This window comes from Leptothrix discophora, from assembly GCF_030705305.1.
In the GTDB taxonomy this organism is placed as follows: Bacteria; Pseudomonadota; Gammaproteobacteria; order Burkholderiales; family Burkholderiaceae_C; genus Sphaerotilus; species Sphaerotilus discophorus.
Genome location: NZ_JAUZEE010000003.1, coordinates 333,498 through 447,914, shown reverse-complemented (window position 1 = coordinate 447,914; position 114,417 = coordinate 333,498). Strand labels below are relative to the sequence as shown.

Sequence of the window (114,417 nt, the reverse complement as noted above, 5' to 3'; positions counted from 1 at the left end):
GCCTTCTTCACCGGCACGGCTGCCGAGGTGACGCCGATCCGCGAACTCGATCGCATCGAGATCGGCATCGGCTCGCGCGGTCCGATCACCGAGAAGATCCAGTCGGCCTTCTTCGACATCGTCAACGGCCGCAACCCGAAGTACGCCGAGTGGCTGACCCTGGTCTGATCGCCTGAGCCCGTCCCTTCCCATTCTTCCGCCCCGAGCCCACGCACCCATGAGCACCCCGAATGCCGTCGTCGAAGTGGTCGCCGCCGACCTGCAAGGTCCCGGCGTCGTCGCCTGCCCGAACCCGAAGCAGGAACTCTGGAGCAACCACCCGAAGGTCTACATCGACGTGGCCAAGAACGGCGATGGCAAGTGCCCGTACTGCGGCACCGTCTACCGGCTGAAGGCCGGCGAGAAGGTTCATGGCCACCACTGAGGCGCGCCTGGCCTGACGGACACACCTTGCGGGACGGCTGAGCCGTCCCGCAGTCCTTTCGGGCCCTGTATCCATCCGCAACCTGGACGACGACACCTCCGTGACGATCTGGCAGACCACCCGGCATGACATCGACCTGAGCCGCCCGCGCGTGATGGGCATCGTCAATGTCACGCCCGATTCCTTTTCCGATGGCGGCCGTGGCGCAGCCGAGGCGCTGGCGCATGCCGAACGGCTGCTGCGCGAGGGCGCCGAGATCCTCGACATCGGCGGCGAATCGAGCCGGCCCGGCGCGCCGGCGGTCAGCGTCGAGGACGAACTCGCGCGCGTGCTGCCGGTGCTGCGCGGTGCGCTGGCGCTGGGCGTGCCGCTGTCGGTCGACACCTGCAAGCCCGAGGTGATGCGCGCGGCGCTGGACCTGGGCGCCGACATCGTCAACGACATCCGCGCGCTGCAGGAACCGGGCGCCCTGGCGCTGGTGGCCGCGCATCCGCGCTGCGGCGTCTGCCTGATGCACATGCAGGGCGAGCCACGCTCGATGCAGGCTGCGCCGCACTACCAGGACGTGGTCACCGAGGTGGCCGACTTCCTGCGCGAGCGGGCCGATGCCTGCCGCGCGGCCGGCATCGCGGCGGCGCGCCTGACGCTGGATCCGGGCATCGGCTTCGGCAAGACGGTCGAGCAGAACTTCGCGCTGCTGCCGGGCCAGCACGCGCTCCTGGCGCTGGGCTATCCGGTGCTGGCAGGCTGGTCGCGCAAGTCCTCGATCGGCGCCGTGACCGGCCGTCCGGTCGGCGAGCGGGTCCACGGCAGCGTTGCCGCCGCCTTGGCTGCGGTGCAACATGGTGCGCGGGTGATTCGTGTGCACGATGTGGCGGCAACCGTCGATGCACTGGCCGTCTGGCGGGCGGCCGGCTTGTCGCCCACCGAGGCTTGACCTAGGCTGATGAACTGACGGACAGACAGTCCGATCCCCGGGTGGCCCGCCACCCCACTTGGCGGTCCCGCCGATGGCGGCGGATGCACCGCAACGACCCAGCGAGCAGACATGAGCAGAAAGTATTTCGGCACCGACGGCATCCGCGGCGAGGTGGGTGTCTCGCCCATCACCCCCGACTTCGTCCTGCGCCTGGGCCATGCGGTCGGCCGCGTGCTGTCGGGCACGCACGAGCGCCCGGTGGTGCTCATCGGCAAGGACACGCGCATCTCCGGCTACATGCTGGAGTCGGCGCTCGAAGCCGGCCTGAACTCTGCCGGCGTCGACGTGATGCTGACCGGTCCGCTGCCGACGCCGGCCGTGGCCTACCTGACCCGTGCGCTGCGCCTGAGCCTGGGCGTGGTCATCAGCGCCTCGCACAACCCCTACATGGACAACGGCATCAAGTTCTTCTCGGCCCGTGGCGAGAAGCTGTCCGACGCCTGGGAGCTGGAGGTCGAGGCCGCCATCGACATGCCGCCGTCCTGGGCCGACTCGGCCCGCATCGGCAAGGCCCGCCGGCTGTCGGACGCGCCGGGCCGCTACATCGAGTTCTGCAAGTCGACCTTCTCGAACGAGCTCTCGCTCAAGGGCCTGAAGATCGTCGTCGACGCGGCCCACGGCGCGGCCTACCACGTCGCGCCGGACGTCTTCCACGAGCTGGGCGCCGACGTCATCCGGATCGGCTGTGAGCCCGATGGCATCAACATCAACGACGGCGTCGGCGCAACCTCGCCGCAGGCGCTGGTCGAGGCGGTGGCGCAGCACGGCGCGGACTACGGCATCGCGCTGGACGGCGACGCCGACCGGCTGCAGCTGGTCGATCGCTCCGGGCGCCTCTACAACGGCGACGAACTGCTCTACGTGATGGTGGCCGACCGCTTGGCCCAGGGCGAGCCGGTGCGCGGCGCGGTCGGCACGCTGATGACCAACATGGCCGTCGAATTGGCGCTGGGCCGTCGTGGCGTCGACTTCGTGCGCGCCAAGGTCGGCGACCGCTACGTCCTGGAAGAACTGGTGCGTCACGGCTGGCAGCTGGGCGGCGAGGGCTCCGGCCACCTCCTGGCGCTCGACAAGCACACCACCGGCGACGGCATCGTCAGCGCGTTGCAGGTGCTGCAGGCCCAGCAGCGCAACGGCCGCTCCATCGCCGAGCTGCTCGAGGGTGTCGAGCTGTTCCCGCAGACCCTCATCAACGTCCGGCTGGCCGCCGGCAGCGACTGGAAGACCAACCCGTTGCTGGCAGAGGAGCAGGCCGCGATCGGCCGCGAGCTGGGCCAGACCGGCCGGGTGCTGATCCGCGCCTCTGGCACCGAGCCGGTGCTGCGCGTCATGGTCGAGGCCCAGGACGCCGGCGTGGCCAAGGCTTGCGCCGACCGCCTGGCCGCCGCCGCCGTGGCGGCCTGAACAGCAGGCATGGCCTGAACAGCCCAGGGCAGGGCGGTCGAATGTCGATTCCGTGACATCTCGCCCTGTCCATGTGACAGCCGCGCCCCCGCACAGCCCCTGAAGCGCGACGTTTTTCCGGGCGTGAGGCGGTCTTTGTGACACCACTTGTCACATGACCGTCACGGAGCCTTTCTACATTCCCGACAGCGGTGCAGCCTGCGCCGGGATTTGAAAGGTCGATCTCCCATGAAGAACTCCGTTTGGCTCTCCAGTCTGGCTTCGGGCCTGACCGCCCTGGCCCTGTTCGGCGCTGCTGGCTCTGCCGCCGCCCAGGACGTGACCGGCGCCGGCGCGTCCTTCCCCGCCCCCGTCTACGCCAAGTGGGCCGACGCCTACAACAAGGCGACCGGTGCGCGCATCAACTACCAGTCGGTCGGTTCGGGCGCTGGCATCCGCCAGATCAAGGGCAAGACGGTCGACTTCGGCGCCTCCGATGCGCCGCTGACCGACGAGGAACTCGCCAAGGACGGCCTCGTCCAGTTCCCGACCGTGATCGGCGGCGTCGTGCCGGTGGTCAACATCAAGGGCATCCAGCCTGGCCAGATCAAGCTGACCGGCGCCGTGCTCGGCGACATCTACCTGGGCAAGATCACCCACTGGAACGACAAGGCCATCACCGACCTGAACGCCGGTGTCCCCCTGCCGGACAGCGCGATCTCGGTGGTCCGCCGCGCGGACGGCTCGGGCACCAGCTTCATCTTCACGAACTACCTGTCGAAGGTGAATGCCGAGTGGAAGGCCAAGGTCGGTGAAGGCACCGCCGTGAACTGGCCGACCGGCGCGGGCGGCAAGGGCAACGAGGGCGTGTCGGCCTTCGTGCAGCGTCTGCCGAACTCGATCGGCTACGTCGAGTACGCCTACGCCAAGCAGAACAAGATGTCCTTCGTGCTGCTGAAGAACTCGGCCGGCAACTTCGTGGCGCCTGACGACCTGAACTTCAAGGCCGCCGCCGCTGGCGCCGACTGGGCCAAGTCGTTCTACCAGGTCCTGACCGAACAGCCGGGCAAGGACAGCTGGCCGATCACGGGTGCGACCTTCATCCTGATGCACGCCAAGCAGGACAAGCCGGCCCAGGCCAGCGCCTCGCTGAAGTTCTTCGAGTGGGCCTACACCCAGGGTGACAAGATGGCCAGCGACCTCGAGTACGTTGCGCTGCCCGACGCTGTCAAGGCGCTGGTGCGCAAGCAATGGGGCGTGATCAAGGGCGCGGACGGCAGCGTCGTCGCCTACAAGTGATCCTCGGCGCGCTGCGCCGAGAACAACCCTCTACATGGCCCGGTGGGCGCAAGGCAAGATGCCGCGCCGCCGGGCCTTTCAACGTGATGTGATCCTGGAGGTCCCGTGGCAGCCACCTTGCCCGCCGAGCCCTTGCCGAACATGACCACTGACAAGACCACGACCGGTGCGCCCGCACCGCGCCCCGTCAACCGCATGCGCTGGGCCGACGGCGTGTTTGCCCTCCTGGCGCAGGGGTCCGCCTGGCTGACGCTCGCGTTGCTGGCCGGCATCCTGGGTTCGCTGGTCTTTGGCGCCATGCCGGCGATCCGTGAGTACGGCCTGTCCTTCCTGTGGACCGCTGAATGGGATCCCGTCCAGAACCGCTACGGCGGCCTGGTGATGATCTACGGCACGCTGATGACGTCGATCATCGCGCTGCTGATCGCCGTGCCGGTGAGCTTCGGCATCGCGCTGTTCCTGACCGAACTCTCGCCCGGCTGGCTCAAGCGCCCGCTGGGCATCGCCGTCGAGTTGCTTGCGGCCGTGCCGTCGATCGTCTACGGCATGTGGGGCCTGCTGATCTTCGGCCCGGTGCTGGCGACCTACGTCCAGCAGCCGCTGCAGGCGCTGACCCAGGGCGTGCCCTACCTCGGCGCGCTGTTCAGCGGTCCGCCGGTCGGCATCGGCATCTTCTCGGCCGGCGTGATCCTGGCCATCATGATCATTCCCTTCATCGCCTCGGTGATGCGCGACGTCTTCGAGGTCACGCCGCCGATGCTCAAGGAATCGGCCTACGGACTGGGCTCGACCACCTGGGAGGTCGTTTCCCGCGTCGTGCTGCCCTACACCAAGACCGGCGTGGTCGGCGGGATCATGCTGGGTCTGGGCCGCGCGCTCGGCGAGACCATGGCCGTCACCTTCGTGATCGGCAACATGAACCAGCTGAACTCGCTGTCGGTCTTCGAGGCCGCCAACAGCATCACCTCGGCGCTCGCCAACGAGTTCGCCGAGGCCGCCGAAGGCCTGCACCAGGCCTCGCTGATCTACCTGGGACTGGTCCTGTTCTTCATCACCTTCGTGGTGCTGAGCCTGTCCAAGATCCTGCTCGCGCAACTCAAGAAGGGTGAGGGCCGCTGATCATGGACGCAGCACTGCAAGCCTCCCGGCTGGCCAAGCACCGCAGCCGCAAGCTGGTCAACCAGATCGCCCTGACGCTGTCGATGTCGGCCATGGCCTTCGGCATCTTCTGGCTGATGTGGATCCTGTTCGAGACCATCGCGCTGGGCATCGGCGGTCTGAGCCTGTCGCTGTTCACCGAGATGACGCCGCCGCCGCAGGCCGAGATCGGCGGTCTCGCCAACGCGATCTTCGGCAGCCTGCTGATGGTCACGCTGGCCACGCTGATCGGCACGCCGGTGGGCATCCTCGCGGGCATCTACCTGGCCGAATACGGCGTGGACACCTGGCTGGGCCGCACGACGCGCTTCATCAACGACATCCTGCTGTCGGCGCCGTCGATCGTGATCGGCCTGTTCATCTACGCCGTCTGGGTCGCGCGCTTCAAGAGCTTCTCGGGCTTTGCCGGCGTGCTGGCGCTGGCCCTGATCGTGGTGCCGGTCGTCATCCGCACGACCGAGAACATGCTCAGCCTGATCCCCAACGCGCTGCGCGAGGCGGCCTACGCCCTGGGCACGCCGAAGTGGAAGGTGATCCTGTCGATCACGCTGAAGTCGGCCCGCGCCGGCGTCATCACCGGCGTGCTGCTGGCGATTGCCCGCATCTCCGGCGAGACCGCACCGCTGCTGTTCACCGCGCTGTCCAACCAGTTCTGGACCAGCAGCCTCGGCGAGCCGATGGCCAGCCTGCCGGTGACCATCTTCAAGTTCGCGATGAGCCCCTACGAGAACTGGCAGAAGCTCGCCTGGGCAGGCGTCTTCCTCATCACCGTGGGCGTGCTCGCGCTCAACATCGTTGCGCGCGTCTTCCTGCGCAACAAGCACTGACCGTATCCAGGACGGAGATCCATCACATGGACGCCAAGGTTGAAAACAGCGTGACCGGCCAGACCAAGTTGTCGGTGCGCAACCTGAACTTCTACTACGGGCACTTCCATGCCCTGAAGAACATCAACATGGAGATTCCCGAGAAGAAGGTCACCGCCTTCATCGGGCCCTCCGGCTGCGGCAAGTCGACGCTGCTGCGGACCTTCAACCGCATGTTCGAGCTCTACCCTGAACAGCGCGCCGAAGGCGAGATCCTGCTCGACGGCGAGAACATCCTGACCTCCAAGGACGATGTCTCGCTGATCCGCGCCCGCGTCGGCATGGTGTTCCAGAAGCCCACGCCCTTCCCGATGTCGATCTACGACAACATCGCCTTCGGCGTGAAACTCTTCGAGAACCTGCCGCGCGTCGAGATGGACGAGCGGGTCGAGTGGGCGCTCAAGAAGGCCGCGCTCTGGAACGAGGTCAAGGACAAGCTCGACAAGAGCGGCTCGGGCCTGTCGGGCGGCCAGCAGCAACGCCTGTGCATCGCACGCGGCATCGCCATCAAGCCCGAAGTCCTGCTGCTCGACGAGCCCTGCTCGGCGCTCGACCCGATCAGCACCGGCAAGATCGAGGAGCTGATCGACGAGCTCAAGAGCGACTACACGGTGGTGATCGTCACGCACAACATGCAGCAGGCCGCGCGCAGCTCGGACTACACCGCCTACATGTACCTGGGTGACCTGGTCGAGTTCGGCGCCACCAAGGAAATCTTCATGCAGCCCAAGCGTCGCGAGACCGAGGACTACATCACCGGCCGCTTCGGCTGATCAGGGCCAGGAGTCCGATCCATGGAAAAACATCTCTCCAGCCAGTTCGACGCCGAACTCAGCTCGATCTCGACCCGTGTGCTCGAAATGGGCGGCCTGGTCGAATCGCAGGTGGTGCAGGCCGTCTGGGCGCTGTCGAACTTCAGCACCGATGTGGCCGAGCAGGTCGTCGCGACCGAGGAGCGTGTCAACCAGCTCGAGGTCGAGATCGACCGCGACCTGTCGACCATCATCGCGCGGCGCCAGCCGACCGCCCGTGACCTGCGCCTGCTGATCGCCGTTTCCAAGACCATCGGCAACCTCGAGCGCGTCGGCGACGAGGCCGCGCGGATCGCCCGCACGGTCCAGCGCCTGGTCAGCACCGGCGTCTCCAGCCGGCTGCGCCTGCCGGTCAGCGACGTGTCGTTCGAGTCCAAGTTGGCCACCGCCTCGCTGCGCAAGGCGCTCGACGCGTTCGCCCGCCTGGACACCCAGAAGGCGCTCGAGGTCATCAAGGAAGACAACGAGATCGATGCCGAGTTCGACGGCCTGATGCGCAAGCTCATCACCTACATGATGGAAGACCCGCGCACCATCTCCGCCTCGATCGATCTCGTGTTCGTCGCCAAGGCGATCGAGCGCGTGGGCGACCACGCCAAGAACCTGGCCGAGCAGATCATCTACATCGTCAAGGGCACGGATGTGCGGCACAACCCGCTCGACGTGGTCGAGTCGGTGGTGCGTTGAGCGGCCCCCGGAGTCGAGCGACATGAGCCGAGTTCTGGTTGTCGAAGACGAGGCCGCGATCGCCGAGCTGGTGGCGATCAACCTCCGTCACGCGGGCTACGAGGTGACGCTGGCGTCCAGCGCCGAGCAGGCGCAGGCGGCGGTCGATGCCGTGCTGCCCGACCTCGCCCTGCTGGACTGGATGCTGCCCGGGCAGTCGGGCGTCTCGCTGGCCAAGAGCTGGCGTGCCAGCGCCCGCACCCGCGAGCTGCCCATCATCCTGCTGACCGCGCGGGCCGAGGAATCCGACAAGGTCCTCGGGCTGGATGCGGGCGCGGACGACTACCTCACCAAGCCCTTCTCGACCGGCGAGCTGCTGGCGCGCATCCGTGCGGTGTTGCGCCGTCGCCTGCCCGAGGCGCTGGACAGCGCGGTCGAGGTCGGCGCGTTGCGTCTCGATCCGTCGACCCGCCGTGTCACCGGCATGGCCGGCCAGGAGATCAAGGTCGGTCCGACCGAGTTCCGCCTGCTGCACTTCCTCATGACGCATCCCGAGCGCGTGCACAGCCGCGCCCAGTTGCTGGACCGCGTCTGGGGCGACCATGTCTTCATCGAGGAACGGACCGTCGACGTGCACGTCAAGCGCTTGCGCGAGGCGCTGGCGCCCGCGCAGTGCGCCCAGATGGTCGAGACCGTCCGTGGCGCGGGCTACCGGTTGACGCGAGCGGTCGCGACGACGAGCTGATGGCGGCGCTGTTGCGCCCGAAGGGCCCGTCCACCGCTGCGGGCAGGAGTTCCCCATGAGCGCGCTGTTCGGTCGCTGGCTCTGGCTGGTCACCTGGATGAGTGCCGGGGCGGCCATCGGTGGCTGGCTGGGCGGCACCTTCGTCCACCATCCGGAACTGGGCGCCTGGATCGGCGCGGCGCTGGGCATCGCGCTGGGCAGCGCGCGCGACGTGCTGCGCGCCTACCGCGTGCTGCGCTGGCTGCGCGACCCGAGCACCGGCTCGGCGCCCCGGGGCGGCGAGTTGTGGGGCGAGCTGGCCTACTACATCGAGCGTGCGCTGCATGCGCGCGAACGCACGCTGGCGCAAGAGAAGCGTCAGCTGACGCAGTTCCTGTCGGCCATCGAGGCTTCGCCCAACGGCGTGCTGCTGCTCGATGCGGACGAACAGATCACCTGGATGAACTCGGCCTCGGCCGATCACTTCGGCCTGGATCCGCAACGCGACCTGGGCCAGCGCATCACCAACCTCGTGCGCTCGCCGAGCTTCGTCGGCTACCTGCAAGCCGGTCACTACGAGGATGCCGTCACCGTCATCAACCACGGCCGCGACCTGACGCTGTCGGTGCTGCTGCGTTTCTATGGCGAAGGCCTCAAGCTGGTCATCTCCAGCGACGTGACCGAGCGCCTGCGCGCCGAAGGCATGCGACGCGACTTCGTCGCCAACGTCTCGCACGAGATCCGCACGCCGCTGACGGTGCTGTCGGGCTTCGTCGAGACCCTGGCCAACCTGCCGCTGGCCGAGCCGGAGCGCCGCCACGTCCTGGGCCTGATGACGCAGCAGACCCAGCGCATGCAACTGCTGGTCGGCGATCTGCTGACGCTGGCCCAGCTCGAGGGCAGCCCGCGGCCGGCGGTCGACCGCTGGATCGGCCTGGCCGAACTGCTCGAACGGGTGGAGGTCGAGACGCGCGGCCTGTCGGTCGGACGCCATTCGCTGGTCGTGCGCTTCGATGTCGCCCAGGTCCGTGACCTGGAGCTGGCCGGCAACCACAGCGAACTGATGTCGGCCTTCACCAACCTGTGCAGCAATGCGGTCCGCTACACCCCGGAGGGCGGCCGCATCGAGCTGAGCTGGAAGCGGCGCGAAGGCGGTGATGGCGTGTTCGAGGTGCGGGATTCGGGCATTGGCATCTCACGCGAGCACATCCCGCGTCTGACGGAGCGCTTCTACCGCGTCGACGGGAGTCGTTCGCGCGAGAGCGGTGGCACCGGCCTGGGACTGTCCATCGTCAAGCACGTGATGCAGCGCCACGGTGGCCAGATCGAGGTCGAGAGCGAGCCTGGCGCCGGTTCCTGCTTCCGCCTCGTGCTGCCGGCGGCACGCATCCGCGACCCACACGCGCAGGCGACATCCGGCCAGACCGCCTGATACCGCACGGGCGGGGCGGACGCTTGGTTCAGCGCCCGCGGCGCCGATAGACCAGGATGGCCTCGTTGCGGTCGGTCGGTCGACGCACCTTGTCGATGAAGCGCCAGCCGGGCAGCTTCGGCTGCGCGATGCCGTTGCGGGTTCGCCGGTCATCCCAGGAAACCAGCAGCCAGTTGCACTCGGTCGTGTCGCGGCTGGTGTCGATCGCGGTGTCGTCGTCCGGCGTGTCGGTCAGGTCCGGGGCCCGATCGATCTCGGGCGCGGCCTGATCCAGCCGGTTGTCGGCCGGCAGGACCTCGACGCGGTGCTGGGTATGGACCAGGATCGCGGCGATCTGCGGCGTGGTCAGGCCACGGTGCAGCAGGCAGGCGTTCGACGGCATGACCGTGGCCAGGCGCTGCATCATCGGCCGGTAGCTGCGCGCGTAGTCCAGCAGCGGAAGCCACAGCGTCATCAGCAGCAGCCAGCACAGCGCCACGCCTCCTGCTGGCAGCACGAGGCTTTTCCACAAGGCATGGCGGTGTCGCCCGGTGCGCCAGCGGACCAGCCAGAGCCAGGCCAGCGTGCCGAGCATCGCCAGCGCCATCTGCACCGGATGGCTGTCAGGCTCGAAGCCCGGCGCCAGCCGTACCACGTTGGCGGCAATCTTGGGCGGCACGCCCGTCTGCATGGCTGCGTAGATGACCCAGATGGCGATGGCGCATGCGCTGAAGAAGAAGACCGAGAACCAGTCGATCGCCGCACTGACGCCGCGCTTCAGCGTCGGCAGCGCAAAGGCGGCCAGCACGGCCAGTCCGGGCAGCGCCAGCATCAGCGCCCGATCGGACCCGCCCATCGCCAGGCTGATGCCGAGCGCCACGCCGCCGACCGACAGCGGCACCGCGACATGCCGCCGCAGCATCTGCCGCCGCCATTGCCAGAGCGTCCACAGCGCCATGGGCCAGACCGGCCAGGTGAACCAGGCCAGCACGCGCAGGATGCCGAAGACGTCGAAGCTCGGTGCGATGCGCCACAGCCAGGCGTCGAGCGCCCAGGCGGTCAGGCCGGCCAGGGCACCGGCGGCGAGGATCCAGCCCCGCAGACGCCGCATCGCCACGTCGCTCGACCCCGTGCAGACCCAGAACCCCGCGCCCGCCAGCAGCACCGCCGTCGTGGCGGCGCCACTGGCCGCCAGGGCCGGCAGCGCCAGCAGCAGCGCCAGGCGGCTGCGCCCGGGCTTGTAGGGGCCGCTGGCCATGCCGTAGAGGTAGAGCGCGGTGGCCAGCAGCTGGGTCAGCTCGGGCGTGGTCTCGTGACCCAGCTGCAACAGGCCCAGCACCGAGATCAGCGCCAGCACCGACGCATCGGCGATCGCGCGGGCGTAGTCGATCGGATCGGCCTCGCCACCGAAGGCAAAGGCCAGCGGCTGAGCGGCCTCGGTGCGCGCAAGGTTCAGCGTCGCGTACCAGACCAGCGCCAGCGTCCCGGCGAGCATCAGCGCGAAGGGCAGGCGGGCGGCGATGCCGACGTCCAGCCAGCCGCCGAACAGCTGCATCGCGGCCGCCCCGATCCAGTAGGGCAACACGCTGCCGCCGCTGCCCACGCCGGCGAGCATCGGATGCAGCCAGCTGCTGTCGCCCTGGTGCAGCGAGAGCATGTAGCCGACCGCCATCACGTCGGCGTTCTTCCACGGGTCACGGCCGAAGATGCCGGGCAGCACGTAGGCCGCGCAGAGCAGCCACAGCGCCAGCCGGGGCAGCGCCTGGACGGCGCGTTGGGTCACGAGAGCGGGATTGGGCGTGTTCACGGTGCGGGTGTTCAGCCTCTGGGCGGCGGGGGATTCTTGCAGCAAGCGCGCCACGCGGCGATCGGCAATGTGCCGGGGCATGACGCCGGTGAGCGGACCGGCTGCGCGCGGGCAAGAAAAAAGGCAGCCGAGGCTGCCTTCGATCGTTCCGGAGAGGTCTCCGTGTCAGCGCTTGATGCCGACCTTGAACTTGTTGCGGAACTTCTCGACGCGACCACCAAGGTTGTCCACGCTCTTCTGCTGGCCCGTGTAGAACGGGTGCGTCTCGCTGGTGGTTTCCAGCTTGAACAGCGGCAGCTCGCGGCCGTCTTCCATCTTGGTCATCTCGCGCGTCGGGGCGCACGAGCGGGTCACGAACTTGAAGCCGTTGGACAGGTCGACGAAGCAGACGTCGCGGTAGTTCGGGTGGATGCCGTCTTTCATGGGAGGAACCTCGCTGTGTGCCGGCAGCCACGTCGCACCATGCGAGCGCACTTTCCGACAGCGGAAAAACAAAAATTATAGCGTGAGGGAGGGGGCTGGACGCCGACCGCTCCCCACGGAAGGGCCTGCAGGCCTTTCCGCTTCACCCGGCTGGAGGTGCGGACTGCTGCCGCACCCACGATCCGGCTTGCAAGCCGGATCGCTGCGCCAGGCATCGGACAGGACGCAGGTCCTGTCCGATGTCCGGGCTTAGCCACCTCGTCGCATGAGGTCGAAGAAATCGACGTTGCTCTTGGTGGCCTTCATCTTCTCGAGGATGAACTCCATCGCCTCGATCTCGTCCATCGGATAGAGCAGCTTGCGCAGGATCCAGGTCTTCTGGAGGATCTCCGGCTTGAGCAGCAGTTCCTCGCGCCGCGTGCCGCTCTTGTTGAGCAGGATCGACGGGTAGACGCGTTTCTCGGCCATGCGGCGATCGAGGTGGATCTCGCAGTTGCCGGTGCCCTTGAACTCTTCGTAGATGACCTCGTCCATCCGGCTGCCGGTGTCGACCAGCGCGGTGCCGATGATGGTCAGCGAGCCGCCTTCCTCGACGTTGCGGGCCGCGCCGAAGAAGCGCTTCGGCCGCTGCAGCGCGTTGGCGTCGACACCGCCGGTCAGCACCTTGCCCGACGACGGAAGCACGTTGTTGTAGGCCCGCGCCAGACGTGTGATCGAGTCCAGCAGAATGACCACGTCCTTGCGCAGCTCGACCAGGCGCTTGGCCCGCTCGATCACCATCTCGGCGACCTGCACGTGGCGGGCGGCGGGCTCGTCGAAGGTCGAACTGATGACCTCGCCCCGCACGGTGCGCTGCATCTCGGTCACTTCCTCCGGGCGCTCATCGACCAGCAGGACGATCAGGTGCACGTCCGGATGGTTGGCCACCAGCGAGTGCGCCAGGTGCTGCATCATGACCGTCTTGCCGCTCTTGGGCGGGGCGACGAGCAGGGCGCGCTGGCCTTTGCCGAGGGGGGCGATCAGGTCGATGATCCGGCTGGTGATGTTTTCCTCACCGCGGACGTCACGCTCCAGCCTGAACTGTTCCTTGGGGAACAGCGGCGTGAGGTTCTCGAACATGATCTTGTTCTTGTTCTCCTCGGGCGTCAGGTCGTTGACCCGATCGACCTTGACCAGCGCGAAGTAGCGTTCGCCGTCCTTGGGGACGCGGACCTCGCCTTCGATCATGTCGCCGGTGTGGAGATTGAAGCGCCGGATCTGGCTCGGCGACAGGTAGATGTCGTCGGTGCTGGCCAGGAAACTCGTGTCCGGCGAGCGCAGGAAGCCGAAGCCGTCGGGCAGAACCTCCAGCACGCCGTCCCCGAAGATCTGCTCGCCCTGGCGGGCGCGCTTTTTCATGATCGCGAACATCAGTTCCTGCTTGCGCAGGCGACTGGCGTTCTCGATCTCCAATGTCTCGGCCATCTGGACCAGCGCCGAGATGTGCAGAGCCTTGAGTTCGGAAAGATGCATGGGCTTGAACCCGGAAGTCAGCGTGTGGAGAGAGCCCGCGCCTGAGCGGTGCGGACCATGTCACCGATCCGGCCGGAAGGCGGAACGGGATCGGGAGATCCGCAGAGGGATCTGGATGGAAGCAAAGGGAAAAGTTTCGATCGACCACCGGATGACCCGGCTCCGGGTCGCCCCGCGTCATGTGCGGGCGGGTGGACGATCGGGCGTCGGATGACTCCGACGCCCGATAGCGGAGATTATAGGTGTGCGTCGATGAAGGCCGTCAACTGCGCCTTGGACACCGCGCCGACCTTCGTGGCGGCGAGCTGGCCGTCCTTGAAGATCATCAGCGTCGGGATGCCGCGGATGCCGAAACGGGCCGGAACTTCGCGGTTTTCGTCGACGTTCATCTTGGCAACCTGCAGGCGACCGTCATAGTCCTTGGCGACCTCGTCTAGGACCGGCGCGATCATCTTGCAGGGGCCGCACCATTCAGCCCAGTAATCCACCAGGACGGGCTTGTCATTCTTGACGACATCGCCGTCGAAGGTCGCATCGGAAACGTGTTTGATGAGATCGCTGCTCATGGGGAATCCGCAGAAGATGTCCGCGCGGGATTGCAGACGGAAGTCTGGATTTTTGCACGATCGCGGAAACACCGCCGCCCGCCGCCGGCCCTGAAGGTGTCATCGGGGTGACAGGGCGACCTGGAGCGCGGGCCATGCGACAGCGTGGAACCGGCGGCTGGCGAGATTTGTCGCGTTGTTCGGTCCCTGTTCGGTGCTTGGCGCGGGGCCGGTCGACGGTTCAATCTGCACATCTGCACCGACTGGCTCCACGCGCATGCCGCCCTCGAACGCCTCAACCCGCGCACCCTCCGTCGCCTCGCCTCGCGCGGCGGCGGCGGTGGCGCGCACCTTCGGGCGCTTCGAGCTGCGCGAGCTGATGGGCCGCAGCTCGCAGAGTATGGCCTGGCTGGCCCACGACCCCCAGGTTCGCCAGGACGTCTGGCTGCTGATCGCGCGACAGCCGATGGACGATCGCCACGAGCTTGCCGCCGCCGTCGACAACCTCAGGCGTGCCGCCCGCCTGGAGCATCCGCGCCTGCTGCAGGCGGTCGAGAGCGGTGCCCACGGCGGGCGTGTCTACGTGGTCTGCGACCGTCCGCAAGGTGCCGTGACGCTGGCCCAGCACCTCAGCCAGCGCAAGCCGGGTGCGCCGGTCGAGGTGGTTGGCTGGGCGATCGACGCGCTCGAGGGCCTGGCCTACCTGCACGACGCCGGCTATGCCCACGGCGATGTCGGCCTGCACACCCTGTTCGTGGCCCGCAACGGTCGCATCCAGGCCTGGGGCAGCGGGATGCCGGGATCGCGCACGGCGCCGTCGCCCGACACGACCACCGACGATCCGGAGGACCCGATCGCCGCGCGCCGCCACCTGGCATCCGACCGTGACGTGCTCGCCATCGGCCTGTTGCTGTACGCCTGGATCGCGCATGCACCGGCGCTCGACGAGCCCGACGTGCCGAGCGCCGTCGACCGGCTCGGCCAGGACATCGTGCGCCTGCCCTGGTCACTGCCGGCGCCGGTCTCCGACGCGCTGCGCGCCATCCTCAACCGGGCGACCGACCGCCACGAGCGCCGTCGCTACCTCGGCGCGCGCAGCCTCGAACGGGCGCTGTCGGGCTGGCGCCAGGTTGAATCCGCGGACCGCGGCGGACCACTGGCCCTGTTGCTCGATCGCCTGCGTGTCAACGGCCACCTGCCGGCGCTGCCGGGGCTGGCGCAACGTGTGGTCCAGCTGTCGCGCATGGAAACCCGCCGGCTCGACGAGCTGACCGACGTCGTTCTGGAAGATCCGGCGCTGTCCTTCGAGCTGTTGCGCAGCGTCAACTCGGCCAGCATCGGGCTGATGGCCGATGACGGCGTGACCACCGTGCGTCGCGCCATCCAGCTGATCGGCCTGACCGGCGTGCGCCGCGCCGCATCGACGCTGCGGGCCTGGCCCGGACCCTTGCGCGACGGCGCCGCCGAGCGGCTCGACAAGGCCATGCGCCGTGCCTGCCTGGCCGGCCACCTCGCTGAGGTCCTCGTGCCCGCTGGCCTGGATGCCGAAGGCGCGCTGATCGCCGCCCAGCTCCAGCACCTCGGCCGCCTGGTGACGTACTACCACTTTCCCGACGAGGCGGTGCAGATCCGCCAGCTGATGCAGCCCGGGCCGCCGCTGCGCGAAGGCGATCCGGTCACGCCGGGCCTGTCCGAGGACGCCGCCGCGATGGCCGTGCTGGGCGTCGACCTGCAATCCATGGCCAACGCGCTGGCGCGCCACTGGGGCCTGGACGATTCGGTTCAGGAAACCATGCTGCCGCTGCCGCTCAACCAGACGGTGGTCGCGCCGCACACCGTCGACGGCTGGCTGCGGCTGGTGTCGAGCTGCGCCAACGAGACCCTCCAGGCCTTCGACGCGCCGACCGGCGCGCAGCCGCGCGCGCTGGCCCAGGTCGCCAACCGCTATGCCCGCGCGCTCGGCACCAGTGTCGACATCCTCAAGCAGGCCTACCTCGACGCCCGCGAGAAGCTCTCGCGTCACCTGCAGATCAAGGCGGCCTGAGGCTGCTCGCCGCAGGCCCTCAAGACGGTTGCTCAGGCCGCCTCGAACGCGAGCGACGTCGACAGCGCACGATGGGCGTCGGCCTGCGCGAGCAGGGCCTTGGCCTTCGCTTCCAGGACGCCGACCGCGTCGACCCCGGCGGCCAGACGAAGCGGCGGCTCGTCCAGGCCGGCCACCTGCACGATGGCCGCCGCCAGCTTGGCCGGGTCTCCGCCCTGCTTGCCGCTCATGCCGCGCCAGGCGTCGGTGGTGGCCTGGCTGCGGTCGGCATAGTCCGCGATGCTGGCCGACGCGAAAGTGGTCGATTCGGCGGTGAGCAATTCGGTGCGGAAGAATCCCGGCTCCACCAGCAGGGTCCGGATGCCGAACGGCGCCAACTCGACGGCCAGCGACTCGGTCCAGCCCTCCAGCCCGAACTTGGCGGCGGCGTAGGCCGTGCAGTACAGGCCGCCGGCGATGCCCGCGGTCGACGAGATGTTGACCAGCAGGCCGGCACGCTGGCGGCGCAGCGTTGGCAGCACGGCGCGTGTCACGTTCATCGGGCCGAACAGCAGGGTCTCGATCTGGCTGCGGACCTGATCGAGGCTGAGTTCCTCGAAGAAGCCAGCGTAGAAGTTGCCCGCGTTGTTCACCAGCACGTCGACGTGGCCGAATCGGGCCACGGCCGCATCCATCGCGGCCCGGGCCTGGTCGAGGTTCGTGACATCCAGGGCCAGGCAAAGCAGGTCCTGATGTGCGCCGACGGCGGCGGCGACCTTCGAGGGGTCGCGGCCGGTTGCGACGACGGCATGACCGGCCGCCAAGGCCGCCTTCGCGAGGTCAACGCCCAGGCCTCGTCCAGCGCCGGTGATGAACCAGATCTTCTGCTTGCTCATGTCTAGTCCATGGGTTCGTTTCGATGCCCGATTGTCGAGAGGGCACGCCGCCGTCGACTGCCCGATCCGTTCTTGTTCTTGCCTGATTCGACCGAAGCTGGGATTGCCTCGATGTCTGGAATCCGGCCAGTGATAGAGTCTTGTCAGACTGCTGATTGAACGGAAGGCCGATGAGGAAAACAAGAACCGACGGTGATCGCACCGGAGGTTGGGCTGATGGACTTGCGGCTGCGATAGGCCGGATTGCTCAATCCGACGGCGATTTCCCGACGGCCATTCCCGCGCTGTCGCTGCACCGGCGACATCGGCCCACCCAGCCGCTGCACTGCATCTTCAACCTCGGCCTGGGCGTGGTGGCCCAGGGCCACAAGCAGGCGCTGCTCGACGGCGAGGTCCTCACGTATGGCCCCGGTGAGTCGATGTTGACGACCATCGACCTGCCGGTGGTCTCTCGGGTGACGCAGGCGTCGCTGCAGCGACCGCTGCTCGGGCTGATGCTTCAACTCGACCCGAGGCGGGTCCAGGAGATTGCGGCCGACATGACGTTGCCTGCACCGGACCGCGCGCATGCCTGTCGAACGCTGGCGGTCGAGCCGCTGGATGCGTCGTTGATGGACGCCTTGACCCGCCTGGTTTCCTTGCTTGGCGAGTCGCCCGTGCTGATCGAGAAGCTCGCGCCGCTGACACGGGATGAGGTCATCGTTCGGCTGCTCGTGGGGCCGCACAGGCCCCAGTTGCTGCACCTCGTGGCCGACGGCGCGCCCAGCCAGCAGATCGCGACGGCGGTCCGTTGGCTGAAACAGAACTTCGCCAGGCCGCTGCAGGTCGATGAACTGGCCGGCCGCGTCCACATGAGTCCGACCACGTTCCGGCATCACTTCCGCAAGATGACCGGCACCAGCCCGCTCCAGTACCAGAAGTCGCTGCGTCTCCAGGAGGCCAGGCAGCTGATGCTGACGCAGCATCTCGATGCGGGTCGCGCAGGTGAACGCGTTGGCTACGAAAGCCCGTCCCAGTTCAGCCGCGAGTACAGCCGCCTGTTCGGCGCGCCGCCGCAAGCCGACGTGCGTCGACTGCGCGTTGCGTGTGGGCTGGAGGGGGGAAGCTTGCCGTCTGCGTGAGCACCTGCCTGCAGCGATCCGGCGAGGTGGCGCCGGGTGTGCACAGCGGGTGTACACAGCAGGATGACCATCAACGTCGCCAGCCGGACCGCGAAGGTCCGAGGCGTTGATGACGCCGTGTCCATTTGAATGAGGGTGACGAGCCTGAACCCCGGCACTGAACAGAATCGGTTAGGGCTGCTTCGTTCCCGACCTGACCCGTTTGGCCGCCTGCCCATGCGGGGAGGCCCGTCACCGCGCATTGTAGGCGAGCCGTCGCAGGCCCTTCGGTTCCAGGGGGCGGGCGATGTGGCGTGTGCCATGATTCAAGCCCGCTACGGCGTGTGTGGGGCCTGGTGCCAGGCCCGTCCCTGTGGACTTCAGCAGATGCAAGACGACGACGCAGATCTCGAGAAGCAGGCGGCCATCCGCAAGATCCGCCGGCTCATGGAATTCTGGAAGATCGAGCCCGACGAGCTCGACGGCGACATCGTTCCGATCGCACCGGTCGTGCGCCGCCGCAGCGCACCCGAGGTGCGCTACCGCCACCCGATCAGCGGCGAGTCCTGGGACGGCGTCGGCAGCCAGCCCGACTGGCTGCGCCGCGCCCTCATCCGCGAGGGCTACACGGTCGACGAACTGCGCTGCGCGCCGGCTCCGGGCCAGCCCGCCGACACGCTCAGCGACAGCGGTCCGGCATCCAGCTGAAGGGCGTCAAGACCGTCGGTCCGACGCCCGCCGCGCCATCTCCCGGCGCACCGCCAGCAACATGTCCACCTGCATGAGGATGGGCGCCGGCACCGCAGCGTCACCGGTCAGCATGCGGCCGATCAGCGTGGCGGTGCTGGCCGCGTCGATCGCGGCTGGCAACTCGGGCAGTTCGACCAGCACGCCGTCCTGCGGCGCCAGGTCCAGCTCGGGCCGGCGTGTGCCGCCCAGGTGGACCTGCAGGCGAGGCTGGCGACGCGCATCGACCACCGGCTCGCCTTCGGTGCCGCGCATCAGCACGGCATCCGCGCCGCTGCCGTCCAGGAACTGCGTCAGGCTGATCGCGTACTCGGGATGGGTGTGGTTGACCACCCGCAGGCCGCCCGGCACGGCCGGCAGCAGCTTGGCCAGCGTGTGGCCACTGTTGCGCAGGCCCAGCACGCGCCGGATCGCCAGCAGGCCGGCCAGCGGGCGGTTCAGGGCCTCCAGCGCCATGAAGGCCGGCTCGCCGGCCGCCCAGCGGTGCGCGACGGCGTCGGCATCGGCCACGCTCGGCTGACCCATCGCGCTGAAGATGGCCGCGCTGGTCACGCGGCCCGGATCGTCCAGCACGCCGTGCACCAGCACCGGCACGCCCTGGCGCGCCAGCAACAGGGCCAGCAGTGGCGTGAAGTTGGGCAGCTTGCGCGCGCCGTTGTAGCTCGGCAGCAGGACGGCCGGACCCGCCTCGCGCTCAGGCTCCGGCAGGCTCAGGGTGTGAGCCATCGTCGCGTCGATGAAGCCGGCCAGCTCGTCGGCGCTCTCGCCCTTGATGCGCATGGCCAGCGCAAAGCCGCCCAGCTCCAGGTCGCTGACGTGGCCGTCCAGGATCAGCGCCATCAGCGTGCGGGCCTGTTCGCGGCTCAGCGGCCGGGCGCCGTCCTTGCCTCGGCCGATGGTGCGCAGGTAGGGGGCGATGCTCATGGCGAGGGGTCCGGTCACGGGGTTCGGGAAGCGCCGGATTCTCGCCGTCGCCGGCTGGCGGCACGCCCGGCGAGGGTGTTCCCGTAGGCGGCCCTGGCCATTGCCTTTGACCAGAGGCAGGCATAGAGAAATCCTAATCTGCCCTGCTTTTTGCCTGGGCTATCGTCATGGACACGACCACGACAGCGGTCGTGAAGGCGCCGGTCCGGCGTGTGCCAGCCCGGTGTCACCTTCCCCCCACGCAGGTCCCAACGGAGAGACAGATGAGCACACTCAAGGGTTCCAAGACCGAGCAGAACCTGAAGGACGCCTTCGCGGGCGAATCGCAGGCCAACCGCCGCTACCTGTACTTTGCGAACAAGGCCGACATCGAGGGCCAGAACGACGTCGCCGCCCTGTTCCGCTCGACCGCCGAAGGCGAGACCGGCCATGCGCACGGCCACCTCGAATTCCTCGAGGCCGTGGGCGATCCGGCCACCGGCCTGCCGATCGGGTCGAGCCGCCAGAACCTCATGGCCGCCGTGGCCGGCGAGACCCACGAGTACACCGACATGTACCCGGGCATGGCCAAGACCGCCCGCGACGAGGGCTTCGACGAGATCGCCGACTGGTTCGAGACCCTGGCCAAGGCCGAGCGCTCGCACGCGAACCGCTACCAGAAGGCCCTGGACGCCCTGGTCGACTGACGCGGCCTGCCACCCCAGGCCCTGACCCCTCGCGATGGCCGGCGGACCCGCGTCCCCGGCCATCCGCACGATCCGGCAACCGACCGCGTGCAGGAGCGCCCCCGATGAGCACCCGCGAAGGCAATCTCGAAGCCCCGACCCGGCATCCGCTGGACTGGCTCAGTGCCGACTTCCACGACGAGGACAAGTGCAACGCCGAGCTGGAGCGGGTGTTCGACATCTGTCACGGCTGCCGTCGCTGCGTCAGCCTGTGCCAGAGCTTCCCGACGCTGTTCGACCTGGTCGACGAGACCGACGACGGCGAGGTCCACGGCATCCCCAAGGCCGACTACGGCAAGGTCGTCGAGCAGTGCTACCTGTGCGACCTCTGCTACATGACCAAGTGCCCCTACGTGCCGCCGCATGCGTGGAACCTGGATTTCCCGCACCTGATGCTGCGCGCCAAGGCGATCCGCTTCCGCAAGGGCGAGGTCTCGAAGGCCGACCAGTTCCTGGCCTCGACCGACAAGCACGGCCAGTTCGCCGGCATCCCGGTGGTCGTGCAGGTGGCCAACGCGATCAACGCGACGCCGCTGGCGCGCCGGGCGATGGATCGCTACCTCGGCGTGCATCCCGATGCGTGGATGCCCAGCCTCGCCACCCAGCGCTTCCGCTGGGGTGCTGCCGACAGCCCCGCCCGCACCGTGACGAACGGTGAGCGCACGCCCGGCAAGGTCGCGATCTTCTCGACCTGCTACGTCAACTACAACGAACCGGGCATCGGCCACGACCTGCTGGCCGTGCTCGCGCACAACGGCATTCCCTACGTGCTGGTCGAGAAGGAACGCTGCTGCGGCATGCCCAAGCTCGAACTGGGCGACCTCGATTCGGTCGCCCGCAGCAAGGACGCCAACATCCCCGTGCTGGACCGCTACGCCCGCGACGGCTACGCCATCCTGTCGGCGGTGCCGTCCTGCACGCTCATGTTCAAGCAGGAGCTGCCGCTGATGTTCCCCGGCGACGCGGCGGTGCAGCGGGTCCGCGATGCCATGTGGGACCCGTTCGAATACCTCGCCGCGCGCCACCGCGACGGCCTGCTCAAGACCGACTTCAAGCGCGACCTCGGCAACGTCAGCTACCAGATTCCCTGCCACGGCCGGGTCCAGAACATCGGCCGCAAGACCGAGGAGGTGCTCAAGCTGATCGGCCAGACGGTGCGCGTCAAGCTCAACACCGTGGAGCGCTGCTCCGGCCATGCCGGCACCTACGGCATCAAGAAGCCGTACCACGCGCTGGCGATGAAGATCGGCAAGCCGGTCTTCAAGGCCATGGGCAAGCTCGATGCCGACGGCAAGGGCCCCGACTGGATCAGCTCGGATTGCCCGCTGGGCGGCCACCACATCGCCCAGGGCCTGGCCGACAACCAGCTGCCGACGGCGCCACTGGCTCATCCGCTGAGCCTGGTGGCGACGGCCTACGGCCTCAAGTGAACCCACCCCATCGAGGACCCACGCCATGACTCGCACGCCCCAGGCCCGCGCCAGCGCCATCACCCGAGAGAGCCTGCTCACGCTCGAGGCCTATGCCCGTGTCCGCAAGGAACTGCGCGCCGAGGTGATCGCCCACCGCAAGCTGCGTTCGGTCCACCTCGGCGAGCACCTGACGCTGCAGTTCGAGGACGAGAAGACCATCCGCTACCAGATCCAGGAGATGCTGCGCATCGAGAAGATCTTCGAGGAAGAGGGCATCCAGGGCGAGCTGGAAGCCTACGCGCCCCTGGTGCCCGACGGTGGCAACTGGAAGGCGACGATGCTGCTGGAGTACCCCGACGTCAACGAGCGCCGCCGCGAGCTGGCGCGGCTGATCGGCGTCGAGGACCGGGTCTACGTGGAGGTCGAGGGCCACGCCCGCGTCTACGCCATCGCCGACGAGGACCTGGACCGCGAGAACGCCGAGAAGACCTCGGCGGTCCACTTCGTGCGCTTCGAGTTCAACGACGCGACCCGTGCCGCGATCCGGGCCGGTGCGGGCGTGAAGGTGGGCTGCGACCACGTCAATTACCCGAGCCACCTCAGCCTGACGCCCGAGACGCTGGCCTGCCTGGCCGGCGACCTGCGCTGAAGGCCCGGCGAGCAACCGTCTGCTCAGTGACCCAATTCACGCCGGCCGACGCGTGGCGTTGAGCCCGGCCCGGTGAGACCGGGCGCAAACGATGCCGCTGCCTATCATCGACGGCTCGCCCCGCTGACAGGCCCGTCCCATGACCGAACTGCCGCCAGAACTCGATGTCTCGATGCTGTCCGATCGCCTGCTGGCGATGCTGGACGTGGCCGGCGTGATGGTCTCGCTGAAGGTGGTCGACGGCGACACGTTGCGCTACCGCTGGGCCAACGCGGCCTGGCTGGGCTACCTGGGCGTCGACGCCGGTCAGCTCATCGGCCGCGACGACCATGCGGTGCTTCCGCCGGCCGATGCGGCGGCGGTCCAGGCGGCCGACCGGCGCGCGCTCGGTGTCCACGCGGTGGCGGTCGAACAGCACCGTTTCGAAAGACCGGGGCAGCGCCACGACATCCAGACCTGGCGCAGCGAGTGGGTCGGTGTGGTCGGTGAACGCCTGCTGCTGACGGTCTGGCGGCTGGACGCGAAGGCCGCGCTCGAGCTGCAGCTCGACCAGGCGCTGCAGCAGATCGAGCGCCAGCAGGGCCAGATGGACCGTCTGCGGGAGGATGGTGCCGGCGATCGGCCTGATGCCGTGTTCCGGCGCGATCACTTCGAGGCCACGCTCCAGCGCGAGGCGGCGCTGTCGCAGCGCGAGGGCCGTGAGTTCGCGCTGGTGCTGCTCGCCGTCGACCGGCTGGAGGACATCCTCCAGGATCACGGTGACGCGGCAGCGCAGCGGGTCGGGTCGACCCTGCTCGGCCTGATGCGCGCGAACACGCGGGCGATGGACGTGCTGTCGCAGCTCGGCCCGGAGCGCTACGCCATCCTGTTCTCGGGCATCGGCCTGTCGACCGCCCATGCGCGGGTTGAACAACTGCGGCGGGCCTGCGCCGCCGAGCTGCTGGTGCAGGACGGTCGCAGCTACCGCTTCGAGATCTCGGCCGGCGTGGCCAGCTTCCCGCACAGCGCGACCAGCCTCGACGGGTTGAGCCAGGCGTCGATCCGGGCCCTCAACGAGGCCCGCCAGCGCGGCGGCAACCGGGTCGTGCCGGCCAGCATCTCGCTGGCGGCCAGCCGCGCCGCACCGGCGTCGCCAAGCCGGGCCTGAAGCCGTTCAGAGCATGGCCCTGCTGGCCATGTAGGCGGCCAGCAGGTAGAGCACCGCCGCGAAGGCCTTCTTCAGCTGCGCCACGTCCATCGCGTGCGCGGCCCTGGCGCCCAGCGGCGCGGTCAGCACGCTGGCGCAGGCGATCACCGCCAGGCCCGGCAGCCACAGGTAGCCCATCGCGCCGGGCAGGGCGGTCGGCAGGTTCCAGCCGCCGACGACATAGCCGATGGTGTTGGCCAGCGCGATCGGGAAGCCCAGCGCCGCCGACGTCGCCACCGCGTTGTGCATGGCCACGTTGCACCAGGCCATGAAGGGCACCGAGATGAAGCCGCCGCCCGCGCCGACCAGGCCGGAGAGGAAGCCGATCACGCCGCCGGACCCGAGGCTGCCGGCGATGCCCGGAATCTGGCGCGACGGCGCGGGCTTCTTGTTGCGCAGCATCTGCGTGGCCGAGAACGCGACGAAGACCGCGAAGAACAATGCCAGCGCCTGGCCCTTCAGCGCCGCAAAGGCGCCGGCCCCGGCGATCAGGCCACCGCCGACGATGCCCGGCGCGAGCTTGCGCACGATGTCCCAGCGCACCGCGCCGCGGCGGTGGTGGGCCCGCACGCTGGACACCGAGGTGAACAGGATGGTGGCCATCGACGTCGCGATCGCCATCTTGACCGCCAGGCCAGCGTCAACGCCGCGGTGCGACAGGATCAGCGTCATGAAGGGCACCATCAGCATGCCACCGCCGATGCCCAGCAGGCCGGCGAGGAAGCCGGTGCCGACGCCCAGGGTCAGCAGTTCGGCAATGAGCAGGGGATCGAGGTCCATGGCGCAGGTCGGGCAGGTCACCCAGGGCGACATGCCCTGGCAGGGCCGCGATTCTGGCGGACGCGGCCCGTGCCGGAATGGCCTTCAGCCGGCGTCCAGCACCGCCAGCACCGCCTGCCACTGCGCCGGCGTCACCGGCGTGATCGACAGCCGGTTGCCCCGCTGCAGCACCTGCAGGTCGGACAGGCTGTGCGTGGCGCGCATCTCGGCCAGGCCGAGCAGGCGGGTCTTGCGCACGAAGCGCACGTCGACATGCAGCCAGCGCGGCGCGGCCGGGTCGGACCTGGGATCGAAGTAGGGGCTGGCGGGGTCGAACTGCGTCGTGTCCGGGTAGGCCGTGCTGGCCACCTCGGCCAGGCCGGCGATGCCGGGCTGCGGGCAGGACGAGTGATAGAACAGTACGCCATCCCCGATGCGCATCGCGTCGCGCATGAAGTTGCGGGCCTGGTAGTTGCGCACCCCGGTCCAGGGCAGGCGCTGGCTCACGGACTGAGCCAGCGTGTCGATCGAGGCCTCGTCGGGCTCGCTCTTCATCAGCCAGTAGGCGCGTTCCATCGGGGCAGGAAAGAGGGGGTGTCCACCGCGAACCAAAGGTCGCATTCCTGAACCCAGGGGGATTCAGGTGGGCAAGGTCAACCAGGCTTCGGGTTCATCTGACGCGAGACGATCACACCAGCCTGGCGATTTTCCAAGCCCTGGCTCGCGAGAGCATCGGTTCAAGGAAATATAAAACCTTCGCGAACGCAGTGGACCGGTCCATTCTAGAACCCAGCCGGCCCGCTGCGCAGGCCAAGTCCCTCAAAGCAGCTGGCCGTCGTGACCCAATGCAGCATCGACGCGGCGAACCAGCGCATCGACGTCGACCGAGCCGGTGTCCATGCCCGCCGCATGGCCGTTGGAGGCTGCCGGCGCGCTGGCGGCGGGGGCTGGCGCACGGCCCTGTTCGGCCAGCGCATAGGCCAGGTTCAGGGCGGCCAGCACGGCGATGCGCTCACGGGCCTTGACCCGTCCGGCATCGCGGATGCCGCACATCTCGCGGTCGACGCTGCCGACGGCTTCCAGCAGCTCGGTCTCGTGTCCTTCGGGGCAGGCCAGGATGTAGGTCTGGCCCATGATGCTCACCTCGATCTGCTTCATGCGTCGCTCCCGGAGGCCTGTGCCGCGTCGGTCTCGTTGGCTGGCAGGCGTTCGATCAGGGCGTCGATGCGGTGGCGGGCCGCCGCCAGGCGCGAACGCAGGTTGTCGCGTTCGGCCAGCACCGTGGCGAGCTGCTGCTCGAGCAGGGTGTTGGTGCGCTTGAGCTCGTCGTGTCTCAGCAGCAGGCGGTCGACTCGGTCGGCCAGGTCTTCGATGGTGGACATGCGCGATGGGGTTGCAGCGCTCACGCAACAGCTGCGTGGACTGAGCCCATCGATTGTAGGGGTGGCATCCCGGCGAGGCACCCCGCGCACGGCTGTCAGCGGCGCGTCGGACACCGGCGGATACACTCGCGCCCGTTGGTGCTCGGGCCCATGTCCCATGGGCCCGGTTAAACGGGAAGCAGGAAGGCGACGCCCCTCGGGAAGAGCCCAACCTGCGCTGCCCCCGCAACGGTAAGCGGACGGTCCATGCCACCCGGCAAGACCCGCTTCTGCGTTCAGCCACTGGTGATCCCTCAGGTCGCCGGGAAGGTCGCAGAGGTCGTTCCGCCAGCCCGGATACCGGCCAACGGGGGGCGGATGCGCGTGCGCGTCCGCCATGTGGTGCAGGCCTGCGGGGACGCTGGCGTGCACGTCCGTTCCGTGGTCTTCCCGATGTCCTCTCCTTCCCGTTTCTGCCGCCTCACGGCGGTTTCCCCGCGCCTTGTCCAGCTCGCGCCGATCGCGCTCGCGTCCTTCTGCGCCCTGGGCGTTCCACGCGCCGTGATGGCCCAGGCGGACGTCGCCAACCGGCTGGCGCTGGCCAGCACGCTGCCGCAGGTCGTGATCAGCGGCACCCGCTTCGCCGACGCGGCCGACTCGCAGCCGATCGGCATCAGCGTCATCACCGCCGAGCAGATCAGCCGCGGCGGCTACACCACCCTCAACGAGGCCGTGATGCGCCAGCTCGGCGTGCCCGGCCGGCTCGACCTCAACGGCGGTGGCGAATACGCGCTCGACCTGCGCGGCTTCGGCGGCACGTCCGACAGCAACATGGTCATCGTCGTCGATGGCATCCGGGTGAGCGAAGGCGACACCGGCGGCACGCGGCTGGCCGGCATCCCGATCGAGACCGTCGAGCGCATCGAGGTCCTGCGTGGCACGAACGCCGTGCTGTACGGCGAAGGCGCAACCGCCGGCGTCATCGTCATCACGACCAAGGCCGGCAAGGGCGTGTCGCGCCGGGACGCGGGCCAGGTCTACCTGGCTGGCGGCACGCAAGGCCGCCGCGAACTGCGCGGGACGGCCACGCTCAATGCGGGCGACTTCAGCTTCGACCTCGCGGCCCAGCGCCGCCTGAGCGACGGCCACCGCGACAACTTCGCCTCGGGCGTCGGCGCGGCCGCGTTCGCGGCCCAGTGGCAGGACGGCGAGGGACTGCGCCTGGTGGCGCGTCATGCCGAGGACACGCTCTCCACCGGCCTGCCGAATGCCTTGTCGGCGGCCCAGTTCGCCGCCGACCCGAGCCAGGCCACCAGCCTGACCGACCACGGACGCATCGATGGGCGTCGAAGCACCTTGACCGGCGAGCTGCGCGTCGGCGCATGGGAGTTCGCGGCCGACGTCGGCCACCGGACCAAGGCGCTGCGCAGCATCAACTTCGACGCCCCGTTCGACTACGACATCCGCGCCGACACCGCCAACGTGCGGGCACGCCACATCGGCCGCATCGCCGGCCTGAGCAACCAGGTCCGCTTCGGCGTTGACCACGCGCGCTGGGAACGCACCGTGCCGCAGGCGGCACCGGACGTCCAGCGCAGCCGGGCCTTCTACATCAAGGATGACCTGACGCTGGCTGGCGGCACCGCGTGGTCGGCTGGCTTGCGACGCGAGAAGCTGGACAAGGAGGCGCACGGCTTCGGGCCCGGCCTCGGCAAGGATCGTGTCACGGCCTGGGACCTGGGCGTGGTGCAGCCGATCGGCCGGCACGCGCAGGTCTACGGTCGTCTGGGCAAGAGCTTCCGGTTGGCCAGCGTCGACGAACTCAGCAACACCAACCTGCGCACGCAGACCTCGCGCGACCTGGAGGTCGGCACGCGCTGGCGCGACGAAACGACACGTCTCGAGGCCCGTGTCTACCGCAGTCGGCTCCACAACGAGATCGGCTTCGATCCGGCCGCGGGCCTGTTCGGCAGCAACGTCAACTACGACCCGACCCGCCGCAGCGGCATCGAGGCCGAGGGCCGTCACGAGCTGTCGTCCGCGGTCGAGTTGCGCGCTGCGGCGGCCCTGCTTCGCTCGCGCTTCGACAGCGGCGCGAACGCTGGCAAGGATGTCCCGCTCGCGCCCCGCGTCAATGGCCTGGTCGGCGTGAACTGGCAGTTCCTGCCGCAGCATCACCTGGGTGCCGACGTGGTGTACATCGGCAGGCAGTACCCGACGCTGGACAACAGTTGCCGCATGGCCTCGGCCGCGACGCTGGACACGCGTTACGCCTGGCGCCAGCCGAGCTGGGAACTGAGTCTGGCGGTCACCAACGTCGCCGACCGGACGTACACGACGCAGGCTTTCCGCTGTGATGCGGGGCAGGTGACAGGCCTCTACCCGGAACCGGGTCGCGCCATCGTCGCCGCCGCCCGCTTCAACTTCTGACCTGAAGCGGGTCGCCCCCATGCACACCCTCATCCTCGGCGGCCAGAAAAGCGGCAAGTCCCGCGCGGCCGAAGCGCGTGCGGCCGCCTGGCTGGGCGCGGATCGGAGCCCAGCAGGGCAACGGGCCACCCTGCTGGCCACGGCCTGGCCGGGCGATGACGAGATGCGCCTGCGCATCGCGCGCCACCAGGCCGACCGGGCCGAACGGGTGCCGGGGCTGGCCACGCAGGAACTGGCGGGTGATCTGGCGCAGGCGTTGCAGGCACTCAGCACGCCCGATCACCTGCTGGTGGTCGACTGCCTGACGCTCTGGCTGACCCAGCTGACGATGCCGCCGCCCGGCCTGCCGGTGCAGGACGCCGAGGCGGCCATCGACCGCCTGTGCGCGGCCTTGCCCGCCTTGCCCGGTCCGGTCGTGCTGGTCTCCAACGAGATCGGCCTGGGCGTGATGCCGCTGGGGGCCGAGACGCGGCGCTTCCTCGATGCGCTGGGCCTGCTGGACCAGCGCGTCGCGGCGCTGTGCAGCCAGGTCACGCTGAGGGTGGCCGGCCTGCCGCTGCACCTCAAGGGCGGACCGGCATGAAGCGGCTGCTGATCGGCTGGTTGCTGCTGGCCGCCTTCATCGCGGGACCGGCCGGTGCGGCCGAACCGCGCCGCATCGTCTCCCTGCTGCCCTCCATCACCGAGGCCGTCTGCGCGCTCGATGCCTGCGACCGGCTGGTCGGTGTCGATCGCTATTCCAACTGGCCGGCCTCGATCGCCGGCCTGCCGAGGCTGGGCGGGATGGACGATGCGCAGCTGGAGCGCATCGTCGCGCTGCGGCCGGACCTGGTGCTGGCCGCGCCGTCGACGCGGGTGGTCGAGCGGCTGTCCGCGCTGGGCCTTCGCGTGGTCACGCTGCAGGCCGAAAGCCAGGAAGACGTGCGGGTGGCGCTGCGCCGGATCGCCACGCTGCTGGGCCGGCCGGAACGGGCCGAGACGCTGTGGGCGGCCATCGAGGCCGACCTCGAGACCGCCGCCCGGCGCGTGCCGGCGCACTGGCGCGGTCGCAGCGTGTACTTCGAGATTGCGAGCACACCGCATGCGGCCGGGGCCGCGTCCTTCATCGGCGCGACGCTGGCGCGGCTGGGGCTGCGCAACATCGTCGATCCCGGCATGGGCCCCTTCCCGCAGCTCAACCCCGAATTCATCCTGCGTGCCGGGCCGGACCTGGTCATGGCCGCCGCGCAGCCGCTGGCCGAGATGCCGCGCCGGCCTGGCTGGAACCGGCTCGCGGCGCTGGCGTCGCGCCAGACCTGCGCCTTCGCGCCGGTGCCCTACGACATGCTGGTGCGTCCCGGCCCACGGCTGGGCGAGGGCGCCCGGCTGATCGCCGACTGCCTGGCCGCCTTGCCGGCGCCCGCGCGCTGAAACCCGCACCGCGCCGCGCCGCCATCGCCGCCATGCCCGCCGCCGAACGCCTGCGTCGCCTGCGCCTTGCGCTGGCCCTGCTGCTGCTGATCGCGGTCGGGCTGGCCGCCGGCCTGCTGGCGGGCAGCGAGGGCTGGCACCTGTCGGCCATGGCGGACCCGGCGGGTGGCGAGCTGATCCTGTGGGAGATCCGCGCTCCGCGCAGCCTGGGCGCGCTGCTGGTCGGCGCGCTGTTCGGGCTGTCGGGCGCGCTGGCGCAGGGGCTGTTCCGCAACCCGCTGGCCGATCCCTACCTGCTGGGCTCGGCGGCCGGCGCGTCGCTGGGCGTGGTGATCGTGCTGGCGGCCGGCGGCCTGCTGGGCGCGTCGCTGCCGCTGGCGGGTGCGGACCTGATCCAGCGCCTGGGTCTCGTCGGCGCGGCCTTCGTCGGCGCGCTGGGCGGCGTCACCGCCACCCTGCTGCTGGCGCGCGGGGCCGAGCACACGACCCGGCTGCTGCTGGCCGGCGTGGTCGTCGGCGTGCTGCTGGGCGCACTGAACGACCTGGTGACGCTGTTCTCGCCGGACGCGCTGCGGGGCCGGCAGGCCTTCCTGATGGGCCAGACTGGCCTGCTCGGCTGGCCCAGCGTGACCCTGCTGGGCGCGGCGCTGGCCGCGACGCTGCCGCTGGCCTGGCGGCTTTCGCGCGTGCTGGACGCGCTGGCGCTCGGCGAGGACAGTGCCCGCAGCCTCGGCCTGGCCTTGCCGCGGCTGCGCGCGGCGCTGGTCGTCCTGATGGCGCTGGCCACCGGCACGGCGGTGGCCCAGGCCGGGCTGGTCGCCTTCGTCGGGCTGGTCGCGCCGCACCTGGTCGCCCGATTCGTTCGCGCCCCGGCCGGCTACCGCCTGGTCGCCAGCGCGGCGATGGGCGGTGCGCTGCTGCTGTGGGCCGACATCGTCGCGCGCAGCGTGATCTCGCCCCAGGAACTGCCGGTCGGTGTCTTCACCGCCGTGCTGGGCGGTTGCTACTTGCTGGTGCTGCTGTCGCGCAGGGGCTTGCGGTGACGAAGGTGCTGCGCTGCATCGACCTGGCGCTGGCACCCGAGGGTGTCGCCGAGCCGGTGCTGGAGCACGTCGGTCTGGAGATCGGCACCGGCTGGACCGCCATCGTCGGCCCGAATGGTGCCGGCAAGTCGACGCTGCTGCGCGGCCTGGCCGGGTTGCTGTCGCCGCGCGCCGGCCGCATCGAGCTGGACGGGCGTGACATCCACCGGCTGGCCGCGCGCGAGCGGTCCCGCCACATCGCCTGGCTGGCGCAACAGGCCGAGGCCGGTGGCGAGCTGACGGTGCGCGACATCGTCATGCTGGGCCGCCTGCCGCATCAGGGCCTGTTCGGCGCGACCCGCGTGCAGGACCAGGCGGTGGTCGCGCAGGCCATGCAGGACACCGAATGTGCCGACTGGGCCGACCGCCGCCTGTCGGACCTGTCCGGTGGCGAGCGCCAGCGCGCGCTGCTGGCCCGCGCGCTGGCGGTGCAGGCGCCGGTGCTGCTGCTGGATGAGCCAACCACCCACCTCGACGCGCCGCACCAGGTCGCGCTGGTGCGGCTGATGCGCCGGCTCGGGCGCTCGCAGACGGTGGTCAGCGTGCTTCATGACCTCGGCCTGGCGCTGGCGGCCGACCGGCTGGTCGTGCTGGAGAAGGCCACGGCAGGTCCGGGCGGCGGCCACATCCGCGCCGTCGGCGCGCCTGACGATCCGGCGGTGCATGCGGCCCTGCGCGACGTCTTCGGCGGCGCGATCCGCATCGAGCGCCTGGGCGACGAATGGCTGGCCTTGCCCGACCTGGGGCTCACGCGATGAGCCCGTCGCGTCGGGCGGCCCGCGCCGTCATGGTGCTGGGCACCACCAGCGGCGCCGGCAAGAGCTGGCTGGCCACGGCGCTGTGCCGCTGGTATGCGCGGCAGGGCCTGAGCGTGGCGCCGTTCAAGGCCCAGAACATGAGCAACAACGCGCGGGTCGTGCCCGGCCTGCCCGGGCCGGATGGACGGCGCACGCCCGGCGAGATTGGCAGCGCGCAGTATTTCCAGGCCCTGGCTGCGCGGGTGCAGCCCGAGGTCTGCCACAACCCGGTGCTGCTCAAGCCCGAGGTCGACATGCGCAGCCAGGTCGTCGTGCTGGGCCAGGTCCGGCGTGATCTCGCCGAGGTGCCATGGCGCGCGCGCAGCGAGGCGCTCTGGCCGCATGCGCGCGACGCGCTGGCGGCGCTGCGGGCCGAGCATGACGTGGTCGTGATCGAGGGCGCGGGCTCGCCGGCCGAGATCAACCTGCATGCCAGCGACTACGTGAACATGCGCACCGCCCGGGCCGCCGACGCGGCCTGCCTGCTGGTCACCGACATCGACCGGGGCGGTGCCTTCGCGCACCTCTACGGCACCCATGCGCTGCTGCCGCCGGACGAGCGGGCGCTGATCCGCGGCTTCGTGCTCAACCGCTTCCGGGGCGACGCGGCCTTGCTGTCGCCCGGGCCCGAGCAGTTGCAGGCGCTGACCGGCGTGCCCACGCTGGGCGTGCTGCCGATGTGGCGCGGCCATGGACTGCCGGAGGAGGACGGGTTGCATGACGGTCCGGGCGATGGCGGCCCGACCTCCGGCGGCGACGTCAGCCACCGCATCGCGGTGATCGTGCCTCCGCGCATCAGCAACCTCGACGAGTTCCAGCCGCTGCGCAACCTGCCGGGCGTGCGCCTGAGCTGGGCCCGCACGCCGGCCGAGCTCGACGGCGTCGACTGGATCGTGCTGCCCGGCTCCAAGCACAGCCGGGCCGACCTGGCCTGGCTGCGCGCGCAGCGGCTCGATGCGGCCATCGCCCGCCATGCGGCGGCCGGCGGCGCGGTGCTGGGCCTGTGCGGCGGCCTGCAGATGCTGGGCGAGGCGCTGATCGACCTCGACGGCATCGAAGGCGGCGACGCCGGCCTCGACGCTGTCGACGCCTGCATGCCCGGCCTGGGCCTGCTGCCGCTGGTCACGCGCTTCGAGCCGGTCAAGCTGCTGCGCCCGACCACCGCCGCCTTCGCCGCGATGGACCCGGCCGGACCCTGGGCGGCGCTGTCGGGCATCGCCTGGCAGGGCTACGAGATCCACCACGGCCGCAGCGTGCCGCACCCGGCCATGGCCGCCCCGCAGGTCGCGCTGCGCAGCGCCGATGGTGAGCCGATCGGCTGGCAGGCCGGCCCGCGTGGCAACGTGCTGGGCCTGTACGCGCACGGCCTGTTCGAATCGCCGGCCGTGCTGCAGGCGCTGTTCGGTGCCCGGGTGCGCACGCTCGACCATGTCTTCGACGGCCTGGCCGACTTCATCGACACCCACCTCGGGCCGGCGGCGCTGCGGGGCCTGCTGCAAGACCCTTGAACACGAGCTTTCCGACATGAACGATGCTGACCTGAACGACGCCGACCTGACCCTTGCGCCCGACCGCGTCGACCTGCCAGAGGTCGCGCCGATGCACGACCCGGCGCTGGCTGTGCGGGTGCAGCACGCCATCGACCACAAGACCAAGCCGCTCGGTGCGCTGGGTCAGCTGGAGGCCCTGGCCCTGCAGCTGGCGCTGATCCAGGGCCGCGACCTGCCGCAGCTGGTGCAGCCGCAGATGGTGGTGTTCGCGGCCGACCACGGCCTGACCGCGCGCGGCATCTCGGCCTATCCGGCCGACGTGACCGCGCAGATGGTGCTGAACTTCCTGGCCGGCGGCGCGGCCGTCAGCGTGCTGGCGCGCCAGCATGGCCTGGCGCTGACGGTGGTCGACGCGGGCGTGCGGCAGGACTTCGAGCCCCACCCGCAGCTGCGCCGCTGCAAGGTCGCGCCCGGTACCGCCGATGCCTCGCAGGCTCGCGCGATGAGCCTGTCGCAGGTCGCCCAGGCGATCGCGGTCGGCCGGGACGTGATCGCCAGCCTGCCGGGCAACGCGGTGCTGCTGGGCGAGATGGGCATCGGCAACACCTCGGCCTCGGCGATGCTGGTGGCGCGCCTGACCGGCCTCCCGATCGAGACCTGCACCGGCCGCGGCACCGGCCTGGACGACGCCGCGCTGGTGCGCAAGACGGCCGTGCTGGCCGAGGTCCTGGCCCGCCATGCCGACGCGGTCGAGCCGCTGGCCGCGCTGGCCGCCTTCGGTGGCCTGGAGATCGCCGCGCTGGTCGGCGCGGTGCTGGAAGCGGCCGCGCAGCGCCGCGTCATCGTCGTCGACGGCTACATCGTCGGCGCGGCCGTGCTGGTCGCCCAGCGGCTGCGCCCGGCGGTGCTGCCACGCTGCGTGTTCGCGCACCGCTCGCAGGAGCCCGGCCACCGGCTGCTGCTGGAGCACCTCGGCGTGCGCCCGCTGATCGACCTGGACCTGCGCCTGGGCGAAGGCTCCGGCGCCGCGCTGGCCTGGCCGCTGCTGGAATCGGCCTGCCGGTTCCTGGCCGAGATGGCCAGCTTCGAGTCGGCCGGCGTGAGCGGTCCGGCGCCATGAACCGGTGGGTCCACGAGCTGCGGCTGTACCTCATCGCCCTGCAGTTCTTCACCCGCGTGCCGGTGCCGGCCTGGGTCGGCTACACGCCGGCATGGATGCATGCCAGCGCGCGCCACTATCCCGGCGTCGGCCTGCTGGTCGGGCTGTGGGGTGCGGCGGTCCTGGCGGCGGCGTCGCTGGTCTGGCCTGCCACGGTCGCGGTCGGCCTGTCGATGGCGGCGACGGTCTGGCTCACCGGCGGTTTCCACGAGGACGGCCTGGCCGACACCTGCGACGGCCTGGGCGGGGCGGTCACGCGCGAGCGGGCGCTGCTGATCATGAAGGACTCGCGCCTGGGCAGCTACGGTGCGCTGGGCCTGCTGCTGGTGCTGGGGCTGAAGGCGGCGACGCTGCACGCGCTGGTCGTCGCCGGCCTGGCGCAGGCGCTGCTGGCCGGCGTCTGGGCCCATGCGGCCTCGCGTGCCGTGCCGGTGCTGTTGCTGGCGCTGCTGCCGTATGCCGGCGATGCCGAACATGCCAAGGCCAAGCCGATGGCGCAGCAGGTCTCGCGCGGCGGGCTGGTTGCGGCGCTGGCCTGGGTGGCCGTGCTGACGGCGCTGGCCGCGACCCTCGGTGCCGGCGGGCTCGCGCTGGCGGCGGCGCTGGGGGCGCTGGCGTGCGTCACCTGGACCTGCCGGGGCTGGTATCGGCGGCGGCTGGGCGGCTACACCGGCGACACGCTGGGGGCCGCGCAGCAGGTCGGGGAACTGGCCGCCTTGCTGGGCTGGCTGGCGGCGGCGGGATGGACCTGAACGCATGACGCGCGGACTGGAGCTCACCGGGCCGATGGCGCTGGCCGAACTGCGCGTCTGGCGACATCCCCGCGCGCAGGGCGCGGCCGGACGCTGCATCGGCCGCACCGACCTGCCGGTCGACCGGCGTCGCGCGCGGCGGCTGGCGCACCGCATCCGCACGGCCCAGCGGCGCGAGGGCGGCGAGCGCGTGATCGTGACCTCGACGCGGCGCCGCGCCGCCGATGTCGGCCGCTGGCTGCGCCGCTGGGGCTGGCACCACCACATCGACCCGCGCCTGGACGAGGCCGACTTCGGCCGCTGGGACGGCCTGCGCTGGCGCGAGATCGAACCGGCCGACTGGGCCGGCTGGACCGATGCTTTCGTGACCCACCGGCCCGGCGGCGGGGAGAGCGTCGCGATGCTGCGCGCGCGCGTGCGCTCGCTCATCGACGACCCGGTGCTGGCCGGCGCGAGGGTCTGGGCGGTCGGCCATGCCGGCTGGCTCAACGCGCTGCGCACCCTGCACCTGGACCCGCTCCGCGCGGTCGACTGGCCCGCGCCGATCGGCCATGGCGTCGACCTGCGGCTGCGGCCGATGGCTCCCGGAGGAGCCTTCCGATGACCCCCGATGGAGCTGCCCGATGACCCCAGACCGCCACCCGCGCCGCATCGTCTGCCTGACCGAGGAAACCACCGAGACGCTCTACCTGCTGGGCGAGCAGCACCGCATCGTCGGCATCTCCGGCTACACCGTGCGGCCGCCGCAGGCACGCCAGGAGAAGCCGCGGGTCAGCGCCTTCCTGAGCGCCAGGATCGACCAGATCCTGGCGCTGGAGCCCGACCTGGTGCTCGGCTTCTCGGACCTGCAGGCCGACATCGCCAGCACGCTGGTCCGCGCCGGCGTGCCGGTGCACGTCTTCAACCACCGCACGATCGACGGCATCCTGGCCTCGATCCAGATGGTCGGCGCGATGGTCGGCGCCCAGGCGCGCACCGCCATGCTGCTGGCCGAGCTGCAGGCCGGGCTGGACGCGGCAGCCGCCCGCGCGGCGCTGCTGCCGCGTCGGCCGCGGGTCTATTTCGAGGAATGGATGGACCCGCTGATCTCGGGCATCGGCTGGGTCAGCGAGCTGATCGTGCTGGCCGGCGGCGAGGAATGCTTCCCCGAGCTGGCCGGGCGTTCGCTCGGGCGCGACCGCATCATCGCGGACCCGTCCGAGGTGCTGCGCCGCTCGCCCGAGCTGATCCTCGGCTCCTGGTGCGGGCGCAAGTTCCAGCCGGCGACGGTCGCGGCGCGGCCCGGCTGGGACGCCTTGCCGGCGGTGCGCGACGGCCAGGTCTTCGAGATCAAGTCCAGCGAGATCCTGCAACCCGGCCCGGCCGCCCTGACCGACGGCCTGCGCCGCATCGAGGCCCGCATCCAGGCCTGGGCAGCGAGAAGCTGAGGGCCCCCACGCTCACTGCGTTCGCTGCCCCCCGAGGGGGCGCAGGCCACCCTTGGGGCGGCCCGGCGGGTGACCTGGAGCCCCCACGCTCACGGCGTTCGCTGCCCCCCGAGGGGTCGCAGGCCTGCCTTGGGGCGGCCCGGCGGGTGGCCTGGAGCCCCACGCTCACGGCGTTCGCTGCCCCCCTAGGGGGCGCAGGCCTGCCTTGGGCAGACGCGAGCGGCCTCAGGTTGCGGTGGTCTTGGGGCTGAAGTCGCAGCAGTCCGCCACCGAACAGGCCGCGCAGCGCGGCTTGCGGGCCTGGCAGACGTAGCGGCCATGCAGGATCAGCCAGTGGTGGGCGTCGACCCGGAAGCGTTCCGGGATGCGTTCGAGCAGCTTCAGCTCGACCGCCAGCGGCGTCTTGCCCGGTGCGAGCCCGGTGCGGTTGCCGACCCGGAAGATGTGCGTGTCGACCGCGCAGGTCGGCTCGCCGAAGGCGACGTTGAGCACCACGTTGGCGGTCTTGCGGCCAACGCCGGGCAGCGCCTCCAGCGCCTCGCGGCTGCGCGGCACCTGGCCGCCATGGCGCTGGATCAGGATCTCGCAGGTCTGGATCAGGTGCCGCGCCTTGCTCCGGTACAGGCCGATGGTCCGGATGTGCGCCATCAGCCCGTCAAGTCCGAGCGCCAGGATGCGCGCCGGCGTGTTGGCCACCGGGAACAGCCGCCGGGTCGCCTTGTTGACGCCGACATCGGTCGCCTGGGCCGACAGCAGCACGGCGGCCAGCAGCTCGAACACCGAGCTGTATTCAAGTTCCGAGGCCGGCATCGGGTTGGCGACCTGCAAGGTCGTGAAGAAACGCTGGATCTGGTCTTCTTGCATCCGGTCAAGTCTAGAAGGGTCGCTGCGCCGGCCGATATCAGAGGGACAACCCGTCGAGGGCGACGGGAACGATTGCAGCCTTGTCCGGGACAATACCTGCAACAACTTGTAGTCATTGAGTCAGACTACAACTCAAGTCAATTGAAACCATGTTGAGTTGTCACTCTGACCCTTGCGTGGTGTTCCCCCCAACGGATGAATCATGATGGCGCGCATGTCCGCACACGATCTGCCCGAACCGGCCCGCGACATCAGCGCGCTGGGCTGGTCCATGACGCTGTTCGGCCTGGCCGTGCTCTGCGGTTCACTGGTGCTGCCGGAGCGGCCGCTGCTGCTGGCGCCGATGGCGGCGTTGCTGGCGCTGGTCGGCCTCGGCCTGCTGCGGCGCGCCACCTGGTCGCGCGGTGCGGCGATGGCGCTGTTCGCCGGGATGATCCTGGCGCAGCTGGGCATGCGCTGGCTCGAATCTGACCTGTTCCTGCCGATCGCCGAGGCGCTCAGGGGCGTGCATGTCCTGGGCATGGGGATGGCCCCGTCGCTCCAGGCCGCGGTGGTGCCGACGCTGAGCCTGTCGAGCGCCGTCGTCGGTGCGCTGATCTGCCTGCTGATGGCGCACTTCTTCGTCCGGCTGGACTCGGCTGCCGTGCGCCTGGAGTTCCTGGCGGCGGGGCTGACCCCGCCTCAGGCGACCGGACCGGGCTCGCCGACGTCGCCGTCGATGTAGAGCCAGCGCCCGTCGCGGCGCTCGAAGCGGCTGGTCTCGACCAGCCGGTGGGCCTTGCCACCGGACTTGCTGCGGGCCACGAAGCTGACGCGCGCGTGGTCGGCATCGATCACCTCGTGGCGACGGATGCTCAGGCCGAGCCAGCGCAGGCCGGGCTCGTTGGGAGCCAGGTCGGCGGGGCAACGGGCCGGGTCCCAGGTCTCGCGCAGGTAGTCCAGCCGATCGAGCACATAGGCGCTGTAGCGCGAGCGCATGAGCGCCAGCGCATCCGGCGCCTGCAGGTGCAGCGCGCCGCCGTGCCAGCGGCCGCAGCAGTCGGCCAGGCGCAGGCGGCGGGACTCGCCGAGGTCGCAGGGGCAGGGCGCCTGATCGGCATCGGGCGGCGTCGTGGCGGGGCGGTGGGAAGCGGGGCGGTTCAAGGCGGGGACCGGGTCGTGGCAAGGAGTCGTGGCGAGGGGGCGGCCGGGGCAGGCCGGGGGCTGCACGCGGATTGTGGTGCGCGCCGATAATCCGCGCCGCTTTCGCTCTGCCACCGCTGCGCCTCCCCCATGCTGTTCGTCCTTTCGCCAGCCAAGTCGCTCGACTACGAGACGCCCACCCGCGTCAACGCCACCGAGCCGCGCTACATGGCCGAAGCCGCCGAGCTGATCGGCCTGCTGCGCGAGCGCAGCCCCGCCCAGATCGCCGAGCTGATGGACCTGTCGGACCCGCTGGCCACGCTCAACGCGGCCCGCTACGCCGCCTGGCAGCCCGAGTCCGACCGCCGCAACAGCAAGCCCGCCGTGCTGGCCTTCAACGGCGACGTCTACGACGGCCTGGACGCCCGCACGCTCAAGCCCGCCGACCTGCGCTGGGCCCAGTCGCACCTGCTGATCCTGTCGGGCCTGTACGGCCTGCTGCGTCCGCTCGATGCCCTGCAGCCGTATCGCCTGGAAATGGGCACGCGGCTGGCCAATGCGCGCGGCAAGGACCTCTACGACTGGTGGGGCGACACGATCTCGCTGGACCTGGCCGAACGCCTGGCCGGCCAGCGCCAGCCTGTGCTGGTCAACCTGGCCTCGCAGGAATACTTCAAGGCCGTGCGCCGTTCGGTGCTGCAAGCCGCCGGACCGGTCCGGGTCATCGACTGCGTGTTCGAGGACTGGAAGGACGACGGCTACAAGATCATCAGCTTCCACGCCAAGCGCGCCCGCGGACTGATGGCACGCCACGCGATCACGAACCGTATCCAGCGCGTCAGCCAGCTGGGCGATTTCAACCTGGGTGGCTATGCCTACGCACCCGAGGTCTCCGAGCCCGACCGGCTGGTCTTCCGGCGGCGTCAGGCGTGACATCTCGAATCAATCCTGGGCGCGGCTCAAGGCAGCGCCGCGACGCCCGGGGCGACAATCCCGCGATGACGACGACGAGCATGAACCGCCAGACCGCCACCCCCGAACTGCGCCTGTGGATCATCGAGCAGGCCCGCGCCGGACACGGTCCGGAGGCGGTGCTGACGTCGATGCGGGAAGCCGGCTGGCAGGAGGACGTCGCGGTTGCCGCGCTCGAGGAGACCCTCAGCGCCCACCTGGCCGAGCAGGGCCTCAGCGCCGACCTGCCGCCGGGCTCGGTGGTGCCGGAGCCCTCGCTCGACGGTGCGCCGGTTCATGTCGAGGCCGCCGGGCGGCGCGTCACCGTGCTGACCCAGATGCGACTGCCCCGGGTGGTGGTCTTCGGCGGCCTCCTGTCGGACGAGGAATGCGATGCACTGGTGGCGCTGGCCAGTCCGCGGCTGGCCCGCTCCGAGACGGTCGACAACGACACCGGCGGCAGCGAGGTCAACGAGGCCCGCACCAGCCAGGGCATGTTCTTCGGTCGCGGCGAGAGCGAGCTGATCAGCCGGGTCGAGGCGCGCATCGCCGCGCTGCTGAACTGGCCGGTCGAGAACGGCGAGGGCGTGCAGGTGCTGCACTACCGCCCGGGTGCCGAATACAAGCCGCACTACGACTATTTCGACCCGGCCCAGCCCGGTACGTCGACCATCCTCAAGCGTGGCGGCCAGCGCGTCGGCACGCTGGTGATGTACCTGAACACGCCCACCCGCGGTGGCGCGACGACCTTCCCGGACGTGGCCCTGGAAGTGGCGCCGATCAAGGGCAACGCCGTCTTCTTCAGCTACGACCGGGCCCATCCGGTGACGCGCACGCTGCACGGCGGTGCGCCGGTGCTCGAGGGCGAGAAGTGGGTCGCGACCAAGTGGTTGCGCCAGGGCCGCTTCGACTGATCTCCCATCCCGTCCCCGGACGGCCACACCCAGACTGCACAGGAAGACAAGATGACCCGTACGACCGCCGCGCTCGCCCTGCTGGCCCTGCTCCTGAACGCTGCCACCGCCGGTGCGCAGACTTCCACCGCCGGCGGCAACGCGGCCCGCACGGGCACGACGACCATCGTGCTGCCGACGCCGGTGCCGCCGCAGCCGGTCCAGCCGCCGGTGGCCACGGCCCCGACGGCACCGGCCGCCGCGCTCGGCGAGATGCCGGCGGCGACGCCGGCGCCGGGTGCCGCGTCGACGGCGCGCGAGCGCAAGACGCGTCGCGAGCTGGCGGCGGAGAAGGCTGCCAGCCGCCAGGCCACGGCTGCAACTGCGGCGGCGAAGAAGTCGTCCAGCCGGCAGAACCTGGCCGGCAAGGGCGAAGGCCGCAAGACGGCCGCAGAGAAGGCAAGCCTGAAGAAGGCGAGCCTGCAGAAGTCCGGTGCGCAGAAATCCGGCATGCAGAAATCCGGCGTCCAGAAGGCCGCCCTCAAGTCCCGCGCCGCCGCGTCGACCGCGAATCTGAAGGCCTCGAACAAGGCGGCGAGGGCCGACAAGGTCGCCAGGCCGGCCAAGGCCGAGAAGCCGCCGCGCAAGCCGGCCATCGACGACGGTTCGCGCCCCTGAGCCTGTTGCGGGCCGACGCCGCCCGATGAGGCTGGCTGCGTCGTCCGCCTCAGTCGCCGGTGGTGTCCGCCACTGCCAGCGCGACCGATTCGCCCGGTCGCGGCACCCGCGCCGGCCAGCCCAGCTCGCGCTCGATGCGCAGCCGCAGCGCGTCGCTGGACGAAGGCTCGCCATGCACCACCAGCACCTGCCGGGGCGGTGCGGGCAGCTGGCGCATCCAGGCCACCAGGCCGTTCGCATCGGCATGGCCGGACAGGCCGCGCAGGTGGTGCACCTCGGCGCGCACCGGCACGATCTGGCCCATCACCTTGATCTCGCGCGCACCGTCGACCAGCCGTCCACCGCGGCTGCCGGCCACCTGGTAACCGGGGAAGACGATGCTGTGGCGCGGCTCCGGCGCCATCGCCGCCAGGTACGTCAGCACGCGCCCGCCGGTGGCCATGCCGCTGGATGACAGGATCACCGCCGCGCCCTTGCGGCGCGCCAGGCGGCGTGAGTCCGCCGCGTCCTCGACCGCCGTGACGCCGTCGCACAGCGTGCGCAACTCGGCCTGCGACAGCCGCATCAGGCGCGGATGGGCCAGGTGGATGCGCGTGGCGGCCTGCGCCATCGGGCTGTCGAGGTAGATCGGCAGGCCGGCCGGCAACTCGCCGCTGCGCTTCAGGCGCTGCAGCACCAGCATCAGCATCTGTGCACGACCGACCGCGAAGGTGGGCATCAGCACGCTGCCGCCGCGATCGATCGTGCGGCGCACGATCTCGCCCAGCCGCGCCGGCTCGTCGGGCGCGTCGTGCAGGCGGTCGCCGTAGGTGCTCTCGACCAGCAGCAGGTCCGGCGCGTCCGCAACGGTCTGCGGCGGGCGCATCAGCAGGTCGTCGGAGCGGCCGATGTCGCCCGAATACACGAGGGTGTGCAGGCGGTCGCGCAGCGTCACCGAGCAGGCGCCCAGCAGGTGGCCGGCCGGCGTCAGGCGCGCGGTCAGGCCGGCGGCCGGGCTGAACGCCTTCAGCGGCGTGATCGGCCGCATCAGCTCGATCGCGCGGATCGCGTCGCGCCGGGTGTAGAGCGGCCGCGCCGGCAGGTGGCGGGTCCAGCCGCCGCGGTTGGCGCGCCGCGCGTCCTCTTCCTGCAGATGCGCCGAATCGAGCAGCAGCACCTCGGCCAGGTCGCGGGTGGCCGGGCTGCACCAGATCCGCCCTCGGTAGCCTTCGCGCACCAGCGCCGGCAGCCAGCCACTGTGGTCGAGGTGCGCGTGGCTCAGGATGACCGCATCGAGGCTGTGCGGTGCGATGCCCAGTGGCAGCCAGTTGCGTTCACGCAGCGGTTTCCATCCTTGGAACAGGCCGCAGTCGAGCAACACGGTGGCCCCGTCGGCACCCCGCACGAAGTGGCGCGAGCCGGTCACGCAATCGGCCGCTCCAAGGATCTGCACCAGCATGTCGCACTCCGCCTGGGTTGTGTGCCATCAGCTTCGCCGACGGGCGCGGTGTGCTGCAAGCTGGGGCGCACTGGAGCCTGTCCGGCGTCAAGACCGGGCTAAATCACGCCGATTGATTTGCTTGCCACAACTCCGGTGAGATTGGACAAGCGGTTGACAAAGATGAATGAAAGCCAAAATCATGGGAAAAGTACCCACTACGCCCGCTGGTGTGACGACACGTTGCCTGACATGATGGAGTCATTGCAGTTGTGAACAATCGCACAAAGTTCATGAAGGCAATCCCCCTTTTGGAGGTATCCATGTCTGCGCTTCCCGCCTTCTCCGACACCGGCATGTTCGCCTCTGGCGCCGCCGTGCGGGTGCGTGCGGCCCGGATCCGCGACTGGCCACGTCTTCAGGGCCTGATCGCCGAGGTGTTTCCGGACGTCGACCAGTCGACGATTGGACACTGGCTGTGTGACGAGCGTCACAAGTTTGCTGTTGCATTCACCGAATCGGGCCTCGCAGGCCTGGTTCGTCTGCAGGTTCATCCCGGCGAGCGGATCACCGAAGTCTCGGCGCTGGGCGTGTTGCCGACCGCCCGCGGCCAGGGCGTGGCACGCGCGTTGATGAACTATTGCGAAGAGGTCGCCTGTGCTTGCGGGGCGCCGAGCTTGGAGCTGGAGTTACCGGCAGAAGCTCGCGACACGCAAGCCTTTTTTCAGCATCTGGGTTTTGTGACCCAGAAGCAAGCCGGTCGGCAGGCCCAACCGGGGTCGGCGCGCTGGGTGCGCCGCGCGCCGGTGCCGGTCTGGCCGGACTGGGAACTGCGGCGCGAACATGCGCCGCGCGTGCCGCCGGCGACGCTGCATCGCCTGGCGATGCGGGCGCTCTATGGCGCCTGGATGAGCGCCGCACGACCGAACTGAGTCCGCCCGGTTTTCCTCGCCGCCATGAAAAAGACGCCTCGTGAGGCGTTTTTTTTTCGACCTGCGCAACGGCCTTGCGGCCGCGCGCGGGTTGGCGTCAGCGGCTCGGCTTGGCGCGGTTGAGTGCTGCCGGCGCGTGGCCACGCGGGGCGTTCGAGCCGCCGCCCGGGCCGCGACCCTGGGCCGGGCGGTTGCCGCCGCCGTTGCCGGCGTTGCCACCACCGCCGCCGCCACCACCACCGGCCGGACGACCACCGCCCGATCCCTGCGGCCGGCCGCCGGCCTGCGCCGGGCGACCCTGGCCCTGACCGCCGCCCGAGCCCTGCGGACGCGCGGCCGGACGGCCACCGCCGCCACCGCCGCCACCACCGCCACCGCCACCACCGGCCGGCCCCCCGCGACGCGGACCCCCGTTGAGCGTGCGGCGACCGATCTGGATCGGCTCCGGACGCTCGCCCGGATCGGGCTCGTAGCCGGCGACCACCTCGGCCGGGATGCTGCGCTTGATCAGCTTCTCGATGTCGGCCAGGAAGCCTTCCTCGTCGACGCAGACCAGCGAGAGCGCCTCGCCCTGCGCGCCGGCACGGCCGGTGCGACCGATGCGGTGCACGTAGTCCTCGGGGACGTTGGGCAGCTCGTAGTTGATGACGTGCGGCAGCTGGTCGATGTCGATGCCGCGCGCGGCGATGTCGGTCGCCACCAGCACCGTCAGGTCACCGGTCTTGAACTCGGCCAGTGCCTTGGTGCGGGCACCCTGGCTCTTGTTGCCGTGGATGGCCATGGCGCTGATGCCGGACTTGTTCAGGAACTCGCACAGGCGGTTGGCGCCGTGCTTCATCCGCGTGAACACCAGCACCTGGTGCCAGTTCTGGCTCTGGATCAGGTGGGCCAGCAGGTCCTTCTTGCGTTCGCGGCCGACGCGGATGACGCGCTGCGCGATCGTCTCGGCGGTGGTGTTGCGGCGCGCCACCTCGATCACCTGCGGCTTGTTCAGCAGCCGGTCGGCGAGGGTCTTGATCTCGTCGCTGAAGGTGGCCGAGAACAGCAGGCTCTGCTTCTTGGCCGGCACGATGGCCAGCACCTTCTTGATGTCGTGGATGAAGCCCATGTCGAGCATGCGGTCGGCTTCATCGAGCACGAAGAACTGGACCTGGCTCAGGTCCAGCGTGCCTTGCTGGTGGTGGTCCAGCAGGCGGCCCGGTGTCGCCACCAGGATGTCGACGCCACGGCGCAGGCGGTCGACCTGCGGGCCCATGCCGACGCCGCCGAACATGACCATGCTGGTCAGCTGCAGGTACTTGCCGTAGGTGCGCACGCTTTCCTCGACCTGGGCCGCGAGTTCGCGCGTCGGGGTGAGGATCAGTGCGCGGATGGCCGGGCGGCCGTTGCGGTTCTTGACCGGCTCGCCAGCGGCGAGCTGGTGCAGCAGGGGCAGGGTGAAGCCGGCTGTCTTGCCGGTGCCGGTCTGCGCGCCGGCCAGCAGGTCACCGCCGGCCAGCACGGCGGGAATCGCCTGGCGCTGGATGGGGGTGGGCGTCTCGTAGCCTTCCTCGCGCACGGCGCGCAGGATGGGCTGGGCCAGGCCCAGGTCGTCAAAACTCATGGAGGGATGGTTTCCCGCTCGGTGGCGGGGCGACGGGCTGCAGGCTTCCAAGGCGGAAGCGCCAGTCGTGGAGCCCATCGGTGCAGGAAGGTCGGAGGTGACCGACGCGGCCAGACTGGAGTGGCTGCGTCTGGCGCGATTGTACGGGCTTGATGCGGCGCAGCATCGACGCCGTCGATCGGGACTTCAGGGTCTATTCGACGTTTGCGATCGCCGCCGCCCGTCCGGGCCGCTCGTCAGGCCTGTCCGATGAGCTGATTTGGTGCACACGTCCATCCGTGGTGCGTTCTTGAGATGTCGTTGCCGTGAGTTGGTGCGTCGGACGCGGCGACGCGCTGGATGGGGTGTCGGCCGCACCCCGGCAAGGCGTCGCTTCGCCAGCAGGCACCGACATGGGTACGGTGCTTGCTAAGTTGGTGCGCCTGGCGCGCGATCGGCGTGCACGGTGCGCTGCCGGCGTGCGGTCCCGGGCCCGGCGTTTCCCCTGTCATCCCACGGTTTTTCCATGAATTCGATCCAACAAGGCGCCGACGCGCTGTTCATCCTGCTGGGCGCCATCATGGTGCTGGCCATGCACGCGGGCTTCGCGTTCCTGGAACTCGGCACCGTGCGCAAGAAGAACCAGGTGAATGCGCTGGTCAAGATCCTGGTCGACTTCGCGGTCTCGACCATCGCCTATTTCTTCGTCGGCTACACGGTGGCCTACGGCATCGACTTCTTCACCGGCGCGGACACGCTGGCGCAGAAGAACGGCTACGAGCTGGTCAAGTTCTTCTTCCTGCTGACCTTCGCGGCGGCGATCCCCGCGATCGTCTCCGGCGGCATCGCCGAGCGCGCCAAGTTCGGCCCGCAGCTCATGGCGACGGCGCTGATCGTGGCCTTCATCTACCCGCTGTCCGAGGGCGTGGCCTGGAACCGCCACTTCGGCCTGCAGGACTGGCTCAACGCCACCTTCGGCGCCGACTTCCATGACTTCGCCGGCAGCGTGGTCGTGCATGCGGTCGGTGGCTGGATCGGCCTGGCCGCCGTGCTGCTGCTCGGCGCGCGTGCCAACCGCTACCGCAAGGACGGCGCGATGAGCGCCCACCCGCCGTCGAGCATCCCTTTCCTGGCGCTCGGTGCCTGGATCCTGGCGGTGGGCTGGTTCGGCTTCAACGTGATGAGCGCACAGACGCTCGACAAGCTCTCCGGCCTCGTCGCCGTCAACTCGCTGATGGCGATGGTCGGCGGCACGCTGGTGGCGGTGCTGATGGGCCGCAACGACCCCGGCTTCGCCTACAACGGCCCGCTCGCCGGCCTGGTGGCGGTCTGCGCCGGCTCGGACCTGATGCACCCGATCGGCGCGCTGATCGTCGGCGGCGTGGCCGGTGCGATCTTCGTGCAGCTGTTCACCCTGACGCAGAACCGCTGGAAGATCGACGACGTGCTGGGCGTCTGGCCGCTGCACGGCCTGTGCGGCGCCTGGGGCGGCATCGCCTGCGGCATCTTCGGCCAGCCTGCCTTCGGTGGCCTGGGCGGCGTCAGCTTCATGAGCCAGCTGATCGGCACGGTCCTGGCGATCGCCTGGGCGTTGCTCGGCGGCCTGGCGGTCTATGCGCTGCTGCGCCAGGTCTTCGGCCTGCGCCTGAGCCAGGAAGAGGAATACGAAGGCGCCGACCTGTCCATCCACCGCATCGGCGCGACGCCCGACCGCGACACCAACTGGTGACACAGGCCGGCCGCAGGCGCCGTCGGTCGAGCGCCGGGCCGCCCCAAGCCGACCGACACCCCCACGGGGGGTGGCTGCGGTATGCCGCAGCCGGGGGGCTGACGTTCACAGCTTCAATTCAAGCCGGATGCTCCAGCTGGTCTGGCTGGGCTCGAAGGCCGTGGTGGTCGACTGGATCGCGTTCGTCGCGTCGGCCGATGCGACCGAGGTGGTCGAGGTCTCGTCGCGTGGCACCAGGTTGCTGGCCGACAGCCGCAGTTGGGCCACCGGGCTGAAGCGCCACAGCGCGTAGGCGTCGAGCACCCGCCGCGCGTCGGTCGTGCTGCGCTGGCTGGTCGACTGCTGGACGGCGTAGGACGGCGTCAGCGCCATGTTGCCGCCGACCGTCAACGGCAGCTCGCGCAGCTTGTAGTCGGCGCCGACGTTGGCGGTCCAGCCCGGCTGCTGGTCAAGCCGGTTGTCCGGCCCGGCGATGCCATCCACGCGTGAGCGGAACACCGATCCGGCCGTGCGCAGGTCCACCGGCCAGGCGTTGGCAACGGCTTCGTCGAGCCGGAACTTGGCCTCCAGCTCGACGCCCTCGGTGGTGGCGTTGCCGATGTTCTGAGGCCGCGACACGAAGCGCGGCACGCTCGACCAGCTGACCGTCTCCAGCGCCGTCTGGTTGCGGATCAGGTCGTGGATGCGGCGGTGGAAGACGCTCGCGCTGAGCACGCCGCCGCCGTCGAGGTAGCGCTCGAAGGCCAGGTCCAGGCCGGTCGCCAGCTCGGGCCGGATGTCCGGGTTGCCGGCGCGGTCCGGGCTGCTGGCGGTGTTCGCGCCGTTGGCCGGGAAGCGGCTGTTGATGCTCGGCCGCGCGGCGATGTTCTGCAGCGTCGGGGCGCGGTAGCTGCGCGTCAGGCTGGCGCGGATCTGGTCGCGGCCGCCTTCCTCCAGCCGGTAGATGGCATGCAGCAGCGGGCTCAGCACGGTGCTGCGGTTGTGCACCAGGCCGTCGGCCAGGTCGCTGCGGGTGGTGATGGATTCCCAGCGCAGGCCGCCCTGCAGCGCCCACTGGCCGGTGACGGCCCATTCGTCCTGGGCCCAGAAGGCGCTGCGCAGGGTACGCGCGCTCAGGTTGTCGCCGAAGTCGGCCAGCAGCGAGCGGGTCGTGCCGGACGGCAGCAGGGTCTGGACGCTGCTGCGGCCATCGTCGCGCTGGCCGCGCTCGAACTCCCAGCCAGTGGCCAGCTGGTGGTCGCCGCCGAGGCTGCGCGTGAGCTTGCCGCCGGTGCTCCACCACTGCTCGTCCAGCGAGGTGATGTCGTGCTGGCTGCGGTTGTCGATGCCGCCGAGCGACTCGGTGCGGCGCGTGTCGGCGTCAAAGTTCGAGCGGCTGTAGCCGCCGCGCGCCTCCAGTCGGGTGCCGCCCTCGAAGCGGCTGGTCCACTGGCCATTGAGGCGCAGCAGGCGGAAATCGCGCTCGGTCTGCTGCGTCGCGGTGTCGAAGTCTGCCGTGCCGGTGTCGGTGCGGCGGCTGGCGCGGCTGTCGCCACCGCCGTGCGACAGGATCGCGAAGGGCGACAGCGACAGCGTGTCGGCCGGCCCGAGCTTCCATTGCAGCCGTCCGCCGAGGTGGGCGGCGTTGCGCCAGTCGCGGCTCTCGCTCGTGTCGGTCTGGTCCAGCGTGACGGCCTCGGCGCCGCCGGCCAGCGGGGTGCTGGTCTCGCGTGTGCTGCTGCGGCTGTCGGTCAGCCGGTCGCTGCGCATCAGGTGGGCGTTGAGGTTGTAGCTGAAGTCGCCGAGCTGGTCGGCGCGGCTCCAGTTCGCGCTCGGCTGCAGGTGGTCGTCCTCGTCGGTGATGCCGAGGTTGACGCTGTTCAGGCGCTTGCGCACGTCCTCGCGCAGCACGATGTTGATCGTGCCGGCGATGGCCTGCGCGCCGGTCTCGGCGGTCGGCGCGCGCAGCACCTCGATGCGGTCGAGCTGTTCGGGCGTCAGGTCGTCGAGCGACAGGCCCGCGCCCATGCGCTCGCCGTTGATCAGGATCTGCGTGTAGCCGCTGCCCATGCCGCGCATGCGCACGGCGCCGCCACGGCCGGGTCGCCCGCCCAGCGTCACGCCGGGCAGGCGCTTGAGGACCTCGGCGACGCTCTGGTCGGCGTAGCGGTCCAGTTCGTCGCGGCCGATGATGGTCTTGGCGGCGGTCGATTCACGGCGGATCGCGGTCTCGACGGCTGCGCCGGTGATCTCGACCCGTTCGAGCCGCGCCGCGCCGTCCTCGCCCGGCTGGGCGGCGTCAGCGGGTGCCGGGGTGACGGTGGCCGGACGGGCCGGAGCGGTCTGGGCCAGCGCGGCGGCGGGCATCAGGAGCGTGGCCAGCACCGGGGCCAGCATGGGCTTGAGCGGACGGATGGTTTGCGACGGTGCGGTCATGTCTCGGGGCAGGGGCGTTCGATCGATGGGCGCCGATTGTCTGTGCGTCGCGTCTGCGTTGCTGCCTTGGGTTCATGACAGATGGAACCGGGCCGGCCAGGCTGCGCCAGCCCCCCGTTTAGACTCGCGCCCCATGACCCGGACCCCCGAAAACGATCCTCGCCCGTCCGCGCGGCGTGACCTGGACGGCCTGCGCATCGTGCTGGGCCTGAGCGGCGGCATCGCCTGCTACAAGTCGGCCGAGCTGCTGCGGTTGTTGGTCAAGGCCGGCGCCGATGTGCACGTCGTCATGACCGAGGGCGCCCGCCGCTTCATCACGCCCGACACGATGCAGGCGCTCTCCGGCCACCCGGTGGCGAGCGACATCTGGGATGCGCGCGAGCCCAACGGCATGCCGCACATCAACCTGACGCGCGGGGCCGACGCCATCCTGGTCGCGCCGGCCACGGCCGACTGCATCGCCCGGCTGGCCCAGGGCCGCGCCGACGACCTGCTCGGCCTGACCTGCCTGGCGCGCCCCTGGGGCAGCGGCGCCGAGCGCGTCCCGCTGGTGATCGCGCCGGCCATGAACCGCGAGATGTGGGCCCACCCCGCCACCCAGCGCAACCTGCGCCAGGTCGTCGCCGACGGCGCGGTCGCGCTCGGTGTCGACGCCGGCGAGCAGGCCTGCGGCGAGGTCGGCGACGGCCGCATGCTCGAAGCCGCGCAGATCGTCGAGGAACTGATCGCCGTGCTGTCGCCCAAGCCGCTGGCCGGCGTGCGCATGCTGATCACCGCCGGGCCGACCTTCGAGGCGATCGACCCGGTGCGCGGCATCACCAACCTGTCGAGCGGCAAGATGGGCTTCTCGATCGCCCGCGCAGCCCGGGAGGCCGGCGCCGAGGTCACCCTGGTCGCCGGGCCGGTCCACCTCGACACGCCGCGCGGCGTGCAGCGCATCGACGTGCGATCGGCCGCGCAGATGCACGACGTGGTGCTGCCGGCGGCAGCCCGCCACGACGTCTTCGTCGCCACCGCCGCGGTGGCCGACTGGCGGCCCGCCGCGCTGAGCCAGCACAAGATCAAGAAGGACGGCAAGAAGGTCGCGCCGACCTTCGAGCTGACCGAGAACGCCGACATCCTCGCGGCCGTCGCGGCCCTGCCGCAGCCGCCGTACTGCGTCGGCTTCGCGGCCGAGAGCGAGAAGCTGGCCCAGCACGCGCGCGAGAAGCGGGTCCGCAAGAAGGTGCCGCTGATCGTCGGCAACCTCGGTCCGGCCACCTTCGGCCGCGACGACAACACCTTGCTGCTGGTCGACGCACACGGCGAACAGCCGCTGCCCGCCGACGGCCGCCCGCTCGACAAGCTGGCGCTCGCCCGCGAGCTGGTGCGCGAGATCGCCGCCCGGCTGGCGCCACCTCGCTGAACCCGTCCCACCGTTGGCGCATCCATGACCCACCGCATCGACTTCAAGATTCTTGACGCGCGCCTGCGCGAGACCCTGCCGGCCTACGCCACGCCCGGCGCCGCCGGCCTGGACCTGCGCGCCTGCGTGGACGCGCCGCTGGAACTGGCGCCTGGCGCCAGCGTGCTGATCCCCACCGGCATGGCGATCCACATCGGCGACCCAGGGCTGGCTGCGGTGATCCTTCCGCGCTCCGGCCTGGGCCACAAGCACGGCCTGGTGCTGGGCAACCTGGTCGGTCTGATCGACAGCGACTACCAGGGCCCGCTGATGGTCAGCGCCTGGAACCGCAGCAGCCTCGCCTACACGATCGCGCCCATGGAGCGCATCGCGCAGCTGGTCATCGTGCCGGTGGTGCAGGCGGCCTTCCGCGAGGTCGACGACTTCAGCGCCTCGTCACGCGGCGCAGGTGGCTTCGGCTCGACCGGGCGGGGCTGACGACCGCAGCGCGGCGCGGGAGGCCGCTGGGCGCCGCGCTTCAGTGCAGGTGCGGACTGGGCGGCGCCAGGCTCAGAAGGCTGACGCCCTCCTTGTCGACGCTGCGGTTGGCGGTCTCTTCCTCGTCGGCCTCGCGCACGCCGCAGACCTTGAGCTGCAGCACCAGCGCGATGCCAGCCAGCGGGTGGTTGCCGTCGAGCACGACGTGGCTGTCGTAGACCTCGGTGACGGTGTAGATCTTGTCGGCGGGCATGTCGGGCGTGAGGCTGCCTTCGGGCGGACCTTCGAACTGCATGCCGGTGGCGATGGCCTCGGGAAAGAGGTCACGGGCCTCGAAGAAGACCAGGCCGGCCTCGTACTCGCCGAAGGCGTGTTCGGGTTCCAGGTGCAGCGTGGCCTCGTAGCTGGTGCCCTGGCCGGCGATGACCTCTTCGACCTTGGCCAGCAGGTCGTCGCCGCCATAGAAAAACTCGACCGGTTCGTCGAGGTGGTCGATCAGGTTGCCGTGGGCGTCTTCAAGTCGCCAGCTCAGGCTGACGACGCAGGGTGCGGAGATGAGCATGACGGGAATCATCGCATGCGTGATGGCGCCCGGCAGAATCCGTGCCATGCCCAAGAAGCCCCCAACGACCTCCGCTGCGGCCCCCGCCGCCCCCCGATCCACCCCGCGTCGCCGCGCGGCGACGGTCTCCCGTCGGCCCCATCCCGACGCCGCCGTTGCGCCGCTGGACCTGCCCAGCGAACTGCTCGGGGGCCTCAGTCCCGAAGCCTTCATGCGACGCCACTGGCAGCGCAAGCCGCTGCTGGTGCGCCAGGCGCTGCCGGGCGTTCAGCCGCCGCTGTCGCGCGCGGAGCTGTTCGCGCTGGTCGAGCGTGACGACGTCGAATCCCGCTTGATCCGCCGCGAGGGCGAGCCCGGCCAGGACGCCTGGCAGCTGCGCCGAGGCCCGATGCCGCGCCGGGCGCTGCCGGCTGCCACCAAGCCGGGCTGGACCGTGCTGGTGCAGGGCTTGAACCTGCACGTGCCGGCGGCCGAGGCCATGCTCGACCGCTTCCGCTTCGTGCCACAGGCGCGGCTGGATGACCTGATGGTCTCCTGGGCCAGCGATGGCGGCGGCGTCGGGCCGCACTTCGATTCCTACGACGTCTTCCTGATCCAGGTCCACGGCCAGCGCCGCTGGCGCATCGGTCGCATGCCCGACGCGCCGCTGCGACCGGGCCTGCCGCTGAAGATCATCGACGGCTTCGTCGCCGAACAGGAATGGGTGCTCGACGCCGGCGACATGCTCTACCTGCCACCCGGCTGGGCCCATGACGGCGACGCGGTCGGCGGCGACTGCATGACCTGCTCGGTCGGCTTCCGCTCGCCGGGACGCAGCGAGCTGGCGCGCGAGACGCTGTTGCGGCTGGCCGATGCGGTCGACGACGAAGCCGACGCCGTGGCCCGTCCGCCGGTCTACCGCGACCCGGGCCAGGACGCCACCGCGACGCCTGGCCGCATCCCGGCCGCCCTGCACGACTACGCCCAGGCGGCGCTGTCGCGGGCGCTGGCGCAACCTGGCGCGCTGGCGCAGGCGCTGGGCGAGTACCTCAGCGAGCCCAAGGCGCAGATCAGCTTCGACCCGGGACGCACCCTGCCCGAGGGCTGCGGCGTGCGCCTCGACCCGCGCAGCTGCCTGCTCTACGACGATCGGCGTGTCTACTGCAACGGCGAGTCCTGGCGTGCCGCCGGCCGCGACGCCCGCACGCTGCAGGCCCTGGCCGATGCGCGCGTGCTGGACGCCCGCACGGTCGCCCAGGCCAGCCCGGAACTGCGCGAATTGCTGACGCAATGGGTCGAGGACGGCTGGCTTCTTCCGGACTGAGCCGGACTGAGCCGGGCGGTGCACCGATGCACCCAGGGCGTGCGACGCCTGTCCGGATCTGCACCAAATGCGGAATTCGGATCAGCCACGACCCTTGCTGTCAACCGAGATCTTTTTGGCCCGTTATGCCCCACAGGTCAGCTTGTCAACCGGGTTGACCATGTATCATCGCGGGCTGGACGCGAATTCATTTTGATATTTCGCTTCCGAACGGGTCCGAAGCTGTTGGCGCGTGCTGTACGCCCTCAAGCCAGGATCGATCCCGCATTGTCACCACTGCAATCTACTGTCTGAGGACACAAGCATGAACAAGTCGCTCCTGATGGCCGCCCTGATCGCTGCCGCTGCCCTGGCCGCGTGCGGCAAGAAGGAAGAAGCCGCCCCGGCCGCGCCGGCCGCTGCCCCCGCCGCTGAAGCTTCGGCTCCGGCTGCTGCGCCCGCCGCTTCTGAAGCCGCTGCCCCGGCTGCTTCCGCTGCTTCGAACTGATCCTCGTCAGTCAAGCAAGTCAAAGCCGCCTTCGGGCGGCTTTTTTTCGCCTGCACAGGACAAAAAGAAAGCCACCCTGGGGGTGGCTTTGGTGATTCCGCCGGGCGCCAGGGGCGCCGCTGCGTGTCAACGCAGTTCGTTGAGCAGCAACTGGGCGATGTTGCGGGCCGACTCGTCGCCCGGCTTGGACGCGACGCCTTCGGCTTCAAGCACGGCGACCGTGCTGGCGCTGTTGCCCTGGGCCGCGACCTTGACGCGGAAGCGACGACCGGTGACATCGGGCTTTTCGGCACCGAACAGGCGGGAGATGAAGTTCGGCTGCTCCGCACCGGCCAGCTTCGGGTCGATGTAGCGGACGAAGTAGGTGCCCTGGCTGCGGTCACGGTCCTCGACCGTGAAGCCGCCGCGGTCCAGCGCCAGGCCGACACGCCGCCAGGCCCGGTCGAAGCCGTCGTCGACCTGCAGCGTGCTGGCGCCGGCGGCGCTGTCCAGTCTGGCGCGCGGCGGGGTCGCCGGAGCGGCGGCGAGGGTCTTGGAGGCTTCCGCCACGGCGGCAGCCGTGGGCGCGGCAGCGGTGGCCGGGGTCAGCTGGACCATCAGGCGCGCCAGCATCTCGGCCTCAAGGCTCGGATCACTTGGGCGTGACTGCCAGCGGACCTGGTCGGATGCGGTCCTCTTGTCGGCTAGCACGACCTGCGAGGCGCCCTGGTGCGAGATCGAGATCTCGGTGCCTTGCGTGCCCCGCTCGACCAGCATGCGGTAGCGATCGCGCTCGCCGCTGTCGGACAGGTTGTCGAAGACCTTGTTGAGCAGCCGGTTCAAGCCGTCCTGCGGGAGCTTGGAGCGGTTGTTCAGCCAGTCGGTCTCGATCAGGCCGAGCTCAGGCTTGTCGGTCGTCAGCGTGAAGCCGTTCTGGCGCCAGTAATCCTGCAGTTGCGGCCAGAGCTGTTCCGGCGTCTGGTTGCTGACCAGCCAACGCTGGTTGCCGACCCGCTCGATGCGCAGCGCCTGGCTGACGGCCGTGGCGGCCGCAGGAGCCGTCGCACGCGCGGCGGCGGTCGAGGCCTGCGCAGCGCCTTGCAGCGCGTTGGCGCTGACCGGCGCGCCGGTGGGCGGCTGGTAGCGCGGGTCGCTCGACAGCTGGGTGAGGTCCGGCGGCACGTCGAGCTTCGAGGCCGGCTGGGCCTGGGCGCGGTAGTCGACCTTGCTGCCGCCGAAGGTGTTGGAGACCGCCTGGCAGCCCGCCAGACCCTGGGCCAGCAGCAGGGCGGCCAGCGGGGTGACGAGGCGCAGCGTCGGGCGCGAAGAAGGGGGGAGGGTGAGCGGCATCGTCATCGGATCAGATCAGCCCGGCTTCGCGCATGGCCTGCTCCAGGCCCGCCTCGAGGTGCGCGCTCATCGGCACCATCGGCAGGCGCAGCGCACCGCCGCACAGGCCCATGCGGGCCATCGCCCACTTGACCGGCGTCGGATTGGGCTCGGCGAACAGCAGCTTGTGCAGGCCCAGCAGCTTGAAGTGGATCTCGGTCGCGGTGCGGGCATCGCCGGCCACCGCGGCACGGCAGAGGTCGGCCATCGCACGCGGGGCGACGTTGGCCGTCACGCTGACGTTGCCGTGGCCGCCGAGCAGCATCAGCGCGATCGCGGTGCCGTCGTCGCCGGAATAGACCGAGAAGCCCTTCGGGGCCTGCTTGATCAGCCAGCACGCTCGCTCGATGTTGCCGGTCGCTTCCTTGACGCCGATGACGCCGGGCAGCTGGGCGACCCGCAGCGTGGTCTCGGGCAGCATGTCCGCGACGGTCCGACCGGGCACGTTGTAGAGCACCGTCGGGATGTCGACCGCCTCGGCGATTGCGCGGAAGTGCTGGTAGATGCCTTCCTGCGACGGCTTGTTGTAGTAGGGCACGACGCTGAGGGTGCAGTCGGCGCCGACCGACCTGGCGAACTTCGCCAGCTCGATCGCCTCGCGGGTGGAGTTGCCACCGGCACCGGCCATCACCGGCACGCGGCCGGCGGTCTGTTCGACGGCCACGCGAATGATCTCGCAGTGCTCGTCGACCGACACCGTCGGCGATTCGCCGGTGGTGCCGACCACGCCGATGCAGGCGGTGCCTTCGGCGATGTGCCAGTCGATCAGGCGGCGCAGAGCGGGATAGTCGACGCTGCCGTCTTCTTGCATCGGCGTCACGAGCGCGACGATGCTGCCAACAATCGGATTCATGGGCTGGGTTCCTTGCGAGCCGGCGATTCTAGCGGCGGGGGTCACGCGAGCCTGACGGCGCGCGAGGGTGTGACGGGTGTCGTGTCAGAGCCGCAGAACGGGCGGGACGCCGTCGGCGCCGACACGGTCCAGCACGATGCGCTGGACCCGGCGGGTCGCGCCGGCTTCCGGGTGCTCGGGCGAGCCGACGACCAGGCCGTCCTCGTAGGCGCCGACGCGCAGCTCCGGGCCGGCCAGCGTGAGCAACTCGCCGGGGCGCAGCAGGAAGTCCGGCCGGCTCGGGCGGCCGTGCTGCTCCTGACCCAGCGCGAAGGTTTCCCAGATCAGCCGCCCGCCCGGCGCGACGCTGGCGACGACGGCCGGGAACAGCGGCCGCCACAGGTAGTTCGTGACGACGACCAGGTCGAAGCTGCGGCCGGCCAGCGGCCACGGACCGGCCTCGATGTCGGCCTCGATGCATTCGGTGGCGATGCCTTGCAGCGAGGCCAGCGCCTCGGCGTCGCGGTCCAGCGCCGTCACCGCATGGCCTTGCGCGGCCAGCCAGCGGGCATGACGTCCACCGCCGCAGGCCAGGTCCAGCACCCGCCGCGCGGCTGCCAGGTCGCGGCTGTGGCGCATCAGCCAGTCGGACGGCGCCAGCCCGGCGCCGTGGCCGGTCGCGGGGGTCAGGGTCGTCATCAGAAGCAGGCCCAGAAGCGGTTGGCCAGGTCGACCACCATCTCGGGGCGCAGGTAGCTCAGGCCGACGGCGGCGAGCACGCCGGTCACTGCCAGCACGGTCATCGTGCGCTTGAGCCAGCGCGGCAGGCCGGGCGTCGGGTCCGGTTGTTCCGGCAGGTGCAGCGGGTTCATGCGGCCGCCACGGCCGGGCGTGCGATCGCGGTCTCGCGCACCGGCAGGTTGATCAGCGCGGCGAACACGCCCAGCGCCACCGCGATCCACCAGACCACGTCGTAGCTGCCGGTGCGGTCGTAGAGACGGCCGCCCAGCCACACGCCCATGAAGGAGCCGATCTGGTGGCTGAAGAACACGAAGCCGCCCAGCATCGACAGGTAGCGCACGCCGAAGATCTGCGCCACGACCGCGTTGGTCGGCGGCACGGTCGACAGCCACAGCAGGCCCATCACGGTCGAGAACAGGTAGACGCTGGTCGGCGACAGCGGCACGTTCAGGAACACGACGATGGCCACTGAGCGCAGCCCGTAGATCGTCGCCAGGATGTGGCGCTTGGCCAGCTTCTGGCCGAGCGCACCGGCCGTGTAGGTGCCCACCACGTTGAACAGGCCGATCAGCGCCAGCGCGCCGGTCGCCACCTCGGGCGCGAGGCCATGGTCCTTCAGGTAGCTGGGCATGTGCACGCCGATGAAGACGACCTGGAAGCCGCAGACGAAGTAGCCCGCCATCAGGAGCTGGAAGCTGCGGTAGCCGAAGGCCTCGCGCAGCGCCGCGCCGATGCTCTGCTGGGCGCCGCTGCCGCCGCTCGCGGCTGGCGGCTCCTTCAGGCCGATCGACAGCGGCACGATCACCAGCGCCATCAGCGCCAGCACGTACAGCGCCTGCTGCCAGCCGAGGTGCGAGATCAGGAAGTTCTCGACCGGCACCATCAGGAACTGGCCGAAGGAGCCGGCCGCTGCGGCCACGCCCATCGCCCAGGAGCGCCTGGCCGGGTCGATCTGGCGGCCGATCACGCCGTAGACGATCGCGTAGGTGCAGCCCGACTGGGCGATGCCGACCATCAGGCCGGCGCTGCCGGTGAAGGCCAGGCCGGACTCGGAGACCGCCATCAGCGCCAGGCCGGCGGCGTAGAACAGGCTGCCGGCCACCAGCACGCGCATCGCGCCGTAGCGGTCGGCCAGCATGCCGGCGAACGGGCCGGCGATGCCCCAGGACAGGTTCTGGATCGCCAGCGCGAAGGCGAAGGTCTCGCGGGTCCAGCCGCGCTCGGTGGTGATGGGCCCGAGCCACAGCCCGAAGCCGTGGCGGATGCCCATGGACAGCGTGACGATCAGCGCGCCGCAGAGCAGCACCTGCTGCATGGACAGGCGGGTCGCCGGGGCGGCGGAGGAGGTGGAGGACGACGACATCCGCGCACTGTAGCCAAACGAAAAACGGGGCGCTCCGTGGCGCCCCTTCGTGCTGGACGGCGCTCAGGCCGGTTCAGGCCGGTTCAGGCCGGCTGACGCGCCCTCGCGTGGCCCGTGCTCAGAAGCGCAGGCCGACCTTGGCGCCGTAGCTGGTCGCCTCGCCGGTCTTGTCGGTCTCGAGCGCCAGGTTCACCAGGCCGAGGTTGATGTTCACGCCGCCGAAGATCTTCTTCTGGTTGAACTTCTCGCCCGCCAGCGTGGTGCCCGGCGCCGACGTCTTGACCTTCACGGTGCCCACGCCGGCGTAGGGGGTGAACATCACGAAGCCCTTGGAGATCGAGACGTCCAGGCTGGTGGTGTCGACCTTCAGGTTGTCGACGCCCGACAGGTTGTTGATCGCCGCGCGCACGGCGATCGCCGGGGTCAGCATGCCGCCGCCGACGAAGGCCCAGCGCAGTTCGCCGCCGGTGGTGCGCACGTTGCTGCCGGGCACGGCGCCCAGCGCCACGCCGACGTCGACGCCGAAGGGCAGGCCCTTGACCGCGCGCACGCTGACCAGCGGCAGCGTCGAGGGCACGTCCGAGCCGCCGGCCGCGGCCGTCAGTGCGGCGACGTTCTCCAGCTTGGTGCCGGTCATGCCGATGCCGATGTCGAAGCCGATCAGGCCCAGGCCCTCGGCCGGCGTCATGGCCTTGTAGGAGACAGCGGCGCCGAGGTCCTCGCTGAGCTGCCGGAACTGGGTCTGGTTGAGCTGGTTGATGGCGTTGATGTCGGCAGCGTGGGCTGCGCCGCAGGCGATCAGGGCGGCGCCGGCGAGGAGCTTCAGACGTGCTTGCATGGTTCTTCCTTTCAGGTTTGCTGCGGTGTGCGCAGGAGCGCCGCATTTTGCTGCGCTTGCACAAAACGGCGCGAGGCTAGCACCGGGTGGACAGCCGCCCGCTGCTGGCCGGCGCGGGAATGTGACCTGGCGTGACAAGTCGGCTCCCTAGAATCTGCCGCCATGGCAAGCAACCCGAAGTCCAACGCCGCGACCCAGCCGGTCTATGGCGAAGCCTCCATCCGTGTCCTCAAGGGCCTGGAGCCGGTCAAGCAGCGCCCCGGCATGTACACCCGCACCGACAACCCGCTGCACATCGTGCAGGAGGTGATCGACAACGCCGCCGACGAGGCCCTGGCCGGCCACGGCCGGCGCATCGCGCTGACGCTGCATGCGGACGGCTCGGTCAGCGTCGACGACGACGGCCGCGGCATCCCCGTCGGCCTGCACCCGGAAGAGCAGGTGCCGGTGGTCGAGATCGTCTTCACCCGCCTGCATGCCGGCGGCAAGTTCGACAAGGGCTCGGGCGGCGCCTACAGCTTCTCCGGCGGCCTGCACGGTGTCGGCGTGAGTGTGACCAACGCGCTGTCGACCCGGCTGCAGGTGCAGGTCCACCGCGACCGGCAGGTCGCCACGCTGGTGTTCTCCGGCGGCGACGTGATCGAGCCGCTGCAGATCCGGCCGATGGCCGGCGGCGAGCGCCGCAGTGGCACCTCGGTGCGGGTCTGGCCGGACCCGAAGTACTTCGAGAGCGCCGAGCTGCCGCGCCACGAGCTGGTCCACCTGCTGCGCAGCAAGGCCGTGCTGATGCCGGGCGTGACCGTCACGCTCACGCACGAGAAGACCGGCGAAACGCAGACCTGGCTCTACCAGGGCGGGCTGGGCGACTACCTGCGCCAGAACCTCGCCAGTGACGCGCTGATCCCGCCCTTCGAGGGCGAGCAGTACGCCGGCGCCGGCGAGACCGAGAACTTCGCCGAAGGCGAGGGCGCGGCCTGGAGCGTGGCCTTCTGCGAGGACGGCGCCAACCTGCGCGAGAGCTACGTCAACCTGATCCCGACGGTGGCCGGCGGCACCCACGAGGCCGGCCTGAAGGACGGCCTGTTCCAGGCGGTCAAGGGCTTTGTCGAGCTGCATGCGCTGTGTCCCAAGGGCGTCAAGCTGATGCCCGACGACGTCTTCAGCCGCGCCAGCTTCGTGCTGTCGGCCAAGGTGCTGGACCCGCAGTTCCAGGGCCAGACCAAGGAGCGCCTGAACAGCCGCGACGCGCTGCGCCTGGTCACCGCCTTCGTGCGGCCGGCCTTCGAGCTGTGGCTGAACCAGCATGTCGAGCACGGCAGGAAGCTCGCCGAACTGGTGATCCGCCAGGCCCAGGCCCGCCAGCGCGCCGGCCAGAAGGTCGAGAAGCGCAAGGGCTCCGGCGTGGCCGTGCTGCCCGGCAAGCTGACCGACTGCGAAAGCCGTGACCTGGGCTTGAACGAGGTCTTCCTGGTCGAGGGCGACTCGGCCGGCGGCAGCGCCAAGATGGGTCGCGACAAGGAGACCCAGGCCATCCTGCCGCTGCGCGGCAAGGTGCTCAATTCCTGGGAGGTCGAGCGCGACCGCCTGTTCGCCAACACCGAGATCCACGACATCGCGGTGGCCGTCGGCGTCGACCCGCACGGCCCGGACGACCAGCCCGACCTGAGCGGCCTGCGCTACGGGAAGATCTGCATCCTGAGCGATGCCGACGTCGACGGCTCGCACATCCAGGTGCTGCTGCTGACGCTGTTCTTCCGCCACTTCCCCAAGCTGATCGAGACCGGCCACATCTTCGTGGCCAAGCCGCCGCTGTTCCGCATCGACGCACCGGCCCGTGGGCGCAAGCCGGCGGTCAAGCTCTACGCGCTCGACGAGGGCGAGCTGCAGGCCACGCTGGACAAGCTGCGCAAGGAAGGCGCGCGCGAGGGCAGCTGGTCGATCAGCCGCTTCAAGGGCCTGGGCGAGATGAACGCCGAGCAACTCTGGGAGACCACGCTCAACCCCGACACGCGCCGCCTGCTGCGGGTCGACTGGGGCAGCGTCGACTTCGGCGACACGGTCGAGGCGATGGACAAGCTCATGGGCAAGGGCGAGGCCGCCGCCCGCCGCGCGTTGATGGAACTGCACGGCGACAGCGTCGAGATCGATATCTGACAGACCGCGATGCCACTGTTGTCCGGAAGCTGCGGCCCGGGTGAATTCGGGCCGAGCGCCGGGCCGACCCAAGCCGGCCCCATCCCCACGGGGGATCGCCCGGCGTACTCGCCGGGCGAGGGGCCTCTGAATCCAGCAAAGCGGTGCTCCGTCACGTCGCGGGGCCCCCATGCCTGTGGGGCGCAAGCGTTTGCAAGGTCAAAAAACGTGACGGAACTCGCTACATTTTGTTGCCGGGTCGCGCTTGGGTAGAAAAGCGGTCCCGAGACTGAAAAAAGCGGGGGTGATCGATCGTGGGAAAAGCCCGAACGGGGCAGTCGGTGGGCTGGGACGTCTGGCTGTGCGCGCTGGGCGTGCTGGTGCTGGGCTGGGCCGTCTTCACGCATGGCCAGGCCCGGCCCGACGCGCTGCGCCAGCTGGCCGAGAGCCGCATCAACCAGAGCCTGGCCGAGGCCGGTTATGGCTGGGCCAAGCTGTCGGTCGACGGCAGCGTGGCCGTCCTGACCGGCGTTGCGCCCGATCCGATCAGCAAGACCGCGCTGGCCAGCATCGCCAAGGAAGTCGCCGAACCCTATGGCGGCGTGCCGGGCGTGTTCTGGCGCCTGGATGACCGCACGCGGCTCAACGACGTCCTGCCGTCCCGACCGCTGCTGCCGGAATCCGAGGTCGACCTGCTGGCCGACCTGCCCGCGCCAGGTGCCGGCCGGGCGTCGAACAAGGGGCCGTCGCTGACGGCCTGCACCAAGGCTTTCCAGACGGTCCAGGAGACCCGTCCGCTGCGCTTCCGGCCGGGTGCGGCGACGCTGGACCGCAGCGCCAGTCCGGTGCTGCAGCAGCTCGCCGCGCTCACCCTGCAATGCAAGGGCTGGCGGCTGGTGATCCAGGCACCGCTGGACAGCACGGGACCGCGCCGTGGCGAGGTCGCGCTGGGCGAGCGCCGCGCCGCGGCCATCGCTGCGGCGCTGATGGTGGAGGGCGTGCCGGCGCGCCAGATCGAGGCGGTGGCCCAGGCCCCCGAGGCGATCGAGCGGGCGCTGGCGCCGGCGGTGGCCGCCTCGGCCGCTGCGGCAGCGGCTTCCGAGGCGCTGGCGGCCGCGTCCGCCGTCCCGCCCGATGCGACGGCTGCGCGCGCCGTGCCGCGTCCGGCCTCGCGCAACCATGTCGAATACCGGCTCGCGGCCCTCACGGCCCGCTGAGCCCGCTGCAAACAACCGAGCTCACACCATGTTCCTGCTGGCCCAACTCTGGATCTTCCTGCTGCTCGCCGCTGTCCTGGGCATCGTCATCGGTGTGTCGGTGGCGCGGCGCTTCTGGTCCGCGCGCACCGAGGCGACGCGCATGGAACTCGAGTTCCGCCACACCGAGCAGCTCTACAGCGTCAGCGCCGAGAACGACGCCGCACTGGCCGCCCTGGAGGCCGCCCGCTGGGAGGCCAATGTCGCGCTGGAACAGACCACCGCCGACGCCGCCGGCATGCAGGCACGCATCAACGAGCGCGACCGCCAGATCCGCGAGCTCAGCCAGATGCTGATGCGCGTCAACGGCGACCTGGCCAAGGCCGAAGGCGTGCGCCGCGCGCTGATGACCGAGCGCCAGAAGTCCCGCGAGGAGCTCGACGCGCTGCGCAAGCAGGTCGCTGCCGGCCGGGCCGAGCTGGCCCAGGCGCTGGGCAACCATGAGCGCGAGCGCCAGAGCCTGCAGGAGCAGCTGGCCGCCGAGCGCTCCTTCCGCCTGCAGGGCTCGATGCCGGGCTGAGCCTCGCCGCGCGGGCACCGCAGCCCGCCGCCAGCGCGTTCGGACATGGCGTGAGGCTAAGATCCCGCGCCTTTCCAGCCGGGCCCGGCCGCAAGGCAGACGGGCCGACCTCGCGGGACGATGCAACAGACTCCGATGGACTTCGCGCCGCCGCCTCCGCCCGATTCGGGCGAGGCTGCCGACGCCCTCACGCTGGCCCGCTATGCCGAGCGGGCCTACCTCGAATACGCCCTCAGCGTCGTCAAGGGCCGGGCCCTGCCCGACGTCTGCGACGGCCAGAAGCCGGTGCAGCGCCGCATCCTCTACGCGATGCAGCGCATGGGCCTGTCCTTTGCGGGCAACGCCGGTGCCAAGCCGGTCAAGAGCGCCCGCGTCGTCGGCGACGTGCTCGGCCGCTACCACCCGCACGGCGACACCGCCGCCTATGACGCGCTGGTGCGCATGGCGCAGGACTTCAGCCTGCGCTATCCGCTGATCGACGGCCAGGGCAACTTCGGCTCGCGCGACGGCGACGGCGCGGCGGCGATGCGCTACACCGAGGCCCGCCTCGCGCCGATCGCCCGCCTGCTGCTCGACGAGATCGACGAGGGCACGATCGACTACGTGCCCAACTACGACGGCTCGACCGAGGAGCCGCGGCAGCTGCCGGCGCGCCTGCCCTTCGTGCTGCTCAACGGTGCTTCCGGCATCGCGGTGGGCATGGCCACCGAGGTGCCCAGCCACAACCTGCGCGAGGTGGCGGCGGCGGCGATCGCGCTGATCCGCGACGAGGCCCTGTCCGACGACGCGCTGGCCGAGCTCCTGCCCGGCCCGGACTACCCCGGCGGTGGCCAGATCATCAGCAGCGCGACGGACATCCGCGAGGCCTACCGGACCGGGCGCGGCTCGCTCAAGGTGCGGGCGCGCTGGAAGATCGAGGACCTCGCGCGCGGCCAGTGGCAGCTCATCGTCACCGAGTTGCCACCCGGCACCAGCAGCCAGAAGGTGCTCGAGGAAATCGAGGAACTCAGCAACCCCAAGGTCAAGGCCGGCAAGAAGGCGCTGAGCGCCGAGCAGCTGCAGCTCAAGACGACCTTGCTGGCGGTGCTCGACGTCGTGCGCGACGAGTCCAGCAAGGACGCGCCGGTGCGCCTGGTGTTCGAGCCGCGCAGCCGCACGGTCGGCCAGCAGGAGCTGATCACCACGCTGCTGGCCCACACCAGCCTGGAAAGCTCCGCGCCGGTCAACCTGACGATGGTCGGCGCCGACGGCCGGCCGACCCAGAAGAGCCTGCGCCAGATCCTGACGGAGTGGGTCGGCTTCCGCCAGACGACGGTGCGGCGCCGGACCGAGCACCGCCTCGGCCGCGTGCGCGACCGCATCCACGTGCTCGAAGGCCGCCAGCTGGTGCTGCTCAACATCGACGAGGTGATCCGCATCATCCGCGAGAGCGACGAGCCCAAGCCCGCGCTGATCGGCCGCTTCAGCCTGAGCGACCGCCAGGCCGAGGACATCCTCGAGATCCGGCTGCGCCAGCTGGCCCGGCTCGAGGCGATCAAGATCGAGCAGGAACTCGCCGAGCTGCGCGGCGAGGAGACGAAGCTCTCGGACATCCTCGCCAACCCCGGCTCGCTCAAGCGCGTGCTGATCCGCGAGATCGAGGCCGACGTGAAGGTCCACGGCGACGATCGCCGGACGCTGATCCAGGCCGAGAAGAAGGCCGTCGCCGAGGTCAAGGTGGTCGACGAGCCGGTCACGGTCGTGGTCAGCCAGAAAGGCTGGGTGCGGGCCCGCACCGGCCATGGCCATGAGGCCGGCGGCTTCGCCTTCAAGGCTGGCGATGCGCTCTACGGCACCTTCGAATGCCGCACCGTCGACCCGCTGATCGTCATGGGCAGCAACGGCCGCGTCTATTCGGTGCCGGTCAGCCAGCTGCCCGGCGCGCGCGGCGACGGTGTGCCCATCACCAGCCTGATCGAGCTGGAGAGCGGCACCCAGGTGCTGCACTACCTGGCCGCGCCGGTCGACACGACCCTGCTGATCGCGCACAGCGGCGCGACCGGCCTGCTGGCCAAGGTCGGGGACCTGCTCAGCCGCAACAAGAGCGGCAAGGCCTTCCTGACCCTCGAAACCGGCGAGACCTGGCTGCCGCCCGTGCGGGTGGCGGCCGAGCACCGCCAGGTCGCCTGCCTGAGCCAGAAGGGCGCGCTGCTGACCTTCGCGCTGGAGGACCTCAAGCACCAGCCCGGCGGTGGCCGCGGCCTGATGCTGATGTCGCTGGAGGACGGCGACACGCTCGCTGGAGCGGTCAGCTACGCGGCGGGCGTGCAGATCACCGTCATCGGCCGCAACGGCCAGCCGCGTGACGAGGACCTGCGCACCGTCGCGCTCCAGCCCTATGCGAACAAGCGTGCCCGCAAGGGCAAGGACTGGTCCGGCCGGCTCAAGGTGCAGGCGATCCGGGCGCTGGGTTGAGCGCGGGGCGGCATTCGCCGCCCGTCTGCCACCGACCCGGCGTGTTCAGCGTTCAGCGTTCAGTGATGGCGCTGGGCCGCCGCGCGCGGCTTGCGGCTGGGGGCAGCCTTGGGTGCGCGGATGACCGGCTCGGGTGCCGCGTCCGGTCCGGTCGACGGCGCCGGGCTGGTGCGTCCACCCTCGGGCGGCAGCACCATGCCGGCGGGCGGCCAGTTCACCGGCGGGAGGGTCGACACCCACCACGACAGCCAGAGTTGTCCGGCCTCCATCCACTCGTGCCAGTAGCGTTGCTGCTGGTGCATCCATGCATCCCAGCCTTCATGCAGGGCCTGGGTCGAGTCGGGCGTGTGGCGCTGGTCCATGGTGACGTCTCCTGCGCGGGGCGGCGCGCGTGATCGCGGGATTGCCTGCTTGGGATGTTCGCACCGACGCGCGGTTCCTGCGAGGGGCATGGCAACTGGCGCGCGTGGCGGCGCACGCCGGTTTGCGTTGACGCAAAAAAAAGGACGCGTCCCGTGGGACGCGTCCTGAGGTCGAGCTGGCCACCCGGAGGTGGCCGCTCGCACGGGTCAAGCGAAGACGGTCGATCCCGGCCGGTCAGCGGGTGATCGAGCGCACGTTGGCCGACATCACCCAGGCCGAGTTCGCACCGACCACATCCGGCGTGGCGCTGCGCACGCGGAAGCGGTAGGTGTTGGTCCCGGCGGGCAGGCCGACGTAGTTCACCGAGGCGGCCGCGCCGGTGCGGGGCACGGTCTTGAAGTCCCGCCAGGTGCCGGCGGTGCCCGAGCAGGTCGTCAGCGAGCCGACGCAGTACTGCACGTCGTACTCGGCGACGCCAGCGTTGGCGGCACCCGTCGCGTTGCCGAAGGTCAGGTCGTTGACGCGCGCGTTCACGTTGCCGGGCACCGGGACGGTGCCGTTGTAGTGGAAGCCGGTTTCGGCCGTCGGGCTTGCGGCGGTGCCGTTCACGGCCGACAGCACGAACTTGAAGATGCCCGGATTCGGCAGGCTGCCGGCCAGGTTGGTGCCGATGTGCAGCGTGTTGCTGTTGTAGACCTGCAGGTTCGCACCGGTGACCGTGCGCGTGGCCGTGTTGCTCACCGCCAGCCCTGTGGTCAGGTCATGGGCGTAGCGGTTGCGGGTCACGCGGTAGCCGGTCTCGCCGTTGGCCGTGTCGGTCCAGCGCACGACCACCGCGTTCGTGGCGGCCGTGTCGGCGGCGATGCTCAGGCCGGTGGGCGCCGTCAGGCTCAGCGCCGCGCCGGTGGTGCGACCCGACAGGGTGGCCGAGCTGACGAAGGCGCCGCTGCTGCTGACCACCTCGACCCGGTAGGTGTAGCTGGTGTCCGCCGTCAGGCCGGTGTCGGTGAACTGCATCGCCGCACCGGCTGCCACCGTACCGATCACGGTGTCGCCGCTGCCGGAGACGCGGATGACGCGGTAGCTGCGCAGGCTGGGCGAGGTGCGCGACCAGCGCACGACCAGGCTGGTGGTGCTGCCGACAGGGGCGGTCACCGAGGTCATGGTCGGCGCGACGATCGGCACCAGGACGGCGTTGGACAGGGTCGATTCGGCCCGTTCGTTGCCCCGGATCGCCACGACCTTGTAGGCGTAGCTGTTGTCGTCGGCGACGCCGGTGTCGGCGAACTGGGTCACGTCCGCACCGATCGCGGCCGGCAGGGTGGTCGCGGTGGTCGAACCGTTCACGAAGCGGTCGATCTGGTAGCCGAACTCGTTGGCGCTGTCGTTCCACGAGACCAGGATGGCGCCGCTTTGCAGCGCAGCGGTTGCGCCGGTCGGGGCCTGAAGCGCGGTCTGGTCGACCACGCGGACCTGGGCGGTGTCGCTGCCACCGGCCGGCGAGTTCACGGTGACGGAGCCGGGCGGCACCGCCATGGCCAGCGGCGCGCCGGTGGCGGCGGTGGCGGTCTCGTCGATGATGAGGCGGCTCGCGGCCACGGCGGCGTCGCTGGACGTCGCGCGCACGGTCAGCGTGCCGGAGACGGGGTCGTAGTCGGCCTGCTGGATGACGACCGAGTCCTTCAGGCCGCGCACCAGCCGGGTGGCCTGGCCGGCGCTGCCGGTGCCGGACACGCCATGGGCGACCAGTTCCATGCCGATCGGCAGCGCGGTGGTCGGATTGCGTGCGCCGATGCCTTGGGCGGTCGAGAACACGCCGGCGTCGCGGTCCAGCGTCACCGGGCTGGTGATGGCCGTGCCGGTGGCCGCCGTGGTCGTCACGTCCTTGACGGTGACGGTGCTGCCGGCGTCGGAGGTCGCGAAGGCGTCGATGCGGGTGTCGTTGCTGCCGGCGGTGCGGCGGTAGGTGATGCGATCCGAGGCCAGGATGGCCTGCGTGTCGCCGTCCCATTGCTGGCCCTGGACCACGAACAGCGGGTTGACGATGCGGTTGCTCGGGACGCCGTTGACGGACACGAAATTCACCGGTGCGTCGGTGAACAGTGCGCGGGCCTCGATCGCCACCACGTTCTGTCCGTTCACGCCACCGGTGACGGTGTGCGGCGTCGCGCCATCGCCGATGAAGCCGGGCGGCAGGGAACTCGCCGGGGCCTCGCCGGGCAGCAGGCGGGGATCGCCCACGTCGGTCCAGCGCAGCCAGGGGCCGACCTTGCCGCAGGCGTCGGTCTGGCCGGGCACGAAGGCGATGTCGAAGGTCTCGTTGATTTCCCAGCCGGCGGCATCGATGGTCTCGACGGTCACCTCATGCTTGCCCCAGGGGTGGCTGATCGTGTAGCGGCCGAGCTGGTCGGTGTTCATCCGCACGCGAAAGCGGGTGAAGGAGAGCTGCTCGCCGGCGGTCGGCTCTTCGGTGGTGTAGGTGGCCTCGGCCGCCATCACGAAGCGCAGCTCGAAGCCGGTGACGGCGTCGGTCGTGACGCTGTCGGCCAGCCAGAAGAAGGACTCGCCGCCGGTGCCGGTCTGCTCGGAGACCAGGTTGCCGGGGACCTGCGGGTCGAAGAAGCAGAGGTTGGGGTCCTTGCAGATCTGCAGGGCCAGGTTGTTGCTGTCCTTGACGTATTCGCCGTAGCCCGTGACCGGGTTGCGCTGGCCGACGGTGAAGTACTGCGGACCGTCCTGGGTACCGCAAGCGACGGCTTGAGCCGCGACCGAACCGGCGTAGATCTCGAGCGCGCCTGCGACCAGGGCGGCAATCAGTTTGCGTTGCATGTCAGAGTCTCGCGATGTTTAGTTGATCGTCAGCGGCTTGCTGGCGGAACCCTTCTTGTCCGAGCTGACCTTGACGCTGGCGGGCAGCGCGGTCAGGTCGGTGACGGAGAAGGTCGTGCCGGTGCCGGACAGGCGGGTCGACGTGCGGTTGCCGCCCAGGTCCAGCGTCAGTTGGGCATCCGGGTCGCTCGACAGCGCCGACACGGTGACGGTGCAGTTGCTGGTGCCGCTGGCGCAGCTCGCGTTGGCGGCGGTCACGGTGACGAGGTCGGTCAGCGCCAGGCGCTGCGACCGCGACGGGCTGACCGGCGAGTTGTCCGCCTGGACCACCAGCGCCTCGGGCACGTTGCCGGAGGAAGAGGCCGGCAACGTGGCGTAGAAGCGGCCGGTGCGGTCGCTGGCGAGCGGGCCGGCGGCGACTTCGGTGGAGAGGGCGTCCGTCACGTCCAGGACCTGCGCGTTGACGCGGGCGGTCGTGGGTGCGGTCGCGAAGACATGCACCTTCACCTCGTTGCCGTTCTTCGCGTAGTAGGCACTGTCGACCACCAGCGGGGTGATGCGCTCGGTGTCCGGCGCCTGCATGCCCTGCACGGTGAACAGGTTCGAGCGGAAGCGCGTGATCTCGGCACCGGTGGTCGGGTGCTTGACCACCAGTTCGGCGTAGTTGGTGCCGCAGGGGCTGCCGACCACCGTGTGCGGGGTGGCGCCGTCGCCCAGGAACCCGGCGGGCGCGGCCCGCTCGCCGGGCAGCATCCCGTCGGCCGCCGAGGTGGTCCAGCGCAGCCACGGGCCGACCACGCCCTGGTTGGTGCGGGCCGGCACGTCACCGTCGTTGAGCACGACGTCGGGCGCGGCGAACAACTGGATGTCGCTGGTGTCGTTGATGGCGCGGCGACCCGGTGCGGTCACCGTCCAGGTCTTGCTGCCGTAGGGGTGGGTCAGCGTGTAGATGCCGGCCACCGGCGCATCGATGCGCACGCGCAGCCGGGTGAACGGGAACTGCTCGCCATTGACCGGTGTTTCGGTCATGAAGGCCGCCTCGGCGCCCATCACCAGCAGCACGTTGTAGCCCGCGCCCTGGGGATCGGAGAACGATGCCTCCGACAGGAACCAGAAGCCCTCGGCGCCGAAGCCGATGTCGGCGGAGAACGCGTTGCCCGGGATCACCGGGTCGAAGAAGCAGCCGCCGATGTTGGCGGGGTCGGACAGGCCGTTGCAGAGCACGAGGCTCACGCCTTCGGAGTCGGCCAGCACCCGCGGGAAACCGTTCACCGGGTCCGGTGCGGACGCGGAAAACGGCGTGGCCGCGTTGGGCTTGCAGACGGCCGCCATCAGCGGCGAGGTCGTCACGCCGAGGATCAGTGAGATCGCTGCGGCAAGTTTTCTGGAATTCATCGGAGTTCCCTTCTGGATGCGAGCAGGCGTCGCGTCGGTCTCGGCGGGGTGGGTCGGTTTTGGGTGACCCAATTTGGCTTCAGTGAAGCTTCAGATTCAGTGCATGCAGTGTCGGGTGTTGGCCCACTTGGGTTCAAGATCCTTAACCTGAACCGGGGGGTCTAGATTGTTCAGTTATTGTTCAGTTTTGCCCCAGGGAACATCACCAAACCTCGAACCGGACGATCTCGACACGCAGGGTTATCGGCGATTCGTCTTGAAAATCAAGGACTTGATCGACCGTGTTGCGTTGCTTGAAAGGCGTCGGATGGAAAGTCCACGGTGCGCGCCCCTGAAGGTTGACTTCAGACAAATGAAGTGTCGGCCCGAATCCCTCAGGCCGATCGCCCTTAGCAACGCTTAAAGGTTTGCATTCCGAGCTTGGCGTGACGCAGTTCCCAGTTGGGGCTGGGGGGGTGATGCCCCGATGCGACTTTTCTGAAGTCGCTGCGTCAGATACTGAACCGTAGATGAATCTATTGGCTCAGGGGCGTGCGCCATTCCCGCACGGTTTCCAGCCGCTGGCCGTCCGCCGAGATCCGCACGACGGCACTGCCCATGCTGCCGACGTGGTTCTGGCGGGCGTAGTTCAGCGGCCCGATGACGCCGGTGCGGAAGTCCCGCACCTCTTCAAGTGCCTGGCGCAGTCGGGCGCGGCTGGGCTCGCGGCCGGCACGCCGCAGCCCTTCGACCGTCAGGCAGGCGGCCGCGTGGGCGAGGCTCTGCACGGCGGGATGGGTCAGGTCGGCACCGACCCCGGCCAGCGCCTGGCGCAACGGTCCGGGATCGGGCGGGGCATCCTCGGGCACCGTGTGGCTCAGGCGCAGCGCCAGCCGCAGGGCGGCCGGCCAGTCCATCACCGCCTGGCCCTGTTCGGCGAAGGCACCCAGGACAAACGGTGTCCGGGCCGTGGCTGTCAAGCCTCGGACGGCAGCCCCATTCGGTCCTCCCGCAAGGCCCGATTGGGTGATGGTGCGCAGCCAGGCCGGCGCGGCCAGCACCAGCACGGCGTCCTGCGGCGGCAGGCTGGCCAGCCAGCGTTGCGCGTCGGCCAGCTGGGCGGCATCGGACTGGCCCAGCTTGGGCTGCCAGACCGACAGGCTCAGGTTCGGATGGTTCTGGGCCTGGCGCTGGCTGCTCAGCAGCGCGGCGCGGTGGTGGCGGGCGGGGCTGGCGATGACGGCCAGACGGGCCTGTTCCGGTCGCTTGACCGAGGGCTGATCGGCCAGTTCGCCCAGGGCGACCGCGTCGACCAGGTTGCGCACCTGATGGCTCAGCTGCGGGGCGACGGCGAACAGCGTCGGCTGGGGTTGTTCGAGTTCGGTGGCCGCGCCCAGCGGACCGATCAGCGGCAGGCCGGCGAGCCGTTCGGCCAGCGCCTGGCTGCCCAGGTCGGCCCACCAGGGCGCGACCGCGGCGAAGGTTTGCTCGCGCAGGACCCGGGCGATCTCGGTCGGCGCGACGGCCTGCGCATCCAGCGGCTGCCAGTCGATCTGTCGGCCGAAGATGCCGCCGTCGCGGTTGGCCTGCGCGAAGCAGGACCGGATGGCCGCGTCGGCTGCCCGCCCGGCGGCCGCCAGCGGGCCACTGAGCGGCAGCACGCCGCCGATCGTGATGCGCTGCGGCGACAGGCCGGGATCGAGGTCGGTCAACCGGCCCAGTCCACGCAGGTAAGTCAGCAGGTCGGCCTCGTCGCGCGGGCCGAGCGTGAAGCGCGGCATGGCCGAGGACAGCGGCCGGCCGTCCGCGTCGACGCCCTGGCGCAGCGCGCGCAGCAGCGCGACGTCGTCGTAGCGGCTGCGCGGCAGCAGGCCGGGGCTGGCGCTGCGGGCCTGGCTGAGCGAGTTCCAGTCGAGCGCCGGCGCGGTCAGGCCGCCTTCGCGGTTGCCTGCGCCTTCCGGGCCATGGCAGCGGGCGCAGGCCACCGCCTCACCCTGCAGCGCAACCCCCGAGCCGACGCTGGCCTGGACCGCCTCGCCGTGGCGGTTGCGGCCTTCGAGGAAGAGGCTGCGACCGGCCCGGCGAGCCTGCTCGCTGGGATCGGCAGGGGCTGCCACATCCTGGGCCTGCGTCGCGCCGGTCGATGCCAGCATCACGGGCAGCACCGCAGCTGCGAGCAGGCCGCCGCGCCAGGCGTGCCGCGCCATCACAGCACCTTGCGCACGGCCGCGACGATGGTCTCCGGCGGCGCCAGCGCGTGCAGCTTGAGCCAGGCGCCGGTGCGGTCGTTGCCGACCCACAGGATGGCGGTGTGCTGCTCCGGCTTCTCGTTGTAGAGGCCCAGCTTGTGCAGCACCCAGTCGACGTTCTCCTTCTTGCCGGTGACGAAGGACCAGCCCGGCCGGGCGTTGTGGCGCTGGGCGTACTCGCGCAGCACCTCCGGCGTGTCGAAGCCGGTGTCGGTGGTGATCGACACCAGCCTGACCGGTGTCTTGATGTCCTCGGCCAGCAGCTCCTGCACCTTGGCGAGGTTGTGGGTGACGGGCGAGCAGACGTCCTTGCAGCTGGCATAGAACGAGGTGATCAGCACCACCCGGTCGCGGATCAGGTCGTCGTAGAAGCGCACCTTCGGGCGGTCCTGGGTGACCAGCGGCAGGTTGGTGAAGTACTCGGCGCCGCGCGTGCCGGGCGCGGCCTGCTGCACGCCGGCGCGGCCGGCGGCCTGGCTGGCCATCTGGCGCATCTGGGCCAGCGCGGCGGCATCGGGCTCGGGTGCGCCGCCGGCGGCCGCCTTCGGTGCGGGCTTGTCCAGGCTGGCCAGCCGGTCGACCAGCAGCTTCGGCGAGGCCAGGCCATAGGTGCGGACCCAGCGCTGGCTCGGCTCATGGCCCAGCCAGACCATCGGCGAGTGGTCCTCGGGGCTGCCGCTGCCGACGTCGAAGGCCTTCAGGATGGCGTCGATCGAGGTGCGCGTGCCGGTCACGAAGGTCCAGTTGGCGCCGGCCTCGAACTTGCGGCCGAACTTGCGCAGTTCCTCGGGCGTGTCGGTCAGCGGGTCGACGCTGACCGAGATGAAGTGGACATCCGGTCCGGCGCGGCGGCGCAGTTCCTCGTCCATCGCCTTGAAGGTCGCGCTCAGGGGCGAGCAGATCGTCGTGCAGGACGTGAAGATGAAGTTGATCGCGACGCGCTTGCCGGCCACCAGGTCGCGCGCGAAGCGGCGCTTGCGGCCGTCCTGGTCCAGCACCTCGACGTCGGGCAGCCGCACGCGCAGACCGTCGCTGTCGGCGATGCCGGCCTGCAGCGCGGTGGCGGGCTTCGGGGCAGGCGTCGTGGCGGGTGTCGTGGCGGGCGTCGGTGAGGAAGGGGGAGCGGCCAGCGCGGCCACGCCACCGAGCAGCAGGGCGCTGCCCAGGGCGAGGCGCAGCGCGCGGGTCAGGTGTCGGAATCGGGTCATGCGGGGGGCCAGGCGGTCGATGGGAGCGGTCGGAGTCGGGCGCAGGCCCGGGGTTCCGCAGGAAAACGCAAGGACGAGGATCTTCGCTTCGGGGCTGACCTGCATCAGTTCGATGCGGCACCGGTTTTCGGTGGCATATCGGGTCGGGTGTCTGGCCGTGCGTCGGGCGCGGCATCCGGTGCGGCCCGGGTCACCTCGGGCCCGCGCACGCCGATGTCCAGCAGCGGCGAGCGGTCGAAGGTCAGGCCCAGGCTGCGCGACTGCACCATCACGCGCCAGACGCCGGCGCGCGGGAACTTCTGCCGCACGACATAGACGCCGCTGCCGGGCTCGCGCTCCTGCGCGAACAGGCGCTGCTGCGACAGGCCGGGACGCTCCAGCGCCATCGCCTGCAGGTCGGTGATGCCGGTCAGCGGCTGGCCGGTCTGGCCGTCCTTCAGGCGGATCAGCAGTTCGCCCGCTTCGCCGGCGCGCATCTCGGCGCGCGGGGCCTGGCCGGGCCGGGCCGTGTCGCGGCTGCTGCCTGGCAGGGTCTGGCTGGCCACGCGGGCCGAGCTGCCGGTGTAGGTCTGTTCGCCGAGCTGCCAGGTGACGTCGATGCGGCGGCCGTCGGCGGTCGCGCCGGTGTCGTCGACGTTGAGGGCCCAGCACTGGGTCAGGCGCGGCTGTTCGAGCAGCGTGGGCAGGCTGTAGAGGCCACCCCGATCGAGCCGGACCACGCCGGAGTAGACGCCCGGCTCGGTCTCCTTGAGGCTGCGGTCGACCACCTTGAGCGCGCGTGCGGCGCGGCTGTAGGTGGCGTAGGTGCCTTGCGGCGCCATCATCCCCTCGGTGTAGTAGTACAGCGCGGTATCGGGCGCGCTGCCGAGCAGCATCGAGCCGGGCTCGGGCGAGGGCGCCATCAGGTCGGCCGGTCCGATGTGCTCGGGCAGGCTGGCGGGCGTCTTCTGGAACACCGGCAGTTCGTTGAGGGCCAGCCGGCCCTCGTCGAGCGCGCGCAGCTCGACCATCTGCACGCTGCTGCTGCCCAGGCCGCGGATGAAGGCGAAGCGCTGGGAATAGACGATCTGGTCGGGCTGGGCCACGACCTGGCCCTGGGCGACCAGCCGGCTGTTCGCGGCATCGACCGCCATCAGCGTGCTGCTGGCGGTGTGAACGGCCAGCACGTGGCGGCCGGACGGGTCGGCGCGCACGGCGCTGACGGGCTGGGGCAGGGCGATGCGGGCGAGCGGCTTGCCGTCCTCCAGGTCGATGACGGTCAGCAGCGGCGCATTGAGGCTGCCGATGTAGGCCCGCCGCGCCAGCGCGCTGTGCGTGACCGCCAGCGGCGTGCCGCTCACCGGCACCCGGGCGATCACCCGGGCGGCCTGCGCATCGACCAGCGTGACCTGGTTGGATGCGCTGCTGGTGGCGACCAGCCGCCGGCCGTCCTCGCTGATGGCCAGCGCATGCGCGCCGTCGCCGATGGTCAGCTCCTGGCGCTTTTCCAGCGCGGCCACATCCACGCCGACCAGCTTGTCGCTGTCGTCCAGCGCGACCCAGACGGTGCGCTCGTCCGGGCTGATCACCAGCCGGCGCGGCTTGCCCTCGCCCAGGGAGATGGTCTTGATCAGCTTGTTGTTGGCCAGGTCGACGACGGCCAGCTCGGCGCGGTCGGCCAGCGTCACGAACAGGCGGTCGAGGCCGCGCGCATGGACCCAGTCGGTGCCGACGCCGGGCAGGCGGATCAGCGCCTCCAGCTTGGTGTTGTTGAGTTGCAGCAGCGGGTTGATGACCGAGATCGACGCATCGGCATTGAGCGTCAGCAGCTGGAAGCTGTTGAGGTCGCGGTCGGCCCGCTGGGCCAGCCGGCCGCTGGCGAAGCGGCGGATCTGCGTGTTGCAGGGCTCGGCCTGGTCGCCGCCTTGCCGGCTCATCCACATGCGGGGACGCAGGCCACGCAGCGGCGTGCCGCTCAGCTCGTCGGTCAGGCGCAGCGTCAGCGACAGCGGCTGGCCCAGCGGGACCGCGGTGGCACCGGGCGCGCTCAGCGTCAGCTCGGCCTTCACGCCGGCCTGGGTGTGCTGCTGCACCAGCGGCAGCCGGTCGCCGGCCTGCGCGGCCGACAGCGCGCCGATCCCGGCCAGTGCGAGTGCCCAGCCGCGGCGCGACATGCCTGCTTGCGCCCGGTCACCTTCGGTTGCAAGGGCCACGGGACCCGTTTGGGGGTTTGTTGAAGCGTGACTGAAGTCACGGAACCAGCTGACGACGCGATTCATGGATGAGTCTGAAGGCCGAAATAAGTCCGGCGGGGGTTCTGCGGAAAGTGACGGGTGCCGATGTTGCCCATCAGCACCGTCGGATGTCCATCCGGCAAGGCGGTGCCTGTGTCACGGATTGGTCCTTCTTGGGGAGTCAAGTCCTTGATTTGTCGAATCGTTCACCGTTTGTCTGCCAGGCCGCCGGGCGTTCGGCGGTGTACGGGTCGGGGCATCTGCGCGACGACCGTTCTGAAGGTGTGAAGTGTTGCAGGACTTGTCCACTCATCCTCGGGGAGGGCTGTTCGCAAGCTACCAGCCTTAAGTGATACTGAATCCAGACCAGGGAGATGGGTATCCCTCCTGGGCGATTTCGCCCGATCCATCGACCCGACAAGCAAACAGCTGTATCCAACAGGGGTGACTCCGTGAATCAATTTCGCATCGTTCGCAAGGTCGGGCCCGGCGCGCTGGGCGCTCTCGCGGCGGCCTTGAGCCTGGCCTGGCCCGCCGTCGCGTCGGCCCGCCCGGCCGGCACGGTGGTGGCGGACGTGGTCGCACTCGACCAGTCCATCGTCTACAACCGCTTCGGTTCCTTCAATCCCTACGGGATGATCTACGCGCTCAAGCGCGACGTGGTCGACCTCGACACCGGCCTGACGCTGGACCAGCCGGGCGCCAGCGCCAAGCCCTGCCGGGTCGCGCTGCGCGAGGGCAAGCGGCCCCGTCCGCTGGTGCTGCGCGGCAACATCGGCGACAAGCTCGAGGTCAACTTCACCAACCTGCTGTGCGTGGACGCGCCGGGCACGCCGGGCAATGACCCGTTCGCGGAAGTCGAGCCGCTGGTGCCCGAGATCCCCGAGCCGGGCGTGGTCGAAGCGCCGGTGCCGCCGAACGGCTTCAGCCGCCCGGCCACTCGCTCCGCGTCGATGATGTTCAACGGCCTGACGCACGACACGACCTTCCCTGGCTACAACACCTGGGACCCGCGCGTCACCGGCATCTCCGGCATCAACCCCGGCGAGTCCATCACCTACCGGCTGGTGCTGGAGCGTGAAGGCGGCCACCTGTTCCACGACAACGCCATGCCCGCTGGTGGCGAGGGCGACGGCGGCTCGACCGTGCTGGGCCTGTTCGGTTCGGTCAACGTCGAGCCGGCTGGCTCGAACGTCTACCGCAGCCAGGTCGGCCGCGACGTGATGCAGGCCACCCGCGTCAACGGTGTCTTCAACTACGACGCGCTGGACGCCCAGGGCGTGCCGCTCCTGAACGTCCACCGGGACCTCGGCGGCAACCGCTGGGAGGTCGTGCATCCGGACATCAACGCGATCGTCCAGGACTACGCCGTCGTCGACGACGGTGTGGTCTCGTCCAACGAGAACTGGTTCCGCGAGTTCACGACCATCTTCCACGACGAGCTGAAGACCGTTCAGGCGTACGGCGACGCCTTCGACCACACCGGCGCCGGCGTCGGCCTGCGCGACGGTTTCGGCATCAACTACGGCTCGTCCGGCCTGGGCGCGATCGTCGCGGCCAACCGGCTGGGCGTCGGCCCGGCCGCCGGCTGCGCCGAATGCGCGCTGGAAGACTTCTTCCTGACCTCCTGGGCCAACGGCGACCCGGCCATGGTCGTCAAGTACGACGCCGACGGCCGCCCGGTCCAGCAGTACGAGGACGATGCCGGCAATGTCCACCACAGCTATGTGGGCGACCCGGTGCGCTTCCGCGCGATGCAGGCTGGCGTCAAGGAAACGCACGTCTTCCACCTGCACGCCAACCAGTGGTTCGCCAAGAGCGGTGCCGGCAGCGACAAGTCGAACTACCTCGACAGCCAGACGCTGGGCCCGCGCCAGTCCTACACCTACGAGATCGCCTACACCGGCGCCAACCGCAACCTGTCGGTCGGCGACGCGATCTACCACTGCCACATGTACCCGCACTTCGGCCAGGGCATGTGGTACCTGTGGCGCAACCATGACGTGTTCGAGGACGGCAGCCGCCGCCTGCCGGACGGCGAACTGGGCCTGGGCACCAACCCGCTCACCGGCGAAACCAGCGGCGGCGCGTTCACGCCGGCCGTGGTGCCGATCCGCAACCAGGCGCTGGCCCCGCAGCCGAGCTATGGCGTCACGGCCACGCCGGGTTTCCCGTTCTTCGTCGCTGGCGAGGCCGGCCACCGCCCGCCGCAGCCGCCGCTGGACCTGACCGCCGACAGCCAGCTCGGCCCGACCGGCGTCGGCCGTCACGTGATGACCGGTGGCGAGCGCGTGCTCGGCGCCGGCGTCGCGGCCGGTGACCTGTCCTCGGTGCTGACCTCCGCGCAGATGAAGCTGCTGCCGCACGGCGGCACGGCGCTTGAGCGTGCGGCCATCGATTTCCATGCCAAGGCCGCCGGCCACGCCACGGTCAAGCCCGACGGCTCGGCCGCCGTCTTCAAGGTCAACGGCAAGCCGGCCGCCCCCGGCGCACCGTTTGCCGATCCCTGCCCGTCGACCGCACCGGTGCGCCGCTACGACGTGTCGGTGATCCAACTCGACCTGGTGGTCAACAAGGCCGGCTGGCATGACCCGCAGGCCCGCATCAACGTGCTGTCCAGCGAGGTGGGTGACTACGAGGGCAAGACCCGCACGGCCGATCCGTTCTTCTTCCGTGCCCATTCCGGCGACTGCATCGTCTTCCGCCACACCAACCGCCTGCCGGCCGAGCTGAACAAGGACGACTTCCAGGCCCGCACGCCGACCGACACGATCGGCCAGCACATCCACCTGGTGAAGTTCGACGTGCTGGCCTCCGACGGCGGCGGCAACGGCTGGAACTACGAGGACGGCACCTTCGCCCGCGATGCCCTGAAGGAGCGCGTGCACGCGGCCCTGCATCACGGCACCGTCACGGTGGTCCGACCCAACGGCAACGAGGTCGTCAAGCCGGCCGCCGAGGTGCTGCCGCCGGCCGAGAACGTCGGCTTCCAGACCACCATCCAGCGCTGGTGGGCCGACGAGGTCTTCGACAAGCAGGGCAAGGACCAGACCCTGCGCACCGTGTTCACGCACGACCACTTCGGCGCGTCGTCGATCCAGCAGCACGGCTTCTACAACGCGCTGGTGGTCGAGCCCAAGGGCACCCAGTGGCTCAAGCCGGACGGCACGCCGCTGTCCACGGGCGTCGGCCCGGTGGCCATCATCCGCGGCGCGGACGACCGCAAGACCCACCCGAACTTCCGCGAGTTCATGCTCGCCAGCGCGGACTTCTCGCTGCTCTACACGCAGGACGGCAAGCCGGTCGACCCGCCGGCCAAGCCCGAGGCGATCTCGGCCGGTCACCACAACCCCTACCTCGTCAACTACAAGAACGAGCCGATCCCGCTGCGCCTGGCCGAATCCGGCGATCCGGCGAAGATCTACGCCGACAAGCGTGGCGACACCGCCTTCGCCTTCAGCTCGACCGTGCACGGCGACCCGTTCACGCCGGTGCTCAAGGCCTACGAAGGCGAGCGCGTGCAGCTGCGCATGATCCACGGCGCCCAGGAAGTCCAGCAGGTCTTCACGCTGCACGGCCTGCGCTGGCGCCGTGAGGTCGGCGATAGCACGTCGACCTGGGTTGGGGCACAGGAGATCGGCATCTCCGAGCACATGGAGGTCAACACCGGCAAGCTCGCGCCGATCACGACCGCCGAAGGCACGCGCGACTACATGTACCACTACGGCACGACCGACGCGCTGTGGAACGGTGCCTGGGGCATCCTGCGGGCCTACGACAAGCCCGGTTCGGTCGATCCGGTCAGCAAGCAGTCGATCCAGAACGCCCTGCTGCCGCTGGACGAGACGGTCACGGCCGAGTCCACCGGCCTGAACAAGCTGGTCCAGTCGCTGATGGCGGCCGACAGCTGCCCGACCAACTCGATCCGCCGCACCTACAACGTCCAGGCCTGGGCCGCCCGCGACCTGCTGCCCGGCGGCACGCTGGTCTACAACCAGCGCGCCGGCATCACCGACCCGACCGCCCTGATGTACGTGCATGCCGGTGACGTGGCCAAGCTGCGCACCGGCCTGGCCAAGCCCGAGCCGCTGGTCATGCGTGCGAACGCCGGTGACTGCATCGTCGTCAACCTGACCAACAAGCTGCCGGCCAACCTGCCGGTGCCGGACCTGCCGGGCGACGCCGACCTGCCGCGCACGGTGGCGCTCAACGCCGATCACCTCAAGCCGTCGAAGTTCGTCGGCATGCACGCTGGCGTGCTGAGCTTTGACCCGCGCAAGAGCGACGGCGTCAACGTTGGCTACAACCCCGAGCAGCTGGCCGGCCCGGGCGAGACCCGCCAGTACGTCTGGTATGCCGGTCGCATCAAGTCCTTCGACGCGGTCTTGGGCATGACCGAGGTCGGCGTGCCGATCGAGTTCGGCACCGTGCCGCTGCGCGCCATGGGCGACGTGGTCAAGCACGGCTCGCAGGGCATGGTTGGCAGCCTGATCGTCGAGCCCCGTGGCTCGACCTGGTGGAACGAGGCCAACACCTCGACCTCCGGCGCGGCGACCTCGACCGTGGCCACGATCCGTGACGGCAAGAAGGTCTTCAAGGAGTTCGTCGTCCACTACCAGGACGGCCTGAACCTGCGCAAGGACGGCGCCCAGGCCAACGAGATCAAGCAGCATTGGGTCGGCGACGATTCCTACGACTTCGGCGAGCGGGCGATCAACTACCGCACCGAGCCGCTCTGGTCGCGCATCGACTACAGCGCGCAGCCTTACGCGGCCTGCCAGATGTCGCTGGTCGTCTCGGGTGACATCAACCCGTGCGTGCTGGGTCCGAACCTGATGGTCGACAACGACGCCCGCCTGCCGACCGACGTGCGCGGTCTGCCGGTCGAGACGCCGGTGTTCTCGGCCAAGGCCGGCCAGTCGGTGCGCTTCCGCGTGCTGCAGGCCGACGGCCGTGCCCGCCAGCACAGCTTCCGCGTCATCGGCCACAACTACGCCGACCTGGGCATGGAAGGCTTCCTGGCCACCGGCGCCAGCCTGATCGCTCCGGGCAAGGCGGTCACCGCCGACCTCTACGGCGGCGCCAAGCGCGGCTACTGGCACTACCGTGACGGCCCGACCATGTTCGTGAACACCGGCATGTGGGGCTTGTTCAAGGTGGATTGATGTCTGCCCCTCGCCCGGGAGGCCACGAACGGCCGCTGGCGGCCTGCGGAGCGGTCCGACATTCGGCCCGCCTAAGTCGACGCTCCAGGCTGCAAGATGGAAGGGCTTTCAGTTGTCGTCGCCCGCAGCCTGCGGCGGTCCATCGATGAGACACAAATGAATGCGCGCGCCCTCGAGGTGTGAATGGGCGATTCGATGCCGTCAGATCACGGCCAGATGCTGGCCTGACAGAGCCGAGGGCTTGTTCGAGAGGATGGCGAACGGCAACAAGGCGGCAGTCCCATTGCCGGAAATGTCGTAACTGAGCGTCCCGGTCGACTTGTCGCAAACGATCCAATCGTTCCCTCCGATGGCTGAAGAGCCTGCAAATTGGAAGTTGTCCGTCAGGTCCAGGTCTCCTGCGAGACGCGCAAACACCACATCGTCCAGCGCAAGTCGGTCGCCTTGATCGATGTTGAAGTCGGTCAGGGTGTCGAGGTTGCCGCTGGATGCAGGTGCTGAACTGAAGACGAATCGATCTGCGCCAATCCCTCCGGTCAACGTGTCGTTGCCGGCACCGCCGGATAGTGTGTCGTTGCCCGCACCGGCGGACAGCGAGTTCATGGCGGCATTGCCGGTCAAGACGTTGCCACAGGCGTTACCGGTGCCATTGATGGCGTAGCTACCGGTCAGTGTCAGATTTTCCAGATTGACGCCCAAGGAGTAGGTCACGCTGGATTTGACGGTGTCGGTGCCTTCGCCAGACAGTTCGGTGAGTGTGTCAGTGGTGCTGTCGACGAAGTATGTGTCATCGCCAGATCCGCCGCTGAGGGTATCGGTACCAGCGCCACCATCAAGCGTGTCGTTGCCAGATCCGCCGGACAGAGAATTGTTGGCGGCATTGCCGGTGAGGACGTTGGCCAAGGCGTTACCGGTGCCAATGATGGCAAAGCTACCGGTCAGTGTCAGATTCTCCAGATTGACGCCCAGGGTGTAGGTCACACTGGAGTTGACGGTGTCGGTGCCTTCACCAGCCAGTTCGGTGAGCGTGTCGGTGGTGCTGTCGACTAGGAAAGTGTCATCGCCAGATCCACCGCTGAGGATATCGGTACCGGTGCCACCGTCGAGTGTGTCGTTGCCAGATCCGCCGGACAGAGAATTGTTGGCGGCATTGCCGGTCATTCGGTTGGCCAATGCATTGCCGGTGCCGTCAATGGCAGCCGCGCCGGTCAACTCAAGGTTCTCCAGGTTGCTGCCCAGAGCGTCTGTGACGCTTGAGCGGACAGTGTCGGTGCCTTCGCCGGTCAGTTCTGTGATGGTATCGGTGGTGCTGTCGATGATGTAGGTGTCATCGCCTGTACCGCCGTTCAGCGAGTCAATGCCCGATCCACCATCGAGTGTGTCGTTGCCTGCTTCTCCCCTCAATATATTGTTGCCATAGTTGCCTGAGATCAGGTTTGACAGACTGTTTCCAGTTCCCTGAAGTGCCGAGACTCCAAGGAGGGTAAGGTTGTCAAGATTATCGCCCAGCGTGTAGTTGATCGACGAATTTACGGTGTCAACGCCGGAATCCACGACTTCGACGATCGAGTCGCCAGGGACGTAGGTTGAAAACAACTTCCCAAGCCACCCGCCGAATGGGTATTTTCTGTAAGGTGCGCAGTCGACGAAATAAGTATCGTTTCCAGCGCCGCCGATCATGGTGTCGGCGCCAGCACCACCATCAAGAATATTGGCTGCCGCATTGCCGGTGAGGACGTTGGCCAAGGCGTTGCCGGTGCCATTGATGGCGGTGTTACCGGTCAGTGTCAGATTCTCCAGATTGACGCCCAAGGCGTAGGTCACGCTGGATTTGACGGTGTCGTTGCCTTCACCAGCCAGTTCGGTGAGTGTGTCGCTGGCGTTGTCGATGACATAGGTGTCGTCGCCCAGGCCACCGATCAGGGAGTCGGCGCCGGCGCGGCCGTCGAGGTTGTTTGCGGCGGCATTGCCGATAATGACATTCACCGCGCTGTTCCCCGTACCGTCGACCGATGAACTGCCCGTCAGGGTAAGGTTCTCGAAGTTGATTGCCAAGGTGTAGGAGGCACTGGATTTGACAGTATCTGTGCCTTCGCCAGCCAGTTCGGTGAGCGTGTCGGTGGTGCTGTCGACGAGGAATATGTCATCGCCAGATCCACCGCTGAGGGTATCGGTACCAGCGCCACCATCGAGTGTGTCGTTGCCAGATCCGCCGGACAGAGAATTGTTGGCGGCGTTGCCGGTGAGGACGTTGGCCAAGGCGTTCCCGGTGCCATTGATGGTGGTGCTACCGGTCGGTGTCAGATTCTCCACAGTGACGCCCAAGGAGTAGGTCACGCTGGATTTGACGGTGTCGGTGCCTTCGCCAGCCAGTTCGGTGAGCGTGTCGGTGGTGCTGTCGATGAAGAAGGTGTCATCGCCAGATCCACCGCTGAGGGTATCGGTACCAGCACCTCCATCGAGTGTGTCATTGCCAGATCCGCCAGACAGAGAGTTGTTGGCGGCATTGCCGGTGAGAACGTTGGCCAGGGCGTTGCCGGTGCCATTGATGGCGGTGCTACCGGTCAGTGTCAGGTTCTCCAGATTGACGCCCAGGGAGTAGGTCACACTGGATCTGACGGTGTCGGTGCCTTCGTCAGCCAGTTCGGTGAGCGTGTCGGTGGTGCTGTCGAAGAAGAAGGTGTCATCGCCAGATCCACCGCTGAGGGTATCGGTACCAGCGCCTCCATCGAGCGTGTCGTTCCCAGATCCGCCGGACAGGGAATTGCTGGCGGCATTGCCGGTGAGGACGTTGGCCAAGGCGTTGCCGGTGCCATTGATGGCGGTGCTACCGGTCAGTGTCAGATTCTCCAGATTGACGCCCAGGGCGTAGGTCACACTGGATTTGACGGTGTCGGTGCCTTCACCAGCCAGTTCGGTGAGTGTGTCGCTGGCGTTGTCGACGACATAGGTATCGTCGCCCAGGCCACCGACCAGGGAGTCGGCACCGGCGCGGCCGTCGAGGATGTTTGCGGCGACGTTGCCGGTGATCACATTCACCGCGCTGTTCCCCGTGCCGTCGACCGATGAACTGCCCGTCAGCGTAAGTTTCTCGAAGTTGGTGGCCAAGGTGTAGGAGACACTGCATTTGACGGCATCTGTGCCTTCGCCAGCCAGTTCGGTGAGTGTGTCGGTGGTGCTGTCGACGAAGAATGTGTCATCGCCAGACCCACCGCTGAGGGTATCGGTACCAGCGCCACCATCGAGTGTGTCGTTGCCAGATCCGCCGTACAGAGAATTGTTGGCGGCATTGCCGGTCATTCGGTTGGCCAGTGCGTTGCCGGTGCCGACGATGGCACCTGTACCGTTCAGCTCAATGTTGTCCAAGTTGCTGCCCAACGTGTACGTGACGCTGGATCTGACGGTGTCGGAACCTTCGCCGATCAACTCCGTGATGGTGTCGGTGGTGCTATCCACGATGTAGAGGTCGTCGCCCGTGCCACCAATGAGGGTGTCGACGCCTGCGCCACCGTTGAGCGTGTCGTTGCCTGCGCCAGCATTCAGCGAATTGTTCGCCGAATTTCCGGTCAACGAATTGTCGAGTGAATTTCCGGTGCCAGTGACCGAGGCTGTACTCGTGAGTACAAGATTTTCCAGATTGTCGCCAAGAGAGTAGCTGATTGGCGACTGGACTGTGTCATTGCCTGAGTTCTCGTCCTCTACAAATAAATCTCCTGGAATGGTGCTGGTTCTGACACTCGTTATCGTCGCCATCCCCGGGCGATAGACTGGCTTTAAAACGGTGACTTGCGTGATACAGTCGACGATGTATGTGTCGTCGCCCGCGCCTCCAATCATCGTGTCGGCACCTGTCTTTCCGTCTAGAAGGTTGTTGGAGTCGTTGCCAATCAGCTTGTTCGGTAAGGTGTTTCCACTTCCATCGATCGAATCGTATCCGAGCAAAGTAAGGTTTTCGACATTTTCACTCAGCGTGAATGTCGCCGTCGATCGAACCTCGTCAGTTCCTTCGGAATTCATTTCGATGATGGAGTCGGTTGATTCGTCTACATAATAGATATCATCGCCACTTCCACCCGCCATCTGGTCCGTGCCTGCTCCACCAAGTAGGGTGTCCTCGCCAGTTCCCCCATACAGGCGATCATTTCCTGCATCGCCGCTGCATCGGTCATTTCCGGCGCCGCCATCGATCGAATCGTTGCCATCACCCCCGTCGAGGACGTCCGCGTTTGCGCCACCTGTCAACGTGTCGTTTCCACCCCGCCCGGCCATGATGACGCTTCCAGATCCCGAGGTCTTGAAGACGTCTTGACCTGCGCCGCCTAAGGCAGCTTCGACCTCGGAAACGCCGAGATCGAGCGTGACCCCCTTCGTATCGTCAACGATGGCCACGTCAAAACCGGAGCCGCCGCGCAGATGAGAAAGGTCGTCGCTGCTGTCGATCACCAGCGTGTCATCGCCTGGACCGGCGCTCAAGACATCGCGGCCAGCTCCCCCGCGCAGCCAATCATTGCCTTTGCCGCCCGTGAGCCTGTCATTTCCGCCCCGACCGTCGACCACCTAGTTGGTGTTGTTGGTGCTGATCTGGTCCGCTGATTCGCTGCCGATGGCTCCGTTCGTGAGTGTGTCCAGCGTTACCTTTAAGGGATTCGTGCCGGCACTGATGATGTCGCGACCATCTTGCAGATGTATGTGACTCGCGTCCGCAACCGATGAACTAACAGTCTTGAGTCCCACGCTCTCGACCGTGTAAGTGACGTCGGCGACTCGATGCTCCGAGATGACACCTGAGATCTTCATCTTCATCGTGCCCATCGCGTTGATGGTGGCGCCGTCGGTCGAATAGGGTGTCGAGCGCGTCGGCCCGGAAATCGACGTGATTCCCCAAGCGGTCAGGGTCTTGAGTTCGCTGGGAGCGCTGATGCCGTCGCTGTTGAGGTCTTTCCACACCAACAGCTTGGAGAAATCTCGATCGGCGGAGGTGACGTTGCCATCGTGATTGGTGTCGTACAGCGTGATCAAGGCCGTCAGATCGGTATCCTGGGCTGCGGTCCGCGCGGCAAACGAGATTTCCTTGCCTTCACTGACCTGTCCATCGCCGTTGAGGTCAGCGACCAAGAGCGCATCGTCCGGTGCGACCCATCCTGTGTGGTGCAGATAACCATCCGCCAGACTGTCGAAGAAGACCCTTGATTTGCTCAGGCCTATCAGTTCGACGCCATCACCGTCCAGGTCCAATACGACAGGCGTGCTGTCGCCGTCGCTGCCGTCGGACGACGGCGAGGGAGGCGGCGCAGAAACCCCGGGCGTAGAAGAATCATCAGCGTCGTCCGACGGGTCTGTGGTCGGATCAGGAGATGGAGATGGAGATGGAGATGGAGATGGAGATGGAGATGGGGCTGGGGCTGGGGCTGGGGCTGGGGCTGGGGCTGGGGCTGGGCTTGGCGAGTCAGTGAACGACAAATTAGGTGAGGAGGTGGTTTTGCCGCCGCCGGCTGACGCATCTGAACCATCGGTTGCGCCTGTACTGGACACGCTGCCGTCACCGTGAACGGTGAGCGTGCTTCCATCGTCAAAGGTGATGGTCGTTTCCGGTTTGGGTGCAGGTGCCGGTGTTCCTGATGAACTGCCACCACCGCCATCACTCCCCCCCGTGCCGCCTGGCCCTCCAGTTCCAACTGGAGTGGGTACCGCTTCGGGCGGCTGCGGCGCGGGTGTCGGCCCCTTTAGCGTCGTCTCGGTTTCCTTGACGTGATTCAGCGTTTCAGCCACCTTCTTCGTGGCATCGTGCGCACCGCTGCTGTCATCCCCAGTGGCGGAGGCCGTGTTGTCCGGATTGGATGCCACGGTCACGTCTGGCGCTTTGCCGTCTTCGGTCAGGTCGTGAAAGTCCTTCTTGATGGTTCCATTGGATTCTTGGCGATCCGTTCTTTCTGCCGCTGTGATGGGCGTGATGTCCCCGTCTTTCGTGGCTTGTGTGCCTACGAACTTGTAGGTCTCTTCGCCATTCTTGTCGGTTCGTGTTTCAGTCACGGTGTAGCCGAAGTCATCCGCCTTTCTGGAGTAGACCGTCTGGCTGCCGTCCGGGTTCGTCACCACCATGTGGTACTCGCCTGTGATGGCATTGCTGTTGATCGACGTTCCATTCTCGTAGTGATAGGAGATGGAGCCATCGGCCAGCTGTTCAGGTACCTTGAGTTCCGTGCCGGGCGGAATCTTGTTGAGGTCAGGCACGTTCGGATTCGTGGCTGCGACGGCCGCCTTGAACTTGTCCCAATCCTTCACCCCGTCGGGCTTGTTTTTCTGTGCCGCATAGGCATCCCACACGGTGCCACCTGCCTTGATGGTGACGGAGTGATCATTGCCTCCCTCGTCACCAATGTACTTCGATGGATCGCGGGTTGCAGCATCAGGGGGTGGTTTTGTGTTTTCCGAGTCATTTTCTTTTCTGCTGAATAGTGATCCAGTTGTTTGAAGCTTGCTGCCGTCCGGGAAGCCCAGGTCGCGCAAATTGGCGGCGTCGTTGAGCAACGGGAGCGTTTGCTGAATGTGGGCATCAACTTGTGCTTGTTGGGCAGCAGTCAGAGGGGTCTCGACGACATTTCCATTGGCTGGGTCAATCGTGAGTCCCTTGGCCTGTGCATAAAGTTGATACGCGCCTGCTGCTACTCCAGTTGCCAGCGCTGCGGCTCCAACTGCGACCACGATCGGTCCACTTGCGCCAGTGAGAACAATCGCAGCACCAACTGCGCCGGCTATGCTTCCAACGACGGATGCGATATCGGATTTCTTGATGGGTTCGTTGTTGTCTCTGGATGTCATTATGCTGTCAATCGCAATCCCAAGAGACGCCAAAGAAAGTACGCCGCCGGCTAATGGTATTGATTTGCTTGTTGCTGGGCCTAGCGTGGCGATTTCCACGACTGCGTGCGCAGTTTGCACAGTACCCAGGACAACTCCTGTCGTATTGACGGTTCGATCTGGATTGATGGCGCCAGCTCCAGTGTTTGCAGCATTTTGCCCTGCGTTCATTGTGGTTGTCACAACCGTGAAAATCGTAGGATTCGTACTCATTTCATATCTCCCTTGTTGATTCTATGAAATCTTATCCATTCGGCGAACATGAAGATCGCGGCGACAAAAAAGGTGCACGAAAACCAAATGGTTGGATTCCTGTGGTTTCTGTGTGAATTCGTATAGTTTGAAAGTGCCGCTTCGTATGTTAGTATTATTTTATTGTTGCAAGCCAGGCTGAAAACTTGATGGCGATTACCTGAGTTTCCGATCAGTGCGCGTCCCTGTGCGATGCATTTTTTTCCAACCAGATCTCTTTGCGCCTTCATGGGGATGCCGCCGTAGCTTGCAGGTTTCAGACTTAGAGTTGGGAACTCCATCGTCATCATGACTTCGTTTTCTAGTCGCACTTTGAGTTGTGGATTGAGGTCTCGCTGTGAGACGACTTCAAACTTGTAGACATCAAGTTCAGCCAGATTCGGCGGAGGGTTGAGCGTCGCAAACCAATAGTCATGTGCATAGAGAAGTGCGCCACTAATGATGATGAGGATGGTGACCCGAAAGTCCCTCAGGCGTGGTTTGGCGCGTTTGTCGTACTGGGACATGATGTGATTTGGAGTTGGCTTGTCGCGATTGAATAGCTTCTAGCGAATGAATTCTGGCGAATCATCCAGTGTGCTGCTTTGCTGCTTGATGCGTGTGACTTCGATCTGGAGCGTTTCAGGCTGTCGGATGGCAGACCTCAAGTGTTGGTTCTGTCGATAGACTGCCATAACGTCTGCCGCGTGTGGATGGAATTTGGGTGAAATCATTGAAAGCCCTCTCCCCAAGCGAGTTCTGTGGCTGCTTGAGTTTTGCTTGGGTTTATTGAGCCCGATGGGTGAAATTGGATTCGTTGTCACGACAGACTGCCTGCTTCATTCAGGTTCTGAGTCGATCGAACTTGCTGGGCAGATCGGGCGCCAAGTCGTCCCATCTGTCGCCCGGCGCGCGCTCCATGTGACCCTTGGCGGCCTTGCCCCACTGCTGCCCCCGGGCCGCATCAACGATGTCGCCCTGCGCGTCGTCATTGCCGACCTCCACGCCGCCCTTGGCGTTGGTTTGTTCATTTCCGGCATGGGCGACCGTCCGTGACTTGATCCAGGTCGACGCTTTAAGGCATTCTTCAGTTTCAAGGCGCTTCTGACGCGGCATCTGCACACGTCATTTCTTAAGGCTTGGATATCCTGAGCACTTCTGAAGGAAGACCTGAACATGCGCCTGCTGCTTGCTGAAGACGATGCCCTGCTGGGCGATGGGTTGCGCGCCGGATTGCGTGCGATCGGTTTCCAGGTCGACTGGGTCCGGGACGGGCTGGCCGCCGAGCGCGAGCTGTCCAGCCAGGCCTACACCGCTGCGGTGCTGGATCTGGGCCTGCCGCGCATCGACGGGCTGGACGTGCTGCAGTCCATCCGCAAGGCCGGCGTGAAGACCCCCGTGCTGGTGCTCACGGCCCGCGACGCGGTGCCCCAGCGCATCGAGACGCTGGACGCCGGGGCCGACGACTACGTCGTCAAGCCGATCGACCTGCACGAGCTGGCGGCCCGGCTGCGCGCGCTGGTGCGGCGCTCGCACGGGCAGGTCCAGGACCTCATCCAGGTCAATGGCGTCGAGCTGGACCCGGGTGCCCGCGAGGTCCGGCTCGAAGGCCAGCCGGTCAAGCTGTCGACCCGCGAGTTCGACCTGCTGCACGCGCTGATCCTGCGGCCCGGCCGGGTGCTGACCCGCGAGCAGCTGGAGAGCCACCTCTACGGCTGGGGCGAGGAGGTCGGCAGCAACACCGTCGAGGTCCACGTCCACCACCTGCGCCGCAAGCTCGGCAGCCAGCGCATCCGCACGGTGCGGGGCGTGGGCTATGCCTTCGCGCCGTCGGCTGCGGCGCCGCCGGCCGGCACGCCCTCCAGCGACGGCCCACCGGCCGAAGGCGGCCTGACCCAGCCGGCCTCGCTTTGAACATGACCGCCCGCCGCTTCAACCAGTCGCTGCAGCAAGGCCTGCAGTGGCGCGTGCTCGGTGCCGTCGTGGCGCTGTGGGCAGCGGTCGCTGCCACCACCTGGTACCGCATGAGCGAACAGGTCGATGACCTGCTCGACGGTCACTTGGCCCAGGGCATGGCGCTGCTGATGGCGCTGCAGGTCCAGGACCACGAGTTCGACGAGATGCTCACGGCCGACCACATCGCCGTCGACGAGGGCACGCCGGACGGCCGACCGCCGCAATGGTCCGGCACCGATGCCGCCGAGCTGGCGCTGCACAAGTACGCCACCAAGGCGGTGTTCCAGGTCTGGTACCAGGGCCAGTTGCTGCTGAAGTCGACCGACGCACCGACCGCACCGCTGGCCGAACTCAAGCCCGGCTTCTCCGACACGAACGTCAAGGGCGTCGCCTGGCGCGTCTACACCGCACCGGCAGTGCGGCCCGATTCCTACGTGATCATGGCCGAGTCGATCGAGGCCCGGCACGACATCGTCAACGCCGTGCTGCGCGACTCCTGGCTGCCGCTGATCGCCGGGCTGCCGCTGCTGGCGTTCGCGATCTGGCTGGCGGTGCGCCAGGGCCTCGTGCCGCTGAACCGGCTGGGTGCGCAGGTCAGCGCCCGCAAGCCCGAGGCGCTGGACCCGATCGACGCCGACGAGTCGCCGCGCGAGCTGGCACCGTTGATCCAGGCGCTCAACCAGCTGTTCGTGCGCATGCGCAACTCGCTCGAATCCGAGCGACGCTTCACGTCCGATGCCGCGCACGAGCTGCGCACGCCGATCGCCGGCATCCGCGCCCAGGCCCAGGCCGCCCTGACCGTCAACGACCGCCACGAGCGTCACCAGGCGCTGATCGGCACGCTCGAAGGCTGCGACCACGCCGCCCGGCTGGTCGACCAGCTGCTGCAGCTGGCGCGGCTGGAAGGCGCGCGTGCCAACGGCGAGGTTCATCGCCAGGTGGTCGACGTGCTGGCTGTCGCGCGCGAGGAGGTTGTCGAGGCCGCTGCGGCGACCTTCGAGTCCGGCCACGAGCTGGTGCTCGAGACCGATCCGGACCATGCCGGCGCCTGGGCGCTGGCGGCCGATCCGGTGCTGCTGGGCATCCTGTTGCGCAACCTGATCGACAACGCGCTGCGCTACAGCCCGGCCGGCTCGACCGTGCAGGTCACGCTGGCCGGACCGGATGCGCAGGGCCGGCTGTCGGTCTCGGTCGACGACAGCGGTCCGGGCCTGCCGCCGGCGCTGATGCAGCGGCTGGGCGAACGCTTCTTCCGTGCCCGCCAGAACGATGCGCCGGGCAGCGGCCTGGGCTGGTCGATCGTGCGGCGCATTGCCCGTGCGTTCGAGCTGGAGGTGCAGGTCGGCCGCTCATCGACCTGGGGCGGCCTGCGCGTGACGTTGAGCTGGCCGCATGTCCCGGCGCGCGTGCTGCCGGGGTCGGTGCCGGCCGAAGCGGAGGCCGTCGCCTCGACGCCGCCGTCGAGGGCCGTGATGCCGTCGGAGCCGCTGGTCGGCCTGACGATCGACGAGCGCGACTGGGTGATCTGAGACAGGGGCGCGGGCGCCGGGACGGCGGCCTCAGCGCCCCAGTCCGGGCGTGCTCGGCCGCAGTGGCGTCAGCGGACTCGACGGGTTGTTCGTGCCCTGGCCGATGCCGAAGTTGCCCTGCGCGGCGGCGCCGCCGCTGGGGTTCGAGAAACCCTGAAGCGGCGATGAGCCCGGGCTGCCGAAGCCGTTCGATCCGGCGGCGCCCGATGCCGCATCGGCCGGTGCGCCGGGCAGGTTGTTGATGCCGCGGATGTTCACCACGAACTGCCAGTCGGCATAGCTCTCCGCCTCGGCGAACTTCTCCAGCCCGGCCGGGAATCCGGTGCGACGGAAGGGCAGGCCGGTGGCGGCACTGCGCACGCCGACGATCTGCTCGGCGCGCAGGATCAGCTTGATCGGCTCGCCGGGCTTGAGCGGGTCGCCATAGGCCTGGCGCAGGTGCCGGCGCGAGGTCGGGAAGCGCTTGTCCTCCAGCAGTTCCTCGACCTTGACCGGCAGCTTCTTCACGCCGCCGGGCGTGGCGTTGTAGTAGGACTCGATGGCCGCCCGGTACTGCTGGCCGACCCACAGCAGCTCGGCCTCGGCATCGCGCTGGCGCTCGTCGGCCGCTGCCTGGCCCCAGTTCGCGACCGTCCAGCCGGACGCCGCCAGCAGCACCAGGAAACCCAGCAGCACCGCGCCGCGACGGCTGTGCGGCGCGGCTGTGCCCGGTGGAGGCCGGCGCGGCATGTTCAGCGCTCGAAGTCGGGTTGCTGCGTCACCGTCACGGTGATGCGCGCGCCGTTGGCCACCGGACGGGTCGACGGACCGTCGCTGCCATTCCCGCCAGCGTTCTTGCGCGGCCGGCCGTCCTGATCGTTGCCGGTGCTGTCGACGTCGATGACGTTGCCCAGCGTGATGTCGCTGGGCGCGATGACGACCCAGGTCGGCGCCTCGACGAACGGATCCGGCGGGATGGCGCGCAGGTAGCGCTTGGCCACCAGGTCCTCCAGCCGGTCCGGATACTTGCCGGTGTCGCCGTAGTGGCGGTCGATGGCCTCGCGCATCAGCGTCAGGTTGCGTTCGAGCACCTTCTCCTTGCCGCGGTCGAGCGCGTCCAGGTAGCGCGGCAGCGCCACCGTCAGCAGCAGGCCGATCAGCGTCATCACGACCACCAGCTCCATCAGCGTGAAGCCGAGCAGGCTGCGTCGGCGGGGCCGGGCCGGGCGGGCGGGGCTCGAAGGGGATGACGGGGAAGGTTTCATCGCATCGATCGGGTGGAGGGTGAGCGCGGGCTCACCACTGGCGGTAGGGCACGCCGTTCAGGCCCTTGCCCTCTGCCTTGGAATGCACGTCGAAGACGTCGTCGCCCGAACGCGGATCGTCCGGCGGGCTCTGGTAGCTGCGCAGCGCCCAGCTGCGGGCGGCCGGCAAGGTCGGGTCGGCAAAGGGATCGCGTGGCACCCGGCGCAGCAGGTAGAGCTTGCGGGTGGTGGTGTCGCCGACGCCCTTGGTGACCAGGTCGATGCCCTGTTCGAGCACCTCCAGGTTGGGCGGATAGCCCGAGTCGCCCGGCTTGCGGGCGATCTGGCCCTGATCGGCCGCCTGCTTGTGGCGATCGAGCGCGCCTCGGATCTCGCGCAGCGCCACGCGCAGTTCCTGTTCCTTGCTGCGCTGCACGGCCAGCTCGGCCATCGGCGCGGCGACCATGGCCAGCACGCCCAGCAGCGCGAGCGTGACCACCAGCTCGATCAGCGTGAAGCCGCGAGAGCGCATCTGGCCTCCGGTGCGCACGGTCGTCACTGCGCGACCGGTGCGGTCTCTTCCTCGGTCGCCGGCGGTGCCTCGGCCGGTGCCTCGTCGACGGGGGCAGGGCTGGGCGCGACGGCCGCGGGTGCGCCACCGGCCGGGCCAGGCACGCGCCGGGTCGGCAGGCTGGCGCGCGCCGGGCCGGTGATGCGTCCGGCACCCGCAGCGCCTGTCGAGCCGGCACCTGCGGCGTTGCCGCCGACCGTGCCACCGGTGGCCGCACCGGCGCGGACCGAGCCGATCGGGTCGATGCGCAGCGGCCGGTCACGCACGGTCGATTCGGTGCCCGACCAGACCTCGCCCAGGCGTGCCTCGGGCGTGGCCGTCGCCCGCACGATGCGCGGGGTGATCGACAGCACGATCTCGGTCTTGCCGCCCGACGAGTTGGTCGAGCTGAACAGGCGGCCCAGGACGGGCAGCTGGCCCAGGCCCGGCAGCTTGCTGGCGGTGCTGCGGTCCTGGTCGTTGATCAGGCCGGCGAGGACCTGGGTCTCGCCGTCACGCAGGCGCAGCGCGGTGGTCGCGTTGCGGGTGCCGATCTGGTAGGCCACGCCCGAGGCGGTCGTGATCGTCTTGGCGATGTTGCTGACCTCGAGGTTGATCTTGATGCCGACGTCCGCATCGCTGTAGACCTGGGGCTCGACCTCCAGCTTGATGCCCACGTCCACGTACTGCACCGAGCCGGTGATGACCGAGTTGGTGCCGTTCTGCTGCGGCGAGATCAGGTTGGTGATCACCGGCACCTTGTCGCCGACCAGGATGCGCGCCTTTTCCTTGTTGCGGGCGCGGATGCGCGGGCTGGCCAGGATGTTGGTGTCGGTGTCCTGCAGCAGCAGGTTCAGGCCCAGGCTGAGGCCGCTGGCGCTGAGGTCGTTGCTGGTCAGGCCGCGCAGGTCGCCCAGCGTGGTGGCGGTCGTCGGGGTCGACAGCGTGAAGCTGTCGGGGAACTTCAGGCCGAGGTTGGAGGTGCGGTCGGCCGAGACCTCCAGCACCTGCACTTCCAGCATCACCTCGGGATCGGGCACGTCGTTGGCCGCGATCAGCTTCTCGGCCACCGCGATGGCCGCCGGCGTGTCGCGCATGACCAGCGAGTTGGTCTTGGCGTCGGTGACGACGTCGCGCGTCTTGAGCATGGTCTTGATGATCGTGGCCATCTGGGCGGCCTCGATGTTGCTCAGCTGGAAGCTGCGCACCTTCAGCTCGTTGTACTCGCGCTGCTTGGCCGCCGTGGCCGGGTAGATGAACAGCGTGTTGCCGTTGAGCACGCGCTTGTCGAGCTGGTTCTGCAGCAGGATCAGGTCCAGCGTGTCCTCGACCGAGGCGTTCTGGACGTAGATCGTGGTGCGCAGGTCGGCGCGCACGTCGCGGTCCAGGATGATGTTGATGTTCGCGGTGCGCGACAGCGCCTCGAACACCATCTTCACGTTGGCATCGCGGAACTGCAGCGTCACCGGACGCTTGAAGGCGGCCTCCAGGCCAGCGGTGCGTTCGCGCTCGACCCGGTCGGCCTCCATGCGCTCGTCGACCTGGCGCGCCAGCGCGGTCAGCTCGAGGCGGTTGGGCAGCTCGCGCTGGGCCCGCCGCACGGCTTCGAGCGCCTGCTCGTTCTGCTTGCTCTTGAGGAAGCCGTCGACCTGGTTGCGCACGCCGTCGATGCGGCGCTGGTCCTGCACCGACTGCAGGCCGCGCAGCGCGCGTTCGTTGACCGGATCGAGTGCCAGCGCCTCGCGGTAGAGGCGGGCGGCATCGTCGAGCTGGCCGGCGCTGCGGGCATCGTCGGCGCGGCTGCTGAGCTGGTGCGTGACCAGCGCGCGCTGCGACAGGTAGTCGATGCGGTAGCGGGCATTGCCCGGCTCCAGCTCGCTGGCCTTGCGCAGCTGCTGCAGGCCCTGTTCGGTGCGGCCGCTGGACAGGGCGTTCAGGCCGTCGTCGTGCACGCGCTGGGCGGCGCAGCCCGACAGCACCACGGCGCAGGCCAGGGTCAGCCGGGTCAGGGGGCGGCGAAAGTTACTCTTCACGAGGGAGCTCCGGATAGGGGCATGCGCACGGTCACACCCTGCTGCACGTGGATGAAGACGAGTTCGGTGGGCTTGATGGATTCGAGGCGGAAGCCGCCCTCGAGCGCATCGCCCGGGCCGGCGACCAGCAGCTTGTCGCCCACCGACAGGAAGACCTGCGGCTTGGCGCTGGGCAGCGTCTCGAGCATGCCGACGAACTTGTAGGGCAGGGCCGGCGGCGGTGGCGCTGCGGGCGCGGCCGGCAGTGGCGGGGGCGGTGCGGGCTGCGCGGCCAGCGCCGGCGCGGCCTTGGGCTGCGGCGGGGGCGGCGGCTCGAAGCTGCGGGCGCCGAAGGCATCGGCCTGGGCACGCGGATCGAGCCGGGCGGCCGTCGCCGTCGGGCTGGCCGATGACGCGGCGGCGGCCGGCACGCTGGCCGACGCGGCGGCCATGACGCCGCCCGTGCCCGGTCCGGTCGCGCTCAGGCGTTCGGCTGGCGCGGCGGGACGGCGGTTGGCGCGATCGGCCTTGGCGACCGGCTCGACCGTGTCGTCACCCTGGAGGACGATCCAGCCCGACCAGGCCAGCACCGCGGCGGCGGCGGCCCACAGCCAGGTCTTCTTCTGCGGTTGCGCCGTGGTCATGCACGCCCCCGATAGAAGAAGGTGATGCGCAGCGTCGTTTCCAGGTCGGCCTGCTGGGTGTCCGGGCGGTCGATCTGCAGGCCGTCGAGCGCGACGTGCGGCATGGTGTTGAGCATCTCGGCGGCGAAGCGGCGCAGCTGCGCGTAGCTGCCGCGCACCGGCAGCTGCAGGCGCCACTGCGAGATCGCCTCGTCGCCCAGCACGGCGGCGTCGGCCGTACCGTCCAGGCGCTCGACGGCGTAATCGCCGCGCGCCAGCTCGACCTTCTGCTGGACGGCCAGTTCGACCAGGCGGGTCAGGTCGGCACCGCGCTGGCTCGGCGGCGGCAGGCTTTCCAGCAGCGCGATCGCGTTGCTGACAGCGGCCAGCCGGGCCGGACGGCTGCGGGTGGCCGGCGTGCGGGCGGCTTCTTCCTGCTGCAGCGCCAGGCGCTGGGCCAGCTCGGCCTGGCGCTGCTTGAGCGACGGGGCCTCGATGCCGACCAGGTAGAGCGCCACCAGCAGACCGGCGAGACCGACCAGGCCGGGTCGGCCGACGTGCAGGCGCCAGGCCACGGCCAGGCGGCGCAGGGCGGCCGGTACGGAGCGGGTGGACGCCGGCAGCGGATGCAGGGGTTCGCTCATCGCGTGGCTCCCGGGTTGGTGAGCGGCGCCGCCGGATCGGTCGCGGCGGCGGTGCGCAGCGGGCCGGCGTCCGGCCTGGCGGCGTCGGCTTCGGCCGACTGGCGCGGCGTCGCGCCACCGCCGGCCGCACCGCGCCAGCGGGCCACGAGGTTGAAACGCACCGGCCGGCCAGGCAGCTGGTCCTCGACCTGGTGCTGCAGGATCTGCACGTCGGCCAGGCGCGGGTCCTGTTCGAGCCGGCGCAGCCAGCCGGCCATCGCGCCCAGGCTGCGCGCCATCGCCATCACGCGGATCTGGCCGCTGGCGGCGTCGGGCTCCAGGCGCAGCAGGCCGACCTGGCTGTCGGCGTTCTGCTCCAGCAGGTTGAACAGTTCGTTCCAGGGCGCGTCCAGCTGCACCAGCAGCCGGCGCGCCTGGGTCTGGCGGCGCCGGTCGGCGGGGCTCAGCTCGATCGGCGCATCGGCGGCCGCACTGGCGCGACGTTCGGCACCGAGCGCCTGGTTGCGCGCCTCGATGTCGGCCCGCAGCGGCCACAGCGGCAGCGCGGCTGCGCCCGCCACCAGCAGGCCGACGGCGGCCAGCGCCCAGCCGCCCCAGGGGGTGCGCCGTTCGTTCAGGAGGTCCAGGCTGTGGATGCGCTTCATGCCGCACCTCCTGCGCTGGACGATGCCGCGGAGCCCGTGCCGCCCGAGCCGGCCAGCGACGCGGCCGCGCCGCGCGCGCCCAGCGGCATCGCGCTCGGGCGTGGCATGCCGTCCAGCGGCGCGGGCACCAGGCCGGTCGCCTGGCCCTGCATCGCGCCGGCCTGGCTGCCGCCCCAGACATAGCGGCACAGCGCCTGGCTCTCGGGCAGTAGGTAGACGACGCATTCATCGGCCTTGGGCACGCTGCGCACGAAGGCGCGCAGGCGCTGCTCCATGGTCACCGCATCGGCGGCCTCGAAACGTTCCCAGGCCAGCTGCGCCGGCACGCCGTCGCGGATGTGGACCAGCGACATGCCTTCCTCGCGCAGCAGCGCCAGCACGGCGTCGTTCTCGGGAATCTGCGGCGCGAGCCGGCGCAGGTCCTCGACCAGCGCGGCATGCAGGCTCTGCAGCTGCACGCCCGACAGGGCCAGCGCTTCGCTCCAGGCTTGCACATCGGGTTCGGGGGCGGCCACCGCCAGCCAGCGCTCGCCCTGCTGCAGCGGCACGACCTGCACGCGCAGGTCGTCGCGGCCGAGGTCGGCGCTGAAGCGCATCGTCGCCTCCTGCAGCGCCTGTCCCCAGCCGAGATCGGCGTCCAGCAGCTGGTAGTAGAGGTACTCGTCGCCGACCGTCAGCGCGGCCTGGCGTGGCAGTTCCTGGATGTCGGCCAGGCGCAGCGCCGACAGCGCCGCCGACAGCGCGGTCGCGCCCTCGCCGGAGCCGCTGGCAACGGCCGACGGGACGCTGTTCCACCCGGGCGGCAGCAGCTCGGCCTGGCAGCTGCGCATGCGCAGGTTCAGGCGCAGCTCACTCTTGAACCGCAGTGACACGATTGGCTTCCTCCAGGGTGGTGACGCCGGCCTTCACGAAGGCGAGGGCGGCTTGTCTGAGCGTGATCAGGCCGCGCTTCTCGGCGGCCGCGCGCAGCAGCGAGGGGCTGGCGCGTTCGGCGATCAGGCTCTTGAGCTCGATGTCCAGGGCCAGCGTCTGCGCGATCGCGCGGCGGCCCTTGTAGCCGGTGCCGCGGCAGTGGCTGCAGCCGCGGCCGCGCTGGAAACGCCAGGGCTGGTCGAACACCGTCTCGTCCAGGCCGCTGGCGGTCAGCAGCTCCAGGTCGGGCTTGACCGGCTCGGTGCAGTGCGGGCAGATCACCCGCACCAGGCGCTGCGCGACCACGCCGTTGAGCGCGGCCACGAGGTTGTACGGGTCCACGCCCATGCTGGCGAGGCGGCCGATGACGTCGAAGACGTTGTTGGCGTGCACCGTCGCATAGACCTGGTGGCCGGTCAGGGCGGCCTGCACGGCGATCTGCGCGGTCTCGGCATCGCGCATCTCGCCGACCATGATGCGGTCCGGGTCGTGGCGCAGGATCGAGCGCAGGCCGCGCGCAAAGGTCAGTCCCTTGGCCTCGTTGACGGGGATCTGCAGCACGTCGGGGAGCTGGTACTCGACCGGGTCCTCGATCGTGATCATCTTGTCCTGGCCGGTGTGGATCTCCGAGAGCACGCCGTACAGCGTGGTCGTCTTGCCCGAGCCGGTCGGGCCGGTCACCAGCAGCAGGCCGTAGGGCATCTGCGCCAGCCGGCGGATGAAGCTGGCCGCGTGGTCATCGAAGCCCAGGTGGTCGACCGACAGGGCCTGGTCGGCCGCCAGCTGGTAGCGGTCCAGGATCCGCAGCACCGCGTCCTCGCCGTAGCTGCTGGGCATGATCGAGACGCGCACGTCGATCTCGCGGCCGGCGCGGCTGAGCTTCAGGCGACCGTCCTGCGGCACCCGGCGCTCGGAGATGTCGAGGTCGGCCAGCACCTTCAGGCGCGAGATCACGCGGTCGGCGAACTCGCGGCCCTCGGGCCGGCTGACGCTTTGCAGCACGCCGTCGAGGCGGTACTTCACCACCAGCCCGCGTGGGCCGCATTCGAGGTGGATGTCGCTGGCCTGGGCCTGCAGCGCGTCGTAGAGCGTGCCGTTGAGGAAGCGCACGACGGGGCTCTCGTCGGCGCTGATCTGCGCCAGCGACAGCTCCAGCGTGCCGCTGTCGCCGCGTTCACCGTCGCCGCCCAGGCCGCCGGAGTCGGATGCCAGCGCGCGGGTCTCGCGCTCCAGCCGGCCGTAGAAGGCCTGCACGTCGCCGGTGGTGGCGACGTACCAGCGCGTGCGCGGGTGGCCGCTCTCGCGCACCCGCGACTCGATCCACTGCCGCGTGCCGCGGTCGAAGGGATCGGCCAGCACCAGGTCGATCGCGTGATCGGCCCGGCGCAGCGCCACGCACAGGCGCCGCTGGCCCTGCGCGAACGGGATCAGCGTGAAGTCGGCCAGCTCGGTGCGGGCCTGGCGCAGGTCGCCCAGCAGCATGCCGCTGGCCTCGCCGAGCCAGCGCCGGAAGGCGGCCTCGCGCACGGGGGCATGGGCCTGGCTGCTGATCTGCGATTCGGCCTCGAAGCGTTCGAGCAGGCGCTGCTGGACGACGTTGACCTGGTCCTGCATCAGGTCGGTGCCGCCGTCCTCCAGCGTGTAGCCGGAGTCGCCGCGTTCGTTCTCTTGGGGGGTGTCCATGGGGCTCAGCGGATGCTTGCGGCGAGTTGGAAGATGGGCAGGTACATCAGCACGACGATGCCGCCGACGACACCGCCGATGAACAGCATCAGCACCGGTTCGATGACCCGGCCGAGGCGTTCGAGGGCGCGTTCGACGACCGCGTCGTGCACGTCGGCCAGGCGGTCCAGCGCGACATCGAGCGCGCCGGTCTGCTCGGCCACGCGCAGCACGCGCAGGCCGAGGTTGTCGACCAGGCCGCTGTCGTGCAGCGACGGCGCCAGCGGCGCCCCGCCGGTGGCGGCGGCCAGCGCGCGGTCCAGCCGGGGCTGGTCGGCCGCCGACAGCAGGCCGCGGCACATGCCCAGCGCCTTCAGCGCCGGCACGCCCGAGCGCACCAGCATCGCGCCGGTGCGCGACAGCTGGGCCTGGCCATAGGTCCGCACCAGGCCGCGCAGCCAGGGCAGGCGCGAGGCGGCGTTCATCATCATCGAGCCCAGCCGGCCGGCACGGGCCGCCCGCAGCAGCACCCAGACCAGCAGGCCGACGCTGGCCACCATGGCGGCCAGCAGCGGGCCCTGCACGGCCGACAGCGCCATGCCGACGTCGATCAGCAGGCGCGACAGCGGCGACATGTCGCGCGCCGCGCCTTCGAGCACCAGCGCGAAGCGCGGCACCACGTACATCAGCAGGAACAGCACGACCAGCGAGGCCACCGTCACCAGCAGCGCCGGGTAGACGCAGGCCGAGATCAGCTTGCCGCGCAGCTGTCGCAGGCGGGTCGCGTTGGCGGCATAGCGGGTCAGCGCATCGCCCAGGTCGCCGGTCAGCTCGCTCGCCTTCACGCAGGCCAGCATCGCGGTGCTGAACTGGCCGCTGGCCTGCAGCGCGGTCGACAGCGTCTCGCCCTGGCGCAGGGCTTCCAGCAGCCGGTTCATGGCCTGGGCCGCACCGCCGCTCTGGCGTTCGGCGACGGTGCGCAGCGATTCGATCAGGCTCAGGCCCGAGCGCAGCATCAGCGCCAGGTCGTGGGCGAACTGTTCCTCGTCGAGCCGGCTCTCTTTCAAGCCGGCACCGATCAGGCTGCCACGCGGGTTGGCCACGCGTGGGGCGGGCAGCGGCGCGCCGGCCGGCCTGGCCGCCGGCTTCGCCGCCGTCGGGGCGCGCGGGTTCGACGTGGGGAGCGGAGCGTTCATCGCGTGCGTCGGGCTCGGGGTCGCATCACCAGCTGTTGACGTCGGCGGCATCGCCTTCGCCGCCGGGCTGGCCGTCGCTGCCCAGGCTCACCAGGTCGTAGTCGCCATGCTGGCCGGGTGCGGTGTAGACATAGGGGCGGCCCCAGGGGTCGGCCGGGATGTCGCGCTTGAGGTAGGGGCCCTGCCAGCGCGGCAGGTCGGCCGGCGCGGCGCGCAGCGCGGCCAGGCCCTGTTCGGTGCTGGGGTAGCCGCCGACGTCCAGCCGGTACTGGTCCAGCGCCTGGCCGAAGGACTCGATCTGGGCCCGCGCCACCTTGGCGTTGGACTTGCCGAGCTGGGTGAAGTACTGCGGCGCGACGATGCCCGCGAGCAGGCCGATGATGACCATCACCACCAGCAGTTCGAGCAGGGTGAAGCCGCGGGCGAGGCGGCGTGCGGCCGGGCGGGAGAGGGGGCGGTGAGGCATCGGGGCTTGCGGCATGGTCGGTCGGCGGGCGTGGCGAAGGTCGGCATTCAGGCGCGGCGGCGCCCGGGCGGAACGTTAGTGGCGGCCAGGGGGCCGGGCGCGCAGCATGGCGTCCGGTCGTGACGAAATGCTGTCACCCCGGTCACGGAGAGTGTTTCCCTTTGGCATCGGCCAGCAGCGCGGCGCTTCGGGGGGCCGGCGCATCGTGGCGGGCGGCGTAGTGGCGCTGCCAGGCCATCACCTTCGGGACATAGAGGCGCGTTTCCTCGAAATCAGGGATGCGGTTGCCGGCGCGCTGGACCGCGCCTTCGCCGGCGTTGTAGGCGGCCAGCGCGAGCGGCAGGTCACCGGAAAAGCGTTGCAGCAGCGCGCGCAGGTAGCTCGCGCCGCCGCGCAGGTTGTCGCCGACGGACCAGACCTGCCGCACGCCAAGCTGGCGGGCGGTGTCGGGCATCAGCTGCATCAGGCCCTGGGCGCCCTTGGGCGAACGGGCGCGCGGGTTGAAGCCCGATTCGACCGCCGCGACCGCCAGCAGCAGGCTCACCGGCAGCGCGTGTTCGCGGCCGACATGCTGGAACCAGGGCAACAGGCCGGCCGGCACGCCGGGTGCGCCGGCGATGCGCGGGGCGGCCGGGGCCGTGGTGTCGAGGGGCGCGGTGGCCGGCAGCGTCGCATCGGCTGGCGGGGTGGCCTTCGGTGCCGCCGGCGGGGCGTCGATCAGCAGCCGGGGCGTGTCCTCGCTGGCGAAGTTCGACAGCACCAGCGGTGCGGCCGCGTCATCGGCTGGCGCACTGGCGTAGACCTGCGCATGCGCGGGCGCTGCCGTCCAGCCGGCGACGCACGCCAGCAGCGCCGGCCCGAGGGCGCGGCGGCGTTGCAGTCGTGAAGAAACCGGGAAAGGACGAAGGGACAGCACGAGACGAAGCGACCTGCAACGATGAGTGAGAAACACTCAAAGAAGTAGACCATAGCTCCGCCGGCTGGCCGGTCCCTGCGGCCCACGCGCCTCCGTTCCGTGTGGAAGGTGCCCCGATTCGTGGGATGCGTGTGGGCCGTACAGGATCTGTTCAGCGACCCGGTGCGGTCAGCGCGTCGAGAGGCTGTTCCAGCGTTGCAGCGTCACCCCGGCCAGGGCGACGAACAGCGCCAGGCTCCACAGCTCGAAGGGCACGCCGAACAGGTCGACCGCCGCATCGGCGCAGGAGGCGCGGACCTCGAACAACTCGGGGAAGGCGGCGTCCAGGCCGAGGCCGCTGATGACGCGATCGGCCAGCGTCAGGTCGCAGCTCGGCGACTTCGAGGCGACCCGGTTCTGGTAGAGCGCCGCAGCCATGCCGGCCAGCGCGAAGGCGGTCGTCAGCACGACCAGCACGCGCCGGCCGAGCGCCGGGATGCCGTCGCGCAGGTCCGGCAGCAGCGCCAGGCCGAGCAGGCCGGCACCGACCAGCAGGAACAGGATGCGCTGCAGGATGCACCAGGGGCAGGGCAGCATCTGCAGCACGTGCTGGGCGTAGTAGGCCGCGCCGACGCTGCCCCAGGCGGCGAGGCCGGCCAGCAGGCAGAGTCGACGGGCGCGGACGGGGGGCAGGGCCATGTGCGGTTCCTGCCTCAGGCGACTTCGGCGATCAGCTCGATCTCGACGCAGGCACCCAGCGGGATCTGCGCCACGCCGAAGGCGCTGCGGGCGTGTGCACCCCGCTCGGCGCCGAAGACCTCGACCAGCAGCTGCGAGGCGCCGTTGGTGACCAGGTGCTGCTCGGTGTAGGTCGGCACGCTGTTGACCAGGCTCATCACCTTGACGATGCGGCGCACCTTTTCCAGGTCGCCCAGGGCCGCCTGCAGCGTGCCCAGCAGGTCGAAGGCGACGGCCCGGGCGGCCTGCGCACCGGTGGCGGTGTCGATCTCGCGGCCGAGCTGGCCGGCCCAGACCTGGCCGTCGCGCCTGGCGATGTGGCCCGACAGGAACAGCAGGTTGCCGCTGCGCACGAAGGGCACGTAGGCGGCGGCCGGCACGGCGACCGGGGGCAGGACGATGCCGAGTTCCTGCAGGCGTTGGGCGATGGACATGGCTGGGGTCTCTCTGATCGAGGGGGGGGTGGCTGGCGAAAAGAAGCGGGATGGGCCTGTGCTGGGGCCGGCCGTTCGGGGCGGTCTCCCCCCGATGGGGGTGCCGTCCGGCGGGCGAGGAGCGGGATGCTAACGCGGCACTTCCGCCAGCCTTGCGCCCCCAGGCGAGCCGTCATGCCATCCGTTCCTGCTCCCGTACGCGGTCCTGTCGCCGTCCCCGGACCCGCCCACGGCCTGCCCCTGCACCTGCTGGCCGCGCTGGCCGGCCTGGGCTGGCAGCTCCAGCAGGCTCGCCTGCTGAGCCTGGCCGAGCGTGCGCTGCTGCTGGTCGCCATCGTGTTGATCGGGTGGGGGCTGCGCTCGGCCGGCGCCTGGCGGCGGCGACACCCTCGTCGCGCGAGGGCCCTGGCGCTGCTGGCGGCGGCGCTGGCCGGCTGGCTGGCCTGCGACCTGCGCGCCGGCTGGCGGCTGGACGACCGGCTCGATCCGGCGCTGGACGGCCGCGTCGTGATGCTCACCGGCGTGGTGCGCGGCCTGCCGGTGCAGCGCCCGGATGGTGCGCGTGCCGAGGTCGAGATCGAGGCCGCCAGCGTGGACGGCCGGCTGCTGCGGCCCGGCGCCGGGTTGCCGCAGCGGCTCTGGCTGGCCTGGCATGCGCCGCTCGATGGCTCGGCGTCGGCCTGGGGCGCCATGGCCAGCGGGCAGCGCTGGCGCTGGCCGGTGAGGCTGAGGGCACCGCGCGCCCGCATGAACCCGCACCTGCCCGACGGCGAACTGTGGCTGTTTGAACGCGGCCTGCGCGCCACCGCCACGGTGCGCGAACGCGCTGGCCGGGCGGGCGGCGAGGCCAGCGAGGCCAGCGAGCCCGACGATGCGCCCGTGCTGCGCCGGCCGCACCGGCTGTCCGACGAGGGCACGTCGTTCGACCCGCTCGGTCCGATCGACCGCTGGCGCGACCGGGTCCGGCGCGCCATCCGCGCCGAGGTGGGTGACCGCCGCCAGGCCGGCCTGCTGGCCGGGCTGGTGATCGGCGACCAGGCGTCGGTGGTCGCGCGCGACTGGGTGGCCGTGCGCGCCACCGGCACGGCCCACCTGCTCGCGGTGAGCGGCCTGCACCTGACGATGTGGGCGCTGATCGCCCGGGCGCTGGCCGACCGGCTCTGGCGCCGCAGCCGTCGCGCGATGCGGGCCTGGCCGGCGCCCCGTGCGGCGCGCTGGATCGGCCTGTTCGCCGCGCTGCTCTATGCGCTGGCCTGCGGCTGGGGCGTGCCGGCCCAGCGCACGCTGCTGATGCTCGCGACCTGGACCTGGCTGCGCGACCGCGCCCACCGCTGGCCGGCCGCGCGCGTGCTGATCTGCGGCGCGGCGGTCGTGCTGGCGCTCGACCCGTGGGCGGCGCTGCAGGCCGGCTTCTGGTTGTCCTTCGTCGCGGTCGGCCTGCTGATGGCGGGCGGCGAGGCGCGCGGGCCGTCGTCGCTGTCGGCCGGCCCAGATGCCGGTGAATCTGCCGGTGAACACGCCGGCGCGCTGCCGCCGGCGCATCCACGCCCGCCGCCCGGCCCGCTGCGGCGGTCCTGGGACTGGCTGCGCGCCGATGCCCGCAGCCAGTGGATCGCCAGCATCGGCCTGGCGCCGTGGACGCTGATCTTCTTCAACCAGGTCGCGCCGGCCGGGCTGCTGGCCAATGCGGTGGCGATTCCGGTCGTGACGCTGCTGCTGACGCCGCTGGCGCTGGCCGGGCTGGTCTGGCCGGCCTGCTGGTCGCTGGCCGGCACGCTGGCGGCCGCCGGTGTCGACGGCCTGGCGCTGCTGGCCGCCACGCCACTGGGCGAGTGGCACCCCGGCGCCGCCCCGCCGGGGTTGCAGGCGATGGCCGCGCTGGGCGCGGCGGCGGTGGTCGCGCCGCTGCCTGCCGCCGTGCGCCTGACCGGCGCGCTGATGGCGCTGACGCTGCTGATGCCGCCGCTGGCGCGGCCGCCCGAGGGCGAGTTCGAGCTGATCGCGCTGGACGTCGGCCAGGGCCAGGCGCTGCTGGTGCGCACCGCGCGGCATGTGCTGCTCTACGACACCGGTCCGGCCGGCAGCGCGGTTGCGGGTCATGCCGGCGAAGGGCCGGGTGCGTCGACAGCGGCAGCCCCGGCTGGCGAGGCGCCGCTCGATGCCGAACCCGGCGAGCGCCTGCTGCTGCCCTTGCTGGATGCGCTGGGCCATGACCGCATCGACCGGCTGGTGCTGTCGCACCGCGACACCGACCACACGGGCGGCGCGCTGGCGCTGCTGCGCACCCGGCGGGTGCAGCATCTGCTGAGTTCGCTCGAAGCGGGTCATCCCCTGCGCCGCCTGGCCCCGCACCAGCCCTGCACGGCGGGGCTGCGCTGGCGCTGGGATGGCGTCGACTTCGAGCTGCTGCACCCGACCGGCGCCGACCTCGTGGCGCGCGAGGCCGGCCGGATCGGCTCCAACGCGGTCAGCTGCGTGCTGCGCGTGCGCAGCGGCACGGCAACGCCCGAGGGCCGTCGCACGCTGTTGCTGACCGGCGACATCGAGCGGCGGCAGGAGCTGGCGCTGATCGACCGCGCCACCGCCAGCCCCGACGCTGCAGATCCCGCCTCCCTGCGGGCCGACCTGATGCTGGTGCCGCACCACGGCAGCCGCACCTCGTCGACCGACGCCTGGCTGGATGCGGTGCGGCCGCGCCTTGCGCTGGTTCAAGCCGGCCACCTGAATCGGTATGGTCACCCGGCGGCGGACGTGATGGCGCGCTATCGTGTGCACGGCATCGGGGTGATCCGCACCGATCGGTGCGGGGCCTGGCACTGGCGCAGTGCGCACGACGACCGGCCTGCGCCAGAAGGGTGCGAGCGCCTGCGCCGACACCGCTACTGGCATGCGCCGATCGAACCCGATGCGCCTGCCGTCGATGGCCTTGAATTTGCTAATCCCCTGCCGTCCAACAGAGCCAGACCATGAAAACGATGTTTGACGAGATGCATGCCCAGGGCGCCGCGGTGCGCGAGCACTACCAGGCCTACGACCGCTGGTTGCGCAGCCAGCCGCGCGACATGATGAAGGACCGCCGGGAGGAGGCGGAGATGATCTTCCGCCGCGTCGGCATCACCTTCGCCGTCTACGGCGACAAGGATGCCGGCGAGGGCACCGAGCGGCTCATCCCGTTCGACCTGATCCCGCGGGTCATCCCGGCGCACGAGTGGCGCGAGATGGAGAAGGGCCTGCGCCAGCGCGTCAACGCGCTGAACCGCTTCATCCACGACGTCTACCACGGCCAGGAGATCATCAAGGCCGGCCTCGTGCCGGCCGAGCAGATCACCCGCAACGCGCAGTTCCGGCCCGAGATGATCGGCGTGGACGTGCCTGGCGGCGTGTACTCGCACATCAGCGGCATCGACATCGTGCGGGCCGGCAACGCCGATGGCAGCGGCACCTACTACGTGCTGGAGGACAACCTGCGCGTGCCCAGCGGCGTGAGCTACATGCTCGAGAACCGCAAGATGATGATGCGGCTCTTCCCCGAGCTGTTCGCGCAGCACCGCATCGCGCCGGTCGCGCACTACCCCGACCTGCTGCTGGAGACGCTGCGCAGCGTCGCGCCGGGCGGCGTCAACGAGCCGACGGTGGTCGTGCTCACGCCCGGCATGTACAACTCGGCCTACTTCGAGCACGCCTTCCTGGCGCAGCAGATGGGCGTCGAGCTGGTCGAGGGCCAGGACCTGTTCGTCAAGGACGGCTTCGTCTTCATGCGCACCACCCGCGGCCCGCGCCGGGTCGACGTGATCTACCGCCGGCTGGACGACGACTTCCTCGATCCGCTGGTCTTCCGGCCCGACACCACGCTGGGCTGCCCCGGCCTGCTGTCGGCCTACCGCAGCGGCAACGTGACGCTGTCCAACGCCATCGGCACCGGTGTGGCCGACGACAAGTCGATCTACCCCTACGTGCCGAAGATGATCGAGTTCTACCTCGGCGAGAAGCCCATCCTCAACAACGTGCCGACCTACCTGTGTCGTGTCGAGGAGGACCTCAAGTACGTGCTGGCCCACCTGTCCGAGCTGGTCGTCAAGGAGGTCCACGGTGCCGGCGGCTACGGCATGCTGGTCGGCCCGGCGGCCACCAAGGCCGAGGTCGAGGACTTCCGCAAGCACCTGCTGGCCAACCCGTCGAACTACATCGCGCAGCCGACGCTGAGCCTGTCGACCTGCCCGACCTTCGTGGATTCGGGCATCGCGCCGCGCCACATCGACCTGCGGCCCTTCGTGCTGTCGGGCAAGACGGTCCAGATGGTGCCGGGCGGACTGACGCGGGTCGCGCTCAAGGAAGGTTCATTGGTCGTCAACTCGTCGCAGGGCGGTGGCACGAAGGACACCTGGGTTCTGGAGGACTGAGACCGGCACGCCGGTCCGCACCCACCCGCCCACACGAGAACAAAGCACACGTCCCAAGGATCATCCCCATGCTGTCGAGAACCGCCGATCACCTCTTCTGGATGTCGCGCTACATGGAGCGCGCCGAGAACACCGCCCGCATGCTGGACGTCAACTACCAGACCTCGCTGCTGCCGCAATCGGCTGCCGTCAGCGAACTGGGCTGGCGCGGCCTGCTGAGCATCTCCGAACTCAGCGGCGACTACGGTGCGCGCTACGGCGCCGTCGACGGCCGCAAGGTCATGGACTTCATGCTGCGCGACGAGCGCAACCCGTCGTCGATCTTCTGCTGCCTGCGCGCGGCCCGCGAGAACGCGCGCGCGGTGCGCGGCGCGCTGACCACCGAGGTCTGGGAGACCACCAACCAGACCTGGCTGGAGTTCAACCGCCTGCTGCGCGAGAAGTCCTTCGACCGCGACCCGTCGGCCGTGTTCGAGTGGGTCAAGTTCCGCTCGCACCTGTCGCGCGGCGTGCAGGTCGGCACCATGCTGCAGGACGAGGCGCTGCACTTCGTGCGCATCGGCACTTTCCTGGAGCGGGCCGACAACACCGCGCGGCTGCTGGACGTCAAGTTCCACGCCGTCGAGAGCGACTTCTACGGCGCGGCCGATGCCCGCGACCTCGAATACGACTTCTATCACTGGACCGCGATCCTGCGGTCGGTCTCCGGCTTCGAGGTCTACCGCAAGGTCTACCGCAACGTGATCCAGCCGGAGAAGGTCGCCGAGCTGCTGATCCTGCGGCCTGACATGCCGCGCTCGCTGGCGGCCTGCACGCACGAGGTGACGATCAACCTCGCGCTGGTGGCCAACGAGCAGTCCGCCGAGACCCTGCGCCGCGCCGGCCGCCTGCAGGCCGACCTGCAGTTCGGCCGCATCGACGAGATCCTGGCCACCGGCCTGCATGCCTACCTGACCCAGTTCCTCGACCGCGTCGGCGACCTGGGTGCGGGCATCAGCCGCGATTTCCTGGTGTCGGCGCACTGAGCGTCGTCAGTCTTTCCCTCTTCCGTTTTTCTTTCCTAGTCAGGGCCAGCCAGTGTCCATTCATGTCGCGCTGAATCACGTCACCCACTACAAGTACGACCGCCGCGTCAGCCTCTCGCCGCAGGTCGTGCGGCTGCGTCCGGCACCGCATTGCCGCACGCCGATCCTGAGCTATTCGCTGCGGGTCGAGCCGGTCGGCCACTTCGTGAACTGGCAGCAGGACCCGTTCTCGAACTACCAGGCCCGGCTGGTCTTCCCGGACCAGACCACCGAGTTCAAGGTCACCGTCGACCTGGTGGCCGAGATGTCGGTCTTCAACCCGTTCGACTTCTTCCTCGAACCCGGTGCCGAGACCTTTCCCTTCAGCTATGACGAGGCCCTGGCCGACGAGCTGGCGCCCTACCGCGTCCCGGCCCCGGCCACGCCGCTGCTGCAGGCCTTCCTCGACGGCGTGCCGCGCGAGGAGATGCGCACCATCGACTTCCTCGTCTGGATCAACCAGAAGCTCCAGCAGGACATCGCCTACACGATCCGGCTGGAGCCGGGCGTGCAGACGCCCGAGGAGACGCTGAGCAAGCGCAGCGGCTCCTGCCGTGACACCGGCTGGCTGCTGGTCGAATCGCTGCGCCACCTGGGCCTGGCCGCGCGCTTCGTCTCGGGCTACCTGATCCAGCTCAAGCCGGACGTCGAGGCGCTCGACGGGCCGAGCGGCTCGGAGGTCGACTTCACCGACCTGCACGCCTGGTGCGAGGTCTACCTGCCGGGCGCGGGCTGGATCGGCCTGGACCCGACCTCCGGCCTGCTGGCCGGCGAGGGCCACATCCCGGTCGCCTGCACGCCGCAGCCGTCCAGCGCCGCGCCGATCAGCGGCGCGGTCGACGAGTGCGAGGTCGAGTTCGGCCACCTGATGCAGGTCACCCGCATCCACGAGTCGCCGCGCGTCACCAAGCCCTACACCGAGGACCAGTGGCAGAAGGTGCTGGCGCTGGGCGAGCGGGTCGATGCCGACCTCGTCGCCGGCGACGTGCGCCTGACCATGGGCGGCGAGCCGACCTTCGTGTCGGTCGAGGACCGCGACGGTGCCGAATGGAACACCGATGCGCTCGGCCCGACCAAGCGCATCTATGCCCAGGAGCTGGTGCAGCGCCTGCGCGACCACTACGGCCACGGCGGCTTCCTGCACTTCGGCCAGGGCAAGTGGTATCCGGGCGAACAGCTGCCGCGCTGGGCCCTGTCGATCTACTGGCGCGAGGACGGCCAGCCCTGCTGGCACGACCCCAGCCTGTTCGCCGATGAGCGCGATGCCCACGCCTACACCGCCGAGGACGCGAAGCGCTTCATCACGCACCTGACGGGCAAGCTGTCCCTGCCCGACGACTACATCCAGACCGGCTACGAGGACACCTGGTACTACCTGTGGCGCGAACGTCGCCTGCCGGTCAATGTCGACCCCTTCGACAGCCGGCTGGAGGACGAGCTGGAGCGCTCGCGCCTGCGCCGCATCTTCACGCAGGGCCTGGAGGCGCCGATCGGCTACGTGCTGCCGCTCAAGCGCGAGGGCGCACCCGGCCTGGCCGGCTCGCACTGGGTGACCGGTCCGTGGTTCTTCCGCGACGAGCGCATGTACCTGTTCCCCGGCGACTCGCCGATGGGCTACCGGCTGCCGCTGGACTCGCTGCCCTGGGTCGCCTCGCATGAGTTCCCCTACCTGATCGAGCAGGATCCGTTCGCCGACCGCAGCGCGCTGCCGGCGGCCGCGCGGCTGCGCAGCCAGTACGCCTCGCACGTCATCGGCGGCGGCTTCGCCGAAGGTGGCGTGGTGGCGCGGCAGGGCCAGGTGGCGCCGGGCGAATACGGCGACGGCGAGCCGGGCTGGCCGGCCGAGGGCGACGCTGCCTTCCCCGGCAGCGCGACCACCGGCCCCGGTCGGTCCGCCGCCCGCGCGCCGCTGCGCAGCCTGACCAGCGAGGAACTGGCCAAGGCGCCCGAGCGCTTCCAGTCGGCCTACTGGATCACCCGCACCGCGCTGTGCGTGGAAGCGCGTGACCCGCGCCGCGCCAACGGCCCGAAGGCCGAGAAGGTCGGCGAGGCCAGCGGCGTGCTCTACGTCTTCATGCCGCCGTTCCAGCATCTGGAGGACTACCTCGACCTGCTCGCGGCGGTCGAATCCACCGCGTCCGACCTGGGCGTGAAGATCGTGCTGGAGGGCTACCCGCCGCCGCGCGACCCGCGCCTGAAGATGCTGCAGGTCACGCCGGACCCCGGCGTCATCGAGGTCAACATCCATCCGGCCCACAACTGGGGCGAGCTGGTCGAGCACACCGAGTTCCTCTACGACGCGGCCTGGAAGACCCGGCTGTCGACCGAGAAGTTCATGCTCGATGGCCGCCACACCGGCACCGGCGGCGGCAACCACTTCGTGCTCGGCGGCGCCACGCCGGCGGATTCGCCCTTCCTGCGCCGGCCCGACCTGCTGGCCTCGCTGCTGACCTACTGGCACAACCACCCGAGCCTGAGCTACCTGTTCAGCGGCATGTTCATCGGCCCGACCAGCCAGGCCCCACGCGTCGACGAGGCCCGCAACGACCAGGTCTACGAGCTGGAGATCGCGCTGGCCGAGATCGAGCGCAACAAGCACGTCTACGGTGGCGAGATGCCGCCCTGGCTGGTCGACCGCACGCTGCGCAACGTGCTGATCGACGTCACCGGCAACACGCACCGCAGCGAGTTCTGCATCGACAAGCTCTATTCGCCCGACAGCTCGACCGGCCGGCTGGGCCTGCTGGAGCTGCGCGCCTTCGAGATGCCGCCGCATGCGCGCATGAGCATCGTCCAGCAGCTGCTGCTGCGCGCGCTGGTGGCGCGCTTCTGGGCCGAGCCCTACCGCGCGCCGCTGGTGCGCTGGGGCACCGAACTGCACGACCGCTACCTGCTGCCGACCTTCGTGCAGATGGACTTCGAGGACGTCATCGACGAGATGGCGCTGGCCGGCTTCGGCTTCGAGGCCGACTGGTTCGCGCCGCACTTCGAGTTCCGCTTCCCCAAGGTCGGCGAGCTGAGCGCGCGCGGCGTCCACCTGAGCCTGCGCAACGCGCTGGAGCCGTGGCACGTGATGGGCGAGGAAGGCTCGCCGGGCGGCACGGTGCGCTATGTCGACTCGTCGCTGGAGCGCATCGAGGTCAAGGTGACCGGCCTGGTCGACCCGCGCCACGTCGTGACGGTCAACGGCGAGCCGCTGGCGCTGCAGCCGACCGGCCGGGTCGGCGAGTTCGTCGGCGGGGTGCGCTACCGCGCCTGGCAGCCGAGTTCGGCGCTGCACCCGACCATCGGCGTGCATGCGCCGCTGACCTTCGACCTGGTCGACAGCTGGATGAAGCGCTCGCTGGGCGGTTGCCAGTACCACGTCGCCCACCCGGGCGGCCGCAGCTACGAGACCTTCCCGGTCAACTCCTACGAGGCCGAGAGCCGCCGTCTCGCGCGCTTCTTCACGATGGGCCACACGCCCGGACGGCTGGAGGTCGCGCCGGCCGAGCGCAGCCTGGAGTTCCCGTTCACGCGCGACCTGCGGCGGCATTGAACCCGCGTCGATCCAGCCCTGAACCAGATCCACACGCGCGTTCGTCGCGCGTGTCGAGCCCAGGCCTGCCCGCATGACCGGGGCGGCGGCCGCGAGGCATCATGCCGCCCATGCAACCGAGCCTCCTGTCCGACGACGATCTGCCCGACCCCGCCGCGCTCGCCGCGGCGGCGGCCGGCCGTGGCACGCCGGGCCACTATGACGAACTGCGTGGTGCGCTGAGCACCGCGGAGCACAGGGCCGAGCGGCTCGGCGAGAGGGCCGGCGCGGCGGCGCCCGAGTCCGCACCGACCTCTGTCGAGTCGGAGCCAGCCGGGCCCGACGACGAACCCGGCGACACAGCCGACGACCCATCCGTCGACACAGCCGACGACACAGCTGCCGACCCATCCGACGCGGAAGACGACCCGCCCGTCGCGCGTCGTCCGCATGGTCTCGCGCCGGTCTGGCAGAACTTCTTCACCAGCACCGGCCTGGACGGCTGGCAGGACCTGCCGGCCCGCCATGCCCGCGTGCAGCGCCGCGTGCGCGACGACGGCGCGACCTACAACGTCTACGCCAACGGCGGCCACAGCGAGCGCACCTGGCCGCTGGAGATGCTGCCGCTGGTGATCTCCGCGCCGGAGTGGGCCCGCATCGAGCGCGGCGTGCGCCAGCGCGCGCGCATGCTGGAAGCGGCGCTGGCCGACATCTACGGCCCGCAGAACCTGCTGCACGAGGGCGTGCTGCCGGCCTCGCTGGTGCTGGCCCATCCGCAGTACCTGCGGCCCATGCACGGCGTCAAGCCGGCCGGCGGCGCCTGGCTGCACCTGCTGGCGATCGACCTGGCGCGCGGCCCGGACGGCCACTGGTGGGTGGTGGACCGGCGCACCCAGGCCCCGTCCGGCCTGGGCTACCTGCTGGAGAACCGGCTGATCATCGCCCAGCAGTTCCCGGAGGCCTTCCGCGACCTGAAGGTGCAGCGCGTCGCATCGGCCTTCCGGGCCCTGATGGACGGCCTGATGCGCTCCAGCCCGGCCGGCGAGCGTTCGCGCATCGCGCTGCTGACGCCAGGGCCGCGCAACGAGACCTACTTCGAGCATGTCTTCCTGGCCCGCTACCTCGGCGTGAGCCTGGTGGAGGGATCGGACCTGACGGTGCGCGACCAGCGCCTCTACCTCAAGACCCTGCACGGCCTGGAGCGCGTTCACGTGCTGCTGCGCCGGGTCGACGACGAGTGGCTGGACCCGCTGGAGCTGCGCCCCGAATCGGCGCTGGGCGTGCCCGGCCTGCTGCAGGCGGTGCGCGCTGGCGAGGTCGTGCTGGCCAACGCGCCCGGCGCCGGCGTGCTGGAGACGCCCGGCCTGACCGCCTTCTGGCCCGGCGTGGCGCGACGCCTGCTGGGCGAGGAGCTGAAGCTGCCCGCGACCACCAGCTGGTGGTGCGGCGAGGCCAGCGTCTGGGCCGCCAGCCGCGACCGGCTGGCCGACTACGTGATCGTGCCGACCTTCCCGGCCGGGCCGGTGACGCAGGGCTTCGAGCCGGTGCTCGGCAGCGAGCTGGACGCCGCCAGCCTGCGCGCCTGGCAGGCCCGCATCGATGCCAACCCGTCGGCCTACACCCTGATGGGCCGGGTACGGCCGTCGGAGATGCCGGTCTGGCGCGACGGCCGGCTCGAACCGCGCCCGGTCGTGCTGCGGGTCTACGCGATGAGCGACGGCGAGGGTGGCTGGTGCGTGTTGCCGGGCGGCCTGAGCCGGGTCGGCTCGCGGACCGGCCACGTGGCGGCGGCGACGAACAAACTGGCATCGCCGTCGGCCTCGGTGTCGTCGGCGTCATCCTCCAAGGGCGGTGCCGACGTCTACCTGTCGATCCAGCTGGGCAGCGCCAGCACCGACACCTGGGTGCTGACCGATGGCGAGGTCGATCCGACCAGCCTGCTGCCGCGCCCGCTCGCGCCGATCGAGCTGGCGCACTGGCACCGCGTCATCACCAGCCGCTCGGCCGAGAACCTGTTCTGGCTCGGCCGCTACACCGAGCGGGCCGAGAACACCGTGCGGCTGGCCCGGCTCGCCCTCGAAGGCCTGCCGGGTTCGAGCACGCCGGTGCTGCGCGTGCTGCATGCGCTGCTGCTGCGCCACGGCCTGATCGGCCCGGGCGTGCCGTCGCCGGCACTGCCGTCGGCCCAGGCCGGCCGGATGTTCGAGCGCGCGCTGGTGCGCGGCCTGGGCGATCCGGCCGCCGGCCCCAGCGTGGCCTGGAACCTGCGCGCGCTGCGCGGCTGCGCCGAGGCCCTGCGCGAGCGGCTGTCGACCGAGCACTGGGCCATGATCCAGGAGCTCGAACAGCGCTTCAGCGCCGACATGGCCGAGGTCCTGGCCGCCGAGCGCCACGAGCCGCTGTCGGACGTGCTGGCCGTGCTGGCCGGCGCGATGACCCGCCTGAGCGCCGTCACCGGCGCGCAGACCGACCGCATGACGCGCGACGACGGCTGGCGCCTGCTGAGCGTCGGCCGCCAGATCGAGCGCCTGGACATGCTGGCTCATGCCTTGAGCCTGTGCTTTGAGCACGGCCTGGCCGACCTGGACGATGGTTTCGCGCTGATGCTGGGCCTGTTCGAGAGCACGATCACCTACCGCGCGAACTTCCAGGCCCGCCGCGAGGTGCTGCCGCTGGTCCACCTGCTGGTGCTGGACACCGACAACCCGCGCTCGCTGGCCTGGGTCGCCCGGACCATGCGCGACCGCCTGCGCAAGCTGGCCCGCCACGATCCGGTCTGGGCCGAGGCAACCGCCGAGGGCC

96 protein-coding genes, 2 other RNA genes, 1 pseudogene and 1 riboswitch (2 of these 100 running past the window's edge) are annotated in these 114,417 nt (G+C 69.8%); of the genes and pseudogenes, 50 read left to right on the top strand and 49 right to left on the bottom strand.

Going from position 1 to position 114,417, the window contains the following annotated elements; translation table 11 throughout:
- From Q8X39_RS08270 to phoR, 11 genes are all read left to right on the top strand, one after another.
- A protein-coding gene (locus Q8X39_RS08270) for a branched-chain amino acid transaminase (RefSeq protein ID WP_305749170.1) crosses the window boundary here: on the top strand, positions 1-168 show its 3' portion. 765 nt of this gene lie to the left of the window's left edge; 168 of the gene's 933 nt are visible here — the last part of the coding sequence; its start codon lies off the left edge, out of view; its stop codon occupies positions 166-168.
- 49 nt (positions 169-217) lie between these two features.
- Entirely contained in the window at positions 218-424 is a 207-nt protein-coding gene (locus Q8X39_RS08265) for a zinc-finger domain-containing protein (protein ID WP_305749169.1), read from the top strand.
- Between the two features lie 154 nt (positions 425-578).
- Complete coding sequence (gene folP / locus Q8X39_RS08260) at positions 579-1,361, top strand: dihydropteroate synthase (protein ID WP_305749300.1); 783 nt, start codon at positions 579-581, stop codon at positions 1,359-1,361.
- A 111-nt stretch (positions 1,362-1,472) separates the two neighbouring features.
- A complete protein-coding gene (glmM, locus tag Q8X39_RS08255) occupies positions 1,473-2,807 on the top strand; it encodes a phosphoglucosamine mutase (RefSeq protein ID WP_305749168.1) in 1,335 nt (444 codons plus the stop codon).
- A gap of 228 nt (positions 2,808-3,035) precedes the next feature.
- The gene (pstS, locus tag Q8X39_RS08250; RefSeq protein ID WP_305749167.1) at positions 3,036-4,085 is read left to right on the top strand and encodes a phosphate ABC transporter substrate-binding protein PstS; all 1,050 of its coding nucleotides are present in this window, start codon (positions 3,036-3,038) and stop codon (positions 4,083-4,085) included.
- Positions 4,086-4,226: 141 nt separating this feature from the next.
- Complete coding sequence (pstC, locus tag Q8X39_RS08245; RefSeq protein ID WP_407067982.1) at positions 4,227-5,204, top strand: phosphate ABC transporter permease subunit PstC; 978 nt, start codon at positions 4,227-4,229, stop codon at positions 5,202-5,204.
- Positions 5,205-5,206: 2 nt separating this feature from the next.
- Positions 5,207-6,070 (top strand): phosphate ABC transporter permease PstA, encoded by an 864-nt coding sequence (gene pstA, locus Q8X39_RS08240; protein ID WP_305749166.1) that lies wholly within the window; start codon positions 5,207-5,209, stop codon positions 6,068-6,070.
- A gap of 26 nt (positions 6,071-6,096) precedes the next feature.
- Positions 6,097-6,882 carry a phosphate ABC transporter ATP-binding protein PstB gene (gene pstB / locus Q8X39_RS08235; RefSeq protein WP_305749165.1) on the top strand — a complete coding sequence of 262 codons (786 nt, stop codon included), beginning with the start codon at positions 6,097-6,099 and terminating at the stop codon, positions 6,880-6,882.
- Between the two features lie 21 nt (positions 6,883-6,903).
- Complete coding sequence (phoU, locus tag Q8X39_RS08230) at positions 6,904-7,608, top strand: phosphate signaling complex protein PhoU (RefSeq protein WP_305749164.1); 705 nt, start codon at positions 6,904-6,906, stop codon at positions 7,606-7,608.
- A 22-nt stretch (positions 7,609-7,630) separates the two neighbouring features.
- The gene (gene phoB / locus Q8X39_RS08225) at positions 7,631-8,332 is read left to right on the top strand and encodes a phosphate regulon transcriptional regulator PhoB (protein WP_305749163.1); all 702 of its coding nucleotides are present in this window, start codon (positions 7,631-7,633) and stop codon (positions 8,330-8,332) included.
- Positions 8,333-8,387: 55 nt separating this feature from the next.
- Entirely contained in the window at positions 8,388-9,743 is a 1,356-nt protein-coding gene (gene phoR / locus Q8X39_RS08220; protein ID WP_305749162.1) for a phosphate regulon sensor histidine kinase PhoR, read from the top strand.
- A gap of 28 nt (positions 9,744-9,771) precedes the next feature.
- On the opposite strand, the gene Q8X39_RS08215 is transcribed toward phoR, so the two are convergent.
- From Q8X39_RS08215 to trxA, 4 genes are all read right to left on the bottom strand, one after another.
- Positions 9,772-11,505, bottom strand: coding sequence for an ArnT family glycosyltransferase (locus Q8X39_RS08215; protein ID WP_305749161.1), 1,734 nt, complete (start codon positions 11,503-11,505; stop codon positions 9,772-9,774).
- A 189-nt stretch (positions 11,506-11,694) separates the two neighbouring features.
- Complete coding sequence (locus Q8X39_RS08210) at positions 11,695-11,952, bottom strand: type B 50S ribosomal protein L31 (RefSeq protein WP_305749160.1); 258 nt, start codon at positions 11,950-11,952, stop codon at positions 11,695-11,697.
- Between the two features lie 249 nt (positions 11,953-12,201).
- Positions 12,202-13,464 (bottom strand): transcription termination factor Rho, encoded by a 1,263-nt coding sequence (rho, locus tag Q8X39_RS08205; RefSeq protein WP_305749159.1) that lies wholly within the window; start codon positions 13,462-13,464, stop codon positions 12,202-12,204.
- A gap of 236 nt (positions 13,465-13,700) precedes the next feature.
- Positions 13,701-14,030 carry a thioredoxin TrxA gene (gene trxA, locus Q8X39_RS08200; RefSeq protein WP_305749158.1) on the bottom strand — a complete coding sequence of 110 codons (330 nt, stop codon included), beginning with the start codon at positions 14,028-14,030 and terminating at the stop codon, positions 13,701-13,703.
- Positions 14,031-14,286: 256 nt separating this feature from the next.
- Here trxA and Q8X39_RS08195 point away from each other — a divergent pair, with 256 nt between their 5' ends.
- Complete coding sequence (locus Q8X39_RS08195) at positions 14,287-16,053, top strand: HDOD domain-containing protein (RefSeq protein WP_305749157.1); 1,767 nt, start codon at positions 14,287-14,289, stop codon at positions 16,051-16,053.
- Positions 16,054-16,085: 32 nt separating this feature from the next.
- Here the strand turns inward: Q8X39_RS08195 and Q8X39_RS08190 are convergent, their stop codons facing one another.
- Positions 16,086-17,111: an SDR family oxidoreductase gene (locus tag Q8X39_RS08190; RefSeq protein ID WP_305749156.1), complete on the bottom strand. Its 1,026-nt coding sequence runs from the start codon at positions 17,109-17,111 to the stop codon at positions 16,086-16,088.
- Between Q8X39_RS08190 and Q8X39_RS08185 the strand changes: the two genes are divergently transcribed.
- A complete protein-coding gene (locus Q8X39_RS08185; protein ID WP_305749155.1) occupies positions 17,099-18,049 on the top strand; it encodes an AraC family transcriptional regulator in 951 nt (316 codons plus the stop codon). The two genes, Q8X39_RS08190 and Q8X39_RS08185, sit on opposite strands and share 13 nt — an antisense overlap.
- A gap of 134 nt (positions 18,050-18,183) precedes the next feature.
- Here Q8X39_RS08185 and ffs read toward each other — a convergent pair.
- Positions 18,184-18,282: signal recognition particle sRNA small type (gene ffs, locus Q8X39_RS08180), an RNA gene on the bottom strand.
- 133 nt (positions 18,283-18,415) lie between these two features.
- Between ffs and Q8X39_RS08175 the strand changes: the two genes are divergently transcribed.
- Entirely contained in the window at positions 18,416-18,736 is a 321-nt protein-coding gene (locus Q8X39_RS08175; protein ID WP_305749154.1) for an H-NS family nucleoid-associated regulatory protein, read from the top strand.
- Between the two features lie 6 nt (positions 18,737-18,742).
- Here Q8X39_RS08175 and ybiB read toward each other — a convergent pair whose 3' ends face one another.
- Positions 18,743-19,699, bottom strand: a complete 957-nt coding sequence (ybiB, locus tag Q8X39_RS08170) for a DNA-binding protein YbiB (protein WP_305749153.1) — start codon at positions 19,697-19,699, stop codon at positions 18,743-18,745.
- 263 nt (positions 19,700-19,962) lie between these two features.
- Between ybiB and Q8X39_RS08165 the strand changes: the two genes are divergently transcribed.
- From Q8X39_RS08165 to Q8X39_RS08150, 4 genes are all read left to right on the top strand, one after another.
- A complete protein-coding gene (locus Q8X39_RS08165) occupies positions 19,963-20,385 on the top strand; it encodes a rubrerythrin family protein (protein ID WP_130480261.1) in 423 nt (140 codons plus the stop codon).
- 104 nt (positions 20,386-20,489) lie between these two features.
- On the top strand, positions 20,490-21,854 hold the full coding sequence (locus tag Q8X39_RS08160; RefSeq protein WP_305749152.1) for a (Fe-S)-binding protein: 1,365 nt from the start codon (positions 20,490-20,492) through the stop codon (positions 21,852-21,854).
- 25 nt (positions 21,855-21,879) lie between these two features.
- Complete coding sequence (locus Q8X39_RS08155) at positions 21,880-22,485, top strand: DUF3501 family protein (protein WP_305749151.1); 606 nt, start codon at positions 21,880-21,882, stop codon at positions 22,483-22,485.
- Between the two features lie 139 nt (positions 22,486-22,624).
- The gene (locus Q8X39_RS08150) at positions 22,625-23,632 is read left to right on the top strand and encodes a GGDEF domain-containing protein (protein ID WP_305749150.1); all 1,008 of its coding nucleotides are present in this window, start codon (positions 22,625-22,627) and stop codon (positions 23,630-23,632) included.
- Between the two features lie 6 nt (positions 23,633-23,638).
- Here Q8X39_RS08150 and Q8X39_RS08145 read toward each other — a convergent pair whose 3' ends face one another.
- The 5 genes from Q8X39_RS08145 to Q8X39_RS08130 form a co-directional block, all read right to left on the bottom strand.
- On the bottom strand, positions 23,639-24,451 hold the full coding sequence (locus tag Q8X39_RS08145; RefSeq protein ID WP_305749149.1) for a sulfite exporter TauE/SafE family protein: 813 nt from the start codon (positions 24,449-24,451) through the stop codon (positions 23,639-23,641).
- Positions 24,452-24,535: 84 nt separating this feature from the next.
- Positions 24,536-25,006, bottom strand: a complete 471-nt coding sequence (locus Q8X39_RS08140; protein ID WP_305749148.1) for an EVE domain-containing protein — start codon at positions 25,004-25,006, stop codon at positions 24,536-24,538.
- 18 nt (positions 25,007-25,024) lie between these two features.
- A non-coding RNA gene (gene ssrS / locus Q8X39_RS20595) (6S RNA) lies at positions 25,025-25,204 on the bottom strand.
- A gap of 45 nt (positions 25,205-25,249) precedes the next feature.
- Positions 25,250-25,588, bottom strand: a complete 339-nt coding sequence (locus tag Q8X39_RS08135) for a cell division protein ZapA (protein WP_305749147.1) — start codon at positions 25,586-25,588, stop codon at positions 25,250-25,252.
- Positions 25,585-25,812 carry a DUF904 domain-containing protein gene (locus tag Q8X39_RS08130; protein WP_305749146.1) on the bottom strand — a complete coding sequence of 76 codons (228 nt, stop codon included), beginning with the start codon at positions 25,810-25,812 and terminating at the stop codon, positions 25,585-25,587. The genes Q8X39_RS08135 and Q8X39_RS08130 overlap by 4 nt, the downstream gene beginning before the upstream one ends.
- 119 nt (positions 25,813-25,931) lie before the next feature.
- Positions 25,932-26,174: riboswitch (cobalamin riboswitch) on the top strand.
- Positions 26,175-26,244: 70 nt separating this feature from the next.
- Here Q8X39_RS08130 and Q8X39_RS08125 point away from each other — a divergent pair.
- The 10 genes from Q8X39_RS08125 to Q8X39_RS08080 all read left to right on the top strand — a co-directional run bounded on the left by Q8X39_RS08125 (position 26,245) and on the right by Q8X39_RS08080 (position 36,338).
- A complete protein-coding gene (locus tag Q8X39_RS08125; RefSeq protein ID WP_305749145.1) occupies positions 26,245-28,221 on the top strand; it encodes a TonB-dependent receptor in 1,977 nt (658 codons plus the stop codon).
- A 19-nt stretch (positions 28,222-28,240) separates the two neighbouring features.
- Entirely contained in the window at positions 28,241-28,804 is a 564-nt protein-coding gene (locus Q8X39_RS08120; RefSeq protein WP_305749144.1) for a bifunctional adenosylcobinamide kinase/adenosylcobinamide-phosphate guanylyltransferase, read from the top strand.
- Complete coding sequence (locus Q8X39_RS08115; protein WP_305749143.1) at positions 28,801-29,631, top strand: ABC transporter substrate-binding protein; 831 nt, start codon at positions 28,801-28,803, stop codon at positions 29,629-29,631. The genes Q8X39_RS08120 and Q8X39_RS08115 overlap by 4 nt, the downstream gene beginning before the upstream one ends.
- A 32-nt stretch (positions 29,632-29,663) precedes the next feature.
- Entirely contained in the window at positions 29,664-30,674 is a 1,011-nt protein-coding gene (locus Q8X39_RS08110; RefSeq protein WP_305749142.1) for a FecCD family ABC transporter permease, read from the top strand.
- Positions 30,671-31,471, top strand: coding sequence for an ABC transporter ATP-binding protein (locus Q8X39_RS08105; RefSeq protein WP_305749141.1), 801 nt, complete (start codon positions 30,671-30,673; stop codon positions 31,469-31,471). The genes Q8X39_RS08110 and Q8X39_RS08105 overlap by 4 nt, the downstream gene beginning before the upstream one ends.
- Positions 31,468-33,018 carry a cobyric acid synthase gene (locus Q8X39_RS08100; RefSeq protein ID WP_305749140.1) on the top strand — a complete coding sequence of 517 codons (1,551 nt, stop codon included), beginning with the start codon at positions 31,468-31,470 and terminating at the stop codon, positions 33,016-33,018. Before Q8X39_RS08105 ends, Q8X39_RS08100 begins: the two co-directional genes overlap by 4 nt.
- 91 nt (positions 33,019-33,109) lie before the next feature.
- Positions 33,110-34,120, top strand: a complete 1,011-nt coding sequence (cobT, locus tag Q8X39_RS08095) for a nicotinate-nucleotide--dimethylbenzimidazole phosphoribosyltransferase (RefSeq protein WP_407067989.1) — start codon at positions 33,110-33,112, stop codon at positions 34,118-34,120.
- Positions 34,117-34,911, top strand: a complete 795-nt coding sequence (cobS, locus tag Q8X39_RS08090) for an adenosylcobinamide-GDP ribazoletransferase (protein WP_305749138.1) — start codon at positions 34,117-34,119, stop codon at positions 34,909-34,911. The genes cobT and cobS overlap by 4 nt, the downstream gene beginning before the upstream one ends.
- Before the next feature lie 4 nt (positions 34,912-34,915).
- On the top strand, positions 34,916-35,515 hold the full coding sequence (locus Q8X39_RS08085; protein ID WP_305749137.1) for a histidine phosphatase family protein: 600 nt from the start codon (positions 34,916-34,918) through the stop codon (positions 35,513-35,515).
- Between the two features lie 19 nt (positions 35,516-35,534).
- Positions 35,535-36,338: an ABC transporter substrate-binding protein gene (locus tag Q8X39_RS08080; RefSeq protein WP_305749136.1), complete on the top strand. Its 804-nt coding sequence runs from the start codon at positions 35,535-35,537 to the stop codon at positions 36,336-36,338.
- Positions 36,339-36,563: 225 nt separating this feature from the next.
- Here Q8X39_RS08080 and nth read toward each other — a convergent pair whose 3' ends face one another.
- The gene (nth, locus tag Q8X39_RS08075; protein WP_305749135.1) at positions 36,564-37,202 is read right to left on the bottom strand and encodes an endonuclease III; all 639 of its coding nucleotides are present in this window, start codon (positions 37,200-37,202) and stop codon (positions 36,564-36,566) included.
- 214 nt (positions 37,203-37,416) lie between these two features.
- Between nth and Q8X39_RS08070 the strand changes: the two genes are divergently transcribed.
- Entirely contained in the window at positions 37,417-37,926 is a 510-nt protein-coding gene (locus tag Q8X39_RS08070) for a hypothetical protein (RefSeq protein WP_305749134.1), read from the top strand.
- On the opposite strand, the gene Q8X39_RS08065 is transcribed toward Q8X39_RS08070, so the two are convergent.
- Positions 37,884-38,345, bottom strand: a complete 462-nt coding sequence (locus Q8X39_RS08065; protein WP_407067981.1) for a YchJ family protein — start codon at positions 38,343-38,345, stop codon at positions 37,884-37,886. The genes Q8X39_RS08070 and Q8X39_RS08065 overlap by 43 nt on opposite strands.
- Positions 38,346-38,474: 129 nt before the next feature.
- On the opposite strand from Q8X39_RS08065, the gene yaaA reads away from it, so the two are divergent.
- The 3 genes from yaaA (at position 38,475) to Q8X39_RS08050 (ending at position 40,846) form a co-directional block, all read left to right on the top strand.
- On the top strand, positions 38,475-39,257 hold the full coding sequence (gene yaaA / locus Q8X39_RS08060; protein WP_305749133.1) for a peroxide stress protein YaaA: 783 nt from the start codon (positions 38,475-38,477) through the stop codon (positions 39,255-39,257).
- A gap of 65 nt (positions 39,258-39,322) precedes the next feature.
- Positions 39,323-40,189 (top strand): 2OG-Fe(II) oxygenase, encoded by an 867-nt coding sequence (locus tag Q8X39_RS08055; RefSeq protein WP_305749132.1) that lies wholly within the window; start codon positions 39,323-39,325, stop codon positions 40,187-40,189.
- A 51-nt stretch (positions 40,190-40,240) separates the two neighbouring features.
- Complete coding sequence (locus Q8X39_RS08050) at positions 40,241-40,846, top strand: hypothetical protein (protein ID WP_305749131.1); 606 nt, start codon at positions 40,241-40,243, stop codon at positions 40,844-40,846.
- A 49-nt stretch (positions 40,847-40,895) separates the two neighbouring features.
- Here Q8X39_RS08050 and Q8X39_RS08045 read toward each other — a convergent pair whose 3' ends face one another.
- Complete coding sequence (locus Q8X39_RS08045) at positions 40,896-42,284, bottom strand: MBL fold metallo-hydrolase RNA specificity domain-containing protein (protein WP_305749130.1); 1,389 nt, start codon at positions 42,282-42,284, stop codon at positions 40,896-40,898.
- A 302-nt stretch (positions 42,285-42,586) separates the two neighbouring features.
- On the opposite strand from Q8X39_RS08045, the gene Q8X39_RS08040 reads away from it, so the two are divergent.
- On the top strand, positions 42,587-43,195 hold the full coding sequence (locus Q8X39_RS08040) for a GNAT family N-acetyltransferase (protein WP_305749129.1): 609 nt from the start codon (positions 42,587-42,589) through the stop codon (positions 43,193-43,195).
- Positions 43,196-43,292: 97 nt separating this feature from the next.
- Here the strand turns inward: Q8X39_RS08040 and Q8X39_RS08035 are convergent, their stop codons facing one another.
- On the bottom strand, positions 43,293-44,798 hold the full coding sequence (locus Q8X39_RS08035; RefSeq protein WP_305749128.1) for a DEAD/DEAH box helicase: 1,506 nt from the start codon (positions 44,796-44,798) through the stop codon (positions 43,293-43,295).
- 505 nt (positions 44,799-45,303) lie between these two features.
- Between Q8X39_RS08035 and Q8X39_RS08030 the strand changes: the two genes are divergently transcribed.
- Complete coding sequence (locus Q8X39_RS08030) at positions 45,304-46,506, top strand: ammonium transporter (RefSeq protein WP_305749127.1); 1,203 nt, start codon at positions 45,304-45,306, stop codon at positions 46,504-46,506.
- A gap of 105 nt (positions 46,507-46,611) precedes the next feature.
- On the opposite strand, the gene Q8X39_RS08025 is transcribed toward Q8X39_RS08030, so the two are convergent.
- The gene (locus Q8X39_RS08025; protein ID WP_305749126.1) at positions 46,612-48,921 is read right to left on the bottom strand and encodes a TonB-dependent receptor plug domain-containing protein; all 2,310 of its coding nucleotides are present in this window, start codon (positions 48,919-48,921) and stop codon (positions 46,612-46,614) included.
- Positions 48,922-49,054: 133 nt separating this feature from the next.
- On the opposite strand from Q8X39_RS08025, the gene coaBC reads away from it, so the two are divergent.
- Both coaBC and dut read left to right on the top strand, forming a co-directional pair.
- Positions 49,055-50,326, top strand: a complete 1,272-nt coding sequence (gene coaBC / locus Q8X39_RS08020; RefSeq protein ID WP_305749125.1) for a bifunctional phosphopantothenoylcysteine decarboxylase/phosphopantothenate--cysteine ligase CoaBC — start codon at positions 49,055-49,057, stop codon at positions 50,324-50,326.
- A 24-nt stretch (positions 50,327-50,350) separates the two neighbouring features.
- A complete protein-coding gene (gene dut, locus Q8X39_RS08015) occupies positions 50,351-50,803 on the top strand; it encodes a dUTP diphosphatase (RefSeq protein ID WP_305749124.1) in 453 nt (150 codons plus the stop codon).
- 40 nt (positions 50,804-50,843) lie between these two features.
- Here the strand turns inward: dut and Q8X39_RS08010 are convergent, their stop codons facing one another.
- Positions 50,844-51,365: an FKBP-type peptidyl-prolyl cis-trans isomerase gene (locus Q8X39_RS08010; RefSeq protein WP_305749123.1), complete on the bottom strand. Its 522-nt coding sequence runs from the start codon at positions 51,363-51,365 to the stop codon at positions 50,844-50,846.
- Positions 51,366-51,411: 46 nt separating this feature from the next.
- Between Q8X39_RS08010 and Q8X39_RS08005 the strand changes: the two genes are divergently transcribed.
- A complete protein-coding gene (locus Q8X39_RS08005; protein ID WP_407067980.1) occupies positions 51,412-52,668 on the top strand; it encodes a ribosomal protein uL16 3-hydroxylase in 1,257 nt (418 codons plus the stop codon).
- Positions 52,669-52,972: 304 nt separating this feature from the next.
- Positions 52,973-53,155 (top strand): hypothetical protein, encoded by a 183-nt coding sequence (locus tag Q8X39_RS08000; RefSeq protein ID WP_130480235.1) that lies wholly within the window; start codon positions 52,973-52,975, stop codon positions 53,153-53,155.
- Between the two features lie 126 nt (positions 53,156-53,281).
- On the opposite strand, the gene bamC is transcribed toward Q8X39_RS08000, so the two are convergent.
- The 6 genes from bamC to Q8X39_RS07970 form a co-directional block, all read right to left on the bottom strand.
- Entirely contained in the window at positions 53,282-54,484 is a 1,203-nt protein-coding gene (gene bamC, locus Q8X39_RS07995) for an outer membrane protein assembly factor BamC (RefSeq protein ID WP_305749122.1), read from the bottom strand.
- A 10-nt stretch (positions 54,485-54,494) separates the two neighbouring features.
- Complete coding sequence (gene dapA, locus Q8X39_RS07990) at positions 54,495-55,376, bottom strand: 4-hydroxy-tetrahydrodipicolinate synthase (protein WP_305749121.1); 882 nt, start codon at positions 55,374-55,376, stop codon at positions 54,495-54,497.
- 84 nt (positions 55,377-55,460) lie between these two features.
- Complete coding sequence (locus Q8X39_RS07985; protein WP_305749120.1) at positions 55,461-56,054, bottom strand: class I SAM-dependent methyltransferase; 594 nt, start codon at positions 56,052-56,054, stop codon at positions 55,461-55,463.
- Positions 56,054-56,227 (bottom strand): hypothetical protein, encoded by a 174-nt coding sequence (locus Q8X39_RS07980; protein ID WP_305749119.1) that lies wholly within the window; start codon positions 56,225-56,227, stop codon positions 56,054-56,056. Before Q8X39_RS07980 ends, Q8X39_RS07985 begins: the two co-directional genes overlap by 1 nt.
- Positions 56,224-57,459: an MFS transporter gene (locus Q8X39_RS07975; protein ID WP_305749118.1), complete on the bottom strand. Its 1,236-nt coding sequence runs from the start codon at positions 57,457-57,459 to the stop codon at positions 56,224-56,226. Before Q8X39_RS07975 ends, Q8X39_RS07980 begins: the two co-directional genes overlap by 4 nt.
- A 118-nt stretch (positions 57,460-57,577) precedes the next feature.
- Positions 57,578-58,297, bottom strand: a complete 720-nt coding sequence (locus tag Q8X39_RS07970) for a hypothetical protein (protein WP_305749117.1) — start codon at positions 58,295-58,297, stop codon at positions 57,578-57,580.
- 162 nt (positions 58,298-58,459) lie between these two features.
- Between Q8X39_RS07970 and Q8X39_RS07965 the strand changes: the two genes are divergently transcribed.
- The 4 genes from Q8X39_RS07965 to parC all read left to right on the top strand — a co-directional run bounded on the left by Q8X39_RS07965 (position 58,460) and on the right by parC (position 64,660).
- Complete coding sequence (locus Q8X39_RS07965) at positions 58,460-60,451, top strand: DNA topoisomerase IV subunit B (protein ID WP_305749116.1); 1,992 nt, start codon at positions 58,460-58,462, stop codon at positions 60,449-60,451.
- 320 nt (positions 60,452-60,771) lie between these two features.
- Positions 60,772-61,647, top strand: a complete 876-nt coding sequence (locus Q8X39_RS07960) for an OmpA family protein (RefSeq protein WP_305749115.1) — start codon at positions 60,772-60,774, stop codon at positions 61,645-61,647.
- A gap of 28 nt (positions 61,648-61,675) precedes the next feature.
- The gene (locus tag Q8X39_RS07955) at positions 61,676-62,206 is read left to right on the top strand and encodes a hypothetical protein (RefSeq protein ID WP_305749114.1); all 531 of its coding nucleotides are present in this window, start codon (positions 61,676-61,678) and stop codon (positions 62,204-62,206) included.
- Between the two features lie 120 nt (positions 62,207-62,326).
- On the top strand, positions 62,327-64,660 hold the full coding sequence (parC, locus tag Q8X39_RS07950) for a DNA topoisomerase IV subunit A (protein WP_305749113.1): 2,334 nt from the start codon (positions 62,327-62,329) through the stop codon (positions 64,658-64,660).
- A 59-nt stretch (positions 64,661-64,719) separates the two neighbouring features.
- On the opposite strand, the gene Q8X39_RS07945 is transcribed toward parC, so the two are convergent.
- The 6 genes from Q8X39_RS07945 to Q8X39_RS07920 form a co-directional block, all read right to left on the bottom strand.
- Entirely contained in the window at positions 64,720-65,022 is a 303-nt protein-coding gene (locus tag Q8X39_RS07945) for a hypothetical protein (RefSeq protein ID WP_305749112.1), read from the bottom strand.
- 235 nt (positions 65,023-65,257) lie between these two features.
- Positions 65,258-67,852: a fibronectin type III domain-containing protein gene (locus Q8X39_RS07940; protein WP_305749111.1), complete on the bottom strand. Its 2,595-nt coding sequence runs from the start codon at positions 67,850-67,852 to the stop codon at positions 65,258-65,260.
- A gap of 18 nt (positions 67,853-67,870) precedes the next feature.
- The gene (locus Q8X39_RS07935) at positions 67,871-69,247 is read right to left on the bottom strand and encodes a hypothetical protein (protein WP_305749110.1); all 1,377 of its coding nucleotides are present in this window, start codon (positions 69,245-69,247) and stop codon (positions 67,871-67,873) included.
- Between the two features lie 515 nt (positions 69,248-69,762).
- Positions 69,763-71,433 carry an ABC transporter substrate-binding protein gene (locus Q8X39_RS07930; protein ID WP_305749109.1) on the bottom strand — a complete coding sequence of 557 codons (1,671 nt, stop codon included), beginning with the start codon at positions 71,431-71,433 and terminating at the stop codon, positions 69,763-69,765.
- Positions 71,433-72,683, bottom strand: coding sequence for an SCO family protein (locus Q8X39_RS07925; RefSeq protein WP_305749108.1), 1,251 nt, complete (start codon positions 72,681-72,683; stop codon positions 71,433-71,435). Before Q8X39_RS07925 ends, Q8X39_RS07930 begins: the two co-directional genes overlap by 1 nt.
- Positions 72,684-72,787: 104 nt before the next feature.
- The gene (locus tag Q8X39_RS07920) at positions 72,788-74,875 is read right to left on the bottom strand and encodes a YncE family protein (RefSeq protein WP_305749107.1); all 2,088 of its coding nucleotides are present in this window, start codon (positions 74,873-74,875) and stop codon (positions 72,788-72,790) included.
- A gap of 473 nt (positions 74,876-75,348) precedes the next feature.
- Between Q8X39_RS07920 and Q8X39_RS07915 the strand changes: the two genes are divergently transcribed.
- On the top strand, positions 75,349-80,061 hold the full coding sequence (locus tag Q8X39_RS07915; protein ID WP_305749106.1) for a copper oxidase: 4,713 nt from the start codon (positions 75,349-75,351) through the stop codon (positions 80,059-80,061).
- Positions 80,062-80,262: 201 nt separating this feature from the next.
- Here Q8X39_RS07915 and Q8X39_RS07910 read toward each other — a convergent pair whose 3' ends face one another.
- The 5 genes and pseudogenes from Q8X39_RS07910 to Q8X39_RS07895 form a co-directional block, all read right to left on the bottom strand.
- Positions 80,263-84,504 (bottom strand): beta strand repeat-containing protein, encoded by a 4,242-nt coding sequence (locus Q8X39_RS07910; protein WP_305749105.1) that lies wholly within the window; start codon positions 84,502-84,504, stop codon positions 80,263-80,265.
- A 12-nt stretch (positions 84,505-84,516) separates the two neighbouring features.
- Positions 84,517-84,618: pseudogene (locus Q8X39_RS20520) on the bottom strand (calcium-binding protein); the annotation flags it as partial.
- Positions 84,619-86,880, bottom strand: coding sequence for a hypothetical protein (locus tag Q8X39_RS07905; RefSeq protein WP_305749104.1), 2,262 nt, complete (start codon positions 86,878-86,880; stop codon positions 84,619-84,621).
- A gap of 248 nt (positions 86,881-87,128) precedes the next feature.
- The gene (locus tag Q8X39_RS07900) at positions 87,129-87,677 is read right to left on the bottom strand and encodes a hypothetical protein (RefSeq protein ID WP_305749103.1); all 549 of its coding nucleotides are present in this window, start codon (positions 87,675-87,677) and stop codon (positions 87,129-87,131) included.
- Positions 87,678-87,993: 316 nt separating this feature from the next.
- Complete coding sequence (locus tag Q8X39_RS07895) at positions 87,994-88,266, bottom strand: hypothetical protein (RefSeq protein WP_305749102.1); 273 nt, start codon at positions 88,264-88,266, stop codon at positions 87,994-87,996.
- A gap of 60 nt (positions 88,267-88,326) precedes the next feature.
- On the opposite strand from Q8X39_RS07895, the gene Q8X39_RS07890 reads away from it, so the two are divergent.
- Both Q8X39_RS07890 and Q8X39_RS07885 read left to right on the top strand, forming a co-directional pair.
- Entirely contained in the window at positions 88,327-89,064 is a 738-nt protein-coding gene (locus tag Q8X39_RS07890; RefSeq protein WP_305749101.1) for a winged helix-turn-helix domain-containing protein, read from the top strand.
- A 2-nt stretch (positions 89,065-89,066) separates the two neighbouring features.
- Positions 89,067-90,635, top strand: coding sequence for an ATP-binding protein (locus Q8X39_RS07885; RefSeq protein WP_305749296.1), 1,569 nt, complete (start codon positions 89,067-89,069; stop codon positions 90,633-90,635).
- 30 nt (positions 90,636-90,665) lie between these two features.
- Here the strand turns inward: Q8X39_RS07885 and Q8X39_RS07880 are convergent, their stop codons facing one another.
- From Q8X39_RS07880 to Q8X39_RS07815, 14 genes are all read right to left on the bottom strand, one after another.
- Positions 90,666-91,364 (bottom strand): type II secretion system protein, encoded by a 699-nt coding sequence (locus Q8X39_RS07880; protein WP_305749100.1) that lies wholly within the window; start codon positions 91,362-91,364, stop codon positions 90,666-90,668.
- A gap of 2 nt (positions 91,365-91,366) precedes the next feature.
- Complete coding sequence (locus tag Q8X39_RS07875; protein WP_305749099.1) at positions 91,367-91,879, bottom strand: type II secretion system protein; 513 nt, start codon at positions 91,877-91,879, stop codon at positions 91,367-91,369.
- A 31-nt stretch (positions 91,880-91,910) separates the two neighbouring features.
- Positions 91,911-92,390: a type II secretion system protein gene (locus Q8X39_RS07870; protein WP_305749098.1), complete on the bottom strand. Its 480-nt coding sequence runs from the start codon at positions 92,388-92,390 to the stop codon at positions 91,911-91,913.
- Positions 92,391-92,413: 23 nt separating this feature from the next.
- Positions 92,414-94,441 (bottom strand): secretin N-terminal domain-containing protein, encoded by a 2,028-nt coding sequence (locus Q8X39_RS07865; RefSeq protein WP_305749097.1) that lies wholly within the window; start codon positions 94,439-94,441, stop codon positions 92,414-92,416.
- Positions 94,438-95,064: a hypothetical protein gene (locus Q8X39_RS07860; protein ID WP_305749096.1), complete on the bottom strand. Its 627-nt coding sequence runs from the start codon at positions 95,062-95,064 to the stop codon at positions 94,438-94,440. Before Q8X39_RS07860 ends, Q8X39_RS07865 begins: the two co-directional genes overlap by 4 nt.
- A complete protein-coding gene (locus Q8X39_RS07855; protein ID WP_305749095.1) occupies positions 95,061-95,687 on the bottom strand; it encodes a GspMb/PilO family protein in 627 nt (208 codons plus the stop codon). Before Q8X39_RS07855 ends, Q8X39_RS07860 begins: the two co-directional genes overlap by 4 nt.
- Entirely contained in the window at positions 95,684-96,331 is a 648-nt protein-coding gene (locus Q8X39_RS07850; protein ID WP_305749094.1) for a PilN domain-containing protein, read from the bottom strand. Before Q8X39_RS07850 ends, Q8X39_RS07855 begins: the two co-directional genes overlap by 4 nt.
- Positions 96,328-97,203, bottom strand: a complete 876-nt coding sequence (locus tag Q8X39_RS07845) for a hypothetical protein (RefSeq protein ID WP_305749093.1) — start codon at positions 97,201-97,203, stop codon at positions 96,328-96,330. The genes Q8X39_RS07850 and Q8X39_RS07845 overlap by 4 nt, the downstream gene beginning before the upstream one ends.
- Positions 97,181-98,926: a GspE/PulE family protein gene (locus tag Q8X39_RS07840; protein ID WP_305749092.1), complete on the bottom strand. Its 1,746-nt coding sequence runs from the start codon at positions 98,924-98,926 to the stop codon at positions 97,181-97,183. Before Q8X39_RS07840 ends, Q8X39_RS07845 begins: the two co-directional genes overlap by 23 nt.
- Before the next feature lie 5 nt (positions 98,927-98,931).
- A complete protein-coding gene (locus Q8X39_RS07835) occupies positions 98,932-100,101 on the bottom strand; it encodes a type II secretion system F family protein (protein WP_305749091.1) in 1,170 nt (389 codons plus the stop codon).
- A gap of 25 nt (positions 100,102-100,126) precedes the next feature.
- Positions 100,127-100,567, bottom strand: a complete 441-nt coding sequence (gene gspG / locus Q8X39_RS07830; protein WP_305749090.1) for a type II secretion system major pseudopilin GspG — start codon at positions 100,565-100,567, stop codon at positions 100,127-100,129.
- 142 nt (positions 100,568-100,709) lie between these two features.
- Positions 100,710-101,483, bottom strand: coding sequence for a lytic transglycosylase domain-containing protein (locus Q8X39_RS07825; protein WP_305749089.1), 774 nt, complete (start codon positions 101,481-101,483; stop codon positions 100,710-100,712).
- 168 nt (positions 101,484-101,651) lie between these two features.
- On the bottom strand, positions 101,652-102,161 hold the full coding sequence (locus Q8X39_RS07820) for a disulfide bond formation protein B (RefSeq protein WP_305749088.1): 510 nt from the start codon (positions 102,159-102,161) through the stop codon (positions 101,652-101,654).
- Between the two features lie 14 nt (positions 102,162-102,175).
- The gene (locus Q8X39_RS07815) at positions 102,176-102,634 is read right to left on the bottom strand and encodes a RidA family protein (protein ID WP_305749087.1); all 459 of its coding nucleotides are present in this window, start codon (positions 102,632-102,634) and stop codon (positions 102,176-102,178) included.
- Between the two features lie 174 nt (positions 102,635-102,808).
- On the opposite strand from Q8X39_RS07815, the gene Q8X39_RS07810 reads away from it, so the two are divergent.
- The 5 genes from Q8X39_RS07810 to Q8X39_RS07790 all read left to right on the top strand — a co-directional run.
- Positions 102,809-105,604 carry a ComEC/Rec2 family competence protein gene (locus Q8X39_RS07810; RefSeq protein WP_305749086.1) on the top strand — a complete coding sequence of 932 codons (2,796 nt, stop codon included), beginning with the start codon at positions 102,809-102,811 and terminating at the stop codon, positions 105,602-105,604.
- Positions 105,601-107,034, top strand: a complete 1,434-nt coding sequence (locus Q8X39_RS07805; RefSeq protein WP_305749085.1) for a circularly permuted type 2 ATP-grasp protein — start codon at positions 105,601-105,603, stop codon at positions 107,032-107,034. The genes Q8X39_RS07810 and Q8X39_RS07805 overlap by 4 nt, the downstream gene beginning before the upstream one ends.
- 68 nt (positions 107,035-107,102) lie before the next feature.
- On the top strand, positions 107,103-108,059 hold the full coding sequence (locus Q8X39_RS07800; RefSeq protein ID WP_305749084.1) for an alpha-E domain-containing protein: 957 nt from the start codon (positions 107,103-107,105) through the stop codon (positions 108,057-108,059).
- A 52-nt stretch (positions 108,060-108,111) separates the two neighbouring features.
- The gene (locus Q8X39_RS07795) at positions 108,112-111,636 is read left to right on the top strand and encodes a transglutaminase family protein (protein ID WP_305749083.1); all 3,525 of its coding nucleotides are present in this window, start codon (positions 108,112-108,114) and stop codon (positions 111,634-111,636) included.
- A 110-nt stretch (positions 111,637-111,746) separates the two neighbouring features.
- Positions 111,747-114,417: the 5' portion of a circularly permuted type 2 ATP-grasp protein gene (locus Q8X39_RS07790; protein WP_305749082.1), read on the top strand. Its footprint extends 179 nt past the window's final position; only the first 2,671 of its 2,850 coding nucleotides appear in the window; its start codon is at positions 111,747-111,749; the stop codon falls past the right edge of the window.

Bases quoted from the DNA above. Each gene is read 5' to 3' on its own strand.
- Q8X39_RS08265 (WP_305749169.1), top strand. From the start codon at position 218: ATGAGCACCCCGAATGCCGTCGTCGAAGTGGTCGCCGCCGACCTGCAA.
- folP (WP_305749300.1), top strand. From the start codon at position 579: ATGGGCATCGTCAATGTCACGCCCGATTCCTTTTCCGATGGCGGCCGT.
- glmM (WP_305749168.1), top strand. From the start codon at position 1,473: ATGAGCAGAAAGTATTTCGGCACCGACGGCATCCGCGGCGAGGTGGGT.
- pstS (WP_305749167.1), top strand. From the start codon at position 3,036: ATGAAGAACTCCGTTTGGCTCTCCAGTCTGGCTTCGGGCCTGACCGCC.
- pstC (WP_407067982.1), top strand. From the start codon at position 4,227: ATGACCACTGACAAGACCACGACCGGTGCGCCCGCACCGCGCCCCGTC.
- pstA (WP_305749166.1), top strand. From the start codon at position 5,207: ATGGACGCAGCACTGCAAGCCTCCCGGCTGGCCAAGCACCGCAGCCGC.
- pstB (WP_305749165.1), top strand. From the start codon at position 6,097: ATGGACGCCAAGGTTGAAAACAGCGTGACCGGCCAGACCAAGTTGTCG.
- phoU (WP_305749164.1), top strand. From the start codon at position 6,904: ATGGAAAAACATCTCTCCAGCCAGTTCGACGCCGAACTCAGCTCGATC.
- phoB (WP_305749163.1), top strand. From the start codon at position 7,631: ATGAGCCGAGTTCTGGTTGTCGAAGACGAGGCCGCGATCGCCGAGCTG.
- phoR (WP_305749162.1), top strand. From the start codon at position 8,388: ATGAGCGCGCTGTTCGGTCGCTGGCTCTGGCTGGTCACCTGGATGAGT.
- Q8X39_RS08210 (WP_305749160.1), bottom strand. From the start codon at position 11,952: ATGAAAGACGGCATCCACCCGAACTACCGCGACGTCTGCTTCGTCGAC.
- rho (WP_305749159.1), bottom strand. From the start codon at position 13,464: ATGCATCTTTCCGAACTCAAGGCTCTGCACATCTCGGCGCTGGTCCAG.
- trxA (WP_305749158.1), bottom strand. From the start codon at position 14,030: ATGAGCAGCGATCTCATCAAACACGTTTCCGATGCGACCTTCGACGGC.
- Q8X39_RS08195 (WP_305749157.1), top strand. From the start codon at position 14,287: ATGCCGCCCTCGAACGCCTCAACCCGCGCACCCTCCGTCGCCTCGCCT.
- Q8X39_RS08185 (WP_305749155.1), top strand. From the start codon at position 17,099: ATGAGGAAAACAAGAACCGACGGTGATCGCACCGGAGGTTGGGCTGAT.
- Q8X39_RS08175 (WP_305749154.1), top strand. From the start codon at position 18,416: ATGCAAGACGACGACGCAGATCTCGAGAAGCAGGCGGCCATCCGCAAG.
- ybiB (WP_305749153.1), bottom strand. From the start codon at position 19,699: ATGAGCATCGCCCCCTACCTGCGCACCATCGGCCGAGGCAAGGACGGC.
- Q8X39_RS08165 (WP_130480261.1), top strand. From the start codon at position 19,963: ATGAGCACACTCAAGGGTTCCAAGACCGAGCAGAACCTGAAGGACGCC.
- Q8X39_RS08160 (WP_305749152.1), top strand. From the start codon at position 20,490: ATGAGCACCCGCGAAGGCAATCTCGAAGCCCCGACCCGGCATCCGCTG.
- Q8X39_RS08155 (WP_305749151.1), top strand. From the start codon at position 21,880: ATGACTCGCACGCCCCAGGCCCGCGCCAGCGCCATCACCCGAGAGAGC.
- Q8X39_RS08150 (WP_305749150.1), top strand. From the start codon at position 22,625: ATGACCGAACTGCCGCCAGAACTCGATGTCTCGATGCTGTCCGATCGC.
- Q8X39_RS08145 (WP_305749149.1), bottom strand. From the start codon at position 24,451: ATGGACCTCGATCCCCTGCTCATTGCCGAACTGCTGACCCTGGGCGTC.
- Q8X39_RS08140 (WP_305749148.1), bottom strand. From the start codon at position 25,006: ATGGAACGCGCCTACTGGCTGATGAAGAGCGAGCCCGACGAGGCCTCG.
- Q8X39_RS08135 (WP_305749147.1), bottom strand. From the start codon at position 25,588: ATGAAGCAGATCGAGGTGAGCATCATGGGCCAGACCTACATCCTGGCC.
- Q8X39_RS08130 (WP_305749146.1), bottom strand. From the start codon at position 25,812: ATGTCCACCATCGAAGACCTGGCCGACCGAGTCGACCGCCTGCTGCTG.
- Q8X39_RS08125 (WP_305749145.1), top strand. From the start codon at position 26,245: ATGTCCTCTCCTTCCCGTTTCTGCCGCCTCACGGCGGTTTCCCCGCGC.
- Q8X39_RS08120 (WP_305749144.1), top strand. From the start codon at position 28,241: ATGCACACCCTCATCCTCGGCGGCCAGAAAAGCGGCAAGTCCCGCGCG.
- Q8X39_RS08115 (WP_305749143.1), top strand. From the start codon at position 28,801: ATGAAGCGGCTGCTGATCGGCTGGTTGCTGCTGGCCGCCTTCATCGCG.
- Q8X39_RS08110 (WP_305749142.1), top strand. From the start codon at position 29,664: ATGCCCGCCGCCGAACGCCTGCGTCGCCTGCGCCTTGCGCTGGCCCTG.
- Q8X39_RS08100 (WP_305749140.1), top strand. From the start codon at position 31,468: ATGAGCCCGTCGCGTCGGGCGGCCCGCGCCGTCATGGTGCTGGGCACC.
- cobT (WP_407067989.1), top strand. From the start codon at position 33,110: ATGCACGACCCGGCGCTGGCTGTGCGGGTGCAGCACGCCATCGACCAC.
- cobS (WP_305749138.1), top strand. From the start codon at position 34,117: ATGAACCGGTGGGTCCACGAGCTGCGGCTGTACCTCATCGCCCTGCAG.
- Q8X39_RS08085 (WP_305749137.1), top strand. From the start codon at position 34,916: ATGACGCGCGGACTGGAGCTCACCGGGCCGATGGCGCTGGCCGAACTG.
- Q8X39_RS08080 (WP_305749136.1), top strand. From the start codon at position 35,535: ATGACCCCAGACCGCCACCCGCGCCGCATCGTCTGCCTGACCGAGGAA.
- nth (WP_305749135.1), bottom strand. From the start codon at position 37,202: ATGCAAGAAGACCAGATCCAGCGTTTCTTCACGACCTTGCAGGTCGCC.
- Q8X39_RS08070 (WP_305749134.1), top strand. From the start codon at position 37,417: ATGTCCGCACACGATCTGCCCGAACCGGCCCGCGACATCAGCGCGCTG.
- yaaA (WP_305749133.1), top strand. From the start codon at position 38,475: ATGCTGTTCGTCCTTTCGCCAGCCAAGTCGCTCGACTACGAGACGCCC.
- Q8X39_RS08055 (WP_305749132.1), top strand. From the start codon at position 39,323: ATGACGACGACGAGCATGAACCGCCAGACCGCCACCCCCGAACTGCGC.
- Q8X39_RS08050 (WP_305749131.1), top strand. From the start codon at position 40,241: ATGACCCGTACGACCGCCGCGCTCGCCCTGCTGGCCCTGCTCCTGAAC.
- Q8X39_RS08045 (WP_305749130.1), bottom strand. From the start codon at position 42,284: ATGCTGGTGCAGATCCTTGGAGCGGCCGATTGCGTGACCGGCTCGCGC.
- Q8X39_RS08040 (WP_305749129.1), top strand. From the start codon at position 42,587: ATGTCTGCGCTTCCCGCCTTCTCCGACACCGGCATGTTCGCCTCTGGC.
- Q8X39_RS08035 (WP_305749128.1), bottom strand. From the start codon at position 44,798: ATGAGTTTTGACGACCTGGGCCTGGCCCAGCCCATCCTGCGCGCCGTG.
- Q8X39_RS08030 (WP_305749127.1), top strand. From the start codon at position 45,304: ATGAATTCGATCCAACAAGGCGCCGACGCGCTGTTCATCCTGCTGGGC.
- Q8X39_RS08025 (WP_305749126.1), bottom strand. From the start codon at position 48,921: ATGACCGCACCGTCGCAAACCATCCGTCCGCTCAAGCCCATGCTGGCC.
- coaBC (WP_305749125.1), top strand. From the start codon at position 49,055: ATGACCCGGACCCCCGAAAACGATCCTCGCCCGTCCGCGCGGCGTGAC.
- dut (WP_305749124.1), top strand. From the start codon at position 50,351: ATGACCCACCGCATCGACTTCAAGATTCTTGACGCGCGCCTGCGCGAG.
- Q8X39_RS08010 (WP_305749123.1), bottom strand. From the start codon at position 51,365: ATGCTCATCTCCGCACCCTGCGTCGTCAGCCTGAGCTGGCGACTTGAA.
- Q8X39_RS08005 (WP_407067980.1), top strand. From the start codon at position 51,412: ATGCCCAAGAAGCCCCCAACGACCTCCGCTGCGGCCCCCGCCGCCCCC.
- Q8X39_RS08000 (WP_130480235.1), top strand. From the start codon at position 52,973: ATGAACAAGTCGCTCCTGATGGCCGCCCTGATCGCTGCCGCTGCCCTG.
- bamC (WP_305749122.1), bottom strand. From the start codon at position 54,484: ATGCCGCTCACCCTCCCCCCTTCTTCGCGCCCGACGCTGCGCCTCGTC.
- dapA (WP_305749121.1), bottom strand. From the start codon at position 55,376: ATGAATCCGATTGTTGGCAGCATCGTCGCGCTCGTGACGCCGATGCAA.
- Q8X39_RS07985 (WP_305749120.1), bottom strand. From the start codon at position 56,054: ATGACGACCCTGACCCCCGCGACCGGCCACGGCGCCGGGCTGGCGCCG.
- Q8X39_RS07980 (WP_305749119.1), bottom strand. From the start codon at position 56,227: ATGAACCCGCTGCACCTGCCGGAACAACCGGACCCGACGCCCGGCCTG.
- Q8X39_RS07975 (WP_305749118.1), bottom strand. From the start codon at position 57,459: ATGTCGTCGTCCTCCACCTCCTCCGCCGCCCCGGCGACCCGCCTGTCC.
- Q8X39_RS07970 (WP_305749117.1), bottom strand. From the start codon at position 58,297: ATGCAAGCACGTCTGAAGCTCCTCGCCGGCGCCGCCCTGATCGCCTGC.
- Q8X39_RS07965 (WP_305749116.1), top strand. From the start codon at position 58,460: ATGGCAAGCAACCCGAAGTCCAACGCCGCGACCCAGCCGGTCTATGGC.
- Q8X39_RS07955 (WP_305749114.1), top strand. From the start codon at position 61,676: ATGTTCCTGCTGGCCCAACTCTGGATCTTCCTGCTGCTCGCCGCTGTC.
- parC (WP_305749113.1), top strand. From the start codon at position 62,327: ATGCAACAGACTCCGATGGACTTCGCGCCGCCGCCTCCGCCCGATTCG.
- Q8X39_RS07945 (WP_305749112.1), bottom strand. From the start codon at position 65,022: ATGGACCAGCGCCACACGCCCGACTCGACCCAGGCCCTGCATGAAGGC.
- Q8X39_RS07940 (WP_305749111.1), bottom strand. From the start codon at position 67,852: ATGCAACGCAAACTGATTGCCGCCCTGGTCGCAGGCGCGCTCGAGATC.
- Q8X39_RS07935 (WP_305749110.1), bottom strand. From the start codon at position 69,247: ATGAATTCCAGAAAACTTGCCGCAGCGATCTCACTGATCCTCGGCGTG.
- Q8X39_RS07930 (WP_305749109.1), bottom strand. From the start codon at position 71,433: ATGGCGCGGCACGCCTGGCGCGGCGGCCTGCTCGCAGCTGCGGTGCTG.
- Q8X39_RS07925 (WP_305749108.1), bottom strand. From the start codon at position 72,683: ATGACCCGATTCCGACACCTGACCCGCGCGCTGCGCCTCGCCCTGGGC.
- Q8X39_RS07905 (WP_305749104.1), bottom strand. From the start codon at position 86,880: ATGACATCCAGAGACAACAACGAACCCATCAAGAAATCCGATATCGCA.
- Q8X39_RS07900 (WP_305749103.1), bottom strand. From the start codon at position 87,677: ATGTCCCAGTACGACAAACGCGCCAAACCACGCCTGAGGGACTTTCGG.
- Q8X39_RS07895 (WP_305749102.1), bottom strand. From the start codon at position 88,266: ATGCCGCGTCAGAAGCGCCTTGAAACTGAAGAATGCCTTAAAGCGTCG.
- Q8X39_RS07890 (WP_305749101.1), top strand. From the start codon at position 88,327: ATGCGCCTGCTGCTTGCTGAAGACGATGCCCTGCTGGGCGATGGGTTG.
- Q8X39_RS07885 (WP_305749296.1), top strand. From the start codon at position 89,067: ATGACCGCCCGCCGCTTCAACCAGTCGCTGCAGCAAGGCCTGCAGTGG.
- Q8X39_RS07880 (WP_305749100.1), bottom strand. From the start codon at position 91,364: ATGCCGCGCCGGCCTCCACCGGGCACAGCCGCGCCGCACAGCCGTCGC.
- Q8X39_RS07875 (WP_305749099.1), bottom strand. From the start codon at position 91,879: ATGAAACCTTCCCCGTCATCCCCTTCGAGCCCCGCCCGCCCGGCCCGG.
- Q8X39_RS07870 (WP_305749098.1), bottom strand. From the start codon at position 92,390: ATGCGCTCTCGCGGCTTCACGCTGATCGAGCTGGTGGTCACGCTCGCG.
- Q8X39_RS07860 (WP_305749096.1), bottom strand. From the start codon at position 95,064: ATGACCACGGCGCAACCGCAGAAGAAGACCTGGCTGTGGGCCGCCGCC.
- Q8X39_RS07855 (WP_305749095.1), bottom strand. From the start codon at position 95,687: ATGAGCGAACCCCTGCATCCGCTGCCGGCGTCCACCCGCTCCGTACCG.
- Q8X39_RS07850 (WP_305749094.1), bottom strand. From the start codon at position 96,331: ATGAAGCGCATCCACAGCCTGGACCTCCTGAACGAACGGCGCACCCCC.
- Q8X39_RS07840 (WP_305749092.1), bottom strand. From the start codon at position 98,926: ATGGACACCCCCCAAGAGAACGAACGCGGCGACTCCGGCTACACGCTG.
- Q8X39_RS07835 (WP_305749091.1), bottom strand. From the start codon at position 100,101: ATGAACGCTCCGCTCCCCACGTCGAACCCGCGCGCCCCGACGGCGGCG.
- gspG (WP_305749090.1), bottom strand. From the start codon at position 100,567: ATGCCTCACCGCCCCCTCTCCCGCCCGGCCGCACGCCGCCTCGCCCGC.
- Q8X39_RS07820 (WP_305749088.1), bottom strand. From the start codon at position 102,161: ATGGCCCTGCCCCCCGTCCGCGCCCGTCGACTCTGCCTGCTGGCCGGC.
- Q8X39_RS07815 (WP_305749087.1), bottom strand. From the start codon at position 102,634: ATGTCCATCGCCCAACGCCTGCAGGAACTCGGCATCGTCCTGCCCCCG.
- Q8X39_RS07810 (WP_305749086.1), top strand. From the start codon at position 102,809: ATGCCATCCGTTCCTGCTCCCGTACGCGGTCCTGTCGCCGTCCCCGGA.
- Q8X39_RS07805 (WP_305749085.1), top strand. From the start codon at position 105,601: ATGAAAACGATGTTTGACGAGATGCATGCCCAGGGCGCCGCGGTGCGC.
- Q8X39_RS07800 (WP_305749084.1), top strand. From the start codon at position 107,103: ATGCTGTCGAGAACCGCCGATCACCTCTTCTGGATGTCGCGCTACATG.